Raw genomic sequence first — 115,343 nt, forward strand, 5'->3', positions numbered from 1 at the left:
AATTGTTTGGTAATAGAGTAACCATACTTCCATTTGAAGGAGAGCATGTGGTTAATGTGGATTATATTAATAATTTGGTATGAAACGTCATTGCGAGCGCAGCGTGGCAATCTCGTAAAACGTGAAAAAAATATGAAAAAATCGCACGTTTATTTCATGAGTAATAAAAACAATACAACAATTTATGTGGGTGCAACATCAGATCTCGTAAAGAGAGTCTACCAGCATAAAGCTAAGGCTTATAAAGGGTTTACCACAAAATACAATTGCGATAAATTGGTATATTTTGAAGAATACAATTCAATTGATCAAGCAATTGTAAGAGAGAAACAAATAAAAAAAGGGAATAGAAAACGTAAAGAAGATTTAATCAATATAGATAATCCCGAATGGAATGATTTATCTGACGGTTGGCTTTTTTACTTTGACTAAAATATAAATTGATCTGTCATTACGAGGAACGTAGTGACGTGGTAATCTCATCAAGTGAACAACTATTTTTAGACAGATTGCCACAGCTGACAAAAAAGTCAGCTTCGCAATGACGGAAAAAGGAAAGAAAAGTAATATGAAAGCACCAACCTTAGAAAACAGCAGAGTAAAGTTAAGTCTTTTAGATTTAACCAATTACCAGCATTTAGAAAGCATAGCACAAGAAAAAGACCTGATCTTCTATTCGCCTTCTGATATTTCTACACCAGAAAAATTAAGAGCTTATGTAGAAGTTGCTGTGGATGGCTATTATCATAAGACCATCATACCATTTATTATTTACGATAAAGAAAAAGCTGCTTATGCAGGTTCTACACGTTTTGGACTTATCAATTGGAAAAACAAAGTCCTACATATTGGTTGGACATGGATAGGACATAGCTTTCAGGGCACAAAGCTCAATACCAACATGAAGTTTCTCATGCTTCAATACGCTTTTGAAACTTTAGAATTTGAAAAGGTTGAATTTAGAATAGACGAACGCAATGCGAAATCAAGACGTGCTGTTGAAAAATTGGGTGCAGTACTAGAAGGCGTCTTGCGTAATGACACGCTAATGAAAGATGGTTATAGACGAAGCACTTGTTGCTATGGGATTTTAAAGAATGAGTGGCCGGATATTAAAACTAAGCTAATGTCTATATTGAATTAAAAAAAGTAAACGTCCGTTCGAATGGATTTTACGATTTAAATGAGTAAAATTTGTATCGAGAACTAGTGGTCTAGAAATTCTTGTTCTCGATACAATTCTTCATTCTTCAGAATCACTCGAACTGACGAATTTTTAACTTGTTTGTTGCAATGTTTTATTCTTCTCCTTAAGAATTGCCAATTGCTTTTCTAAAAATGTAATAGCTTTCTCGGTTTGGTAGCTTGTTTTAGACGCAATATCTTTAATCTCTTCCTTCAGCTTTTCCTTACCAGATTTAGCTGCTTTAGACATATCGTCTTTAACTTCTTTAAAATCATCAACAATTTGATCTTTAACGTCTTTACCTTCTTTTTTAAGTTTATCTCTAGTAATACTGCCTTTTTCTGGTGCTAATAATACACCTGCAGCTGCTCCTATCAATGCTCCTAAAACCAAGGCGCCTTTATACTGAATCATAATTTTTCTTTTTAATGTTAAACGTATTTACTTATATGTAGTAAAACTTAGTGATTTGTTACAAACAAATTCAGTGCCAATAATTTACATCGATATAAATTTCAATTACCATATAATTTACGTCGTCTATAACCTACAACTAAACCTACAAGACCTATTACAAACAGTAATAAGAAACTGAAAATAATATATTCATTAGCAATGAAAAGCTTTGTACAGGAGGTAACCACTAAAAAAATAACACCTAAGTACATCCAAATACTATTATGCTCTAGGCGCTTAACGGTAGAATTGGTAGGTACTTTATTAATCAACACCTTTAACGAATCCCAATCCCAATAAATTAAAAATAATGTCGATAATAGCATTAATGCGGTAATGATTGGTGTTCCTCTAAAATCATAGGAAATTGTAATCACAAAAACATTAGCAATTATTGGTAGAAAAAGAACAGCACCTAATTTGGCATAGCGCTGTGTTATGAGCATTGCGCCTGTAATAAACTGTGCTAATCCAATAAAACGCCAATAGATACCCGATTCATATAGGGTTTCAAAAAAGTGCCAAGCAGAATTTATCGGATTTGCTGCACCACTTTCTGCTGTAAAACGTAAACCTTGAATTTTTACTAGGCTTGCAAAAATAAATGCAAAGCCAATTAAGTACCGCAGATAGATGACGAATATTTGCATCCAAGTCTTGTCTTTCATAAGAACAGTTTTTTGATGACTTATTCTTATGACGAGACAAGACTGGTTTTGTTACTCTATTAAAAATTACTCTTGCTTCCTAAGATAGACACTTCCAGAACCAGAATCAATTTTAAGCTTTGTTTGTCCTGAATTCAATTTAAGTTTCATGGTTTTTACGCCATTTATAATGTCATCCTTTAAGATAATGAAATCGACATTACTAAGTATACGATCGCCTTTAGCGTCTACATTGATATTAGCTTCTTCGGGTAAGGTCACATCGATATAACCATCGTTACTGACCAAAGAATATAAATTTGTAGGTACTATATTATCAAAAGCTACTTTGATGTTACCACCAATAGTATTTACAATGGTAGGGCCTTTAACATCGGTAAGCTGAATCGATTTGTAAGATGTTGAAATTTCAACTTCTCCGTCAAAGTCCAATAGTTCTAGAGGTTTTGAATTTGAAGACACAAAAAACGTATTCGATTTCTTTTTAGAGCAATCATCTACATTCCAAGACAATTTAATAGAATTAGGTATTAATATTTCATACTTATTATTGGGATGAAACAAACTAATTGGGCCAGTAATATTTTTTCTTTTAGACTTTTTATTACCATCGCCTTTAAATACCACTTTATAGCCATCAGCCTTATTGTTGTTTGATTGATTATGGTTATAGTCCCTAATGGTTAATTCCCCTGGCTTCTCTATAATATCCAAGTACAAATTATCTGCAGGATTGGTAGATTTATCTCCTAAGGGCTTCAATCCCTTTTCTAACTCTTGGTCTTTCTTATTAATATATCCTACGAGTTTAATGGCTTTGCGATAAGTAGAGTCTAGCGATTTTAACTTGGCCGTGTTTTTATCGCTAAAGTTATAGTTATAGTAAAAATCCCCCTTATTATTAAGGCTCTTAATAATCACCTCATCGCCATCATAACCTTTAATGGTCATGTGCGAATTAGAACATATCTTGAGTGTTCCGTTATTGAATTTAATTCGTTTTTCTTGGTCTTGTGCGTGCCCAACTCCTGTGATTAAAAGTAGTGTTATTATGGCTATTATATGTTTCATTTCTGTTCGTTTTTTATTGATTTAACATGGCTAATAAGTCTGAAGCATTCCCTTTTACCAAAGGCAAAGACTCTTCATTCTCAATGATTTTTTTAAGTGGTGCTTTGGCGCGCTGCTCCCTTAAAAGCGCAACAGATTTTATGAGTTTAAGCTGTACCAAAGGCTCTGTTTCATTGCCTAAAGCATCAATAAGGTGATTGCGCACCAATTGATTATCTGGAAATTTTAAAAGGGCATCTATGACTGCAATTTTAGAATTGGCATCAGAATCGGTTTTTAAGATTTTGAAAAAAGCCTGCAGTATTTTTTCATCCTCCTCCTCGTCAGCAAGCTGATCTTCAATGTCGTAAATGGCTTCTAAGCGCGAACTATTCGTGTCACTTGCGTCTAAGGCCGATACCAAATTATCTCGCACCTCTATGCGTTGCTGTTCGTTTTGATACCAATACCCGAGTGCTATTAGTAAGACCACACTTGCCGCTATGGACACATATCGCATCGCTCTTAAACGTCTTACTGGTTTTGAACCTTGATGCAACTCTTGTTGTAATCTTGCTTCAAAATCTAAAGTAGTATCCTCTGACATTTTACTATCGTCAAATGCGGTTTTATGATCCTTTATAAAGTGCTCTAAACTCATACTGTTATTTTGTTTTGCAATTGTTGCTTTAAAAGACGTTTCCCTCTCACATACTGATTTCGTACTGTACTTTCCTTTAGACCTAATTGTTGTGCAATTTCTTTATGCGAATAGTCTTCAATGAGGTACAGTACAATGATGATGCGGTATTTGTCTTTTAAGGCATCAATTGCTTTTTTTACGTCTTCAAACTTTAAAGAAGTATTGTCCAACTCCTCGGTTAGCACCTCTTCGTCTTGTTGAAGTTCATACGATTCTTGTAACCAACTGAGTTTCTTTTTCTTCCTAAGGAAGTCTAAAGAACAGTTGACGACAATACGTTTTAACCATGGCCCAAGGTTAAGGTCGTTTTCTAGTTTTGTTATATTTTGAAACGCTTTAATAAAGGCATCGTGCACCATATCTTGTGCATCTTGCTGATTTATAATAATCCTTAAGCTGACGTTATAGAGCATATCCTTGTACATCTGATACACCTGCATTTGCGCTTTTAAATTATTGTTTTTACATGCTTTTATTAATTCCGGACGTTCCAAAAATTAGTAGTCTTTGATTGATAGGTTACCTTAATAACGAGACACTTTTAAAATTGTCGCAAAAAAAGTTATGACATTTTAAAATTATGGAATCTTTGGGATAAAAAAGGGAAGGAAAATTGAAGTTACTCTTAAAGGTTAGTATAAAAAGTCGTTTTAATGCTTTTTATACAGTGTTGTGTACTTTTTTATAATCGGTAAGGGATTTTCGATTTTGAAATTGTTGTTTTCTCAAATCCATTTTGATCCAAAAGGAATCTTAAAGATTGTTTTGAAACTTTCTCTTCTGGAGAGGAGCAGATCATTACATCTGTCAGAAATTCTTTTAATTGAGAGACATTCATTTTAATGTAAGGAACGACGTAATAAGATTTTTTGACTTTAAAAAAGACTTTATTTTCCTTAAAGTTTATTAACCGCCATTCTTTTTCTTCATGAAATGCTTCACTTTTAATAATTGAACAAGCTACGTTTGAGGTAGAAATAAAATAACTTCCCGCGGCTTGAATAGCATCGCTGAAAGGTTTTTCTAGATCGGAAAAATTATCCTTGTCGGTCTTTCCACTTTCTTTCGTTTCATTTAAAATTTGGATTGCACGTTCAAATAAGAATTCAACATACTTCTCGTGGTCACTTTTATCATATAAACATGGTAATAACTGAATACCAGAATCTTTTATTCTTTTAAAGTTCGAGAGTTCAATTCTAGCACCTTTGCAATCATCGCCATATCCTCTCCACTGACTTAATAAATCAGGCTCTTCCGAAAAAGAAGTTGTGTAAACATGATTTTGAGTTAAGAATTCTATAGCAGAGTCTAAGCTATCTAAAAACACTGATACTTTTTCATCCTTACTATGAACGGATTTCTTTTGCTGAAGTATTTGTTTTAGAACGGTAAGTCCAACCTCGTATTCACTTTTATCATTTTGAAAATACAAGTTTGAAAGCCATAATTCATGATTAACTGTTATTCCAACAACAGATTCTAAGTTAGTATAGTGATAAAGTTTATTAGGAGGATCTCTATTTATGTCTTTAATTATCATATTAATTGTAATTGTACACAACTTTGGTGATATGAGTCCGTTTCAATACTTCGACAGGCTCGGTAACAGACTTATATCAGACGTTAAGCGAAGTTAGGTTTTTACAACTGCAAAATCAATACGTAACCTTACGTATTTTTTAAGTCAATTGCTCAAGATTGGAAGAACCTTATTGCAATTTTAAGACCTTGATCCAGTTGTCTTTTAAAACTTCGCAGGCTTTTTCTAAGTTATTATTTTTAATATGATCTATGATTTGTTCATGCTCTGTGTCTGAATTTGAGTAATTCTCTGTCTTACTCATAAACTCAACTTCGTAAAAGAAAATTCTTGTTTTTAAATCCGCTAGAATCTTTAGAGCCGTCGGATTTTTATAATTAGACGTCAGTACGTTGTGAAAATCTATATCTGCATTGATGCGTTGAATTTCGTCCTTAGCATTTTTAAATACCCGATTAGACACTTCTAGTTTTCTAATGATCTTATCAGAAAAAGGTGAATTTCTAATGGCCAATGATTCTAATGAAACCACTAATTCGTACAAGTTTTCTGCTTCCGAACTATTGAGCTCAGGAATAAAAAAACCTCTATTGGGTATGGCCTCAACAATACCAGATGTCTGCAACTGTGTGAGTGCTTCTCTTATAGGTGTTACGCTAACATCCAATTCTCTAGCCAGTGATGCCAGAGAAATGGATTTTTCTGGGTTGATGATGCCCTGTCTCATTTTTTTAAGCAGCAACTCTTTTACCTGATCCCTAAAATTTATTTTTTCTATCAAAACAATTTAATTATTTAATTGGCTTTATTGAAATAGTATAGTTTTTCCTTTTTTGAGTTGATCTTATAAAACCCTGTAATTTGATTGTCATTATTATACTCGAAAGTAATCTTTGATAATTTCCCATCGGAAAAGAAAAGTTGGTCATTTTCATAAATAAGCTCAAAATCTCCTGTTTTAATATTTTTGTATAACAATTTATCCGTTTTAACCTCTATGCTGTATAGTACACCGAGCTCTGTACTGTAATATACTCCTTCGTATTTTTTAAATGCTTCGGCATTGAAATAAAAAGGTGTGGTTTTTCTATTAGCTGTTATATTATTATATACTAATTTGTCTACTTTTCCCTTTTTATTAGTAATAAAAGTAATTGTTCTGTTACCGTATGCGCGAACCATAAATGTAGAATCGTTAACAGGTTTCATGTAAAATGCATTCTCGCCGTTAGACTGTGCATATAAATCTTTGCCTTTTTTCATAATATCCAAATACCAAGCATCACCTAGTTTATAATAACCTATATACTTATCTAATTGCTCTGTAGATATTACAACTTCTTTCTCAGCTTCTGTAGACTCCTCTTTAGCATTGTTCTTTTCTTCTGTTGAACTTGTATTGGCCTCTTTTTCTTTCGGAAAGAAGACCTCTAAATATAAGTCTCTAATCTGACCTGTACCAATTCTGTAATTATTCGCAAAGAAAATACCAACATTCAACTCAGGTACTATGGTCATATACGATGTGAATGATGACCAGCTGCCGTCATGACCAATGACCTTGTGGCCATTATAGTCTTCAATTTCTATACCGTAAGCATAATTATTAGTATCGCCATTATTGAGCTTTTTTGTGGTAAACATTTTGCTAACAATGTCTTTTTTATCTTTTGGTGGATATAATAAAAAATTCATCCATTTACCCATATCTATAGCATTAGAAATTAATGAGCTAGAACCTAACGCGCTGGTGTTGTATGCTTCTCTTATTCTATTCCCATCATTATCTAACCTGTAAGCAGATGACATGCCTTCAATAACTTTGTTCTGGTCTTGGTTGAAAAAAGTACTATTCATGTTTAAAGGTTTAAAAATATGTTCGTCTGTCCAGCTTACAAAAGACTGGTTGGTAACTTCTTCAATAATCTTGGTTAATAGTACATAACCAGAGTTGCAATATTGATATCTATCGCCTGGAACAAAATCTAAACGCTTTTGAGCATAAATTGCTCGAAGTAACTGATCCGTTGAGATTTTATCCTCACTAGACCAACCCATTTCGTAAATGAGATAGGTCCAATTCTTTATACCACTTGTATGATGTACTAAGTGTCCTATAGTGATTTTATGATCGTATTCTGGAAAGTCCTTAAGATAGACACGTATATCATCATCCATTGATAGTTTGCCCTCAACTTCCAATGCAGCAATAGAATATCCCGTAAACATTTTAGCTATTGAAGCCAAATCATACATAGTATTTATGGTGTTATGAGTATTCAATTCTATACTGGACAGTCCGTTACTTGCTGTATAAAGTGTCTCATTGTCTTTAGTAACAATTATTGAGGTTCCAGGTTTTATATCAAGGCGCTCCTCAATAAAATTGGTAATACTATCTAGTGAATCAACTAGCGCTTTAGACTGTGAAAAGCCTAATGACGTAAGGAATAACAGAATAAATACTGATTTTTTCATTTTTGTATGATTTGAATTATTAACATATATCGTATACGATTAATAAAAACATCTAGTGTTACACTTCTTGTGACTGAATGCTGAAAAATTAAGAAAATATTAACATATTATGGCTACTACAATTAGCAAGATTGGAAGAGTGATGGTCAAAAACATGCTAACAAATAGCAGAACAGCAAATACTAAAAGCCCAATCTTCCAATCTGGAACATTAAGCTTTTAACCAGTAATGCCAACTTTTATCTAATTTTTATACTGTAACTTTTTAAGTGCTTTTCTCGAACTCTCACACCAATCACAGTCCTCTTTGTCTGCTAATTCTATTGCTCTTTTATAACTTTTTATCGCTTCTTTGCTTTGATTATTTTTAGTATAGGCTTCGCCTAAAGAATCCCATAGGTTTCCGTTTTCTGGAAAGCGCTCTGTATTTAGTTTAAACAGTTCTATAGCCCATTTCACGTTATCTTTAACCTCTATGATTTCATTTTTCAGAATTCTATATCCAAGACCATTTAATTGATTAGGGCTTCTTAAGATCTTTGTATAGTCGCTTTTGATAACTGAAATAAGTTCATCTGATTGTTTTATGTTATGAGACTTTATAAAATCAAAGGTTAAGTTGAACAGATTATTCTTAATAGGTTCTGGTTTATAAGATTCATTAAAAATCATTTTTTCAATTGGCCAAGCTACTTCCACTTCTCTACTACTGGCATTTGTAAATAATATGATGACAACATCTTCTTCTGGCAAATACAAATAATCATGAAAAAACACTCCATTACCACCATTATGGCTAATAATCTTTGTATTTCTATCTGAACTAAAAATAGCCCAACCATAAGCATAATAACTTGACCCTCCTTCATATTCTAGCATATAAGATGTCGTTAATTTTTTAAACATGGCTTGAGATAAGATGGTATTTGCTTTTAGAGCCCTATACCATTTATACATATCACCAGTGGTGGAATGTATACCGCCATTCCCTTTCAAGTTCCAAGTCACTTTGTTTTGTTTTTGATAGCGTTCAATCAAAGTGCCTATATGTATAAGGTTGCGCGCATAACCATTGGCAATGTCTTCCTTTTCCCAGTTGGGTATGAGGTATCCTGTATGGGTCATTCCAGCAGGTAGAAATAAATGCGCCATTAAAAACGCTTCATAGTCATTCCCTGAAACTACTTCAATGATTCTTGCCAAAACGCTATAACCAGCATTTGAGTAGAAATACTTTGATCCTGGTTGGTGCAGTAACTTGGTCGCGAAGAGAGTTTTAAAGAATCGCTTCGTGGGTATGTCATCAAAATCACCATTGCCAATACCATCTGTAAGTCCTGATGTATGCGTTAATAATTGGTGTATGGTGATATCTTTTTTATCGTCAGGAAGGGTATCAAAAAACTTACTAATCGGATCTGTAACTTTTAGTTGGTTCAGTTCTTCTAACTTTAGGATTGCTGTAGCGGTAAATTGTTTTGTAACTGACCCTATCGTTGAAACGGTGTTAACTTTATAAGGAATCTTGTGTTCTTTATCTGCCATGCCGTAACCTTGGTGAAGAATGATTTCTCCTTGTCTAGCAACTAATACTGATCCTGAAAATCCCTTGGCTACACCTTGACTTAAATAGTTGTCGATTTTTTCTTTTATAATTGTGTTTTCACCTGCTATTTGCGCATTCAAAGCTGTAGTGATTAGTAGTAATAGAATTGTTTCTTTCATAATGATTTTGTTTAAATATGGGTATACTTTACCTAGCCTCAATTATTATGAAGCCCTTAATTATTAGTTGAAAATGTGTTATGATTATGCTTATTTGCTAAAGCGATTTAGATATAATGCATTGCAGAGGAATCCTATGGCAATACTTATGGTCATGATGCCAATGGAATGAATTCCTAGAGGTAAATATTGATTGGTAATAAATAAACCTATTCCTGTAGCCATTAAAATTAAAACCCATTTCACACTAATATGCTTAGCACTGTATGAGTCCTTTTGAAGAATTGATGCCACTACCCGTTCTGAAATATCTTTCTCTAACATTTTATTTTTAAGCTTGTGTTCTAGTAAAGTTCTAAGAATAGTTAAGACAAAGCTCATCCCTATAATGATTAATAGAATAATGACGCTGACTTTATAAACATCTGGATCTATTTCTGTTGGTGTTATACTATTTGGTATTCTCATGTTTTCTTATTTTACGTTTATAATACATTAGACAGATGGCAATGGTAAATGTTGCAACTCCTCTAACATTAATTCATCTTATTCATTTTTAAATTAAAAGACCTAAAGCTATCTATGCTTAACAGTATGGTCATAAAAACACCAATACTTATAATGAGATATAAATACATGTTATTAGTCTCTACTTGGTTAATCAATTCCACTTTAAATGCACTTATCATCATGGCGATTACTCCAATGACTATAAAGACAATTGCACTTATATAGGTGTAATCTTTTTTGGATTTTTTTTGCTCTATTTTATTCGTTATTTTTTCTAAAATCAGGTCACCGAGGTTATCGTTTAATACTGGATTTTCTAGATTTTTAAGGTCTTTGGATAATAACTTATAGTTATCTGCAATTTGTAAACATATCTCACAGGAATCAATGTGCTCTAAGATGCTGTTGTCACAATTATCAAAATCAAAAATATAGCGCTGTATGCTTTGGTCATTTAAATGATCTGTTTTCATAAATCGTCCTTTTTATAGTTTAGCAGAAGATTGTCTCTTAATTTCTTTCTTGCTCTAAACAAATAGTTTTTTAAAGTCCCTTCTGGTAAATTTGTGATTTTGGAAATCTCTTTATAGCTCAATTCTTCCACATGAAAAAGTGTAACAATCGTTTTATAGAGTGGTGGTAATTTTTCAACTTCTAATTTGAGTATTTGAGAACGTTCTTTATTGAGAACATAACCTTCTGTTAAATTACTTTCACTATTTAGATTATCCATACTTATAATCTCCCATATGTCCTTCTCATCCTCTGTTTCTATATCTAAAATTGGAATCCTTTTCTTCTTCAGATGGTTGATACAGGTATTGTATGTTATGGCTCCAATCCACGTAGAAAGCTTAGAGTTAAATCTAAAACTCGAAAGTTTGTTATAAACTTTAAAGTAAACTTCTTGGGCTAAGTCTTCTCTATCTTCTCGGTTATTTACCATCTTATAAATGATTTGAATAACAAGACCTTGAGTTTTAGAAATAATAAGTTTAAAGGCATTAGAATCACCTTCCAATACTCTTTTTATCAAATCATTATCTACCAATTGCTCCTGTTTCATTTACCTTATCTAAGAGATTAGACAATGTTCTATGCAAAAAGGTTGCACTTTGTTGGCCTTTTCTAATTACAATTTTGGAAACTACCAGTTATTTTAACTATTCAGCAAGATTGGAAAAGTGATTCTCAAGGACTACCTTTAGTTTTGTCTTCATAAAAGCAATAGCATATGGCAGAACAACCCAACACCAAACAGTTTTATCAAGAAAATTTAAACCGTGTTGTGGATTATATCCATAAGCATTTAGATGCCAAAATTGATATTGCACATTTAGCAAAGCTGTCTCATTTTTCGCCTTATCATTTTCATCGCATTACACGAGCTATGCTTGGTGAACCTTTGGGTATGTACATCACAAGAGCACGTGTAGAAACTGCCGCTAAAATGATTAGGTATTCAGAAAATTCAATAGAAGAGATAGCCTATAGTGTGGGTTTTGAGACGCCCTCTTCCCTATCTAAAGCGTTTAAAAATCATTTTGGAATCTCGCCAAGTGCCCATCGCAACAAAAAAGAATTCATCATTAAAAAACGGAACACCATGAAGACAACAGATTTAAACATTAAGAAACCAAAAATCCAAGACCTAGACAACCAAAACTGCCTGTACTACACCATGCATGGCGCTTATCAAAACTTAGACTATGCAGGTGCTTGGGAAAAACTTTGGGGAGAAATTAAAGCCCAAAAATTATTTACCAAAGGCATTAAAATGATAGGCTTGCCTCACGATGACCCAAAGGCTACTGATCCTAACAAAACACGCTATGATGCTTGTCTCATTATTCATAAGGATGCGCAACCCAAGGGTGATGTTGGTGTCAAAACACTTAAAGGTGGAAAATTTGCCATCTTCTTGTACCAAGGCAGTTACAAGTACTTCGCCGAGGTCTATGACCATATGTTTAACGAGTGGTTACTCAACTCGGATTATGAGCTGAGAGATGCACCTTGCAGAGAACGGTATATCAGCCATCCAGACCGTGTAGCGGAAGAGAAATTAAAGACGGAGTTTTATATTCCTATAAAGTAAATATATACTTTGATGATGTCAGTTCGAGTGATTCTGAAGTATGAAGAATCGTATCGAGAACCATTTCACTTGCAAAGCTTCTCGATACAAAATCCCTAAAAAAAAGGAATTTCACTCGAAGTGACATTAAACTACCTTATTTCAGAATCACTCGAACTGACAAAATTTTGAACATTAGGACCTTTGCCAAGAAGCAAATTTCTTTTGCAAATACTCTTTCTCTAAGGAATTTGTTACATGGCTTAAGGCTTCCTCTAAATGTTCTAGAGCTCCTTCAAGATTATCAATGGCTTTATAATAATCTGCTTTGGCAGCATAATATAAATAAGCACGTTGCTCTAAAGTCTCTGGTTGCAAGTTTTTGAAATAAGCCTCAGCTTTTTCATAATCTTTATTCTGAATAGAAATGACAGCCATAGTCAATACATGAGATGGCATAGGTTGAATATTATAAAGTGCTTCATACCATTGTAAGATTTTGTTCCAATCAGTATCCTCAAAAGTTTTAGCGCGTAAATGTTCTGCTGCTATGGCAGCTTCATAATGATAACATGAAAAATCATTGGTTTCGACTGCTTTATGCATCATTGTATTTCCCAATTGTACTAATGGAAAATGCCATAAGGCTCTATCTTGTTGTTTTAAGTCCAGTACTTCATTATTCACGTTGGTTTTGGCAGACAATCGTGCTGAATGAAAACACATCAATGCGAAGAGTGCATATACTTCTGGTAATCTGGTGTCTTTGCGCGTTAACAGTAGTTGGCATAAGCGCATGGCTTCACCACATAAATCTTCTCTAATGAGTTGTTTTTTGGTATTGGAGTGAAAGCCCTCGTTAAAAATAAGATATAGGACTTCCATAACGCTTTCTATGCGCTCGGATAAATCCTTTCCTTGTGGGATATAGAATTTTATAGCTTCCTTTTTAATGGCTTTTCTGGCACGCAGTAATCTTTTTTTAATTGTGTCTTCTTTGGTCAATAATGCTGAAGCAATTTCCTTAATACTGAATCCTGATACCGTCCTTAGCGCAAATGAAATACGATCCCTAGGATCTAGTTTTGGATGGCAAGCCGTAAAAATCATTCGAAGTTGCGCGTCTTCAATTTCAGCATCCAAAAATAGCTCATTAATCGCTATAGCATCCGTACCTGTAGCGAATGAAGTCGATCGTTTCTTTTGTGATTTAAGTGTTCGGAAAATATCCAAGACTCTATTCTTGGCCGCTTTTGTAAGCCAAGCTTCAGGGTGCTCTGGTCTTTGTTTTCGCCAAGATAGGCTGGCTTTAAGAAATGTGTCTTGTACAGCATCTTCTATAACCTCAAGATGCTCTAAACCAAAGATTCGGGTTAAAACAGAGACCATCTTTCCACTATGATGGCGAAACAAATGGTCTATGTCTTTAAGTTCCATTATCTATCGAAAACCATAACCTCACGAATCTCTACAGTTCCTCCCAAGTCATAATCTGGAAAGTCTTGAGCAATCTCTTGTACAGCATCAAAATCCTTGGCCTCTACCGTGTAATAGCCTCCAACAATTTCTTTAACCTCAGCAGAGGTTAAATCCGTAACTGTTCTGTGCTCTCCAGTAATTCGTCTCATTTGAGGGGTCAAAGCCTCTCCTCCTCTTAGGATGCCTGCTTGTTCCATTTTTTGCCCCCAAGCAAACCATTTTCCCATTCTGCTTTGAAGTTCATCAGGTGAAAGTCCTAATGCAGCATAATCGGCTCCTGTAAAAATCATCATAAAATTTTTCATAAGTTCTAAAATTTAAAAGTTTATACCCTTTAGACGTTGTCCAAGATATAAAAGGGGACAGTTTTCTGAAATTATTTTATTTCAGTTTAAATATAGAAACTTTAAATGAGATGATAGGCAACTATTCTAGATCTATAGTTGCACCACTGTTGAGGACAATGTGAATAACACCCAAGTCTTTGATAAAGACGAGTTCCTTGATTTCTGAATCATTTTGGGTTTGATTGAAACTTACTTTAAAAGCTTCAGGATAGGTAGTGCCATTGAATTGATATGCGGTCAAATATTCGATAGTGTTGGATGATGAGGATGTTTCACTTGTAAATTTATAAGATGCTGAATACATATTATAACGTACGGTGAATTTAAATCCATTTTCCTCACCTTGTTTATTAAAGACGGTTTCAATGTAGAATGGAAAATTAAAAAAGTCGTAAGTGACCGTACTACGTTCACTTTCTGAAGCATTACCACAGTCGTCCCAAATAGTATCTCCAAAATTCTGAAAGTCATGAGTTAAATGAACCTCATCTGAAATACCAATGCTTGAACTTGCTGTTTTGGTAATAATATCAGAATTGGTATACCAAGATTGCATTTCTTCTGTTGTCTCCTCAATTACATCCATATCCAAACAAGGCTCACGACAAGCAAGCAGATTTATGAGAACTAGCAACATTATTGCATATATATTAATCGATCTGTACATAGTCTCCATTTAAGTAGTTGATTCTTAAAATTCCGCTGGCTTCATTGAAAAGTACTTCCGCAATAGCAACATCAACTTGGTTTGAAAAATACCGATAAACGTCTGTATATATTGTACCATTAATTTCTATGGTTTCTAATGGTGTCTCTAAATCGTAATAAAAAAACAGCCTGTTGATGGTAAGGCCTACATCTATAAATTCAACATCATCGACATAGTTATAACTGCGATTTAAGCTAAGAGCGATATCTAAATTAGGTAGTTCTGACGAAAGATCGACATTGTAACTTTCGTAACTCGTATAGTCCTCACAATGTTCTTGGTCAGAGAAGAAACTACTTCTAGTATTTGTGCTTAATTGAAACTGAAAACCATCATCAGTTATCATATCAACAAGCTGACTATCTGTATAGGGAATCTTGGTTTTTTCTTGGACCGTAAAGGTTATACGATCTATTTCCTCGCCTTTTCTTAGGCAACAACTTTGATAGGAAAAAACAATAACAAGGAATACAAGAAATTTTGATTTCATTAAGACTACTGATTGAATACACTACTTAGATGCTAAACCTTAGGAAAGGTTGCGTGCTTAATCAGTGTTTTTAATTCGGTTTAAAAATTCTTCTTCTGTTTCCCAAATATTATAGATAAAGGCTTTAATCGTGAAAATAGTTGTTCAGTCGATTATAGTACTAATTACATAATTAAATACTATACTTTTAGCCAAACCAACCTAAAGAAGATGAAATTTATATTTACACTTTTAGTAATACTTTCTTTTAATCTTAGCTCTGCACAAAAAACATCTAGTGATGATGGTTTGCACTTTGGTACTGGTATCGTAATTTCTGGACTTACCTATTCCTTAGTCTATGCAAAAACCAAAAATAAGAGTAAAGCTTTTTGGTATAGTTTAGGCTTATCAACCATGGCTGGCCTAGCTAAAGAAGTATACGATGGCTATATCATTACTGGTAGATTTGATAAAAGTGAATTTATAGCGACTGCAGCTGGCGGCATAGCTGCTAGCTTTTCTTTTAATATTTTTACAGGGAAACAAAAGAAAAAGAAAGAAGAAAAGCTAAAAGTTTCTAATTTATAAGTTTTGCTACAATGTCCTTAACTGGCAGAATTTCCTTAGTATGCTCAATACTGGGTCCTGCAACCCAAACTGTTTTATAGGTGGCTTTCTTTGCGGCCTTTTCGGTGGCTTTCATCCCAATTGAAAAACGGACCATTTTTACCCATTTTTTAAGTTTGCGATTCTTATTTAATAAATTTTCTAGCCATGTGGCCTTTGTCCCTATTTTTTGAACATAGGGTGTATTAATCACCGTACAAGGTGTTCCAGAAATACGCTCGGTCATTATGATGTCATCGGCACCATAATCGACACAAGCTTGTTTGTACTCTTCTGTTACACCAGCTTCCAGGGACGCAATAAATGGACTACCAACTGAAACGCCTGCAGCACCATAGCTCAACATCTTATCTATATCAGCTTTACAACCCACACCTCCTGCAGAAATCACAGGAATAGATAATTCTTTATTCAACAAACTGGTCAATTCCTCTGGAGAAAGATTTCCTCTATGGCCTCCAGCCTCATTATTTACGGCAATGGCTGCATCTGCACCAAGACTTTCGACTTTCTTTGCAAACCTCAAATCCGTAACATCACAAAATACCTTTATGCCAGCAGCATGTGCTTGGCGAATAGTTTCTTCAGGACTTCCTAAAGATGTTATTATGAAATCGCAGCCTTCTTCGCACAATACCTCTAACTGACCTCTATATTTGATGTTGGATTTATTGACAATAAGGTTAAAACCAAAAGAACCGCCTTCAACTTTATTGGCTTGAAGCTCTTTAATTGCTGTTCTCAAATCTTCTAATGTCCTGTAGTTTAATGCAGGAATACATCCAGCAATACCAGCTTTCATTGCCTCAGTTACCATTGCCACATTCGACACTAAAAACATAGGTGCCTGGATAATTGGATATGTTATGTTTAGAAGTTCGGTTAGTTTTGTTTGCATAGTTCTCATATTAGGTTTCGGTAGTGCAGAACCTGAAATTTCACTTCAAATATACTAAAATTTATTATGCACGCATAATAGTTTTATTCTAAGAAACGATAATAGCCACATTTTAAATAGGCACCTTCAGGAAATGTGACAGGATGATCGATGTCGTGCTTTGTTTTTAGTATAGTTTCAAACAGTTTAGGCTGTGCATTCAAAACACGTTGGTTTAAATCAAAAAACGCCTGAGCAAGAACCCTTGAGGAACATGATGCCAAAACTAACAATCCATTTTTGGTCGTAAGCCTTGCCCCTAGTTCGGCCAATTGCGCATATTTCTTCTTAGCTAAGTCAATATCTGATTGTTGCTTGGCAAAACTAGGTGGGTCAATCACTACAACATCGAATCGCTTACCTCTTTTTATTAGGTTTTTCATCTCTACAAACGCGTCTCCAGAAATGGTTTTATGGATTCCCGTATAATCATTTAATTTTCCATTTTCCCTTGCCATGTCTAAAGCCTGCTTGCTAATATCCAAACTCGTCACTTCCTCCGCTCCGTTTGCTAAGGCCTGAACTGAAAATCCGCCAGCATAAGAAAATACATCCAATACGGTTTTACCTCTGCTTAACTCACCTACCCTCTTTCTATTTGCTCTATGATCTAAAAAATACCCTGTCTTATGACCTTTAATGACATTTGCCGAAAATTTCACACCATGTTCAATAAATTCAACAACGTCATTATTCAGAGTTCCATTGATGATATCTCCATCTTTTAAGTTATGATTTGGACTATTTTGGAGATTTCTACTCAAACGCATAACTAAAGTTTCAGCGTTAGAAATTTCCTGTAGACTCTCTAGAATGGCCTGTAAATAAGGCAACCAAATCTCAGCATATAGTTTTACTACCAGAACTGTATCATACACATCGGCAATCAATCCTGGGAAACCATCATTCTCTCCAAATAGCAAACGATAGCTATTAGTATTCGTTTCTAATAGTTCTAAACGCTTATCGAATGCATTTTTAATCTTATGATGAAAAAAATCTGAATTAATTTCGACCTTAGTCTCTGCATTATGGATCATTTTGATACGTATTGGTGACTTAGCGTCATATAATCCAATACCAACAACTTTATTTTTATTCTTACTAAATATAATTGCCAAATCACCCGTTTTAGCATCATCATTGATCTTTACAATACTATTGGAAAATACCCAAGGATGGCCTTTAACGACCGATTGCTCGCCCTTGGCATTGAGTTTTATAGCGAGGTTTTTTGGTTTTTCAATTGCTTTAAAAGACCTTTTAAATGCCATTATTTTAATTAGATAAGAATGTGTTAGAGATAACTATATCGCACAAAAATAGCTTTAAAAGCGACAATAATTTGGTATTTAATGGATGAAATTGATGCGTTTAGCGTAATTTATGCTATAATTATATACTTATTAAATATCTTCGAAGTTTAACCAAATCTACTTTGACATTGAAATTATTGATTTTAATAAGTTCTTTTGTCAATACTTAAGAAATGAAAAATATTTTAATCTACGGTGCCTCAGGTCATTCCAAAATGATAGTGGATATTCTTCATAAAAAGAATGATTATAGAATAGTTGGTTTTGCTGATTGTTATAAATCTACTAATGATTCTATTTGTGGCTATAAAATATTGGGGGATTTCAATGCGCTTAAAGAAATCATTAATAAGTATAATGTAGATGGTATCATTATTTGTATTGGTGACAATTATACAAGGCAAAATTTATATAATAACATTATTAAAGTTGCTCCTAATGTTGAATTTATCTCTGCAGTGCATCCTAGTGCCATTATAGCTGAGCATATTAATATCCCTGAAGGTACAGTAATAATGGCCGGAGTTATAGTAAATGCCAATTCAAAAATAGGTAGGTTTTGTATCCTTAACACTAGGTCTTCTTTAGGTCATGACTCTGAGATGCATGATTTTTCAAGTATAGCATCAAATGTTACTATAGGTGGCAATGTTAAGATTGGACATTGCTCAGCAATTTGTCTTAGCACAACCGTTATTCAGAACATAGTTATTGGAGACAATACCGTAGTCGGCGCAGCTTCATTGGTCTTAAAGTCAATTGATAACAATAAGTTAGCTTATGGAAATCCGATAAATACAATAAAAGAAAGAAAACCTGACTCTCAATACCTTGGTTAAACATAGTATTCATTAACTACTTCACGCCTTTTACCTGAAGCCAGTAGAGGAATTTCGCTTACATAATTAATTTTAATGTCAGCGTCCTCTCCAAAATATTTCTTGTACTCTTTAATCATATTGAGTTCATCAACCTGAGTAGTAGTGTTGAGGTTGATTTCGTAATTTTTTTGACCTTTTTGTACTAGTTGAAATTGCTTAAACTCTCCATAATTACAAAGCTTAGCAGAAAGATGAGAAGGTACTAAGTTTCCTTGGGTATCATAAAGTAAATCGAGTTTTCTACCGTAAATTTCAGAAAAATATGGTCTGTTTTCTGAATCAACTTCTAGTGTTCCTATATCTCCCGTGTCATATCTAATGATAGGAGTTGCTTTATTATACAAATCTGTAATAACAATTCTTCCCTGCTCTCCATATTTTAATTTCCTATCCGCTTCTAAATCAAAAATTTCTACCACATAACTCGAACTATTAAGTATAAAATTTGAGTTTTCATGATTATTTTGTTGGGCTATAATACCGTTTTCGTTATTAGAATACCTTGACATAGGATAGATTCCGAAATATTGCTTTACAGCATTTCTAGTATATAAATTCAAAGACTCAGAGATGGTTATTACTGATTTAGTCTTAAATTTAATTGGATTCTCATTTAGTTCATCCAAATGCTTACAAATCTTTTCAAAAGATGAAGCATAACCTATGAAACTTATGCTTTCCCTACTATTATTGAGCTCAGTTAATAACTTGTCAATTTCTGTATTAGACAAATTAAACACACTCCATGGTAAGATATTTTTCATTCTAAAACCAAATCGCTTTCTATAATTGAGTTTATCTGACCAAATTTTAATGTACACTAAACGGTTCCCGATTTCAAAATCAGACTTGGAAGAGAAATATATATTATCTGCTATGCTCTTGTTTACCTTATCCCTGTCCTGATAAATACTAAATGGCGCTCCTGTAGAACCGCTAGTAGAAACTTTTAAGCAGTCTTTAGGTTCAAAACTATGAGACATAAAATTCTCTAGGTTGTCTCGAATCATGTTTTTATTTACAATGGGGAAATCTTCTAATTTGGCATAGTTTTTATCCATGTAGAATGAAGTAGTTTTTGAGGCGTGGTTCAAAAGTTCTTTCAGTCTATTAGCATTCTCAGTTTCTGCCCATTTACGGTCCTTAGTTTCTAAGATATTACTCGTAAAACGCAATGCAATCTTTAATGGATTTCCTTTTAATCTATCTAGTGCCCAAAATATGCAACTCCTTAAATTCAATATTGAGGTGATTTGATTAATATAAATCTAGCTAAATTTAGTTCATTATTTCTATTCTTTGTAAAAAAACGCAATCAATATCTTAATTTGATATTGATTGCCTCTATTTATTATAAGCTGACCAAAATTAGGCCTTCAATACGATTCTAAAACGAGCTTTGCCATCATGTAAATGTTTTATGGCATCGTTCACATCTTCCATATTAAACTCTTCAACGGTTGGATAAATATTATGACGTACGCAGAATTCTAACATTTTTCGGGTTAATGCAATGCTTCCCAATGGACTTCCTCCAATAGACTTCTCACCAGAAATCATACTAAAGGCTGGTATTTCCATCGGTTCCAGTACCGCACCAACAGTATGTAATTTACCTTGTGACGATAGTGTGGTTAAAAAGGCGTCCCAATTTAGTTTTACATTAGTCGTATTTAATATAAAATCCAAACTTCCGGCAATCCTTTCTAATTCATCAGGATTTGTGGAATCGACAACATTATGGGCTCCCATTTCTTTTAATGCATCTGTTTTACTTTTGTTTGACGTAAATGCCGTAACCTCACATCCCCATGCTTTCAAAAATTTTAAAGCCATATGTCCTAAACCGCCAATGCCAATTATTCCAACCTTGTCCATTGGACTAACGCCCGAAAGTACAATGGGATTGAAAACTGTAATGCCGCCGCAAAACAAAGGTCCCGCCTTAGCCATATCAATGCGATCAGGCAATAATGTTGCCCAAGACCAGTGTCCACGAACAATATCCGCAAAACCACCGTGGCGTCCAACAATGGTCGCCTCGGCAGTGCCACATAAATGTTGCTTTCCATCCATACATTGATTGCAATGCATACATGATGCACTGTACCAACCCATACCTACTTTATCCCCTTTTTTCAGTCCTTTAACTTCACTACCAGTATTCATAATTTCACCTACGATTTCATGACCAGGTACGAGTGGATAGGCTGACATTCCCCAATCATTATCAATCATACTTAAATCACTATGGCAAAGCCCGCAGTAATGGACTTTAATGTCGACTTCTTCATTGCCTATCTCTCCGAGTTCGTATTCAAATTTTTCTAATTTAGATTTTGCCTCTTTGGCTGCGTATGCGTATACTTTCATATCATTTTTTGATTTGCTATTCAATACTTTAATATACCACTTTTTCTCTCTAATTGGCACAGTCGATGTTAAGATTTAACTAAAAGAAAAAAACGCAACCAAATTAATGATTGCGTTTTTTTATTCTAGATTCTGAAACAACACTTCGACAAGCTGAGTGTGAAAATTCAGAATGACAAATTAGGATTATTTAACCTCCTCAAAGTCTACGTCTTCTACATCACTTCCTTCATCAGTTGGTTGATCTTGAGCTCCTGCATCAGAACCAGCAGCTCCACCTTGAGCTTCTGCTTGTGCTTTATACATTTCTTCGCTAGCCACTTTCCAAGCTTCATTAATTTTCTCTAAAGCTGGATCTATTACAGCGATATCTTTAGTTTCATAAGCTTTCTTCAATTCTTCAAGTGCATCCTCAATTGGCTTTTTCTTATCATCAGATAATTTATCACCAAACTCTTCAAGTTGCTTTTCCGTTTGGAAGATCATACCATCTGCTTGATTCAATTTATCAGCAGTCTCTTTCGCTTTTGCATCTGCATCTGCATTAGCTTCTGCCTCTGCTTTCATCTTTTGGATTTCTTCTTCCGTTAATCCAGATGATGCTTCAATACGGATATCTTGTTTCTTACCAGTTGCTTTATCTTCTGCAGATACCTTAATAATACCATTGGCATCAATATCAAAGGTTACTTCAATCTGTGGTGTTCCTCGTCTTGCCGGTGGAATGCCATCTAAATGGAAACGACCAATTGTTTTGTTATCTGCTGCCATTGGACGTTCACCTTGTAATACATGAATCTCCACCGATGGCTGATTGTCTGCCGCTGTTGAGAACACTTGTGATTTCTTTGTAGGAATCGTAGTATTGGCTTCAATCAACTTTGTCATAACATTACCCATGGTTTCGATACCAAGTGATAACGGAGTAACGTCTAATAAAAGAACATCTTTCACATCACCCGTTAATACACCACCTTGAATACCTGCACCTAGAGATACCACCTCATCCGGATTAACACCTTTACTTGGTGCTTTTCCGAAGAATTTCTCCACTGCTTCCTGTACAGCTGGAATACGTGTAGAACCACCTACCAGAATCACTTCATCAATATCAGACTTTGATAAACCTGCTGCTTTCAAAGCTGTTTCGCAAGGCTCTATTGTTCTTTTTATTAAATCGTCTATTAACTGCTCAAATTTAGAACGTGTCAATGTACGCACCAAGTGCTTTGGTCCACTAGCAGTAGCCGTTACATATGGTAAATTGATTTCAGTCTGGGCCGAAGATGATAATTCAATCTTTGCTTTTTCAGCCGCTTCTTTAAGACGTTGTAAAGCCATTGGGTCTTTACGCAAGTCCATATCTTCGTCTGCAATAAATTCTTCTGCCAACCAATCGATGATTCTTTCGTCTACATCATCACCACCTAAATGTGTATCACCATCTGTAGATAAAACTTCAAAGACACCATCACCTAATTCTAGGATAGATACATCATGTGTACCACCACCGAAATCAAATACGACAATTTTTTGGTCTGTTGATTTCTTATCCATTCCATAAGCCAATGCTGCGGCTGTTGGCTCGTTAATAATACGCCTTACCTTTAAACCAGCTATTTCACCTGCTTCTTTAGTCGCTTGTCTTTGTGCATCGTTAAAATATGCTGGTACGGTAATTACCGCTTCAGATACGTCTTGTCCTAAATAATCTTCGGCTGTTTTCTTCATCTTTTGAAGAATCATAGCGGATAATTCTTGTGGAGTATACAAACGACCATCGATATCTACTCTTGGTGTATCATTATCGCCTTTTACCACCTTATATGGCACACGCTCTGCCTCTTTTTTAGATTCAGAGTATTTATTACCCATAAAACGCTTAATAGAATAAACGGTTTTTGTAGGGTTAGTCACTGCTTGTCTTTTTGCTGGATCACCAACTTTAATTTCACCTCCTTCTACGAAAGCGATAACCGAAGGTGTTGTTCTCTTACCTTCAGCGTTTGGGATTACAACTGGCTCGTTACCTTCCATTACAGAAACGCAAGAGTTCGTCGTACCTAAATCAATTCCAATAATCTTACTCATAATTTTATTTGTTATTAGTTTTCCGCTTTCACGGAAAGTATCGTGTTTTTAATTTTAAACTTGCTATCTATAAGTCAAGTTTTGTGCCATGACAAAAAATGTGACATGATGTCAGATTCATTTTTTAAAATTATTATTCCCAAGTTGCATAGTTTGGTATTAGATTTGATAACTATTAAAAAAACACAAACATTATGAAACGTATATTATCCTTTATTTTTGCTATTTTTTTATTTAATAGTTGTACTACAGAAGAAATTGTAGAAGTACGAGAAAACTTTTTCGAAGCTTCTGCTTTTGAAATTGTTTTAGACTTTACACCTCAAAATGATTATTCATTTGTTGAACCCTATGGATTTGAAGTATTACCTAGTGATGTTACTTTAGTGTATATTTCTTGGGAAGTAGATAATGGGCAAGACGTTTGGCGATTGGTACCACAAACCGTAATTTTCGAAGATGGCAATGATTTGGTATATAATTACGACTTTACACAGAACGATGTGCGCTTTTTCCTTGAAGGTTCTAATTTAGATATACTCGGGCCAGAATGGACTGAAGCCCAAGCGTTCAGAGTGGTTGTTGTTCCAGCTCAAAATGTTGGGCGTGGTGGTGATTTTGAAAGCGTTGATTACAGCGATTTAGAAGCGGTAATGGAAGCTTACGATATTAGTGAGTTCCCAAAACGATAAGACTTTTTACATATTATAGACAACAGCTTTGATTAAAACCAAAGCTGTTTTTTTATATCCAAATCAAAATAAACAAAATGTATATTTGTGTACTACTAAATTAGTTATTACATGGAGTGCATTTCTGTTTTCGATATGCTTAAGATTGGCGTTGGCCCATCGAGTTCACATACCTTAGGACCATGGCGCGCTGCTGAACGTTGGATCAAAGAACTCAAAGACAAAAGTCGCTTTGATAAGGTGGAAAAAATTACGGTTGATCTATATGGTTCCCTATCACTAACAGGAAAAGGTCACGCCACTGATTATGCTGTAATGCTAGGTTTAAGTGGTGCTGATCCAGAGCGCATTCCCGTAGAAAGTATTGATGAAACCATAGCGAAAATAAAAAGCACTTCCTTGCTAAATTTTAATTGTGAACGAAAACTTCCTTTTGATGGAAAAGAACAAATTCGTTTTAATCGGAAGTTTTTGCCATTCCATGCCAACGGAATGACATTTTCAGCGTTAATAAATGGACGACACTATAAATCGACCTACTATTCCATTGGAGGCGGTTTTGTAGTGCAGGAAGAACGAAAAATTTCAAAAGCCAATAAAATAATTTTCTATTGTACGTTTCCTTACCCAATATCTTATGGTGACGAATTATTGAAATTTTGTGATCAATTGAATCTTCCAATTTCTGGTGTTGTTTTAGAAAATGAAAAATCCATTAGAGATAAAAGTTCCATTGATGTCGAGCTGAAACGTATTTGGAATACCATGTTAGAATGCATGTACACAGGTTGTCATACAGAAGGTCATCTGCCAGGTGGACTCAATGTAAGACGTCGTGCCTATGATATACATAAAAACTTAGTCGGTGATTATACCTATAACACTCCAGAGGAATGGTTGCAAACCATTAGAAAAACAGAAGTTAAATTTCGTCAGATTTTAAAATGGGTAAGTTGTTTTGCTCTAGCCGTAAATGAAGTGAATGCTTCCTTAGGTCGTGTAGTGACGGCTCCAACCAATGGCAGTGCAGGTGTAATTCCTGCTGTTTTGATGTATTATCTAGTTATTGAAAATCACGATGGAAATTTTGAAGACATCAAGCGCTTTTTATTAGTCGCCGGAGAAATTGGAAGTATATTCAAAAAAGGTGCTACAATAAGTGCCGCTATGGGAGGTTGCCAAGCAGAAATTGGAGTGTCTTCTGCAATGGCTGCTGGTGCGTTATGTGAATTATTAGGCGGAACACCTGAACAAGTCTTGGTTGCCGCGGAGATTGCTATGGAACATCATCTTGGACTAACCTGTGATCCTATTGGTGGATTGGTACAGATACCTTGTATAGAACGTAATTCCATGGGGGCTATTAAAGCCATTAATGCTGCAGAATTAGCCTTGGACACAGACCCAAATAATGTAAAAGTACCATTGGATAAAGTGGTTAACACTATGTGGGAAACTGCTAAAGACATGAACACCAAATACAAGGAAACTTCAGAGGGAGGATTAGCGGTTGGTGTTAATTTGACAGATTGTTAGTCTAGAATTTTTGACAACCTTTCTTCCGCCTTGTATCTACCAAATAAATAATCTTCCACGAGTCTTCTTCTTTCATCAATTGAAAGGAGTTTACACCGCAGTGACTAAACTTGTCTTGATACCAAAACTCGTAAGGTGTCCAGGCATTTGCCATATTACCGTCTACTCGTATACTAAAATCCAATAATTTTTCCTCAAAAGTTCTGTCCTTAGGAATACTAGCTATATTTTTTACAAATTGGTTATAACTGCTTTCTTGCAAAACTGTTTTTCCTTCCTTATTGATAGAGATGGACTGCATTGTAATATCTCCTTTTACCATAGATTTTAAAACTATGGTATCTTGCTTATGAAAAGCATTAAAGAATTCAATAATCGTTTCCTTTACAGCTTCTGTTTCAGATTTTTGGGCGTTTATTATCAATGTAGAACAAAAGACAAAAAGTAATATTACATATTTCATAGTTAAGAATTTGATTCAAAATACGCTCATAATCGTATTTCTAATATAGATTAAACAAAAGTTTAACAAATCTCATTATTTTTACAAGCACTAATCTGATCCATATGTCAACAGCTAAAAAAGAATATAAAAGAATTACCGTAAAGACACTCATAGACATGAAATCTAAGGGTGAAAAGATATCCATGCTCACTGCTTACGACTATACGATGGCGAAAATAGTGGATGGTGCAGGTGTTGATGTTATCTTAGTTGGTGATTCTGCCAGTAACGTTATGGCTGGTCACGAAACGACTTTGCCCATAACTCTAGACCAGATGATCTATCATGCGTCTTCTGTCGTTCGAGCAATAGATCGCGCTTTAGTGGTTGTAGATTTGCCATTTGGAACTTACCAAAGTGACCCTAAAGAAGCCTTGCGCTCTGCTATTCGAATTATGAAAGAATCTGGAGGCCACGCCGTTAAATTAGAAGGAGGCAAGGAAATCAAGGAATCCATTAAGCGCATATTAAATGCAGGTATTCCGGTTATGGGACATTTGGGACTTACACCTCAATCCATTTATAAATTTGGTACTTATACGGTAAGAGCAAAGGAAGAGCAAGAAGCACAACAGTTAAAAGAAGATGCCATAATGCTTGAAAAAGCAGGTTGCTTTGCTGTGGTGCTAGAAAAGATTCCTGCTGCATTAGCAAAAGAAGTTGCTAAAAGTATTTCTATCCCAGTTATTGGTATAGGCGCAGGTGATGGTGTGGATGGACAAGTTTTGGTATTACATGATATGATTGGCATGACGCACGAATTCAACCCACGTTTTTTACGTCGTTATATGAATCTTTATGAGGATATGACAAAAGCCATTGGTCAATATGTAGATGATGTGAAGTCTGAAGATTTTCCTAATGAGAAAGAGCAATATTAGTGATTAGTGAAAATTCGTGTAATTCGTGTAATTCGTGTAATTCGTGTCAAAAAAAATAATATCCAACAAAAACAACCTTCAAGTCTTACACGAAGACAACCACATCATAGTGATCAATAAACGTGCTGGTGATATTGTGCAAGGTGATAAAACTGGAGACAAGCCTTTGAGTGACATCGTAAAAGACTATATTAAGCATAAATACGACAAACCCGGCAATGTCTACTTAGGCGTTGTTCATCGATTGGACCGACCTACAACCGGCTTGGTACTTTTTGCAAAAACCAGTAAAGCACTTCCTAGACTGAATAAATTATTTGCCGAAAAAAAAGCTAAAAAAACCTATTGGGCCCTAGTCAAGGAGCAACCTCCAAAAACGACGGACACATTAACTCATTGGTTAATTAAGAATCCTAGAAATAATAAGTCAACAGCTTATAGCGAAGATATTAGTGGCAGCAAAAAAGCTATTCTCCATTATAAACTCATAAAAAAGCTAGATAATTTTTACTTATTAGAAATTGATTTAGAGACTGGAAGACATCACCAAATACGCTGTCAGCTGTCCAAAATTGGTTGTCCTATTAAAGGCGATCTTAAATATGGTTTTGATCGAAGTAATAAAGATGCGAGCATAAGCCTCCACGCGAGAACTTTAAAGTTTATGCATCCTGTAAAAAAGGAACATATAAGCATTACTGCCCCATTACCAAAAGATACGTTGTGGCAAGCCTGTGAAGACTAAATAATTTTATACGGATATTTCATTCGCAGTACAGTGCCCTTATCGTGTTCTGATTGTAATTGAAATTCAGCATCAATTAATTCTGAACGCTTCCTCATATTAGTCATTCCAGAACCTTGTTGCGCATTTTCCACGTCAAAACCAACACCATTATCACTGACTTCAATACCCAAGTAATCAGTATGGTAGGCTAATGCTACATTTAAGTTTTCAGCTTCTGCATACTTTAAAGTATTTGAAAAAAATTCTTGTAAAATTCTGAATAGAATGATTTCATCCTTTTTGTTTTCAAAATTTATCCTTTCTCCATTAATTGTAAGTTGAGCCTCAATTAATCCTGATTTGTTTAGGCGATGTATTTCGTTTTTTACACTAGCTTCAAATCCCAAATTTGTAATAACATCACTATTTAGAGATTTTGATAAGGCTCTCACTTCTGCTAAACTTTCCTTAAGAGCATCGGAAGCGTTACCCACTTTAGATTTTACGTCTTCCGACACAACCTTCGCCGCCGCATTCATTTGCATTGTTGCAAATGATAGTAATTGTCCAACATTATCGTGCAATTCCCTACCAACATGCTTTAAAGTCTCCTCTTGAATTTCTTGTTGGGTTTTTACTAGTTCTTCTTCAAACTCCTGTTGTTGTTTGAGCTTATCTAATAGAATTTTATTCTTTCGCTTTTGGAAAATGATAAAAAACAATATAACTAGTGTTGCAATAATTATAAGCACTACTATCATGTAGATAAGAAGATAACGCTCTGCTTCTGTGCTTACTATTTGGTTTCCGGTTTGCAAAATACTAATGCCGCTGATATTGATAAATAAAGAAAAATATTTAATGATAAATATATTTTATATTTTAAAATTATGTAGTTCCAATCATCTGATCTAAAGTATACTTCAAAAAAGTCCATTGGAATCATAACTAAAATCCACAAAAACATTATAATATTTAAATAAAAGTATATGGATTTGTAGAATAATACAATTTTTTCAGAACGCAAGATTTCGAATAAATAGACAACAATTGATAAAATAACGATCCAAAAGCTAGCTATCTTTAAAAATTGTTCATCAGGTTTAAAAATCAGTTCAAATCTAAATATTAGACACAATAAAACCTGCAAGAGGTATACATATAAACTGTATTTAAGAATTTTTTTTAATAAGTCATTACTCACAACTTTATAGTTTATCAAAACCATAAAAACTGATAACCCAACCCACCAAAAAATAGCATACCACCAGTAATTGCGCTCAATCAACGTATCTTCAATCAGATGAAAAAGATTGTTTTTGTATAAAATACTTGGGTAAGAACCTATAAAGTCAACTAAAAAAGCATAGATCAAAAAGAAAATTATTGCTTTTGCATGAGTATTCTTATATTTTCTAAGTAAAATTAATCCAGTTAAAACTGCAATAAACTCTACAGAATAGGTAATTAAGCTATAATTTTCCTTTACAAACTCATCCATTTTATGGTTTTATTGCGGATAGTTGTTACCAGGTGGACTCCCATGTCCTCCATTATTTAAACCATCGCCTCCTTTTATATCGCTACTACCTCCTTGAAATGTAAACACACTTCCTTTGGAGGTGTTTTTGGTACCCGTTGGTACGATAAACATGGTTGTTAAACCTGTTTCTCCATTCGAATCTGGATAAGCACCTAAATACACCCGTAAGCCATCCATAGTGTAACCCAATTCGCCCGCTTGGTTTTCGGCATAGTTGATATAGTTTTGAATATCTTCAATAGACCACCAAGACGATCGGTTGTCTCCGCCATCGGTCGATTTTTTAAAGAGGGAATCGTTAATGATTTTGTGTTTGATGTTGTACGCTTGATCTAAAGCTTTTGCTTCGCTTGGCTTTATTAAGCCTTTTGGTGCAGTTGGCGCCATTTGCATTGGGTCTACTTCCATGTATTGTGATCCTAAAAAATACATCGCTAAAGCACCCAGAATAATACCAACGATTAGTGGTCCGAGGTTTTTCATAATAAGTCTTAATTTAATTAATAGTTGACCCTAAAGTATTGAATTTCTGTATTAAAAAAAACTATTATTAATTATTTTCTTACAATTTTATACTTTTAGTCTAAACTTTACGCAACTTTGAGTTGTTCTTTGGCTTAATCTATTTATAGCTTTTTCAGTTAGCTGTAAGATCCTTGGATAGCCTCCGGTAGTTTGGCAATCGCGCATTAAAACAATGAGTTGACCAGATGGGGTCAATTGCACTGTTCCTGGCAATACTGGTGATGTTAAAATAGGCTTCAGGCTATTCGTAAGCAATGGCTCAAGTTGATAAGCCATTCTATTGTTAAGCTTTGATACCTCAAACTCATCACTCAATAATAGTTGTTTTTGGCTTTCTGAAAATTGATCGAATTCTGGGCCTTTGTAAGCCTCCAGTATATTGCTTTTGAACACCGAATCATTAAACTTTACAGAAGCATTTACTTTTTTAAAACTGTCACTATATTTTGAATACTCTAAAATATCGTCCTTAAAAATAACATTAGCTTTTGTTATTGGCGTATACTGACTTTGACTACCCAACGTATTGTCTGATTTAAGACCACCTTTTACGGCTAAATATGTTCTGAATCCATTAGTCGCTCTTCCAAAACTTAAAATATCATTGGCTCTAATTTGAATAATCGTATGCTGCCTTACATGCTCATCATTCAATTTAGGTGACATTATTGCTCCTGAAATGGCGATAAGTATTGGTGTGTAAAATTGAAAAGAACCACCAATCATGGTCATTTCAAGCACTGCTGCATCATCACTGTTTCCAAGAAGTGCATTTGCAAATTGACTAGAATAACTATCCATAACACCTGAAACTGGCACACCATACTCCCTAAAACCAAAACGTCCAGCATCTTGAATTGTGGTATAAAATCCAGGGTTTAAAACTTTCAACATTCTATAAAACAGGATTTAGTTGAAAAGATGATTTCGCTATTAGTTCCTCGATATTGAGATATTCGGATTTATCCACCGATACAAATTTCATACTATCTCCAGATTGGATAACGCATGGCGGACTTTGATTGATATCAAACAATTTAATTGGTGTTTTTCCAATAACATGCCAACCTCCAGGACTATCTTGTGGATAAATCCCTGTCTGTTTCCCACCAATGGCCACTGAACCTCTTTTGATATTCAAATTTGGAGTTGATTTTCTATCTAAAAACAATTTAAAATCCAATCCACCTAAGTATAAAAATCCAGGTAAAAAACCGATGAAATAAACCTTATAAACTGGCTTAGTATGTAGCTCAATAACTTCTGATTTTGAAAGCTCCTTATACTTTGAAAACTGCTCTAAATCAAAACCAAATTCTTTATCATAGCACACTGGGATTTCCCATATCTTAGATTTTATCTCATAAAATGATTTCTCGTCTTCATATAGTAATTTCAAGGCTAAAATTTCATCATTGAGGTTATCAATAGTAAAATCATAAATAATTAATATTGAGCTGTATGCATTTATTATATCAACTTTTTGTTTAATATATTTATTTTGGATTCGTTTTTTAAAATTCAATATACTTTTCAGGACATTTTCATCGATAATCGCTGGCCATTCTATTAAAATGGACCGTTCATTATACCTTAAAAATTTGAGATTATATTCCATAAAAAATTATTGAATATTGATATTATTTTTTGGCAATTCTTGACTGAGGTATCTCAAAATTTCCAATGCATTTTTAGTGTCACCATGCACACAAAATGTGGACGCTTTTATAGATACCTCTACTCCAGTTACGGTTTTAACATTTTGACCTTTTACCATATTTAATACATGACCCAAAACCTGATGCTTATCATTCAAAATTGCATTATTATTCTTTCTAGAAACCAATGATAAATCATCATTGTAGTTTCGATCCGCAAAAGCTTCATAAGTAATCCTTATTTCTTCTTCCCTAGCTAAACGTTCAATCACAGATCCATATGGCACATAAAGATTCGTGGGCAGCGCAATACTTTTAACAACCTCAATAATTACTTTTGCGGTCTTTTCATCTTTAGCCGCTAAATTGTAAAGTGCTCCATGAGGCTTTATATGATGCAATTGCACATTTTCAGCACGAAGTATATTTTGCAATGCTCTAATTTGCTGCTTTAAACTGGCATATAAATCAGCGGCCGGCATATCCACAACAACTCTTCCAAAGTTTTCTTTATCAGGAAACGATGGATGCGCACCTATTTTCACCTTATGCATTTTTGCTAATCGCACAACATGCGCCATCGTTTGCAAATCTCCAGCATGGCCTCCACAAGCAATATTACAAGATGATAAATACGCCATTAGATCAGACTCATTATTTAAACCCTCGCCGACATCTGCATTAATATCTACTAAATAACTGTTCATTAGATTATATTAAAAACACTCAATATTCCTTTTGTACCAAGAAAAACGGAAATTATAATAATGATAATTCCAAAAATATTCTGTAGTCTAGAGTTTTTATAATTACCTAAAACTGAAGACTTATTCATAACCCAGAGCAAAAAGATGGCTATTATAGGCAACAACAATCCGTTAGCAACTTGAGCAAATTTTATAATCTCGATAGACTTAAAACCAATGGTCGAAAACAGTACTCCTAAACCTAGTATAAACATCCAAACCATTCTGAATCTTAAAGATCTTAGATTAGTCTCCCAACCTAAACAACCACTAGCAACAAAGGCTGCGGCCAAAGGCGCTGTTATTGCACTTGTAACACCCGCGGCAAACAAACCAATGGCGAGAAAGTACTTAGCATTAACACCAAACAAAGGTTCTAATCCTTTAGCTAGATCAGAAGCATTGGATATATCTTGTTCTGGAATTGCTGAAGCAGATACAATAATGCACATAGACACCACACCACCAAGAATTACGGCTATAATAGTATCCTTTCTAGCATATTTTAGGTCGGATTCATCTTTCCATTTGGTCTTGGCTAAAGAGGCATGTAAAAATAGATTATAAGGCACTACAGTTGTTCCAATAAGTCCAATTATGGTTAGAATACTTTTATTTGGAAAACTTGGAACAAAAACGCCTTTTAGAATTCCTATGACATCAGGCTTTGTTATTAAAGCAGTAATCAAGAAAGCCAAACTCATTAATATGACCAATCCTACCAAAAAACGCTCTAATACTTTATAATTTCCAATATAAAGAAACATAAACGCAATACAACCAATAATCAAGGGCATCATCCTAAGATTAAAGCTACCAATATCTAAAGAAGAATTACCAAAAAGCGTTTCCATTCCCAATGCTCCTCCGCTAATGTTTCCAGCTTCATAGGCAGCATTTCCTACAACAATGGCACTGATAATCAAGAACAAGGCGAAACCTTTGACGAATGGATTCCTAATTTCCTGCCTAATGATTTCCGAAAGTCCTTTTTGAGACACAACGCCTAACCTTGCTGCCATTTCTTGCAAAACAATTGTGGCAATAATCGATAACACCATAGCCCAAAGCAAAGCGTATCCAAAATTTACACCAGCAAGTGTGCAGACTGTTACTGTGCCCGGACCTATAAATGCTGCCGCCACTAAAGGCCCTGGACCTATATTTTTAAAGAATTTCTTTATCATTCACTAATAGAGTTCAAAGCATAAATGGCAAAACTACCTAACCAGTGACCACCTTCATAACTATCACCCACAATACTCGGCAATGAATAATTAATGTGCTTATTGGCAACATTCTTAAGATGTTTAAATTCTAATAAATCTTTCGCGATGAAATTCAAACTCCACGCTCTAGAAAAGTTAACACCATCAAGATGCACTAACTTACCGTCTGTCCTATCAGAAACTTTACCAGTTTCAATGGAGAATGATTTGTCCTTTAGCTTAGGAAGAAACTCATCTATCCAAATCTTAAACTCATCTTCTGATAACACACGCTTCATTAAGGCAGCTTCCTCTAGGCAAGGTGACAAAAAATCGAAACCACTAGGCTCCCAACCTAATGGACAAGACTCATCATTCATATAAAAATCTTTGGCCCTTTGCTCGATTAGTGATCTTAATTCTTCATGCCCAACTGCAACTGCATAGTCATAAGCAAAGCTAAGTCCAAAAGCCGTGTTGGGATGTTCACCAACTCTAATTGGATAATTCAGTTTTGGCAAAAATTCTATATAACGTTCCACAATTACTTCCGTCAAAGGTTGCAGATTACCTGTTAATTGCCGCGCTAAAGCGCTATCCCATTTATGTAGTTCCTCTGCAAGCTTTAGCAACCAAGCCCAGCCATAAGTGCGTTCGTAGGATTTGTTATGTTTTCCATGGAAATAGTCTACTTCCTGTGCTATGTTTTCTTTTGATATACTGCTGGAAAGCCAATCTTCCATTTCTACTTTTTTTTCCAAATCTGGAAATTGACGCAACAGACTTACCATACTCCAATGTCCATGTACTGCAGAATGCCAATCGAAGCACCCATAGAACGCGGGATGCAACTCTTTTGGTGATTTCAAATCTTCATTATCACCGAGAGTTTGCCCAAGTTTATTAGGGTATTCAACATCCACACAGGCCAGCGGGAGTTCTGCCAGACGATTGGCCTGCCCTAGGTTTAAGCTAGGTATTTTAACCTTTTCGATTATGGTTTCCGCATCCGTGGCCGTATTCTTTTCAGACTCTTTACAAGCCAAGAGCAAAATCAACAGGAATACTAAATAGCTATATTTCATCTGTTTTTTTATTGTTTTTCAATGGTCAGATGGAATTCGCCAATAACCATCTCGAATAGTATCAAGATTTGTTCTGGCTCATTTCATACAGAATCAATTAATTAGTCAAGTAAAAATACACTAAAAAGTAATTTTATGTAATTTTTAAAAGCTTGAGCCTATAAATACTAATAATACTACTTATATTTAGTCATAATTTTAAATTAGCTGTTAAAACATATAAATGTCGTCTGAAACTAAAAAAAAATGGATTAACACCTTAAAATTCTTTGCTGCCTATCTCGTGGCAGCTTGGACGTTCCTGCAATTTGTAGATTGGGTTTTAAATCGTTATAGTATTTCTCCATATTGGGTGGATATTTTACTATGGTTCTTTATTGGCATTAGCCCATCATTACTCATATACCTATACCATCAAGAACGTTTGAGTAAACGCATATTAAAACTACGCGAGAAAATATTCATCCCTCTTAATGTCATTCTGTTAATACTTGCCCTTTATTTCGGTTTTGGGAATAGTGACCTAGGAGCTACTACTAAAGAAATTAAGTATACCGATGATCAAGGTCAAGCACAAAAAGAGATTATAACCAAAGAAGAATTTAGAATTGGCGTGCCCATATATGGCTTTAAAAACTTAAGCAAAGACGAATCTCTTTATTGGATGCGCTATGGTATTGGTAGTTTACTGGTAGAAGACTTATACCAAAATAAGAGCCTCAGCCCTTCCTTTGGTTATTATATGGATACATCAACTAAAATAGAAGATGCCTCGCTCTTTAACGACTTTTATATAGATGGGAATTATAAAAAAGAAGGTGATAATTATGTCATAACCGTTTATAAACGAAAGGCAACAAACGGAAAGAAACTAAAAGAAAAAACCTTCACTGGACCTGATTTTTTACTGCTAATTGATGAAATAACCGTTTTCATAACTGAAAATTCTGGTTTTATAGAAACTAACCAACTACGTTATTTAGACTACCCTGTAAATGAGTTTATGAGTGATTCTCTCAACGCCATAAAAGAATATGTAGATGGGAATTATAGTAAAGCCGTTGCGATTGACAAGGAATTTGCATTAGCCTATTTGGAATATGCCAAAAGATCCCTAAGAATTAGCAGAGGCAAATTAGAGGTACAGGATTTAACGGATAAAGCCTTTGAAAACAGAAATAAGCTACCACTACAAAGACAGCTAGAAGTTCATATACAACGTAATTTGGCCTATGAAAATTTTGATGATGCAGCGAGGCAAGTTAAACTGCAGTTGGAAGTAGATCCGCACAACCCATTTTACAATGATGTTTTATTTAGTATTTACGGTGAAACAAAACAAACCGATAAATTTCTTAAATCCTCAGAGCGGTTGTTTGACATGGATCAGAATGCAGAAACAGGAACGGACCTTGCTGTAGCCGCTATGGTCAATGGTGATGATGATAGACTAATAGATGAAATAAAAAAATACGAGATCATAAGCCCCAATTTAAAACTGTTTAGACTTCAACCCTTATTGTTTAAGAAAGAAGTTAAAAAAGCCGAAGTACTTTTAGAGGACATAAAAACACTAAATTCTAGTTATAAAAATAGAGCAAGTGTTTATGATTCCGTTGTTTCATATTTGAAGCAAAATGGATATGATATCTCAAAGTTTAAAAAGTTTGAAGGCACTTATCGGTCTAGTCTAAACGAACAAGTTCATACATACTGGATTGAAAACAATAGACTGATACAATATGTAAAGAATCAAATGATGGATGCATTTATTCCCGCAGGAGAAAACGCTGTTGTTTCGGGCTTTATAAATAACGAAACCTATAAAGCTGATTTAGTATTTACCGATTCAGGAAAACCAATTGGCATAAATTTCAATGTTGTTAATTACCGTAATACCAACACCTATTGGTACTGGAAAGAAGATGAGACCATACAAAAAGCCCACGAAGCTTTTGATAATGGGGATTTGGAAAAAGCTGCAAGTCTATATAGCATTGCTCTAGAAGAAAATCCTAAACATGCCTATTTGAAAAATTATTTACAACATCTTTCCTACGTAAAAGAAACGGATAAAGATTCTTTGCTAAAGCAGCACGAGCGTTTTACCGGAAGTTATGGTCCACGAGAATTTTGGATAGAGGATCATAAGTTTTTCTATAAGCGTAAAAGCGAAACGGTAGATTTACCACGAGTAGAACTCTTGGCTATTGGCGAAAATACATATATGGATTTAACAAGATCAAATACATTGATGCTTTTTGAAACTACTGACAAAGGTAAACTAGCTTCTGTATCCCACTCGTTTAATACGGAAAAATGGGAATGGGAGCCTACCGTAGGAGGTGAAAATTATTTTGAGAAAGATTAATAAGTCATTTCGACCAACTTATAGAATTTGTCGTCATCTATTAAATGGCGTTCTCAAAGGTATTTCTAATTAACAATTAATTTCAGAATTTGTATTGTATCCCAAACAAAGCTCTAAACTGGGCGTTTTTAAAATTCTGATTGTTAGTGTTAATAGGTTTTTCAAAATAATTATAGCTCGGCTCTAGAAACAGGTTCATCTTTTTGGTGAATTCGTACGAGATATTAGAATTTATAGTTGCTCCAAAAATCGTCGAATCGACCCCAAGGCTTTCACCTATTTGATTACCATTCAAAAACGCCCTATTATCCGTCAAGAAATTGACATTACCACCAATACCAAGCGACACCGTATACTTTTGTTCTTTAAGCAAAGCATAAGAAAACTCCAATGGCACCTGCACATAATTTAATTGTTGCTCCAAAGTCCCCTCATCAACACCAGGTTCAAAAGTAGAAAAATCATTAGCTAATCCCGGAGAAAACAAAAAGGATATAGTTTCATTATTTACAAGGACAGAGCCACTATTTTCAGATAAGGATACATCAGACGTTGCATAAAGGACATTGTTTATTTCTTGGCCTAATACATTCTTTCCAACACCAGATTTCACCATCCATCTGTCCGAAATAGCATACCCAACTTTTAAGGCATATATAAAGTCATTTTGAGTAGCTGTATTTACAGAGGTGTTTTCAATAGACCCTTTGGACGTCATATTAGACAATCCGCCCAAAACTTCCAAAGACCATTTTGCGCTTGGTATTATTTCGATACTTGTGCTGTCACTTAAATCCTCAGCTGCAGCCATAAGTTCTTTCGCTAGATCTAGAGCCGGCTTTTCGTTGTTTTTTGAAATAGAATCATTACTTGCTATTACTTTGTCTTTGTCGGATTGGACTAGACGTTCATTGTTCTTTTGCAAGTTTGGATGTTCCTTGTTATTGGCTTTATCATTTGTTTCCTTTTCAATATTCTGGGCATAGCTTTTATTATGGCTAGCAACTTCGTCTTTCTTGTATGATTTTTTATCATAAATACTTTTAGAAGTTTGATGCTCCTTTTGATTCTTCTTTAATAGTTCAGAACTATTTGATTGTTGTTTTTGATTCTCATTATGAATTGATGAATTTTCCTCAATGTCAGCTACTTTAGGCACAGTGCCGTCCTTGATATCATCTGCAACTGTCGTGTTATCTATTTTAGTAGTCTGAGTCTCTGATTCATCTATGGCATTGTCGTCTGCGGCATGCTCTACATCTGTAACTTTTATATCAGATTTATTATTAGGCATCAAATCATCCGTCATTATATATCCCAAAAGGAGTACCAGAATTGCTGCAGCTGAACCCCAAAACCAAATGATTCCTCTCCTTTTCTTTTTAGGATGAAGTCTCGATTCTATTTGGTCCCATAGCTCTTTAGGAGGTTCCTTTGAGAATGCTCCTAATTCACTATAGACCTCTTCAATATTATCTTTCTTCATGATACTTTTTCTTTAATTTCTCCAATAATATTTGACCTCAACACCCTTTTTGCCCTACTCAACAATGATTTTGAGGTTCCAACTGCCATATTTAGTTTATCTGCTATTGTTCTATGATCACAACCTTCAAAAACATAAAGATTAAACACCATTCTATAATTATCTGGCAATTGTTGTATATGTTTTAATAATTCATCTTGAGATATTACAGTATTACTTTCATTAGCCACATCCTCGATCTCATTGTTTAAATCAGAATCTTCAATCGCAACATGAAGACGTCGACTTTTGTTTCGCAAAACTTCAAGTGCTTCATTAATAAAGATGCGCTTTGCCCATCCCTCAAAACTTCCTTTATATTTAAATTGATTTATTTTTTGAAATAAAGTGACAAAAGCGTCCTGAAATACATCATCTGCCTCTGCTTTATTTTTCATATATTTTAGACAAATACCATACATAACAGGAGAAAGCAACATGTATAATTCACGTTGCCCTTCCCGATCTTTCTCAACACATTTTTGTATGAGTATTCGTAGTTCTTTATCCAAGCGTATGCTAGTCTATATGTTAATTAAGGTTTTTCTTATACGGTAGAAAAAGGAGTTTAATTCAATTCAGATAAATACAAATTAGTCTAATTCTAAAATTGAATAGTACTAATAAGTTCCAATTCAAAATCGTTCACATAATTATACTGATGGATTACATTTTCTCCAACTGCAATTAAATGGGACGATAAAGGAATGACATCTTTAGAATTACCGTCATAGGTGTTTTCCAATACTATGTTATTAGGGTTTTGAGCATCGAACACATTTATGCCATCGTCATTACAAACGTATAATACATTGTCCTTAATACCTAATCCATAAGGGCTAGACAAAAAGTATGTAGAATACTCCGTAGGTGCTGTGATATCCGAAACATCAATGATATTGACTTGGTCTTCAATTGAACCGCAAGCGTTTCCTCCTCTAACAGTTATATATGCCGTGCTGCCTTCGACCACAACAGGATCACAACCTGTGGCATGTAGAAAAGATGATGTATAGACTGGATTAAACTCATCCTGCAAACCGACAATATGCATACCGTTCGTAGCACCAATGAACAAGTAATCGTTTTGTATAAATGTCGTTTCCAAAACAGCAGCACCAAACCAACTTTCCATATAGGTCACTGATGTTGCTGAAATCGCATTATAATCCGTGATATCGAATGTAAACAAGGCATAATCGTCTAAGGTATATAGCGCGTTATTATAAATCTGGAATTTTGCATAAGAACCACCTGTACCAATAGTATTAGATGGAACGGCATTATCAAAAGCTCCAAGAAATATATCCACACTGTTCCAATTAAATATATCCTCATTATTATCTGCCTCAATCCTTTCCATCTGAATCGTTTCATATCTAGCAACAAATTCATCCTCATTCGCCGGATATTCATTTCTAAAATATGAGACATCTTGAGGATATGTGGCATAATAAGACAGCATATCTTCTTCTGTATTAACTAGTTGAATATCCATGACGTTGCTAATATCAAACACCACTAAATCCATAAAATTATCGGCATAAAGAATATTATTCTTTATAGAAATATCATTAACACCCTTTAAGGCTATAAATGCCATATTTTGCGGGTTTTCAGGGTTTTGATTATTAAAAATATGAATTCCTGAATATTGTGCTATATAAAGCAACAAGTCATTATAGACATAAATCTTACCATCGGAATTCGTAGGTTCAGGACCTTTAATCTCAATCGAGTTTCTAAAATCAGCTTTAGACTCTATCACTGGAACTACTACGTTGACCGGATCAAGAAAACCATCACCATCATCCTTATTACAATTTGTAAGCTGTAAGCATGTTAATACAACTAAAACCAAGGGTAAAATTTTATGTTTCATCTTATTTAAATTTAATTAGCTTTTACTTATTAGATGAAAAAAATATAAAAGGTTGCAGTGTATTATAAAAAAATTATCCCAACCAACCCTCTCTATCCAAACTTCTATATTGTATGGCTTCCGATATATGATTTCCTAATACACTTTGAGAACCCTCTAAATCCGCTATAGTTCTCGATACTTTTAAGATCCTATCATAAGCCCTAGCTGAAAGGTTTAGACGTTCCATGGCGGATTTAAGCAATTGCAAAGAAGCTTCATCTAATTTACAATATGCACGGATTTGCTTGGTGTTCATCTGCGCATTGTAATGTACACTATCCAGATCCTTAAAACGTTGCGTTTGTAATTCTCGCGCTGCCGTCACACGTTTTCTGATATCGACTGATGATTCCCCTTTTCTATCGTCAGACAATTTTTCAAAAGGCACAGGAGTCACTTCAATATGAATATCAATACGATCTAATAAGGGTCCAGAAATTTTACTTAAATAGCGTTGCATTTCTGCAGGACTAGAGGTCACAGGAGCATCTGGGTCATTAAAGTAACCTCCGGGACTTGGATTCATACTTGCCACCAACATAAAAGACGATGGATAGGTGACCGTAAACTTGGCTCTGGAGATGGTCACTTCCCTGTCTTCCAAAGGCTGACGCATTACTTCCAAGACCTCACGCTTAAATTCAGGTAATTCATCTAAAAACAATACACCGTTGTGCGATAAGGATATCTCACCTGGTTGTGGATAACTTCCCCCTCCTACAAGCGCAACATTTGATATGGTATGATGTGGACTACGAAAAGGCCGCTGTGCCATTAGACCAGCATGTGCCTTAACACGACCAACGACTGAATGAATCTTAGTCGTCTCTAAAGCTTCGTGCAAGGTCATTGGCGGCAATATTGAGGGCAGTCGTTTCGCCAACATGGTCTTGCCAGAACCAGGAGGACCAATCAAAATAATATTATGGCCACCTGCTGCTGCAATTTCCATACAGCGTTTTATACTCTCTTGCCCTTTGACATCTGCAAAATCAAACTCAGGAAAATCCAAGTTTTTATAAAACTCCTCTCGTGTATTTATTATAGTTTCTTCCAGAAGTTCACCCTTATCAAAGTGGTTAATGACTTGTGTGATATTATCCACACCATAGACTTTAAGATCATTAACGATTGCTGCTTCCTTAGCATTCTGCCTTGGTAAAATAAAGCCCTTAAACCCCTCTTCCCTTGCCTTAACGGCAATTGGCAAAGCACCTTTAATGGGTTGCAAACTGCCATCCAGAGACAATTCGCCCATAATAAGATAGTCCTCTAAATCTTCAGCTTTAATTTGATTGGATGCTGCCAGTATGCCTATAGCCAACGTTAAGTCATAAGCAGAACCCTCCTTACGTAAATCGGCAGGTGCCATATTTATCGTGATTTTTTTACCTGGAATACGATACCCATTATTTTGAAGTGCAGCCGCAATACGATAATTGCTCTCTTTTATCGCATTATCTGGAAGTCCTACTAGATGATACCCAATTCCCTTATCTACATTGACCTCAACGGTTACTGTTGAAGCCTCCACACCAAAAACGGCACTAGCGAATACTTTTTTGAGCATAGATGATTAGTTTTCTTAAATCTACAAATTAAACTTGATTTATAAAATCCAAAGCACGCCATTCATTATAATAAATATTCCCTTTATTGATAAAGCCAACATGCCCTCCATATTTTGGCATTTCTAAATTCAAATTAGAGTTTTGCTTGGCTTCTATTACTGGATAGCAGCTTTCGGATAAGAATGAATCATTAAGCGAATTTATAATTAATGATGCAACTTTTATATTCGGTAGAAATTGTAAACAACTTGCTTTATCGTAATAGTCGTAAGCATCTTTAAAGCCATGTGCTTTTGCAGTATAGACATGGTCAAAGTCTATTAAACTTTTTATTGAATTAAAATCCGTAACCGATATGTTTTTAGGGAATTGTATTAATTTTGGTTTTAACTTATCTTTTAAATGTTGCAAAAACCGAATAGCGTAGTGTTTGTTTTTTAAACTTAGCAATTCATCACAAGATCCTTTTAAATCGCATGGTGTAGAAATTGCGATTACGGCTTTGATTTCGCTTGGAATATCCTCGCGCTCACCAATATATTTTAGAGCCATGTTAGCACCTAAACTGATGCCTTTGATGTAAACATCGTTATACTGGTTCTTCTCCAAAATATAATTGACCACAGCTTCTAAGTCTTCGGTTGCACCAGAATGATAACTGCGATACAACAAATTAGATTCACCACTACAGCCTCTAAAGTTAACCGCACAAGCATCAATACCATTATCATTGAACAATTTTGCTGTTCCTGTGATATACGGACGCTGTGCATGCCCCTCTAATCCGTGCAATAGAATAATAACCTTATTAGACTCTTGTTCCGCATAGCTCCAATCTAAATCCAAAAAATCATTATCTGGTAAAGTTACGCGTTCTCTTGTTTGGTCAACACCTTGAACTTTTCTTGCTAATCCAGAAAATACGGTGGACACAAAGCTTGTCTTTGCCCAAAATGGTGGTTTGTATGTGGATTCTATGATTGGCATTTGTTTAGTTTTCAGTCAGTTCGAGTGAATTTCAGTTTTTGAGAAAACTGAAATTTGTATCGAGAACTAATTCGTACCTCAGAAATCACTCGAAGTGACATAAATTTAGATTTCAAGATTAGTAAATTTAAATGTATTACCGTCAAATAAACCTATGTCACTTAACTTCAAAGATGGAATTACCAATAAGGCCATAAAAGACAAACTCATATATGGCGCATGGAGTGTGCTTCCCATGTCTTTAGCCATAGTGTCCAATTCAGCATATTGCTTTCCAATAGTCTCTGCATTTTGATCACTCATTATGCCTGCTACAGGAAGCGGAACTACTTTCTCTTGAGTATCGCTGATGGCACATATCCCTCCTTTATTTTCAATTAACAGGTTGACCGCTTTACAAATGGCTTCATCAGAAACGCCAACAGCAATGATATTATGGGAGTCATGACCTACAGAAGACGCAATAGCACCTTGTTTCAATGCAAAATTTTTGATAAATGCTATTGCTGGCTTGTCATTCTTGTAACGATTGACGACTGCCATTTTCAAAATATCACTTTCGATATTAGACACTAGATTACCATTCTTAATCGTTGCTTTTTCGACGATCTCATTGGTCACCAACTCACCATCTAGACATTCAATGACTCTAATTTGTTCGGTATTTGATTCAAATCTAAAATCTTCTATATACTTTTTATCTGTATTGAAGTTATTTAAATTTTTGAAGTCAACATGCTTTATTTTTGAAATTCCATGATCATAAACTAAATCTCCATTGATATACGTTTGAAGCGTTCTAAAGGTTTTTAAATCCTCAACCACAATACAATCTGCTGCATCACCAACATGTAATAATCCGACATCCAAACCATAATGCTTTACTGGATTGACGCAAGCTGCCTGAAGCACTTTAAACACATCTATCCCTTTGGCCACTGCTCTAATGCATAGTTCATTAATATGTCCCAATAATAAATCATCAGGATGCTTATCATCACTACAGAACATCATGCTTGCATAATATTCTTCGAGTAAATCGATTAGCGCATTAAAGTTTTTAGCAGCACTACCCTCTCTAATGATGACTTTCATGCCCTTTTGCAATTTCTCTAAACCCTCTTCGTAAGTAAAACATTCATGGTCAGTAGATATACCTGTAGCAATATATTTAGATAAATTATCGCCTCGTAATCCTGGAGCATGACCATCAATAGGCTTATTGTAATGCTTTGCCCATTCTATCTTTTTTAATACTTCGGCATCATCGTAGAGAACGCCTGGATAATTCATCATCTCGGCTAAATAGGTAATGTCAGGATTAGCCAATAAGCTTTTAATAGCATTAGAATCTATGACTGCTCCTGCAGACTCAAAACTGGTTGCAGGCACGCAACTAGGTGCTCCAAAATTGAATTTAAAAGGTGTCTGCTTTCCGTTCTCAATCATAAATTCAACACCCTCAACTCCAAGTACATTCCCAATCTCATGTGGATCTGAAACCGTAGCTACAGTTCCATGGGTAACGGCAACTTTTGCAAACTCAGAAGGTACCAACATAGAACTTTCAATATGTATATGTGCATCGATAAATCCCGGTAAGATGTAATGGTCTTCTTTGCAGTCTCTTTCTTCTATAGAGATTATCTTGCCATTTTCAATGGTGACTTCGCCTTTGAAGATTTTGCGATTTGGTACATCTACTATATTGCCTTTTAGTTTCATATAATGCTGTAAAACATGGTTCTCGATACATCCCGACTTATAAAGTCGGGACACTCAAACTGACATTGTTTTATTACTTTAACCCTATTTTTAAAATTTGTTTCGTATTGTCAGTTACCCTAAATCGATTATCTGCTCTTTTACCAACTACCCAAACAATCGCGTTATCAGTGGTTAAAACCCAAGTGTTCTCCTTAGCTACTGGTGACATTTTTTCATCCTTAAGGTACTTGCTTAGCTTTTTCTTTCCTTTCATGCCAAACGGACAAAATACATCTTCTTTTTGCCACAGTCGAAGTTCTAATGGAAAATTCAATTGTTCCCTATCGACATAGATGGTATTTTTAGAATTGTCCAAAACAGCATCAGCTTCAGCAAAACATAAGATTCCCAGAGGTGTTTCAACTTTTTCATCGAAACTAGAAATAACAAAAGATGCCTCATCTTGCTCAGAATGACAATCAGTCAAAATTAAAAACTCACGATGTTTTATAAGTCTGTGCGAAGTCGACTTAATATATTTACCTGTTTCTGCATTCAATAAATCAACCAGATCATTCCACTCCGTAAATCCATAATCCTTAAGCATTTCAAATAAATAGGCTTTTGGATTATTGACTTTCTTAAATTCCGCGACCTTATAGGTAACTCCTTGCTCATCAATATTTACAATAGCGCGCTTAGCTACTGCATTTAAGCTTTCTTCTACAATATCTGCAGTGTCATTAAGGTGCTCCAATGTATTTTGAAAACTGTCCAACAGTTGCGGATTAATCTCTTTTAAAATCGGCACGACTTCGTGACGCAATTTGTTTCTTAGGTATTTTCGGGAGGTGTTACTGCTGTCTTCCTGCCATTTGATATGATTCGCTTTAGCATAAGCTTCTATTTGTTCTCTAGAAAACTGAAGCATAGGTCTTACAACATTAACATTGATTTCAGGAATTCCTGTTAGCCCATTTAAGCCAGTGCCACGCGTAAAGTTGATTAAAAATGTTTCGAGATTATCATCGGCATGATGTGCCGTTAAAATATAGTCAAACTCAAGTTGTTCTGCCAGCTCATTAAACCAATCATAACGCAATTCTCGTGCTGCCATTTGTATTGAGCGTTTATACTTCTTGGCATAAACTTCTGTATCAAATTTTTGAATAAATACCTCAACATCCAAAAGTTCGGCTAATTCCAGTACGAAGTCCTCATCTGCATCGCTCTCTTTTCCCCTGAGATTAAAATTACAATGTGCCAGTGCGAAATCAAGGTCGAGACTTTTGCATAAATAAGTCAACGCCACACTATCTATGCCTCCAGAAATGGCGATTAAAAGCTTACCGTTCTTTAGAAAAGAAAACCTCTTATTAATATGAACTTGAAATTCCTTAAGCACATATCAAAGTTATCGAAATTAAGGTTTACGATACAACTATTCCATTATTAAATGTGACAATTATTCCACGCTGAAAAAAAAGTGCCCTTCCGTACCTGTTCTGGTAAAAATATCTTCACAGTTTTGGAATCTAATCCTATTGTCCAAAGTATTATAGGGACCGAAGATATCCGAATTATTTGTTCCTTCAATGTTAAAATTGTTATTGAACGTATTGACAATACAATAATCTCCCGGAGTACTAACTGATAGTCCCAACCTGTAGTTATAGGTTTGATTATCCGCTGATAACACTGGAATAACTGTAATAGCCTCAAGACAACTCACAATATTAAAGCCTTCTCCCAAAGTATAGCTGACCGAATAGTCTTGTGCTATTTCTGCATTTAAGTCGCCTAATTCACTATTTAACTTTAATATAAACATCCCTGATGCAAATTGCTCAGGGTTGTCAACAGCTTCTAGCTCTTCGTCCTCATCGCAAATATCAAAAAGTAAGGCAGAGGTTTCTGCGTTTAACCATATGGTTTCATCTGCAGGATATACCTCAGTGTTATTTTCTATGTTAAGCGTATAAGTTTCTGGTTCTGAATACCCACAAACCAAGTCATCCTCTTCACATAGAACAGCAAACAAACAAGGGGCAAGAACTAAAAATTTTAAATGCTTTTTCATTGAGTTTATGTTTTTTTATAGATGGCGAAAGCGTAAAAAGGTTGCGTCAAAATTAATGCTAATTTTCAAGAACCTCGCGCATGGCCTTTGCTTTTATTAAGCATTCTTCATATTCTTTTAAAGGGTCACTCTTTGCGGTAATCGCACTACCCACCGAATATGAGATATACTTCTTTATGCTATTGTAGAGAATACTTCTAATGACCACATTAAAATCGAAATCGCCATTTGGTCTAAAATAACCCACCGAACCAGAATATAATCCACGTTTAGTGTCTTCTAAATTTTCAATAATTTTCATTGCTGAAATTTTAGGAGCGCCTGTCATGCTCCCCATAGGAAAGGTTGTCTTTAAGACATCTACAGGCTTTACATCATTTGACACTTTTGATGTTACTGTAGAAATCATTTGATGCACCTGCAAGAAAGAATAGACTTTACAAAGCTCCTCAACTTTCACACTTCCCTTTAGTGCTGTATGCGACAAGTCATTACGTACCAAATCCACTATCATAATATTTTCACTACGTTCCTTTTCGTCTTTACTTAAATTCTCAGCAAGTGTTTTGTCTTCGGCACTATCTAAAGATCGCTTTGCAGTTCCTTTTATGGGCTGTGAAATCAACTTTTCGCCATCCCTTTTTATGTAACGTTCTGGTGAGGCTGACATCAAATACTTATACTCCATTTTTAAAAATGTGGCAAATGGTGGTTTTGAAATCGTATTGAGCTTGTGAAATGTTTCCAGTGGGTTTATTGTACTGTCTTCGGCATAAAACTCTTGACAAAAATTAGCTTCATAAATATCACCTCTTTGTATATGGGCAAGCATTTTATTGGCTTTTTCGAAATACTCATCTTTATGAATTCTAAGTTTGATTTTTATTGCATCTTCAGACCTCTCGACAAGGACCGAAGTAACAGCGTGAATTGATATTAAATCTTCTTCTATTTCATCATCAACCACTTTTAAATATTGAATCTCAACTTGATTATCTCTAAATAGAAATAGTTTCTTGGGCTGAAAAAAATACAATTCAGGAAAGTCAAGACCGTCAAAATTATTCGATGTCAAGGTTTCAGTAGCATTCTTTAAATCATATGTAAGGTAGCCAAAAATCCAATCCTTTGTTGTGGTTTGATACTCCTGCAAACGGTTAAAAGCATCAAAGCAATCTGTTTTTAGGCTTGTAAAAGCATCCACAGCTAAAATGGCATCATAACTACTGTATTTATCCTTGTGATTATTGGAGTCTAACCAAACAACATCATCAAATTGCTGTGCCCAAAGCAATAATTGCTTTTTAAAATCTTCAGGTTTTTTTAGTGAATGCTGTACTTTAGTTCTCAAAAGCTCTTATTAATGTGGTAAAAATAAATAGAATACTTTTTAATTGTGGAAGAATTGTATATTTCAATAAAATAATATCTATGTACAGCCTAAAAAATGATCAACTTAGAATACGCATTAAGCATGAAGGTGCCGAACTTTGTAGCATCACGAGTGTAACATCTAATCTTGAGTTTTTATGGCAAGCAGACCCTAAGTTTTGGGAAAGCCATGCTCCCAATCTATTCCCAATAATAGGTGTTATGAAAGATAATACCTACTATGTTAACGGAAAGGCCTATAATATGCCAAAGCATGGTTTTGTTAGACATAATGAATCTTTTGAAGTTGTATCTAAGTCGGACACAAAGATGACTTTTAAACTTAATTCTAATAATGAATTAAAAGTATTATACCCATTCGATTTTGAATTTTTATTAACGTATGAACTTATTGAAAATGCATTACACGTGCACCACTCAGTAAAAAATCTAGATGACAAAACCCTATACTTCTCCTTAGGCGGCCATCCTGCCTTTAATTGTCCATTGCATGAAAATGAGCATTACACAGATTACGTTTTAAAATTTGAAAATTCCGAGACCAGTCGATCTTATATTCTAAATATGGCTTCTGGTTTAGTGACTGATAAAACAAAATCCGTATTTACAAAGTGTGATGAAATCGAATTACAGCCAGATTTATTCAATGAAGATGCCTTAATATTTAAAGATCTTAGCTCAAGAAAAGTCACTTTAAAGCATAAAGAAAAGGGTAATATATTATCAGTAATTTTTGACAAATTTCCGTATCTAGGTATTTGGGCAAAGCCCAACGCACCCTATGTTTGTATCGAGCCTTGGATAGGTATTGCAGATTCAGAAAACACTAACCAACAGCTTTCTGAAAAGGAAGGCATTGTAGCCTTGAAGTCTAATTCAACTTTTTCTGCCACATATAGTATCGAAATAGACCAAACCCATTTGGTCTAAGTAGATTATAAATGGTAGCTTTGCACAAAACAAGACCGTTTTGACCTTTCAGGATTTAAATTTAAATACCCCTCTATATAACGCCATTGATGATTTGGGTTTTAGCAACCCGACTCCTATCCAAGCAGAAGCTTTTAATGTCGTGGCATCTGGTAAAGATGTTGTTGGCATTGCGCAAACAGGTACAGGTAAGACCTTTGCCTACATGCTACCTATTTTGCGGCATCTAAAATATTCACAACAAGATAACCCAAGGGTTTTAGTTTTGGTGCCAACACGTGAATTAGTCGTTCAGGTGGTTGACGAGATTGAAAAACTATCTAAATACATCAATAATCGTGTTTTGGGTGTTTATGGTGGCACAAACATTAATACGCAAAAGCAAGCCGTTGCCCAAGGACAAGACATCATTGTGGCCACCCCAGGTCGTTTGTACGATTTGGCGGTAAGCCGAGTGTTACAGTTAAAATCTATTCAGAAATTAGTCATTGATGAAGTTGATGTGATGCTCGATTTAGGTTTTAGACATCAGCTGATGAACATATTTGATATTCTACCTGAACGTCGACAAAATATTATGTTCTCCGCAACAATGACAAGTGATGTCGATGAATTAATTACAGATTTTTTCATCAACCCAAATAAAATCTCCATTGCAGTTTCTGGTACACCTCTAGAGAATATTAATCAACAGCGATATAATGTTCCTAATTTTTATACCAAGGTAAATTTGTTAGAGCATTTGTTTCAAACTAAGGATGAGTTTTCCAAGGTTTTAATCTTTGTGGCCTATAAAAAAATGGCTGATCGTCTATTCGATAGACTTGAAGAGTTATTCCCAAATGAAACTTGCGTCATTCACTCCAACAAGACGCAGAATTATAGATTACGCAGTATAGAACAGTTTCGAGAAGGTGAACATCGGTTGCTAGTAGCTACGGATGTTATGGCCAGAGGTCTTGATATTGATGATATAACTCATGTTATTAATTTTGACACTCCTGATTATCCTGAGAATTATATGCATAGAATAGGTAGAACTGGTCGTGCAGAAAAATTAGGACACAGTCTATTATTTTCGACGGAAAAAGAACAAGATGCTAGAGAGCGCCTTGAAGATTTAATGCAAATGCACATAGAGACATTAGATATTCCTGATACTGTTGAAATATCGAGTGAGCTTATTGAAGAAGAGCGACCTCAAATAAAAGAACATTACAACCCTACAAAACGAAGAGCGGAAGACGAACCAGGGCCAGCTTTTCATGAAAAGAAAGACAAAAACAAAAAGGAAAATCTAGGCGGTTCTTATAGACGAGAAATTGCTAAGAAATATAAAAAGCCAAAAACTAGAGGCGATAAAAATTATAACAAACGCAATAAAAAGCGTAAATAAAAAGAAACCCCTTCATATTGAAGAGGTTGTCTTTTATATCTCAAGTACGGCAGGACCACATTTTATTTATAAAAATAAAATCTATAACCCTAACCTTATAGTTGGTCCTGCATTTGTACTTGATTTTCCACAATTTCGTCTATAGGGACTATAAGCTTACCTTTATGGTTCTTAAGTATTATTGAGATATTTTCTACGGCCTCTATAGTATAATTCTCATTATTAAAAATAATTTCTTGCCCGATTTCAAATGTCTTACGCGCGTAAAATGCTTTCATTAGCTTTCCCACAACTTCTCTAGCTCCTAAACCAAAGGCTATAGCGAATGCCAATAGAAAAGCAGCAATAATCATATTAATATTATTGGTGATAATCTCAGTATCAATACCAGCTTGGTTCAGTGCTGTAATAGAAATAAAGGTTAACAATAGAAAGAATACCACTTGGCTTATCATCTTTCCTCCCGATAAGTCCATGGACTCAAAAAGTGATTTTAGGCCATTCTTTACAAAATTTGCAAATAAAAGACCAATCATAAAGATGACTAACGCTGTTAGTAATTTCGGAAGATAAGCTAATAACTCAGCTATTTGCTCCGAAATGATTTTAAGACCCATTATATCTGATGCCATTATAATGAGCATGATATACATTAACCATTTCACAAAACTGGATACAACCTTTATCGTATCGAAATTGAGGTTTTTACCTTCAACAATTTCAATTTCGTTAATTTTTTCATCTAGCTTATTGACTTTAGCAAGTTTTAAAACTTTCTTAATAACCTTTACGATGAGCTTGGTTACAAAAAAGCCAATGAGTAAGACGAAAAATGTTCCGATTAAATTCGGGAATATTGCTGAAATCTCTAACCACATTGATGAAAGAGATTCCATTGCTATATCTTTAAATCCTGTTACTTTTTCCATACTAATAATTTTAATGTTAGGGTTTATTCAGTATTTATTCTTTTCTACTATTACTTACGCTATCAATGATATGGCCGAGATTATACGAAAATAACTCAGCTAAATCCATCAATAACTTAGCCATTGCAATATCATGCATGACTTTACTTTTAAGCTCTGCTGGCACCTCCTTTAAAGGCTGATTTATTTTATTAAATGGATTTTCCATTCTTCGTATAATTATCGTACTTCTGTACTAGTTTTTCTTTTGCTCTTTTCAAGCGCATTTTTACAGCACTTTCTCCTATATCTAAAGCACTGGATAACTCTTTAATCGAAAGGTTATCTTCATACTTTAATAGTAATATCATTTTTTCTTCAGGCGACATCAACTCCATGACTTTCTTTAATTTTTCTACTCGCATGTTTTGAAACTCACGCGTAGAATCAATATCCTCACCTATATTCTGAATGTCAACATTTTCTGAACTTACAGATTTTTTCTCAAACTTTTTTGCTGTATTTCTAGTCACATAATTTACACAATGATTATAGGTAAATGCATATAACCATGTCGAAAATTTAGATTTGCCCTTAAAGCTTCCCAACTTTACAAAAACTCTTAGAAACACGTCTTGTGTCAAATCCTTAGCCTCATCCACACCATTAGCAAAACCATAGCACTTATTATACACCATAGTAGCATATCTATCGTACAGCACCTCGAACAACATGGTGTCGTTGGTTTTAACGATTGCTTCTACGAGCGCTTCATCGGTTAGGCTATGAGTAGCGTCTGCTGTCAATTGATGTATTTGTTCGTTTTAACTTGGTTAGTTATTCTTTTAAGACACAACATTCTAAATGAGGTCACAAAAAAATTTAAAAAATTTCCTACTTTTTTAAACTTTCTTCCATATCGCTTAGATGATGCTGCAATGCCTGAGCAGAAATCTGGATTTCCCTAATCAAAAAAGCCAATGATAATATTAACAATATCAGAGCTGTTCCAAAAATCCAAACAGCCACAACATGTTGATTTATATAAATAAGAAACATGGTCAATACGCAAAGTAAAAGACTGGATATACCAAAGATTTGCATCCAACGTGTTAGGTTTAGCCGCAATTTTAGATTATCGATTTGTCGAATTAATGAATCTTGAGGTCGTTCTCGATATTTTTCGCTTAAATTTCTTATTACGGCTGCATACGCCAAGAACCTATTGGTATATGCCAACATTATCAAAGAGATAGCCGAAAATAAAAGTGCTGGTGTGGTTAATGTTAGTTCTTCCATTGATCCTTTTTACAAAATTACTGAAATAAAAAATGAGGTATAAAAAAAGCGAACTTAAAAAAGTTCGCTTTAAGATAAAGTCTATTTATAAGACCTAATATTATACTGATTTATTCTATAACAATACCCTTTTGTTTTGCAAAGGTCTCTATGGTTCCTAAGCCTAATTCTTTTCTACGTTCGTTTACACTATCAGGATTCTCAATATCAAAAAATTGTGGTGTTCCAGAAGTATAATCTATTTGTGTCCCATAAAGTTGTGGTTTGTCTGAATTGATTAACATCCTATCAATTAAACGTGCATAATGAACTGCTTGAGATTCTTTTTTAAGTACCGAAGCCAATAAAAGTGGTGCATATTTTTCTTTTGACTCTGCACTTCCGTGCTGTAAAACGGTCCAGAGTGATGTATTTGCCAACCTTCCTACTTGAGAAATACCAAGCCACCCGTAAGAATCTATAATATCAGTAACTTGCTTTTCAAGCACCTTATCTTGTGCTTCTACAACTTCCCAAAAATAATCGTATGCCGCTGAATCTTTACCTAGCTTATTCTCTGCATCCATATAGATGCGTCTAAACGTCTGGTCTTTCATAAAAATGATTTCTAATTCTGTTTTTAAAGAATCTAATTCCATTTGGGTTGGCGTTTTTTGTTGGCCATAAACCATTGATGAAATGAATAGGATAAAAAACAATTTTTTCATTTTATTAATTAATAAATTTCTTTAAATATAACTAAATAGTTAGTTTAAATTTTGAGTTTGTATTGGTCTACTTTAATCGTGATATCAATTGTAAAGAAAAATCTTAACCCTTATTATAAAAAGGTATAGAGTGGTTCCGTTTATCATTATTAGTTCTCAAGTTTCTCAAGTTTAACACTAGCATCTTCATTCCCATCTATATCAATGGCTTTTTTATAATATGCAATAGCCACTGCTTTATCTTTTTGTGATACATAATAATCTCCTAATGCAACCCAGCTTCCTGATTTATCTGGATAAAAATCTAGATTCATTTCAAAGAAAGCAAGGGCTTTTTCAGGAAGATTGTGACCTTCTAACATAAAGAAACCAACATCATTTATTAAATTCCATTCTGGTTTTATTTCACGCTTCATTCGTTTACTCAATTTTTCGTAGTGCTTGTAATAAGGATCTATAAGTTGTTCAATCGAATACCTTTTTGGTGTATTAAACCTCCACATCTCATGAAATGGAAACCATGAAAAAACAGATCTTAACCCATTATATTGCGCTGGTATGACTACGCTTCCATGATCTTCATCTTTAAAATATTCCCATTTATAATTGAGTTTTTTGCTATTTTCTACTAACAAGTCATGAAACTTTAGATTAGCTCTAATCTGCTCAGTAGGTTCTGTTTTATCCTTTCTTACTTTAACGGTATCCATAGCTTTTCCAAGACTGTTAGCAACGGCTATATACAATGATTTCTCTTTCAGGTTTTTCGCATTAATTTTTTCCTCAGCTTCTTTTACGAGTTGCTCTTTATCCCACCATAGGCTGGGATCTATGGCTAAATAGTTATCAAAAACATTGTCGTGATTCAAAAAAGTGTAGAGTACAAATAAACCACCTGTAGAATGACCTATGATTGTGCTATTATTCTCTGCTGGATATTTATTATTTATAAAAGGTTTTAATTCTTGTTCTACAAACATTAAGAAGTTACTGGCACCTCCAGAAGTTTTTGATTCATGTCCACGCTGAAATGGCACATTAGTTGGTGTAAAATCCCTGGTTCTATCGGTATTGGTAATGCCTACAATAATGGAGTTAGGAATCTGCCACGGTATTAATTGCTTTAGCATCGCAGTTATAGAATAGAAATTCTTAGATGCATCTAGCACGTAAATCACTGGATACTTTTTTAAGCTATCTATTTCTTCTGGGACTTGTATCCAAATTTCTCTTTGCTCCTTTAATCTTTCAGAATACAAACTATCAACTTGCCCAATTACAATTTGTTTTTCTCCATTTTGATTTAGTTGAGCTGTTCCCTTAAAATGAAAGCATGATATAATTAAGGCGATAATAACTGTATAATTTCTCATTTGCCGAATAATCTTAATTTACTGTTTCTTAAACATTATGGGCTTATCATCTCCTTTTGTAAATTTTACAGCTCCAATACCTGGATAAAAATCCAACACGATTCCTAAAGTATCAAATGTAAATTGATGCTGCTTAGTAGGTGTTAATTCTTTTAAATTACTCTGTTCTGGAGCGCCCATTAAAATAGTGCCATTAGCTTTAAATATTAACTTATACTCAACTTCTTCACTAGCATATTCACCTTCATATTGCTCTACCTGCTGTTCAGTTAATTCAATTTCTGTAAAAACTGGTATGGTAATAGGTTGACCAGCAGAAACACGAAACGCCGACATCATAATATCAATTTTTCTGTAGTCCAATCCGTTAGCAACTAAAGCAATAGTAGTCTGCATGTCGGGAATATGTACCAATACCGATTGAAAACCATCTATACCACCTTCACTTGCATAAACGTCCAATCCATTGACATTAGCATAGAACAGTCCATGACATACATCGTTATTATCCGTTTTCTTCATGTCTTCAAAACTAGAGGTAGACATGAGTTTTCCTGTAAACAAGGCATTCATAAATTGAGTTAAATCCTTAGATGTAGATACAATAGCACCAGCACCACCTGGATTGGACATATCTGTTTCCTGTTGTTTTAACCAATAATTAAGTGCTATTGTGTAAGACTGACTTTCGTTTGATTCCACATCGATCTTTCCACCGTAATAGGTGCTTTTTAATCCTATCTTATCAGTAATTCTGGCTTTTAGAATTTCTGCATAATTTTTCTTATCTAAATCCTCTGCGATATAGCCCAATAATAGATAATTGGTATTACTATAGGCTATGTCCTCACCTGGAGTAAAATCTAATTCATACGCTTTTATTCTTGATAGCATTTGTTGTTTTGTTGACTTTTCTAGCATCCAATCCCCAAACTTTGGATCATTGGTAATATTGAAAAGCCCACTACTATGGCTTAACATCTGGGCAATGGTAATGTTTGAAGCGTTTGGGATTTTGGGATAAAATTGTGATAACGGTGTACCTAAAGTCAGTTTTCCTTCGTCCACCAACTGAAAAATCATAACTGCAGTAAATGCTTTGGTAATAGAACCTATTCTGAATTTCGTTTCTGTTGCGTTTTTAATTTTACCATCAACATCGGCATATCCGACAGCTTTATTGTACACTTCTACACCGCCTTTTGTAATGGTCATCGCACCCATAAGCTTATTATTAGTTTCTAGAACAGTTAAAAGTTCATCTAGCTGATTAAAATTTTGTGCATTTAAGTTGAGGGCATTGCAAAGCAACACGAAAAGAAGACATATCTTTTTCATAATAGAATTATTTGTATGTTATTGAAATTGTTTTTTACTATTTACTGGCGTATGGTCATGTGCCAGTGTGTAAAATCCTTACTGGTTTTTAAATTAAAGACCAAGTTTATTTTTGAGAGTAGCTTTAATTATTAGGTCTTTCAGGAATATAAATAACATCGATTTCAATATCATTTCCATATTTTACTAGTATGGAACATAATACAGAAACAGTTTCTCCGTTGTGACTAGCAGGTTTCATCACTGGCATTTTTCGGAGTACCCTAAGGATTTCTGCTTGAATAGTTATTTCTGAATCCCTAACTTTCATACCGGTTAAGTTTCCGGTTTGGTCAATTATAAAAAAAGCATCTACCTGCTTTGGTTCAGTGAGGTTTAAATCTTTAGATAAATTGACGTTAAACTCTCTTTTAATAAATGCTGCTATTTTAGTCTTAAAACATGCTCTCGTTTCTTCTTTTGAAAGATTATCACAACCGTCATAGATAGGTGCTATTTCTACATCTTTTAATACCATTCTATCATCAGGACTATAATTTGCTAAGCCTTCATCTCGCGACATTATACTGCATAAACTCAAAATAGCCTGCTCCTCTTCTTTTGTGATATTTCCTTGTACCATTATCTGTTGTTGAACAGCGTTAATTTTCATTATCAATTCACTTTCAGAAATTTGTTCTGAAGATTTTTCGTTGCAAGAGAAAAAAAGCAATATTGTACTTAAACTAATAATTAATCTTAATTGATTCATAGCGGATATTTATTTGATTATACCTTATAGGATTAATTTATTTAAGCTTTTAAACTCCATTTGTAAACTAAAATCCCTAATCGACCAATTACAAATGAAAACACACCAAAAGTTATGGTTAATAAAGAGACTTTTAGTCCTGCAGAAAAAAGGTCTGGTCTTGTTTCACCTAGTGCTTCTACCATATCAAACAGTTCAATAATTCCTAATAAAGACCCAAGGCAGCCAATAACGAGTGATAGTAAACTTGAATCTACAGCAAGACTAATCATCTTTTTAGAATGTATTTCGTCTTTAGTTTTGCCTATAAAGGCTTTTGCTATAAAAAATAATGATAGTATTAATAGTACTAAAATAATGTACATAATTGGGCCGCCATCGTTTAATAATCTCATAGTAAACTATTTTAAAATGTTAGTGTTGATCAAATTTAAGATGAAATCAAACTTCAAAAAATTGTTTTGCGACCAACAACCAATTTTAAGTTGGATTTAACTACAAAAGTCAAAACGCTAACAAAATACGTCATTCGTCTACAAAACAATTATGACTACAAAAAATAAGTTATCATTGTAGAATTATATTATAGAAGTGAAGAAAAATCCAAAAATAACAACACATCTAAAACGAGCTCTACTGCATATTTTATTTTGGATTTTTATTTTATTATTCTTCACTTCTATTTTTGGCGTGGGCAACACAATTGATATGAATGTTGTTTACTTTTCGCTTTTTTTAATGCCAGTAACTATTGGTGCCACTTATGTTTCTATTTACAAACTATTACCTGATTATCTAATTACAAAACGCTACTTTCTATTTGGATTGTACAGTATTTACACATTAATCATTTTAATATTTGGTGCTATCTTTTCAATATTTTTTGCATTAGCTTTTCTCACAGATTTTAAGTTTGAAAAAATGACTGTTTTAAGCAAAAGCAGTGTTTTTATCATTACAAGTATTTGTTTGGTTACTTTGATTGTTAGTGCATTTAAATTGTTAAAGTTAAATTTAAAACAATCCAAAAATAACGCAGAGCTAGAAGCTAAAATCTTAGAAGCGCAACTAAAACTTAAAGACCAAGAGTTGAAATACCTGAAAATGCAAATACACCCACATTTTCTATTTAACACCTTGAATACCATGTATGGTTATGCTTTAAAAAAAGCTGAGGAAACCCCAGAAATGATATTAAAGCTTTCTAACCTTTTAGACTATCTATTGTATCAAGTCGATAAACCTTTAGTACCATTAGCTCATGAAATCAATCACATTAAGGATTATATAAGCTTAGAGCAAATGCGCTTTAATGAGACGCTATATGTTACTTTTTCTGAGGAAAGCTGCTCTAATTCAATTGAAGTGGCTCCTATGCTATTTTTACCTTTTGTAGAAAATAGTTTTAAGCATGGTAAGATTGAAGATGGAATTCTAAGTATTGATATTTCAATACAATGCGAGGCTAATAATATCAAATTCAATATTAAAAATTCACATACAAAATCGACACCAACACAACTTGGCATTGGGTTAGAAAATATTAAAAAGCGTTTAGAATTGCTTTACAGCGACCGCTATGAGTTAAACATTAATGAGGATGACCATTGGTTTGAAGTACAACTTAAACTCTCTTTGGCCCATGCCTAAAACTATTTCTTGCATAATTGTCGACGATGAAGCTATAGCTAGAGAAGTAATTGCCGTTCATCTTTCTAATATTGACAACATAGAAGTCGTTACTCAATGTAAAAACGCCATTGAAGCTTTTAATTTTATTAGTAACAACAAAGTTGATTTAATATTTTTGGATATTAATATGCCCGAAATTTCGGGTATAGCTTTTGCTAAATCTATTAATAAGAATATTAAAATTATTTTTACTACCGCATACCGAGACTATGCCGTTGAAGGTTTTGATTTGAGGGCTGTAGACTATCTGTTAAAACCGATAGCTTTTGAGCGTTTATTGCAAGCTATAAATCGTTATCATGAAGTAAGTACTCCTCTAAAAAAAGAGAAAACTGAAGTATCAAATGATAACGACTTCATTTTTGTTCGTGCTAACCGTAGAATGTTAAAAGTCGATTTCGATAACATGGTTTACATAGAAAGCCTAAGTGATTACATAAAAATCCATTTAAATGATGGAATCATCATTACCAGAGAAACGATAAGTGCCATTGAAGCCAAACTTCCCAAGAATCAATTTCTAAGAATTCATCGTTCTTATATTGTCCGTTTATCGAAAATTCAATCGTTTACTAATGAGGAAGTTACAGTTAATCGAAAAGCTTTGCCCATTAGTCGAAGTTATAAGAAAGATGTTTTGAAACATCTAGAAAAGTTTTAACTTTAGATAAATAAAAGCCCGAATTTAACGTTATAATAGCCCTTACTATTATTTTTTAACCGCTTATTATGAGTGCCTATTTACACAACACAATCCCTAATCTAAAACCGTTTGACTTTGATCGTCATCACGATTCGCACTTTTTAAATCAAAAATGGGTCTTAGTGAATGGTATTTCTGAAAAGAAGTCAGTTTATACCTTTAAAGAAGATAACGTCCTAGAAATTTCAAGAAAAGACAACATTATCAAGACCTCTTGGACACTTGATATTCAAAATGTGTTTTCTATTGAAACCGAAGATGGACTAATTAGCGTAAAAGCCTATTTTAAAGATGAAGACATATTAGTACTTAATCATCAAGATAAGGATGAGTTTGCCATGTATATCAATACTACTGATTATGACGATGAGATTAACAGTGTTGCCGATATTCAGAATTACCTAAAAGAGAAATACCAAAAAAGAGTAAGTAATGTTATCTATGAACACGAATTCTACTATATTTCTGAATCTGAAGAATTTGGTCCAAATACGGTTGAAGAACTTACTGACAAAGTAAAAAGCGAGGAGATTAGCGCTTATTGTTTTGTGCGAGATGTCAATGAGAATGATTACTCCAAACGCTTGCGAATTGTAGATTTGATGCAGGAGCTTTAATTACTTTTATAAAATTCATATTTGGCTAATTCTAACTCAACTACTGCTTCCCAATGCTCTTGAGTTTCTTTCTTATCACCACGTTTCGTTTCTTGGTCGTAACGTTCTTGTCGGTTTCTCATTTCATTAAATACGCGATCAAAAATGGATCTGGCCATTGCAACATTATCGCTAGTTATATTAGCGTCTGCTAGTTCTTTTCTCAATTTTCTTGAATATATTTCCGTAATATCAAAATGAATTTGTTCATGACGCAGTACATAGTCGTTTCTGCCCTCTGGTAAAACCCAACTATTATACGTATTAAAGACACTTTGGACAAAAACCTTTCCTTCTTTAAACATATTGATTCCCGATTCGTAACCAAATCCAGAATTAGTTAAAGCTAAAGCATCGGGAAAGTTAATAGTATCTGATTTTCCCTTAAAGTCATCCCAAGTGAGTTTCCTATCTGCACTCCATTCTATTTTGGTCTCATATAATTTTGGATTCTCCACTTTGTATATATTGGCTTTCAATCTATGACAAGTGCTCCATTTATCTGGAATTTTGTGCTCCGTGATTTTTACTACGTTGGCTCCAGATTGTCTTGCAAGTGCCTTTAAATTAAGAATATTTTCATAATATGTGCAATTAACTGCGAGACCACCATCTTTAGCAATTATAGAACCGATCAATTCTTCTACAATGGTCTGGTCGTCAGAAATATCCAAAACTATGACTAATGCATCTTCAGAAAGCGGTACTAAGGTCTTGTCTATATTGGTTTTCAACTTAGGCGAACAGGCAGTAAATCCAATACATAGTAAATAAAGAATATGTTTTTTCATTGAGCTAAAATAAAAAAAGCGAACCATTTGGCTCGCCTTTATTTTAATATAATCAAGTCATAACGACCTATACTTTACTACAATTTATTATTCTTTTAATTTTTTTCCAAACGTCTCCCGACCATTCTGATTTAAAGTCATACTTTCTACCTCACCTTCTACGCTTCTATTAAAAGTAACTTCTGCCTTAACTTCTTCTACATAAAACTTATCTTCAGACATTGCAATAATAATAAGAGCGCTTTGGCCTTTTGGTTTAGCAATTAATTTGCCATCTTCTATTGAAATATTGACTATAAAATCTGCTGACAACTGATAATTACCAATGTAATCATTTAATTTTGACGCATCAACTTCAAATGCTTTTGGCAAGCTACCTAAATCAACATTTAAGGATTTTAAAATATCAATAGCACTCGTATTTGCAGGATTAAGCTCAACAGACTTTTTATAGTTTATAATAGCTTTTTCTTTATTGCCATTTTCTAATAAGGCCTCGGCATAACTATCATATACATTAGATGACTCAGGAAACTGATCAACATTTAACTTAAAAACAGCCACTGCTTTAGCAGTCTCTTTTCGTCTCATGTAATAATATCCAAAATCATTTAGTATACGTTCAGAAAAATTATAATCCTCAGATCTATTAGTTTTTAATGCCTCATAAACTGTACCTAGATTGGTTGTTCCTTCAGCATCTATAACTGCTTTAAGCTTGCCTGCAATTGAGGGTTTAACGAAACATCTATTTCCCATAGATTCTCCTGTCTTCCATTGAATCCAGTCGCAAAACACTTGCGTATAAATATTATATCCAGACCCTCCATTAGTCATCATAATAAACCCATCATTTGTATCTGGGTTTACCCTAAAAAACGCATGCCAACCTGAGTTTGCTCCACCATGACCCTTTAGGGTATATGACACATTAGGAATGTTTTGTACTTGATAACCTAAGCCGTAACTATCATTAGAAGCTGGTGCCGGTTTCATCATTTCTTCAATAGTACTTTCTTTTAAAACAGCATTATATTTTTGATTATCTGTATGAGCAAATAGGCTTGCATAAGCAAATCTTGTAAAGTCTTCGATAGTAGTATGTAATCCTGCAGCCGCTTGTGCTGTAAACAACTCAAAATCTATTTGTTCTCCGAAACCATCATGTTCTAAAGATGAGTTTTCAAGTATGGTTTTATCAATTTTATAACTGCTATTCCTCATACCTAATGGGTTTAAAATTGCCGTTTGTATATAGTCTTCAAATTTTTGCCCTGTAACTTCCTCTATTATCAATTGTAAGATTGTATATCCACCTCCTGAATATTTCCATTTTGTTCCTGGTTCCATAATCATTTCTACTCTACCAGGTCCATTATTTCGTCCATTTAGAGACTCTTCAATAGTAGATAAACGATCTTTAGCTGTCCATCCTGGATATCCATGAAGTGATAATCCCGCTGTATGACTTAGTAATCGCCTTATCGTTACTTTTTTAGAATCAAACTTAGATTCAGGTAATTGCCAGCGTGTCAAATATTTTTCAGCTGGTGCATCTAAATCAATTTCACCTGCTTCAACGAGTTTCATAATTCCCCAAGCTGCAATAGTTTTGGATATAGAACCAATATTAAACCCTGTTTGATTTGTTACTTTTTCAGCTTTAACAGCATCTGCATAACCATAAGCCTTTTGCAATACAAGTTCACCATTTTCGATAACAGCAATAGCTGTACCAGGCACCATAAATTTTTCCAACAATTTTGGAATTTTTTGGTCTAATTCTTCAATAAAAGTATTAATGGTTTGAGATGTATCTTGTGCCGATAGTGTTAAGGATACTAGAAGAACGAGAAACGTGAATTTTTTGAGCATGTCAAGTGAGTTTAGTGATTAGCAAAAAGCAATGTATGCTATTAAGACGAATGCTTAACACTTTCGTTACAGCACTCAAGTTTTTTAAATTTATAAAAACGGTATTGAGGTATGATTTGTGTATAAAAAAAAGCGAACAAAATTTGTTCGCTTTTAGACTCTGAAACGAATTCAGAATGATCATATCATATTTCAAACATGCAATGGTCGATTATCTGTAGCTGCTAAAGCCGCTTCTTTTACTGCCTCTGCAAATGTAGGATGCGCATGTGAGTATCTAGAGATGTCTTCAGCTGAAGCTCTAAACTCCATAGCCGTCACTGCTTCTGCAATTAAATCGGCACAACGTGCACCTATCATATGTACACCTAATACTTCATCGGTGGTCTTATCAGCTAATATTTTTACAAACCCATCAATATCACCACTGGCTCTTGCTCTACCTAAAGCTCTAAATGGAAACTGACCAACTTTGTATTCTGTACCTGCATCTTTTAATTCTTCTTCCGTTTTACCAACCGCAGCAACTTCAGGCCATGTATAAACTACACCTGGAATTAAATTATAGTCGATATGTGGTTTTTGTCCTGCTAAAGTTTCGGCCACAAATACGCCTTCTTCTTCAGCTTTATGAGCCAACATGGCACCTCTTACCACATCACCTATAGCGTATATATTAGAAGCAGACGTTTGCAAGTGCTCATTAACTTCCACCTGTCCTCTATCGTTAATATTTACGCCTGCTGCTTCGGCATTTAAACCATCTGTATATGGTCTTCTTCCAACTGAAACTAGACAATAATCACCTTTAAACTCAACGACTTCTCCTTTTTTATTTTCGGCCTTTACAATGACCTCTTCACCTTTACGCTCAACAGATTGCACTTTGTGAGACATCATCATGTTACACTTCGCTTTCTTAAAGACCTTATTTAATTCTTTAGATAAACCAGCATCCATAGTTGGCAGGATTCTGTCCATATATTCTACAACAGTTACCTCAGCCCCTAGTCGACGATACACTTGTCCAAGCTCCAAACCAATGACGCCTCCTCCTATGATGATTAGGTGTTTTGGTATTTCTTTCAGCTTTAAAGCTTCTGTAGACGTGATGACACGTTCTTTATCTAAAGTTATAAAAGGTAAATTTGATGGTTTTGAGCCTGTTGCTATAATAATATGCTTTGCTTCGATCTCACCTGCATCTTTTCCGTCGATTTTTATATGTGTAGCATCTTTAAAAGAACCCAAACCTTCGTAAACATCAATATTATTCTTTTTCATTAAGAAATCAATACCTCCAGTGGTTTGATCCACCACCGCTTGTTTACGAGCTATCATCTTTTCGAGATTTACCTTGATTTCTCCAGGAATCTCAATGCCATGCTCTTCAAAATGTTTGGTGGCTTCTTCATAATGGTGAGATGAACTCAATAAGGCTTTACTGGGAATACATCCAACATTAAGACATGTACCACCAAGTGTTGAGTATTTTTCAATAATGGCCGTTGTCATGCCTAATTGTGCACAACGAATTGCTGCTACATATCCACCAGGTCCTGAACCTATTATTGCTACATCGTATGATTTCATAAAACGGATTTTATCTAGTTAAAAACGATAGCAAAAATACAACTTAGATTAATGATTAGCGAATTTTAAAACCCAATATTAGTTCACTTTTTTGTTTTCAATATCATTTAGAATCCATTCGAGTTCTGGGTCTCTTTTATCCATTCGATCTTGAAAAGTTGGTAAGATCTCCACATCTGGCTTTACACCATAACCATCTGGACTAATCTTATGGGGCGCATCAATATGAGCCAAACCTATGCGCGCCCTGACTTTTGTATTTGGTAGTTCATAGATCTTATAAAACCCTGCAACGGTTCCATTGTAGGCGCCTCCAGTCTCCTCGCCTACAAATGTGGCACGTTTGTCTCCATGCAATTTTGTTGATAAGACTGAAGATGCCGAGAATGAATTACCGTTAATTAAAACATAAATTTTTCCTTTAAAATTTGTTGGTTTAGGTTCTTGGGTTCTAGACGCCTTAAATCGATAATATAATTTTCCGTCTTTCTTTTTGGTTTTAAACAAGTCATAGCCGTAAATAAACGGCGAGATTAAACCTGCAAGAGTCTTTACAACAACAGGTCTCGAATTACTCATTAAACTTTTTAAGAACGGTGATCGTGAATTAATCTCGCTAGGGTTAATCATTACAAATTCCTTATCGGTTAAATATGAATACAAGTATGTGATTTCTTTAAGGCGACCACCGAAATTGTTTCTTAAATCAATAATTAGCGTTTCGGCACTCAGTGAATCTATGGCCTTGAAACTTTCATCATAAAACGCTTCGTAATTACCATTAGAAAACCCCCTAATCTTTAAAAGCGCGACAGAACTATCCTTACCTATAAAATTTAAATTTCTAGTATATTCTTTTCGTTGGGCTACATAACCGTATTTACTATTATGCTCGCGCTTGGCCTTAGCTTCGAGTTTTTTTGCTTTTCGCTCTGCTTTGGTGAGCTTTACTTTAGTCCTTTTTATAGTTTGGAGCGAATCCTTTTTTAGTGAATCTGATGCTTTGGATGCAAATTTATCTTTAAGCGCACGCTTGTAGAATTTGACAAATGTAGAATCTGAATTTCGTAGTGTTAATGAAATACTATCAAAGCGACCTTTATCGTTGACATAATATCGCATAAAGCGATTACCTAGAATTCTATTATAGAATGTTGTATTGTAGCCATCTGATGCAAATCGCTTTTTATACTGTTTTATTAAATCCGTTGGCCTTTCACTTTCCACCATGAGCACTTCGCTTCCAACAAGCAAAGAATCATTTCCTCTTGCATTTACAATTAATAACTTGTTATCTAAATATTCAAAATCCAGATTGTTGATATCAAATTTCATCTTATTTAATACCTTGCGCTCTTTTCTATCAAATTGCCTAGATGGAGGCGATACAGACATATGGCCTTGTCCAATATACTTGGTGACTTGAGACAATTGCTTATAGAATGTGCGACTGTCCATAGGCTCGTCAATTGCATTTTTTAAGCTATCGAATTTAAAATCTAATATATCCTTGGGTGTAAACTGATATAAATGTGGGTGATGCCGTTTTAGTTGCTTGTAGACTTTATCAATATCTTTATGTAAATCGGCAACTGGATGTAGTTTTGTGATTTGTGCATTGTGCTTCTCCACACTTGCGCAAGAGGCGAATACTAAGGAGATATAAAGGAAAAATAATATTTTTTGCATTGATGGCTGTTTATTTTATTAATACGTTATATCTATACAGACGTAAATAACATCGAAAGAGTTGCCTGATCTCTATTTTTTTCAAGACGGAAATCCCAACATGCTTCCCATGCCAACCGTAAATAGCCAACAACCATAAATAGCATGTTCTATGGAAACTAATAATGTGGATTTTGTCTTTTTGAAAGTAAGTGCAAATAGAATACCTCCGACAAACGTTAAAATCATGACCAACGTATTTTTAAAGAAAATATGGGCCAAGGAAAACAATGCTGCATTTACCAAAATAAAAAGTACATCATTTCTAAACAAGGATTCGTATCGCTGAAAGAAAAACATTCGGTAAACCAGTTCTTGAGGATATACGGAGAAAATTGAATACACAAATAATATCGCAGACCATAACATGGGCTTGCTCTTAACAACAATAAATAGGTTGTCCCTTTCTACCCAATACATATAAATTGTTGTTATTAAAACGATACATATCAGTTTTATGAAACTTCGTGTCCAGAATTGTTTCCAATTAATATGCTTCCTTAACTCAAACTTGTTGTTTTCAACCTTAAGAAGTACATAAATAATATAGATGAAACCTAAAATACCTAGTGACATTTTAATCCAAATAGGAAATGCCAAAGCAAAACTCACGGGAATTATAATGAAAATTAGAAAAAACTCTGTGAGTCTATATTGAATACCTTGCATAAACTACAATGAAATGGCAGTTGTGTGCTTTACTTCATTTATCACAAACATACTATGCGTACTGCCTATATGGTCGATATTAGTAAGCTTGTTTACCATAAATTCCCTAAAAGCCGCCATGTCCTTTACTAAAACTTTTAAAAGATAATCATAGTCGCCACTAATGTGATAACATTCCAATACCTCGTCTAATTTACGAACTTCTTTTTCAAATCTCACCACGTAGTCTTGGGAATGTTGTACCAGCTTTACATGACAAAATGCAACAAAGGATTTATCAACTTTTTTCTTTTCAACCAGCGCCACATAGCCCGAAATGATTCCGTTGTTTTCCAACTTTCTAATCCGCTCATAAACGGCAGTAACCGATAAGCCTAGAGCGTTAGAGAGTGCTTTATTGGTTTGTTTACTATCTTCTTGAAGCAATAGTAGTAATTGCTTGTCCATCTCGTCAAGTATCATGCTAAAAAATTTTCAGGTTACATTAAATTCTAGTTTAGAATTTAGATTTTAAATCTATCAAATATAGATAAACTAGATTAATTTTCTAAATAATAAAATATACATTGATTTTTAATCTAATAATGATTTATTTTGTTTGAACTGATAAAAACTCATATTATGAAATTTAAGCCTGCAAACAATATTCAAGATTTACAATATTTTGGTGAATTTGGTGGTGTAAATCCATCCATATCAGATTCATCCACCTACACGTTTTTATCCGCAAAAACGATGTTCGACACCTTCGAAGGTAATGCGGATGGCTGCTATTTATATTCACGCCATTCATCCCCTTCAAATTTATATTTAGGCGAAGCCTTAGCAGCTATGGAAGATACTGAAACGGCTACCGTTACAGCATCTGGAATGGGAGCTATTACACCTGTGCTAATGCAACTATGCGGAGCTGGAGAACATATTGTGAGTAGTCGTACGATTTATGGAGGCACCTATGCGTTTCTAAAAAACTTTACACCGCGCTTAGGTATTGATACAACATTTGTGAATATTACCAAGCTAGACGTTGTTGAAGCCGCTATAACACCTAAAACCAAGGTATTGTATTGCGAGTCCGTAAGCAACCCTTTGCTAGAAGTCGCTGATATATCAGGCTTAGCGAAACTAGCCAAAAGGTATAATCTAAAATTAGTAGTTGACAATACGTTTTCCCCACTATCCATTTCTCCTTCAAAATTGGGCGCAGATATTGTTATACACAGTCTAACGAAATTTATAAACGGTTCTTCTGATACTGTTGGCGGCGTGGTTTGTGGAACTCAGGAATTTATCGACCAACTCAGAAACGTGAATGATGGAGCAGCAATGTTACTAGGATCTACAATGGATAGTTTGAGATCAGCTTCCGTGTTGAAAAATTTAAGAACATTGCACATAAGAATGCAACAGCATAGTCACAATGCTAACTTCTTAGCTAAAAAATTTGAAGATGACGGCTTAAAAACAGTATACCCTGGCTTAGCTTCTCATCCATCACACGTACTATTTAAATCCATGATGAACGACAAATATGGCTTTGGTGGTATGTTAACGATAGACGTTGGTTCATTAGATAAGGCCAATGCACTTATGGAGTTAATGCAAGAACGTAACTTAGGTTACTTAGCGGTGAGTTTAGGATTCTACAAAACCTTGTTCAGCGCACCTGGAAGTTCTACCTCATCAGAGATTCCTGAAGACGAGCAAGCTGAAATGGGACTGAGTGATGGTCTCATTCGTTTTTCAATCGGATTGGATGCAGATATTGAAAGAACCTATGATATGATGAAAACCTATATGTTGGAACTAAATATTCTTAAACCTGAATTGGTATAAACTATTTCTGTCATATCGAGCGCAGTCGAAATAAAATTGAGTTCTCGACTGTGCTTGCACGGACAGATTACTTACCTTTTAAACGTTTCCAAAGGGCATTCAACGCAAAACTAAAATCGTCTGTTGCTGGCTGAAAAGGTTTCATGTTTAGTCTGTCATCATCTTTAAATAGCTTAAGATTGAAAATGGCCTTATAACCCTCTCTAGTTTCCATTATAGGATAGCGTAAATCCTTATAAAGATAACAATCATCACCTAGCGATTCTACAGAGAAATAATCATTACTAAACCATGCCAAATCCTCAATATCCCTACAATCCGCTTTGGTCAAATCTCTTTGTTTTGGAATAATTTTCCAATCAGAAAAACGATTAGTTGCGTCAAATAATGAATAAAACCCAACATGGTAACTATCTTCAGTTTCAGCAATACCGTACCAAAGAATATTATTTAGAATTGCGGGCTGCGTGCTGAATCTTGCATAACTCAAGTTTTTTTCACTTAATGAAGACTTGAACACATTATCTATATAGAATTTATTGAAAACAGTCAAAAACAAATAAACAGAACTAATACCAATTCCCATTTTTAACCAAAATCGGCGTTGGATATGCTTTCGCTTAAAGAACATTAGGATTATAATACAAATCAAAAATGGTACTGTATATAATGGGTCTGCAACTGCTATATTATTGAAAGCAACCCTATAGTTTGAAAATGGCGCAAACAATTGAGTACCATAAGGTGTAAAGCAATCCAAAATTGGATGTGTAAATAAAGACCAAAAAAAGAGCTGCATCCAATCTTTTTGAGTTGTCGTATGCAATCGTTTCCTTGTGTTATAGAGTTTGTGCACCAACCAACCAAGTAATAATGCTCCTAATATTGAAAATAAAGCAGAATGCATGAACCCACGATGAAAAAGCATCGCGTCAATTTCATTGCCATATATTAATGAGCCAATGAGAACATCGAGATCTGGAATGGTTCCACCAATAGCACCAAATAATAGTGCCTTATTTCCTATTTTCTTACCGAGGACCGCTTCTCCACAAGCAGCTCCTAAAACAATTTGGGTTAATGAATCCATACTAAAAAGCAAAAATACAATTAACTCATCAGTATATGGACTTTAAAATACTTTAGAACTTCACTACTAACTCAGTCTATAGTTATTCAACTTTTGGGTAGTTTTAATTATTTGACGTTGAAGATTCTCCTTTAAATTTCTAATATCATCTAATTGTTTGGGGTCATTAATCATGCTAGGCCTAGATTCTAATATAAAAATATAATTCAGCGTTTTAAGATCTCTTTTTAACTTCTGACTTTGCTTTTTCATTTCAGAATCAATATCCTCTGAATCCTCTTGTACAGAATTAGCCTTAACTTTAGTTTTTGAGTTATTAAAAACGGCTTTAGAATGGCATACATCTGGGTTAACATTATTTACTGTAAACTGATCGTTTGAATTAGGATAAAAGCTCAATGTAACTGGATCCGGACTATTGCCTATGACGTAAACGATTAAAGAAAACAACATCATAGCAAAAAATAAAAAGTAAAAAGTAAAAATCATTTTATAAGGTCTCTTTGGGTTATCTTACTTATAAGACACAGGTAATCAACTGATTAGTCACAACTTTTCGATAAAACACAAATTCAGTCCTTTAACTGATTAAAATATCAGACGAACGGTAAAAACAAGAGCTTTTTTGATTTGAGTTCTGAAAGTTGTAACATTACGTAATCAAACTGAATTGAAATGCAAGACGACGATTTATCTAAAATTGATATAGAAGACCAAAAAATTATTGATAATAAAGAGCTTAACATTTTTGAAGCTTTAGTTCCTGTAGTAATATTAATGGGATTATTGGCATATAATATCTTTTTTGCTGATGGTGAAATGTTTGGCGAATATTCTAATCAATATATTTTATTAATTGGCGGTTTTGTTGCATTTATAGGAGGTCTACTAAACAAAGTAACTCCTTTAGTAATGGTAATGGAAGTCTGGGAAAATCTAAAAAGTGTCTTTATTCCAATTATGATCCTCTTTTTAGTTGGCGCCCTCGCCGGTACATGGTTGATAAGTGGTGTAATACCAGCGATGGTCTATTATGGTTTACAAGTTCTCAGTCCAGAAATATTCTTACCTGCTTCAATCATCATTGCCGCAGTTATTTCAATTGCGACAGGGAGTTCTTGGACGACATCTGCAACCGTAGGTATAGCTCTAGTTGGTATTGGGACAGCTTTAGGAATAAATCCAGGTATGATCGCTGGTGCAGTAATTTCTGGCGCCTATTTCGGAGATAAAATGTCGCCATTGAGTGATACGACCAACCTAGCTCCTGCTATGGCAGGAACAGATCTTTTTACACATATAAGATATATGGCCTATACTACAGTCCCAACAATTATAATAACATTAATTGTTTTCGGGATTATTAGTTTTACTATTGAACCTACGGGAAATGCGGACATAAGTAATTTATTAGCCTCAATCGAAAAGACATTCAATATTACACCATGGTTATTTTTAGTTCCTGCTGCAGTTATTATATTAATATTGTTTAAAACCAAACCATTAGTTGCATTAGCTTCTGGTGTGATTTTGGCAGCTATTTTTGCCGTAATCTTTCAGCCAAATATTCTCGATGGTTTATCAGATTCAAGTTTTTCAGCAATTGCAAATTCTATTTTAACTGATACTTCGATAGCAACTGATAACGAAAAATTAAATGACCTTTTCAGCTCAGGAGGTATGCAAGGTATGCTCTGGACCATCTTCTTAATTGTCTGTGCCATGGTTTTTGGAGGTATTATGGATGGCATTGGTGCCTTAGCAAGAATTACAAAAGCCTTATTATCAGTAGCCACAACAGTATTTGGCTTATTTGCTAGTACGGTGATAAGTTGCCTAGGACTGAATGCTATTGCCTCAGATCAGTATTTGGCCATAGTTATTCCAGGTAAGATGTTCAAAAAAGCTTTCGATGATAAAGGGTTAGCCCCTGAAAACTTAAGCAGAACACTCGAAGATTCTGGTACAGTAACATCCGTATTAATTCCTTGGAATACTTGCGGCGCATACCAAAGTGGAGTTTTAGGTGTCGGTGTTGGTGAGTACTTTTTCTACGCTGTTTTTAATTGGTTAAGCCCATTTACAACACTATTATTTGCCGCTTTTAGAATTAAGATTAAAATGCTTACGTCAAAAAAAGCAATTGCAAATTAAAAACCAGCATCTTGTAAATATCTATAACATCTTTCTACGAACTTATAGGGAAACTTCAGAAAAAAGAGCTTCACTATAAACCTTTCTTTTGACTTTTGTAAGAACAACCTTCAAAACCCTTGTGGAAAAACCACACAATTTTAGGCTATTTCACTAAAATAAATGGCTTTTGTTTAATTTTATGAAGAGAGTCTGTTAGGATTCTTTTGCTATTAACAATTTATAATTGAATTAAGCCCTCACGATTGAAATTAAGGTTACTATTTCCATTATTACTAGTTTTTCTTATATATAGATTTAGTCAAACGATATTATACCAAGAAAACCTTAGAAATCTACCAGGCAATATAAGCACTGAGGAGCAACCATCTAATAGTCTAGATAATTCTAACACTTTGACCAAGCCATATAGATTCGACAATGATACTTGCTTAAACATTTTCAACAATGGTAGTTGACCTAATGATTATGATTCAGCTCAGATTAGTACAATTGGCCAAATGATGATTGAATAAAATTAAGAATTTAGAAGTTAATAATACCAACAACTTATGTCAGTATCTAGATGATGTTTGAGTAATTTAGAAAAGTTCAAGATTTTCAATTGGACTATACTTATAAGTCATTCAACGAATGTTATATGGAGCTTTGTCTAAAAAAAAACAATCTAGTTATTGTACAAAATAATTTAGCAAAATAATTATAGTAATAGATGAAAGCATATTAAAACAATGAAAAAGACAATACTATTTTTATATTTTGCCCTTGCTTTTTTATTCAGTAACGGACAAACGACTCTATATCTTGAAAATTTTGAAGGTCAAATAGGTAAAGGCGCTACTGGCTCTGCACCTACTGTAGACTTAACTGGTGTTAGTTGGACTGTAGATTTTTCAAGTGCCGCTTTAAGTAATAATTATAGGTTTTTGGTGAGGAATAATTCTAGCCAAGCCCTTTTTGAAGCTAGAAATGTCGGCACCTCAACCTGGCTATCACCTGCAATCAATATTTCTACGCACGCAGATGTATCTTTTACAATTAATGCTACAGAAAGTAATGCTAACAGTCTTGAAGATTCAGACACTGTAATTACCCAATATAGAATTGATCAAGGACCATGGACAGAAGCTGATATCAATGGTAATTTATCCAATGACTATGGTACCGTTCAAATTAGTCAGGCAAATCTTAGTGGAACAATACTTGAAATTAGAGTTATTTTTTCTAATGATGCCAATAATAAACAACAACGAATTGATAATGTGATCGTTACCGGTTTGCTGCCTGTTTCATATATCTATAATAATAGCTGGTCTCCCGGTGACCCAAATGGTGTTGCTACTATTGCGAATGACATTACAGTAGTAAATGGTGAAGCAAATTTTAATGCTAATACAAGTTGTAATATTTTCTTAGTTAATCCTGACGGTGATGTCACCATAAATTCAGGTATAACTTTGACTGTAGATAATGAAATGATACTAGAATCATCTTCTACACAATATTCAAGTTTAATTTTAGATGGCTCTATAAATGGAAATGTAAGCTATAAGCGCCATGTTAATATTGCCGCTAGTCCTGGGACAACTACCACCGAAAATGATTTAATAAGTCCACCACTTACGGGTCAATCTTTTGGTGACTTTAGAAGTAATAATTCTAATATTTTATCTGGAACTATTGATGGAAATCCAGCATTTTTATTTGGACCTTATGATTCTTCGATTCCTGAATTTATTAATTATTCACCTTCAGACGATGGTAGTACTTTAAATGCTGGAACCGGCTACCGCACGGGTTCTACAGATAATGGTACTTATACCTTTACTGGCACTATTGAAACAGGTAATATAAGTGTACCTGTGAGTGCAGGAGGTGCAAGCAAGTGGAATTTAATAGGAAATCCTTATCCCAGTTACTTGAAAGTCCAAGATTTTTTAAACAACACTTCTAATTTTTCATTAATGGACGCTAATGCTGTGGGAATTTATGGTTATGATGGAACAGCACAAGATGGATGGACCATTTATAATTTAGCGACTACCACACCGTCTACGGTTATTACTCCGGGTCAAGGCTTCTTTATAGACGCTATTGCAAATGGGAATATGCAATTTACACTTAGTATGCGCACTACAGGGAGCAGTGATGATTTTATATTAGGCAGAGATTCAAGTCCGTTAGTATTTTTGAAAATTGAAGTTTCAAATGCCACTAAAAACTTTACTACTAATTTTTATTTTAATGATAATGCGACACTTGGTTTAGATCCTGGTTATGACGCCAAAGTTTGGAATAATATTCCTCCTGACTTTTCAATTTATTCTTATTTGGTAGAAAACAATACTGGAGAGGCAATCGCTCTGCAAACATTTCATAGCGATGATCTAGGAAATATAACCATACCTTTAGGAGTTAACACACCTGATAACTCGCAGATTACTTTTTCCATAAGTGATATGACAGTTCCTGACGGTATAAATGTATATCTTGAAGATACCGTACAAAATACATCGACATTATTGAATGATAACAGCTATACTTTAACTCCAATTTCGCCTTTAGCTGGAACTGGTAGGTTTTATTTACGACTTGTTGAAAATCAACTCAACATCAATAACAGTATATTGGAATCTCTCAATGTTTATTCAGATTATAACAATAAATCGTTAGTCATCGAAAGCCCAGTCCAGCAATCAATACAGCTTCATATTTTTGATGTTCAAGGACGACTAGTAAAAAAATTAGTATTACAGCTAAATTCAAACAAAGAAGTGATCGATATTTCTAATTTAACAAAGGGCATATATATTGTGCAATTAGAAAGCCTAAGTGGTACTAAAACTCAAAAGGTTATTCTAAAATAATCTTTAGCTTTCTTATTCTAAAAGTGAAGCAATATCATCGAATCCATTCTCAGTAGCATAATCCAGTGCTGTTTTTAGATTTTTATCCTTAACGGTTTTATCAGCATCATGATCCAATAATAGCTGTACAACTTCTTTCTGGTTGTATTGTGCCGCAAATATCAGTGCAGTAGCACCATTATTATTCGTCAAATTGACATCTGCATTATGATTTAGCAATAATTTCACCAGCTCAACATTTCCCTTAAAACTTATACCAATTAATGCCGTATTTCCGGAGGCATCTTTACCATTGATATTTGCGTTATTTTCGATTAACAGTTTAGCAATTTCACTTTTACCAAAATAGGTTGCAAAAATCAGCGGTGTAAAACCTCTGGCATCTTCACTATTTACCAAATGCGGATTTGTTTGTAACTGTAATTTCAAGTTCTCAATTTGTCCGGACTGAATTGTTCTAAAAAATAGTTCTTGTGCATTCATAGTTTATCTATAAAGTAAAAGGAATGTACAATATTATGTACATTCCTTTTTTTGTTGGTTTGCTATTAACCAATTATTATTTTCTTAAATCAAAACGATCTAAATCCATTACTTTAGCCCAAGCGGCAACAAAATCATTTACAAATTTAACTTCACCATCACTGGCTCCATAAACTTCGCAAACGGCTCTTAACTCTGTATTAGAACCGAAAATTAAATCAGTTCTTGTTCCCTTGAATTTTACAACTCCTGTTCTACGATCACGACCTTCAAAAACAGAATCGTCATCTGAAGTTGCACTCCAAGTATAAGTAAAGTCTAATAGGTTCGTAAAGAAATCATTAGTCAAGTGTCCTACGTTGTCTGTGAAAACACCTAAATTAGAATTATCATAATTAGCACCTAACACACGTAAACCACCAACTAAAGCTGTCATTTCAGGAATCGATAGTGTTAGCAAGTTCGCCTTATCTACTAACAAATCCTCAGAAGCGACATTTTTAAGTTCCGCACTTATATAATTTCTAAAGCCATCAGCCAAAGGTCTTAAGTAACCGAAAGATTCTAAATCTGTTTGCTCTTGTGAAGCGTCACCTCTTCCTTGGGTGTAAGGTACATTTATATGGTGTCCAGCATTTCTAGCAGCTTCTTCTACAGCTGCATTTCCTGCTAAAACAATTAAATCTGCCATTGAAATAGTGCCATTAAATTCTTTTTGAATCCCTTCAAGAACATGTAATACTTTATTCAATTCTTCAGAATTATTCACTTCCCAACTGCGTTGTGGTTGAAGACGGACACGAGCTCCGTTCGCCCCACCTCTCATATCAGAACCTCTAAACGTTGAAGCTGACGCCCAAGCCGCTTTGACTAATTCTGAAACTGTTAAACCAGAAGCCAATACCATTTTTTTTAAAGCAGCTACATCAGCTTCACCTAACGTATAATCTACTTTTGGAATTGGGTCTTGCCAAATTAATTCTTCACTTGGTACTTCAGGACCTAAATAACGGTCTATTGGTCCCATATCTCTATGTGTTAGTTTATACCATGCTCTTGCAAAGGCATCTTCAAAAGCAGCGTGATCTTTATGGAAACGTTCAGAAATCTCTCTAAAACCTGGATCCATTTTTAAGGCCATATCTGCGGTTGACATCATTAAAGCTTGTGTTCCGTTTCCACCAGCAGCCGGTGCTTTAGGCGCATTAGGATTACTCGGTGTCCATTGGTGTGCTCCAGCAGGACTTTTTGTTAGCTCCCAGTCAAGATTTAAAAGCACATCGAAATATTCGTTATCCCATCGTGTAGGATGTGGCGTCCATGCGCCTTCAAGTCCACTTGTAATGGTGTCATCTAATACTCCTGACTGAAATGTATTCTTCCAACCCGTACTCATTTCCTCGATAGAAGCACCATGTGGTTCTACACCGACATATTTTTCAGGATCTGCGGCGCCATGAGCTTTTCCGAACGTGTGCCCGCCAGCTACCAAGGCAACAGTTTCTTCATCGTTCATTGCCATACGTCCAAATGTAATTCTAATATCATGTGCAGACTTTAATGGATCTGGTTCACCATTTGGACCTTCCGGATTTACATAAATTAATCCCATGTGAACTGCACCTAAATGACCTTCTAAATCTCCATCGCTCGTATCGTAGCGTTCATCATTGTCTAACCAACCAGTTTCGCTTCCCCAATAAATATCTTGTTCTGGTTCCCAGACATCTTCGCGGCCACCCGCAAATCCAAACGTCTTAAAGCCCATGGACTCTAAGGCGCAATTGCCTGCAAGGATCATTAAATCTGCCCAAGAAATTTTATTCCCGTATTTCTTTTTTACAGGCCATAACAGTAAACGCGCTTTATCTAAATTTCCGTTATCTGGCCAACTATTTAATGGTGCAAAACGATGAGTACCTGTTCCGGCACCTCCACGACCATCACCTACTCTATACGTACCAGCACTATGCCATGCCATACGAATCATAAATCCGCCATAATGACCATAATCTGCAGGCCACCAATCTTGAGAGTCGGTCATTAAATCAAGAACATCTTGCTTTAAGGCTGCATAATCAATGCTGCTAAATGCTTCTGCATAATTAAAATCCTCTCCAAATGGATTATTTTTAGAAGCGTGTTGTCTTAAAATGTTCAATTTTAATTCATTGGGCCACCAATCCCTATTGCTGGTCCCACGACCTGCTGTTTTCTTCTGGTCACCGCTTAAAAAAGGGCATTTACTTGCATCAGAATTGTTAATATCCCAAGCTTCACCATGATTATTACTCATATTTCTAGTTTTTTATAATTAAATTTTATGTGTCTTTAAAATTATGAAATAAATCCGCTTAAATACCATGAATAAATAGTATCTATTTATTTTTTCATAGTCATTCCCTATCATTATATTATTTGTAATTATTCTAAACAATAGCAAAGCTTCAGGTTTTGTTTAAAAATTTATCCTTATTACAGAACTTTGAATAAAAATCGTTAAACACAAATGTTAAAGACTTGGTCTTCATCATTTTGATTAGTAATTTTATAAAGAAAAAAGGGGTATGCAATTGAAAAGGACAAATCTTGAAGAAAAATTAAATCGCATTAAAGCCAGGGAGAAGTCACAACAATCTATTCTCGATACCGTAAGAGAGATATTGGCAGAAGACGATAAGAAAGACGAAGTTATTCTTGAGACTATATCTAGTCATAACACAGGTAACTCCAACGATTTTGATTTTGACCTACTAGAATCTGATAAGATTTATCATATCGATCAGATCAAGAAAATTTGTGTTACTTATAGGTTACGATTTTTGGATACAAAATTCTTCAAGGGAGAATTACCTTATGAAGCCATTTCAAAAATAAAGCAGCTAGAGAAATCACACGATATAAGATTAGATGGCTTCAAAATAATGGCTCCAGCAAAATTATTCAAGCTCGAAAATTACGATGACCCTTTACTATTTGCTCCTATTGGTAATGGGTATTACTACCTCATCCACAAATGGGGAAATGACTTGAGCCCATACAGAAAACTCTTAATGTGGCCCTTTAAGACATTTGAAAATTTTGTATTCTGTACATTCATCTTAAGCATATTGCTAACAGGACTAATTCCAGACGGAACTTTCTCTGATCAAAAAACATCTGCCAACGCTGGTATCATATTTTTGTTTATGTTTAAATCAGTATTTATTGTAGCGATGTATTATGGTTACTTAGCAGGTAAGAATTTCAGTTCTGCCATATGGGATAGCAAATATTATAATGCTTAACATAGTGTAACTTTTTAAAGTTTTTCGTAACTTATAGGTAATATTAAATCCTACCAGTTATGAATGCATCGGAATACAGTAAGATATACTATGGAAACTTTATTTTAGTCACAAGAATTAAAAGTGAACTGGAACGCATTGGCATTATTCCCATTATAAAAGACGAAGGTGAATCGCAGCGCTTAGCAGGCTTTGGATCTATGAACCAAGGCTATCAGGAAATCCATGTGCACAATGATGAATTGGAAAAAGCAGTAGCTGTCGTAGAACAAGTAAAGACTGAGATGGAAGCCTCATCTTAGTGACAAATTGATAGTCTGAGTTGTTAGACAAAAAATGATGGTAAAATAAATGCTATGCCGTTACAGCATACATTTTCTCACGCTGCTCCTTAATCTTCTTATCACTCATATATTCATCAAAAGTCATATAGCGATCGATAACGCCATTTGGTGTTAACTCAATAATCCTATTACCAACGGTTTGTGCAAACTCATGATCGTGCGTGGTTAAAAGTACCGTGCCTTTAAAGTTCTTTAAAGCGTTATTAAATGCCGTGATACTTTCTAAGTCTAAGTGGTTTGTTGGTTCATCTACCATTAAGACATTGGCCCTAATCATCATCATACGACTAAGCATACAGCGTACTTTTTCACCACCAGAGAGAACATCAGAAGTCTTTAAAGCTTCCTCGCCACTAAAAATCATCTTACCAAGGAAACCACGTATGTAAACTTCTTCGCGTTCTTCTTCTGTTGTTGCCCACTGGCGCAACCAATCTACAAGTGTTAGCTTATTATTAAAAAATTCACTGTTATCTAATGGTAAATACGACTGATTTGTTGTCACTCCCCAAGCATATTTTCCAGAGTCTGCTTTTTGTTTTCCATTGATAACTTCATAAAAAGCTGTACTCGCTCTAGAATCCTTAGAATATACAACAACCTTATCGCCTTTGGCCAAGTTGATATCAATATTCTTAAACAATACCTCTCCATCTAAACTTGCAGATAACTTTTCGACATTTAAGATTTGATCGCCTGCTTCACGCTCACGTTCAAAAATAATGGCTGGATAACGGCGGCTTGAGCGCTTGATATCAGCAATGTTTAATTTTTCGATCATCTTCTTTCTACTGGTTGCTTGCTTGGATTTTGCAACGTTTGCAGAGAAACGACGAATAAATTCTTCTAGCTCCTTTTTCTTTTCTTCAGCTTTCTTGTTTTGCTGGGCATGCTGTTTGGCTGCTAATTGAGAAGACTCGTACCAAAACGTATAATTACCAGAGAAGTGATTAATTTTCCCAAAGTCAATATCTGATATATGTGTACAAACCGCATCTAAAAAGTGTCTATCATGAGATACCACAATAACACAGTTATCATAATTGGCCAAGAAATTTTCTAACCAAGTTATAGTTTCATAGTCCAAATCGTTGGTAGGCTCATCCATAATTAATAAGTCCGGATTTCCAAAGAGTGCTTGTGCTAAAAGCACACGTACTTTCTGCTTACCATCTAAGTCCTTCATTAACGTATAATGATGCTCTTCTTTAATACCTAAATTCGACAACATGGCGGCGGCATCAGAATCGGCATTCCAGCCATTCATTTCTTCAAACTCAACCTGTAACTCTCCAATCTTCTCGGCATTTTCGTCTGTATAGTCCGCGTAAAGGGCATCAATCTCGGACTTTAACTTATATAAAGGCTTATTCCCTTTTAGGACTGTTTCCAAAACAGTGTCTTCGTCATGCTTATTATGGTCCTGTTCCAAAACAGACATACGTTTTCCCGGTTCTAGATGAACATGTCCCGATGTAGGATCCATTTGTCCAGATATAATCTTTAAAAATGTGGATTTTCCTGCTCCGTTTGCACCAATAATACCATAACAATTACCGTTGTTAAATGTGGTGTTGACATCGTCAAAAAGGACACGTTTTCCGAACTGAACTGAAAGATTAGAAACTGATAACATTTTATAGGTTTTAAATATTCGGCAAAAGTAGAAAATTAAAGCGATTGAACGAAATAAATAGTCGGTATAACAAGATTTAACGAGGCATTAACAAGACTTGAACATAGCAACACATACATTTGCTATGTTAAATTGATGAAAATCCCCATGTTAACAAGACAAGTAGCTTTATCTATATTGGTGCTAACCATGCTTTTTGGGTGCAAAAAAAACAATGGCAGCAATGGAGATTATGCGTTCATCGGTGGTGAAATTATTAATCCAAAAAACAAAAGTGTTGTAATTTACAACACTGAAGGCAAGATCGTAGATTCCATAGACTTAGATGCCAATAATAGATTCATTCACAAAATAAACAATTTACAAGCTGGTCTTTACACTATAACCCATGGTGGCGAGTATCAAATGGTCTTACTGGAACCAAATGACAGTATCATGTTTCGATTAAATACCTATGATTTTGATGAGTCATTGGTGTTCACGGGAGAAGGTGCTAAAAAGAACAACTACCTAATTAAAACCTATCTCTTTAATGAGCATGAGGAGAAAAAACTCATGACATACGCAAAAATGGAACCTGAAGCTTTTCATGATTTCATTGAAAAACGCCGAAACAAACAGTTAGAAGAATTTAATGAGTTTTTAACCCGCAGTCAGGAGTCAGAATTTTTTAAATCTCTTATGGAGGCTAATATTAATTTCAACTCTTATGCGGATAAGGAAATTTATCCTTTCGCCTATTTTGGCAATAACAAACTCATTCATATAAAAGATTTACCAGAGGACTTCTATTCGCATAGAAATGACATAGATTATAATGCCAAGCACCTTAGTCGCTTTTACTCTTACAACAGATTTTTATTCTCTTACATAGATAATATAGCCATTGACTCTTACTACAAAAACAATCCTTATCACAGTGCATTTGACAGACATACCATAGATTATAATAAGTCAAAATTAGATATTATTGATAGTATTATTTCTGACAAAGACATCAAAAATTATTTGCTAAAGTATAAGACTCGAGACTTTGTAAGTCATAATCACACAGAAGCTGAAGCCAACGAAATGTTGAATTACTATTTGATGAAAAGCACCAGTGAAGAGGATAAAATGTATATATCAGATTTGGTGACATCCTTAAAATTGTTAAGACAAGGTAATCCAATACCTCGTTTGGCTATTATTAATTATGACAATACGGAACATGATTTAAACTCGATAATTGGTAAACCTACAATTATTTACTTTTGGTCTTCTAACTCCAAGATGCAATACCGAAATAGTCACTATAAAGTAAAGAGTTTAAAATCCAAGTTTCCACAGGTAGATTTTGTTTCCATAAATCTCAATAGTAACGATGATAAAAGTTGGAAAGCAATTATAGACAACTACGACTTCCCAACTCAAAAAGAATACAAGTTTAAGTACCCTAAAAAAGCACGTAAAGTATTAGCGGTTAATTATCTTAATCAGGCGATTATTGTTGACGAAGACGCTACAATACTCCATCCCAATGTAAATATCTTCAAATCAGATTTTGAAGATATGCTTGGATCACTAATAGAAAAAAGGCACCTTATTGCTAAACAAAGTGCCTATTAAATATCTTCGAAATTACTTTTTAATTTCCTTTCTTATAATCTGCTAGAAACTTTTCTAACCCAATATCTGTTAATGGGTGATTGAGTAATCCTGTAATAGATTTCAAAGGACCTGTCATAACATCTGCTCCTAATTTTGCACAATCAATAACATGCATCGTATGGCGTACGGAAGCTGCCAATATTTGGGTTTCAAAAGCATAATTGTCATAAATATGACGTATCTCCGCAATTAAATTTAAACCATCTGTAGAGATATCATCCAAACGTCCAATAAATGGTGATACGTATGTTGCACCAGCTTTAGCGGCCAACAAGGCCTGACCTGGAGAAAACACTAAAGTAACATTGGTTTTTATACCTCTATCCGAAAAATACTTACAAGCCTTAATTCCATCTTTTATCATTGGTAATTTAATGACAATCTGCTCATGTAATTCTGCTAAAGCTTCTCCCTCTCTAACCATACCATCGAAATCTGTTGAGATTACTTCCGCTGAAACATCACCATCCACGATATTACAGATATCAACATAATGTTTCATTATATTATCTGTGCCTGTGATGCCTTCCTTAGCCATTAGTGATGGATTTGTAGTAACACCATCTAAAATACCCATGTCCTGAGCTTCTTTAATCTGCTCTAAGTTCGCCGTATCTATAAAAAATTTCATGTAATTATAATTTGAATTGTTGTGTTTTTAGTTGTCGCGAATTTACAACTAATAGGCTTGAGGTCTTTACAGAAACTATTAAAATATATTAACAACTTACTAAAACCAATAAAATGATTATTCAACTTCTAAAATATATGTTTTTGACGTACTGTAATTACATAATCTTTCATCCTCATTTTCAAAACCATTCCTAAAAGGACCATCTACATCTAGACGAACATTAACTCTGTAAAAACCAGATTCTGTCGGTGTACCCTCAATATATAATCGTCTGTAATCAACAGAATAATCCATGCCCTCAGGCAAACCAGAAACTTCAAAAAAGTAATCATAGTCATTATCACGTGGCTCATTCTTTATTTCGGAATTTAAAGAAACTTCATAATAATTTCCGACTGTTGCAATAGGAAACTCCTTATTGGCAATAGAAGGTTCACGTGCAATTAAGCAATCAAAAAAATCTTCGCATCCAAGCAAAGTAAAACAGCATAAAATAGGTAAAATTCTAAGAGATCTCATAGTAGCTAATTTGGACTTAATGTCACAAATAACGTACCAAAATAGACTAAAGCTTATAATGATTCATCAATAATCGCTCATAAACTTTATCTGGAAGTATTCGCTTCAAAACGATGGAAAGTTTTTGCATAAACACACCAACCTTATAATGCACTTTAGGTTTTTCGGTTTGAATCACTTTAAAGATCGCTTCGGCCATTTGTTTTGGATCGCTTCCACTATCAACATGCTCGTTCATCATTTGTAAGGACTTCCCGTATTTTTTCTTGTATGGAGAATCTTCCAAAACAGGCGCATGATAACGACCAGCAGCAATATTGGTGGCAAAATCGCCTGGAGCAACGTTGGTCATTTCAATATTAAAATCCTTGAGTTCCATTCTAAAGGCTTCTGTAATCAATTCCAAAGCACCTTTGCTAGCGCTATAAACACCTCTAAAAGGCAAACCCATGTAACCTGCAATGGAAGTGATATTAATAACTAACCCAGAATTTTGTTGACGCATACTAGGCAAAACCGCTTTAATAACATTAATGGGGCCAAAAAAGTTGGTTTCAAAATTGCGTTTAATTTCTGTATCAGGAATTTCTTCAATAGGACCCGTGATACCTGCTCCAGCATTATTAATTAATACGTCAATTTTAGACTCTTTATCTAAAACTTCTAAAATGCACTCGGATATGGTCTCAGCACGTGTAACATCTAAAGCAACTATTGGAAACTTACTATCAGGATAATTATTTGGGATACGACTTGTGCCATAGACCTTAAACCCCTTGTTTTGAAGAAACTCACCAATAGACTTTCCAATTCCAGACGATCCTCCTGTGATTAAAACAACTTTAGACATTTTTCTAAATTATAAAGTTTGAAGCTAAAAGTACAAAGTTTAGAGAAACCTTTGTAAGATTACACCTTTTAAGACTTGAGTTTATGGTACAAAAAAAGGCAAGCTACCTACATCACACCGCTACGACCGCATACCTTTGCTACGTTCCCGTCCTGGAGGATTAAGCAGGAGCTGGTTGTGTAGGACTTGCCCGGCGGCAAAGATACAACCTTTTAATACTTAAACAATGATTTTTAAACTGAATTTTATTTAATAACTTGCTCAAAAATCTTTTAAATCCTATGCAGTTATCTAAATATGTAATTCTCTTTTGTTTAAGCCTTATTTTAATAAATTGTGGAGATACTAATACGTCCAAAAAAACAGGTTTATCAATCGATACAAAAGAGAAATCTTTGATGCTTGGAGACACACTTAATCTGTCGATAACCAATCCCAAAAACCTTGATATAACTAATGTTAGCTATCAATTGGACGGCAAACCAATAGACAAGAATACCGTACTAAATGACATTACGCTTGGAGAGAAAACAATAACGGCAACGGTAAACTATGATGATAAAACTGAAACATTAACCAGGCCTATAAAAGTTTACAATAATATTATCCCAACAATCTATTCGTACGAAGTAGTAAACACCTATCCTCACGATATTACATCATATACCCAAGGTTTAGAATTTTATAATGGTGAGTTGTTTGAAAGTACGGGACAAAAAGGTGAATCTAAACTCAGAAAAGTGAATTTTGAAACTGGGGAAATACTAAAAAATATTGATCTAGAAAATCAATATTTCGGAGAAGGGCTTACCATTCTCGATGATAAAATTTATCAGTTGACATGGCAAGCTAAACGCGGTTTTGTTTACGATGTCGATTCATTTGAGCGGTTAAGTATTTTTAATTATGGAACAAGTAAAGAAGGTTGGGGACTTTGTAATGATGGCAAAAACTTATATAAATCTGATGGCACTGAAAAAGTATGGTTACTAAATCCTGATAATCTTACAGAAGAAAGTCATATCGAGGTCTACACAGAGAAAGGTAAGATTCCTGCTCTAAATGAACTCGAATGGATTGATGGTAAGATATTTGCCAATATATATCAGCGTAATGGCGTCGTTATAATTAATCCTAAAACAGGTGGTGTAGAAGGCGTCATAGATTTTAAACCTCTTAGGAAACTTGTAAAACAGCATGATGAATTGGATGTACTAAATGGCATTGCCTACCATCCAGAGCGTCAGACCATTTTTGTTACAGGTAAAAATTGGGATAAACTTTTTGAAGTGAAAATTAAGAAACGTTAATCAAGGCTTTTGCAAATTTTTGAGAAAACAATCGTAGTTTCAAAAGATGACTTAGATCAACTGAACCATGTCAATAATGTACGCTATGTCCAATGGGTACAAGACATCGCAGAAGCACATTGGTTGCAAAATGCAACTAACAGTATTTTAGATAATGTCTTTTGGGTATTGGTAAATCATCAGATTGACTATAAGAGTCAAGCCGTATTGGGAGACCAGTTGCTTGTTAAAACTTATGTTACCAGATCAGAAGGCATTACATCAGAACGTATTGTAGAATTTATAAATAAAACTACAGACAAGCTTATTGTAAAATCCATAACCAAATGGTGTCTGCTTAGTACTAAAACCAAGCGACCAAAGCGAATAACACCTGAAATAGCCAAGCTATTTGATTAACATTTATTTAGGTTAAAGTTTTTTTAATGTATTCAGGAGTGTCAGGTCAAAGTCTTTTCTTTATCGCACCAATCAATCTTTTATGCGATTACTTTTTTTTACAATTTTCTTATTCGGTGTTTATTCTTATAGCTTTGGACAAAGCTTAAAAGGAAAAGTATATGATTCTAAATCTATAGTAAAGGACATCAAGGTACTTAACAAGACCCAAAATAGACTCACGGTTACGGACAAGAATGGTGATTTTAGTATTGTAGCCATAGTCAATGATACAATTTCCTTTGAATCTGTTTTTTACCATCCAAAATTAATAGTTGTAACCCAATTGCACTTTGATGACATCAATGTATTTGAAATTAAAAAAATCACCAACGAATTAGATGAAGTTGAGGTGAAATCAGAACCTGAACAACCTGTTTTTGAAGAAGAAGTATATAATGAAGACTTGCAAAATCTTATAAAAGAAGATATAAAACGTAATCCGCACCTCTACCAGCCAGAAGTGGCGACCTATGGTATTAATTTTCTTTATTTAATTGATTTAGCACTCAAACTGTTTAAAAGCAAGAAATATAAAGCACCTGTTTATCAACCTGCCACTTACAGGCAAGTGGATTCCTTATTTAGCAACAGTTCCTTTTTTAATAAACGTTTAGTTACGGAAGATCTAGAAATTCCAAAGAACCAAGTCAAATTATTCTATGATTTTTGTTCCGCAAAGGGCATCAGCTCGGAGTTACTAAAGGACGATAAAAAGATGGAACTCCTTGAGCAGCTCGTTTTAAACAGCCAACTGTTTTTAATTCTTCTTGAGGAATATGGTGAAGAAAAAGTGACCAAAGACTAAAGAAGAATAGATATAATTCCGTCGTTTCATAATAAATCATAACTTCAAAAGTTATATTTTTAAGCCAAATTATTTTGTTTATGAAGCGATCGCTGTCATTCCTTATTTGTTTTATGGTATTACTGTTTTGGAGTTCTTGCCGAAAAGATTTCGAATTTTCTCCAAGCACTGGCGAACTCAGGTTTGAGAGAGATACGGTCTATCTAGACACTATATTTACAGATATTGGTTCGAGCACATACACCTTAAAAGTATACAATCGCAGTGATGACGATATTGTTATACCAACAATTCAATTAGAACGTGGTACAAGTTCTTTTTACAGACTCAATGTCGATGGTAGTACAGGAAGTGATAATGTCATCGGTACAGCTCAAGAAGGTCGTTTTTTTGAAGATGTCGAAATTTTAGCGGAAGACAGTCTTTTCATTTTTATTGAAACCACATATAATACAAGTTCAGATCCAATACCATCTAATGAATTTCTGTATACGGATCGTATATTATTTGATTCTGGTAATAACCAGCAAGATGTAGACTTGGTGACTTTAGTCAAAGATGCCATATTTATTTATCCGAATAGAGATGAAAATACTGGTATTATTGAAACCCTAACGTTTGATGTGGATGGCGATGGAACTTCAGACGAAACCACTTTACAAGGACGGTTTTTAGAGGATGACGAACTTACCTTTACCAATGAAAAACCTTATGTAATTTATGGCTATGCAGGAGTCGATGCAGGAAAAACATTAACCATTGAAGCTGGTACGCGTGTTCATTTTCATGCCAATTCTGGCATTATTGTCACTGATGGTGGTTCTTTAAATATTAATGGAACGCTCAGTACAGATCAAGAAGCTTTAGAAAATGAGGTCATTCTTGAAGGGGATCGCTTGGAACCCATTTTTCAAGATGTGCCAGGGCAATGGGGAACCATTTGGTTGTTTAACGGCAGTGAAAACAACACTATAAATTATACAACCATAAAAAATGCAACGATCGGAGTTTTATCTGAAGGCGACCAAGCAACATCCAATGATAAGTTGACCATTACCAATTCCCAGATTTACAATTCTAGTGGTTTTGGAATTCTCGGAAGAGCTACATCTATTTTAGCAGAGAATGTGGTGATTAACAATTCTGGACAATCTTCCTTTGCTGGTACCTTTGGAGGAAAGTATAATTTCACACACTGTACCATCGCCAATTATTGGAACAGTAGTTTTAGACAGTTTCCTGCCCTACTCTTAAATGACTTCATTGTAGATGAAAATAATACCGTTTTTACCAATGATCTAACCGCAGCTAACTTCAATAACTGTATCATTTACGGTAATGACAACCCTGAATTTCTATTGGAGGACGAGGGGTCTGTATTCAATTATAAATTCACAAATTGCTTATTACGTTTAAATCCTAACTTATTCAACACAGGGAATTATCAAATTGATGATCCAATGTTCTACGAAGGCAATGTTTTTAATGAAGATCCAGATTTTGAAGATCCTTTTGAAAATTTAATGCGCATTGGTGAAGATTCTGGTGCTAATGGTTTAGGTAGTGCAATTTTTGCTAGTCAAGTCCCTTTTGATATTCTTAACGTATCTCGCGCAACTTCTCCTGATGCGGGTGCTTACGAGAGTGTTGTTTTTGACGAAGACTAATATCGGCTACCCTTGTTGATTATGAAGAAAGCAAGTTTTATAATTCTTGGAATTTTAACAATATGTTGTTGTTCTTGCTATTCCTACAAAGTATACCCAAAAGCATATAGAAACATTGAAAATAATAGTCAAAAACGAAATGCCTATATAATCAACGATTCTCTTAAAAAGGAATTGAAAATATTTAGCAATTCAAATATATTTCAAATTGTAAAAGATAGTAATTACGCAGATGTGGTAGTCAAACTCTACCCTATTGAAAAATCTTTTGTTTGTGGACAACCCCTAACCATTTCTATGCTTACAATTGGTCAATTACCTGTCATATTACCAGATCAGTATTTGTTTCGTTTTGACGAAATACAAAATGGAACTATCACTAAAAGAACAATAGATTTAAAAATTGCGCAACGCGTTTGGTTTTGGGACCTCTTTGTATTCAATAAAAATTTTGAAGAAAAAGCAGGAAAAGCCCTCTTGGGTGAGTACCTTAAAAACAACAACCCATTAAATTAAATTGAATTAAAATACTACTTTCTTTTTATGAAAAACACATTGGTATTATTACTTGCTGTATTAATCACGAATTTAACTCATGCCCAATTCATCAAAGAAAAATCCATTAATGCTCAAATAGGTTTTGGAATTAGCTCACCATATGAAAGTGAAGATGAAATTGGAGATACAGGTTTCTTTCTCCAAGGCGAATATGTTATGCAACTGGCTGCCTGGGTAGAATTAAAACCTTATGTTGGAATGATCACCACAAGCTCTGACGGTGAAGATCTTAATGATAACCCTACAGACGAAAAAGCTGAAACAAAAGCCTTTTTAATGGGAGGGAAATTTAGAGTTAGAGCACCTATACGTTGGGTTGCTCCCTATATTGAGCTTGGCATTGGGGCATCCATAGGAACATACGAAACACTTACCTCTACAATAGACATTGAAAAGAATGGGCTCATCTATCATATTCCATTTGCTTTTGGATTAGAACTAGGACGTAATAACAATATCGATTTAGGTTTCACATATTATTTTCAGCCGTCGGTAGAACAATATGTAGGTGCGTTTGCCGTTGGCATATCCATTCCATTAAAAAATAGATAAGCCTTAAATTCCAATAAGTTCAAGACTTAATCGTAATTAGGAGTGCCCTCCACTTCCACTTTAGGAATGACCAATAAATCATAACGCTCAATCAAATTAACCAATGGCTTATTGAGATTAAATTGTTTTGGATAATAATGAAAGCCTTTAATCAATGGTCTTAAATCTATGACAACCCATTGGTTTTCCTTGCCCATTTCTAATAAGGCTTTATGATTTTTGTAATACTTATTTTCTGAATCAGAATTATCTTTCAACGCATTATTTTCCAGATAATATCTTGTCATAAAACCTATATTTAATGCAGTGTTTCCATTGAATTCGGCTATTTCATTTAATGTATTACCAACTTCATAAAGGCCTAAAGGCGAAAACCCTTTGGACATATGGTAGCCTCCCATTTTGATGAGGAGTTTATCCTCTCCAAGATTAAAGTCCAAATTATCCAGCCCCTTCTTTAACTGTGATTTCATATACTTTATCCGTGTGAAATTATTCTCGTACCATTGTCTTTGAGAATACAATAAATAAATAGCCGTTGTGCGCTTTAGAGCTTCTACAACCTCTGAATTCTTGGCCTCCAAGCTCATAGCATCTAAAAACTTGCCTATCTTTTCAGAATTGGATATTGCTACTACAAAATCACGTTTATCTTCTTCATCATCTTTATAGAATTGTGTCAACTCACTTTTGGAATCTTCAAAAAGCGATTGATATTTCTTTTGTAAAGTGTTGGGTAAATTGTTAAACATGAGATCAGCAATCATAATATAGCTATCAAAAAATTCTTGATCTATACCAAAAATATGCCATGACCTATCTTTTGCCGTCTGCAAAAATTGAGCATCTTCCTTATTATCAAAAAACGGAATAGCTGTGTTCACATAACCATCAGCAGCTCTAGTGAGGTATTTATTATGTATGGCTTTTAGTTTTGCCTCAATATTGCTTTCAAATGAGTTCAAAATCTCCCCAGTTATAGGACCGACTTCCAACACCATAGTTTTATAATTCAAGCTATCCAAGATTGGGATAATGGTATTTGTAAATTCAGAAATACGACTAGAACCATGGTATTCGCCTAACATGGTAAACTGCGCACTCGCCATTTCTTGTGTTAGAAACGTTTTTCCTTTTCCTTTTAACTTTCCATCCTTAATATCAAATGTATACGTAAAGGGTTCTAAATGCTTCATGGCCAAGCTATCTTGGGCGTTAACAGCAACCCATAGCAAACAGATGGCTAATACTAGTGAGAGTCTTTTCATTTTATATGTTCTTTAATGCTATGGTACATGATCACCTTTAGATTAGGATCTAATTGTTTCAATTCTTCACTCACAGCCTTTGCATGGCCTGACCCAACAATTAACACACTGCGCTTTACATCATTATTTTTTAATACTTCTAATATATTCTTGGCCATAGCTACATTTCGATTGTCCCATTTCTTCATCTGAAGTTCATAATCTTCACCGCTAAAACCGCTATATCTTAACGAGTTTATTCTATAATAGGCATCTAATGTCTCTGGTTTATTCATGTATCTCCCCAATGAACCTGAGACTCCAGCAAAAATATTTCCCCATTTATCTTGTCGCAGTGCTTTCTTAAATGCTTTTTGACCTTCTTTTGTTCCCGTTTTCAAAGCACGCTGCCATGCAGGCCAATAACCAGCATATCCCTTATGACTATCTACACCATGAATTATTTTCAAATTAAGCTGCCTCATTAATTGAAAAGTCAAATCCGGATTCTGATTGCCATAGGGCTTAAACTTTTCAGTAGCACCGTGTCTTGCAAAATATCTATACATTCTATTATTGGCTTGATCACCCATACTTAAATAGTAGGCTTGTAGTTTTTTAAAGTCTAAACTATCCAACGATCTATTAGGAGTAGTAATTAACGTTCTTATCTCCTCCTCATTAAAGAAAATAGAATCTTTTGCCTTAAGATACGCCTCTTTAAATCTAGAATTCCATTCTCCCATCGCCGCTGTATCGCCTGCTTTGGCATACTCTCCCATAATCAGTTGAGGCTCGTACTTTAAAATCTTTTTCACCATTGGTTTGTAGGCGCGTTTTACAATACCAGGCAATTGATGCATATCGCCAACAATAAGAATTTCTTGTTGTTCTTGTGCAGAGGTAATGTTGCACTGAATCAGTATTAAGACTAACAATAATTTAGAAATGTATCTCATGATGTTTAATTTATTTATGCTTCAAAATTCTAATACTTTTATAACATTTAAAAAGAGAATCTGTGAAGTCAATAAATACATCTGTCAAATTTTAGAAACGAGGCAAATCTAAGCAACATTAAAGTTGACAGATAAAAATTAGGGGTTCATAGATACCTTTTATATCGTTAGGTATATTTCTTTAGTTTCGCATTTATGAAATACGATATCAAAAAACTTAGTATTTGGTTTATAGTCTATTATCTAGTCATTGATGTTATTGGAGACATCATAGATGCAGATTCCATTTCTAAAGCCATTGACTACCACACCCAACCTCATATAATTGCGTTAACACTATCAGTAGGAATTATATTCTTTTTATACACACTTTCTTCCTACTCTATTTTTTACAAGTGGCATCATAAAAAACCGTTTTGGAGTAATTTGCTAGCCATAATTATTTGCGCCATAATGCTAGTTGGCTTACGATATCTAATTGAAGAAATTCTTTTTAGACATCTTTTTGGTTTTGGTAATTATAGAAAGGATGTTTCGATGTCTTATTACTTGTTGGACAACTTCTACTATGTGTTTCAATATTGTGCACTAGGCATAATCTTTTACTTCTGGCAATACTCAAAGTTTAAGGATGAGCGCAATAATCAGCTATTGTTAGAGAACCAACGTATGGAACTCGATTTATTGCGTTCTCAGACCAATCCGCACTTTTTATTCAATACGCTTAATAACATCTATGCTTTGGTACATAAAGATTCGGATAAGGCCTTGAGTGCCATAGAGAAATTGTCTTTATTATTGCGTTATTCTTTATATAACACTAAAACTGTGGTGTCTTTAGAAGACGAAATTTCCCAAATAAGAAATTTCATAGATTTGGAGAGTATTAGGCACAAAGAAGCGCCAACTATTAAACTCAATATCGAGGGTTTAACAAAACAAATTCAAGTACCACAGTTTTTATTGTTACCTTTTGTTGAAAATGCCTTTAAACATGGAAAGTTACACAGTAAATCACAACCCATAGAAATTAATTTATTCATTGATAATTCGCATTTAAAATATGTAGTTGTCAACGAAATTGAAGAAAAGAAAAAAGATAAAGTCGGTGGATTAGGTTTAGATAATCTTAAAAAACGTTTGGAATTATTATTTCCTAATGAACATTCTTTTTTATGTAAAGCTGAAAACTCAATATTTAAAGCACAACTCGAAATTCCATTGTAATGACTTGTATTATTATTGATGATGAACCTTTAGCCATTGATTTGCTTGAATCTTATGTTTCAAAGATTGAAAATTTAGAACTCATCGGATCTTTCGTTAATCCCCTAGAAGCTCTAAAATTATTGAGAGACACGCCGGTAGATATTTTATTCTTGGATATTCAGATGCCAGAAATTACGGGTGTCGATTTCAAAAAAATCATCAGTCCTGAAGTTAAAGTTATTTTTACTACAGCCTATTCCGGATATGCTTTAGAAAGCTATGATCTTAATGCGGTAGACTATTTATTGAAACCTATTACCTTTCAACGCTTTTTGCAGGCTTTAGAAAAAGTGCAAAACAAAAACTCAAAAACTGAAACTACCAAGGACGAGGATTACGTCTTTGTTAAGACCGAATATCGTCATCAAAAACTATTCTTTTCTGATATTTTGTATTTAAAAGGTCTAAGCGATTACGTCGTCATCCAAACAAAAAATGGTAAAGTCCTTACGCTGCAAAACATGAAAGAATTTGAGCAAGATCTCCCTAACAACAAGTTCATACGAGTTCACAAATCTTACATCATTAACCTAGAACATATTGAATTTATTGAGCGCAATCGCATCGTTATGCATGGCGAATATATTCCAATAGGCGCAACTTATAAGGATGCATTTTGGAAGAAAATCAACAATAAATAAGTTTGATGATTGCCTTAAATATTAAGCATTAAACAAAGGCCTTCCACCCATAAGTTCATTTACTTTTTCAGCAACGCCTTCTAAAACAGTTTCATTATCATGGTTATTGATAACCTCATCAATTAAATCCACCACATAACTCATATCGTTTTCATTTAATCCTCTAGTGGTTATCGCAGGCGTACCTACTCTAATGCCAGACGTTACGAATGGCGACTCCGTATCAAACGGTACCATATTCTTATTGACTGTGATATCTGCTTTTACCAAGGCATTTTCCGCGTCTTTACCTGTAATATTCTTATTTCTAAGGTCAATTAACATCATGTGGTTATCCGTTCCCCCAGAAATAAGGTGATAATCTTTAGCAACAAACGCCTTTGCCATAGCATCGGCATTATGTTTCACTCTTAGCATGTAGTGCATAAATTCATCGGTCAATGCTTCACCAAATGCAATTGCTTTGGCGGCAATGACATGCTCTAAAGGACCGCCTTGATTTCCAGGGAATACTCCAGAATCCAACAAACCTGACATCTTACGAAGCTTACCGCTTTTTAGTGTAATGCCAAATGGATTATCAATATTCTCACCCATCATTATCATGCCTCCCCTCGGACCTCTTAAGGTTTTATGCGTCGTCGTCGTCACAACATGGCAATGTGGCATTGGATCATTCAATATACCTTTTGCAATCAATCCTGAAGGATGAGAAATATCAGCCAATAAAACCGCACCAACACTATCTGCTACTTCTCTGAACTTTGCAAAATCAATGTCACGAGAATAAGCCGATGCACCAGCAATAATGAGTTTTGGTTGCTCTTTTTGAGCTTGATCAGCTAACATATCGTAATCAATATAACCTGTATCTTTTTTTACACCATAAAATGTAGGCCTATATAATCGTCCAGAAAAATTAACAGGAGAACCGTGTGTTAAATGGCCACCATGGGACAAATCGAAGCCTAGAATGGTATCTCCAGGTTTTAAGCAGGCATGAAACACCGCCGTATTAGCCTGACTTCCAGAATGTGGTTGTACGTTTGCATACGCTGCACCAAATAAGGCTTTTGCCCTATCGATAGCAATCTGCTCCACTTCATCGACCACTTCGCAGCCACCATAATATCGTTTTCCAGGATACCCCTCAGCATATTTATTGGTTAAAACAGAACCTGTAGCTTCCATCACTTGGTCACTAACAAAATTCTCGGAGGCAATCAATTCTATACCATCGGTTTGGCGTTCTCTTTCGGCTCCAATCAATTCAAAAATTTGTGCGTCGCGTTGCATAAATAATAGCTTATGTTAAATGAGCATCAAAAATACGAATTACATTAGTTTTAATATTAAAAATTATGTAGGTTTGAATAGAAATTAATGAACATTTAATCAACAACAGCAATATGCCATTATCAGCCAATAATCCAAATAGAACATCTTGGTTATACGTTAATAAGTACTCTGATTTTCCGATTCAGAATATTCCTTTTGGTGTTTTCTTAACTAGAGAGGATATCATCACCATAGGAACCCGAATTGGAGACACAGCCATTGACCTTGGTGCTTTACATCAATTAGGTTATTTTGATGGCATTCCGTTAACGGACGATATCTTTTTACAAGATTCCCTAAACGATTTTATTGCTGACGGTCGTAAAACATGGCGAGCGGTTCGTAATCGTGTGGCTGAGATCTTTGATGCTAATAACGATGTACTAAAAAATAATACCAAGCATAAAGAAATTATTTGTTTTCGACTAGATGAGATTGAAATGCAAATGCCAGTGCATGTTGGTGATTATACGGACTTCTACTCTAGTAAGGAACATGCGACCAATGTTGGTTCCATGTTTAGAGATCCAGACAATGCCTTAATGCCAAATTGGTTACATATACCTGTGGGTTATCACGGACGTAGTTCGTCTATAATCACAACACATATACCAATTCACAGACCACAAGGGCAAACCTTACCTGAAGGTGCGAAAACACCAGTTTTTGGGCCAAGTCAACTGGTAGATTTTGAACTGGAAATGGCCTTTATTACTACAGATGCTAATGATTTGGGCGAACCCATTCCTGTAGAAGAAGCGGAAGAATATATCTTCGGTTTAGTGGTCTTTAATGATTGGTCGGCAAGAGACATCCAAAAGTGGGAATATGTACCATTAGGGCCTTTCTTAGGCAAGAATTTTGCATCCTCAATGTCTCCTTGGATTGTTACACTAGATGCCTTAGAACCGTTTAGAGTGGCAAGCCCGAAACAAGATCCAAAACCTTTGGAGTATTTGCAAACTAAGGGAAAACACAGCTTCGATATTCATTTAGAAGCTGGTATTATTCCTAAAGGCGGAAAAGAAACTACGGTTTGTAAAACTAACTTTAAACACATGTACTGGAATATGTCGCAACAATTAGCGCATCATACGGTTAATGGTTGTCCTGTAAATTCTGGAGATATGATGGGTAGTGGCACTATTTCTGGTCCGACGGAAGATTCTTATGGTTCTATGTTAGAATTGACTTGGAAAGGTTCCAAACCTATCAAATTAAAAGATGGTACAGAACGTAAATTTATCAATGATTATGATACAGTCGTGATGCGTGGTTATTGCGAAAATGATGACGTGCGTATAGGCTTTGGACAGGTAAAAACACAGTTGTTACCCGTTTTTAATCCTAAGAAGAAGAAATAACATGTACACTATATACTATTATAAAACCTACCTTATTGGGTAGGTTTTTGCATTTAACGATTTTGTATCTTCATAATTTGCGCTATAAATGAGTAAACCATTACTAATATCCTTACTAATTACTTGTTTTGGATTTTCTCAAAATAATATAAAGCATTATACAACCGCAGATGGACTTCCCCATGATGTAACTTATGGTCTTTTTCAAGATAGTAAAGGCTATATCTGGATAGGAACTGATAATGGATTGTCTAAATTTAATGGTCAATCTTTTAAAAATTTCACTATTGATGATGGCTTGAGAACAAATTATGTAATAGATATTACAGAAGATGGTTCTGAAAATATAGCATTAGCAACTTGGGGAGGTGGACTACATTTCATAAAAAATGATAGCGTTATTTTACCTAGAATAAATAATGATTCTATCGATAAAATCCACACCGTTTATACACATAAAAATTACATTATATCACCATCAATTTCCGGGAATTTGCTTTATGAAAAGAAGAGCAGTTTTAAGTTTCTTAAAAGCACATTATTATCAGATGTAGAAAAAAAAGAAATGTTCAAAACCGATAGTACAGAAATTAATAATGGCTATGTCTCTGAATTGGATTCTATTTTGGTCTTAACCAATCATACACTGACCAACCCAAATGACACATTTTTTAAAGGTATATATCAACTAAATGATTCATTAAAGCTAAAACCGATCTTCACTTTTTTAGATGATAAAGTTATCAGCAGTATTGAAAAAATAGATAATGATCTTTATATAGCATCTCAAAAAGATTCGGTATATATTTTTAACACGCACAAGATTTTAAATAAGCAAAAACTTTGTATCGATAATCCTTTTATTGTTAAAATAAAAAGAACCAAAGCTCAGGAATATTTGGTTTTGACATCAGATAACAAAGGCTTTAAAAATGTGCATTTGTTTTCCTCAAACTTTGATCATAAAATCAATTTTAAAAAACTATTGAACATCAAGTCCACAATATCCAATGTATTAGAAGATAATGAGGGTAACATTTGGATTTCAACATATGGTGATGGATTGTTGTGTGTGGAAAGGACGTCATCTAAAATCAACAAATTTGATAATAATCTATTAAATGAATTATTGGTTAAAGGCATTACTGAATTAGAAGATGACGTTTATATTTTAACACCAAATTACATTACTAAAATAAATACATCAAAAAATGAAGTTTATAGACTAAAAGGTATTGGTAAGAGTATTTTAAAGCAGAACAAATCGATAGTTGTAAACTCATTGTATCATGAAGATGCGTTAAATGAAAATATATTTAAGCACATTATCGCATATAAAACGTTTAGTGTAGATTCTATTGGAATAATGCACTATGGAGATAGTTTGAGAATACCAAAACTTAAAATGAGCGTATCTGCTGATAAAAAGACGATATATGATGCTACTTTTTATAAGGATACGCTTTGGCTTGCAACAAACTTGGGTGCTTTTTATTTTAATTTAGAGTCAAAAAGGCTAATTAAAAAAGATATTCTTAATAAAAAGTTATTGGGAAATAAAATAACTAAATTTTTAAAAACAAAAGATACACTTTGGGTAGGTACTAACAAAGGATTAAGCATAATAGCAAATAGTGAAATTAAGCATTTTACAAAAAAAAATGGTTTGGTCAATAATTCCATAAACACATTGTTTAAGGATCATAGGAATCATTTATGGATTGGGACCCAACAAGGTATTTCCGTTTATAACAACAACAGTTTTCTTAACATATCCCAAAAAAATGCATTAGCATCTCCTTTTGTTGACGTTATTTTTGAAGATAAAACCTATAAAATATGGATTGGAGGAAATAAAGGAATTTCGTTAATAGATAACACCAATGAATTACAACTAAAATCACCACCAATAATTAATATTAGTAAAGATGCTTTAATTTTTAATTACGATATTATTTCCTATAACCGTTCTAATGACTTACTCTGTGAATATAAGCTAGATGATAATTGGATAAACTTAACATCTCCTAATGGTTATCTTGATTTTAACAACTATAAAAAAGGTAAGTATCAGCTGCAATTTCGTGCAAAAAAGCAGGATGGAAAATGGGGCTATTCAAAAATCTATAACTTCCAAATTAAGTTACCTTGGTATAAAGAATGGTATTTTGGTAGTTTAATAATATTTATTGTATTAGGTTTGATTGTTGTTAGTACCATTAATCAGCTTAAAAAGAGCAAACAAAAAAACACAAGTTTAAAGCGGGCATTTGACACTCAAGTAAAATTAGAACAAGAACTCTCTAGAGTGAGAGATGCCATTGCTCAAGATTTTCATGACGATTTAGGCAACAAACTCGCGCGCATTTCTTTACTATCTAATCTTGTAAGTGGAGAGGCTTCTATTAACGACTCTAAGATAAAATCCAAAATCAAACAAATTACACAGGATTCCAACGAACTTTATGATGGCACACGGGACTTTATATTTTCTCTTAAAGCCAATAGTGATTATCTTGAGGAGCTAGCTACTTACTTATCTGATTTTGGTGAAGATTATTACAGTAAAACCAAAATTAAGTTTGTGCTTGTAAATGATATTAAATCAAATATCAAATTACCTTACTACTGGAGCAAACAGCTCATTTATATATTCAAGGAAGCTATGACCAATGCCATGAAATACTCTAAATGTAATAAGGTAACTATGCAGTTTCAGCTTACACATAATGAGTTGATTATTGAATGTAAAGATGATGGCATTGGTATAAGCGAGAAAGACTTTACATCTAAAAATGGCTTATTAAACATGAAAGTACGTGCTGAAAAAATAGGTGGACGGCTCAAAATAGAATCTGATAATAATGGTACAGTTATTTATTTTATTGGAAAAACCACCTCATAAGGTAGTTTTCATCGCTAATAGAACTTTATTTTTGTTAGCATGAGACACAGAGTAGTAATTATAGAAGATAACATACCTCTAAGCGAGGGCTTTGAGGAAATAATTAATTCTACTGACAATTTTGAAGTGATTAGTCGTTATGATAACTGTGAAGAAGCCATTGAGCGCATAAAATATGATAACGCAGATGTTTTTTTAATGGATATTGAATTGCCTGGCATTAACGGTGTTGAAGGCACAAAGGCCATAAAAGAAATCTTTCCAAAGGCTAATATCATAATGGTAACAGTTTATGAAAACTCAAATATTGTGTTTGAAGCCTTATGTGCAGGTGCATCTGGTTATCTAACAAAAAATCTTAAACCAGAAGAGCTTACAGACGCACTTAACGAGAGTATCGCCGGCGGTGCCCCGATGAGCATAAAAATTGCTAAAATGGTTGTAAGTTCATTTCAAAAAAAACCTAGTAAAATAGAACTATCAAAACGCGAAAAAGAAGTACTCACTCTACTTTCAGAGGGAAATAGTTATGACAGTATTGCAGAAAAGCTTTTTATTAGTAAAAACACCATTAAATTCCATTTAAAGAATATTTACATAAAACTTCAAGTCAATTCTAATATTGAAGCTGTACAAAAAGCTAATAAGGAAAATTTGCTGTAAAACTACCCTTTTGGGTAAACCAAACTGTGCATTTACAACCTAATTTTATCTCATATTAATCAGAATAAATACATTATGAAAAAATCAGTTGTATTAACAGCATTGTTACTATTTGGTTGTTTATTGTTCGCTTTCACAAGTCCTAACGCCAGTACTAAAAATTTAACTGATACAGAAATAGGCTACTTACCGCCTAATTGCGATGAAGCAATTTACTTCCAAATTGATTCGCAAGAACCATGTGATATTCTAAAATTAAACCCAAATACCGGAGCTTTGTTTTTAAAAACAAAAATTAAAGGGTTATGCGGAAACATTGATGGAGATAAGATAAAACAAATCGGAGTTAATTATTCGGTCACCAATATGGATGGCATTACACAAGGTCATTTCATTATTATTGATTTAGAAGAGGAAGAATAGGTTTTGGTTATAGTTAATGCTTAGTTCTTAAGTAGAAAGAGTGCCATATATAGTTTGGCACTCTTTTTATTTCTACCCTTTTGGGTAGGGCATTCAAACTGCAGGAGAATTACATTTGAGATTAAATATTCAATTCTTATGAAAAAAACAATACTCTTCATATTCCTAGTGAGTGGCACTTTAGGATATTCTCAACTCAATCTAAACAAGATAAAAAAAGCTAAATCTAAAGTCGAAAAAGAACTTACAAACACAACTAAAGATATGTCGCAAAACCCATGCAGTTCAGCCCAAAAATCATTAACCAAATATTTACAGAAATTAGAAGATAAAAAAGCTGAAAATCAAGTATCTAGTGGTTCGTTCAGAACTTATATAAACTCTGCAGAACGCTATTTAAAAAGTATCAAATCAAAATGTCCAGACTTAGATATTTCTGCTGAAGAAAATCAACTAAACGCATTCAAGTCTGATTTAAATAATGCTGGCGGAGCAGATGGTGCAAGACAAGCCAGTATTAGAAAAGGCTATTATGATAAAGCTATTGATGATTTGGTGGGAGATTCACATCCCGCTTATAATGACTTTAAGAAAGCCAAATCTAACTTCCTTATCAAAGCATTTGAATATTACAGGCACAACAAACCAACAGAAAGTTTTACAAGGCTTAAAGAAGCAAAAGGCGAATTTTCATCTATAGCATCTAATCATAAGGATTTGGATTTTACAATAGTCCATTCTGAAATGAAACGACTTGAAGGTCTTTTAAAGTCGGAATCTGGCGCCGAAATCAATTCAAAATTAGCAAAGGAAAATGTTGCAAACTATTTTAGAGATATTCATATGAATCTGAATTATGTTTATAGCGAAACTAGTCATGGAGCAGATGCAACACAAGGGCTACAATTTACAGAGTCACACAAAAAATTGCATAAAACACAAGAACTTTTCAAAGATTTTAGTAAAACAGATTATCTACAAGCTGTAGAGGATGCAAAATCTAATGGAACATATACAAGTGCTCAATTTTATATTGAAAAAGTGGTAGAAGCCTTAAATGATTATTCAAATTTTATTAATAAAAGTGCTAGCACTTTTAATACCTATCTTAATAATTTAAACACATTTGGCATAAAGGGTGACCCAACAAAAGAACTTGAAGAATTAGAAGCTACAAAACTATTTTGCCAACTGCTACTAAAATTTGCACCCGACAACACTAAAGCTGTGCAATGGTTGAACCAAGTAGAAACTCAAATTAGCAAAAAAACTTCAGGAATAACATACGTAAGTAATATGCACAAAACCCATGTGGGTAAATTGTTATTTTCAAACAAGGAAGTTGTCATTGGTAATGAGAGCGAAAGTGATTTCTCATCTAACTTTAAATCTGGAGATTATATCTACGCTACTGTTTATTTACCTGCTAAATTGAGAGAATTAACAGACTCTTATGCGGCAAATGATGTTAAAATATTGGTTAATGGAGGTATTATAAGTGAACCTGAAAGTACGGCCGTTTGGGTAACTACACCTATGCAAGAAAAAAATTATTTACAGTTTGCTATTATACCTAGCAAATCCTGGAAACAAAAATATGGCAAACCTTATTTTGAAAATAAATTAAGGACTCATGAGCATATTGCTAATGCGCTAATTACCGCCGGACCTTATTCTGAAACAACTCTAAGTGCAGAGGTATTTTTTAGAGGTACCAATTCAAGTATTAAAGGCGAGTTCAGTATTGATTTGTCTAGTGGTATTGACAAGTTAGAGACTATTGTAAACCAGGAAGAGAACGCGCGATTGGCAGATGCCAAATTACCAAAAGCCGGAATGCAAAACTCAGGTTTAGAAAAAGAAGCACTTGGGATTATGCAACGCAAAAGCGGTAGCTCAAAAACATATACAAAAGCTATTATTACGTCCGTTAATTGGGATTATGATAAAAATTGGAATGGTGTTATTCTATCCAGATCGTTGGTTATTGCCTTAGTATCAAAAGAGCATGACGGCAAATGTATGTACCAATATTTCAACTTTAAACAGCAAGCTCAAGGCGGAGGTAAATATAATAGCAATCTAGAATTCGCTGGTGTAGGGCAAAACGTCTATATCTCTTGCGATAATGCAAACTAAATAATTATGAATAAAATACTCTTAACAACTCTACTCTTTTTGACTTTGGGAGTAAATCAAACATGCGAAAGTGATGATTTAAACGAATCTGAAAGCTATGAAAACACATTAAATGGTTCATGGAATTTAATTTCAATTCAAGGTGGATCTGCTAATGTTGATTATCAATTTGACAAAGGTCTTATAACATGGGAATTTCATCTTAACACTAATACACTTGAGGTGGTTAATAATATCTCTGGAAATTCAGGACACACCGCACTAGACACAGGTGAATACAGCTTTAGTATAATTCAATTTGATGCCATATCGCTTCTTGAAATTAATGATGAAAGCTATGGATCTTATTTTATGGAGAATAATAGTCTAATTATTGACCAGAACGGTTCAACTTCTGGAAACTCGGATGGGTATACATTAGGTTTTTTGAGGTAATGACTAAACAATTTTCTAAAGAAAAAATAAAACGCATTAATAGAATTACTTGGATTGCTAGTGCATTTATTGCTATTTTATTTGCTGTACTCATAAGCATCAACAATCATCAAGAAGATCATTTACTTAACGATGGCATAAGGGAAGATGTTATTGTGGTTCAAAAGCATAAATCTGGCAGCAATGCTAAATATTCAAGTGAGCACTACTACCTTACGGTAGATTGGTTTAAAGTTTTAGACACCATTCCATATTACAAATCAAAAGATACTACTGGTTTAAGTAATGCCGAAAAAATGAGCAACGACATTCTTTCAAAATCTTTTAAAGGAAAAGCAAGAATTAGAACAGAACGGCTTAATACACCTATAAAATTAAAATACATCAATGGCATGAGCTACGAGAAACTTTATCATGGTGAAATCGTCACCCTTGTCTATTTTAAGGGTAAGCCAGAAGAAGGCCGTCTATTAAGAGAACTCGAATAGTATTGAACACAAATCCAACACCAAAGACAATTGCAGAATTACAGCAATGGCTAAAAGCACAATGCCATTATAACCTAAGCTATTATAATATTGACGGCACAACTATTTATGAAGGTTACTGCATTAAAATTGTAGATGGTGTTTATCAATGGTGTTTCCATGATAGAAGTCATAGAGAGGTTGTAGTACAATTTAAGAATGAAAAAGACATCGTCTCATATGCACACAAAGAAATAACGTCTAATAGTTGGACAAAAAATAATTTGGTTGGTATTTTTAAACCTCTTGAATTAAATACCATTCTAAAATCCATAAACAAACTCGATATTACTTACAACACTGACCAATTATTCTATGGTAAAGATGACGTAAGAACTCGTGTTTTTGTAACAGGTTGTGATATTAAAAAAGTAACGCACTTAATTAAAAGCATCTACAAATAGTTATTCTACCCTTTCGGGTAGTACTGTGAGACCCTCTCAAATCTACATTTACAGCATAAACTATAAACCTATTTATTATGAAAAAAATTCTACTTTTTATGATTGTATGTTGTACAATCAATGTAAATGCCCAAAACATATCTTTTAGTGATCCTGATTTTAAGGCAGCATTAATCTCTAATGGTATAGATACCAATAATGATGGTGAAATTAGTCAAACCGAAGCTCTTGCAGTTAATGGGTTTAATTTTTTTAACAATAGTGCTATCAATGACTTAGGTGGAATAGAATTTTTCACTAACATAGAATCAATAGGTTGCGTAAATTGTGGTATAAACGTTAGTCCAGATTTATCAGACTTAACAGGTCTATTAAACTTATATCTAGGAGATAATAATCTAACGAGTATTGACGTGTCTTTTAATACCGACCTTCTTGAGTTTTCCATGCCTAACAATGGACTTACATCAATAGATTTGACAAATAATACAGAATTAACCTTAATAAATATTTCTGGTAATTCTATAACTGCTATGGATACTTCAAATCAAAATGATTTATTAAGCTTAATAGCGGACAACAATGCTCTTACTTCATTAGATATATCTAATTGCACTGATTTAGAAGTACTCACGGTAAATGACAACAATTTAACCGCTATAGATATAACAAATAATGTAGATTTAATAAGTTTTGTTGCTTTCAACAATAGTATTATAGAAATTGATGCTAGAAATAATGCTGCTTTAATAAATTTTAATGCTACGAATAATTCTGGCTTAGAATACATTAATATAGCGAATGGCACTAATGCCTCATTAACGACGTTTACAGTAACTAATAATACTGACTTGACTTGTATAAAAGTTGATGATCCTGCTGCTGCAAACACATATTCTGGCTGGACTAAAGATTCCTCAGCGACTTATGCTTTAACCTGTGGTCCAGAATTGACTATCTCTGCACCAACAAGTACAGATAGCAATGGAGTTACTGCAACTTTCACCTTTAGTGAACCTGTAACTGGATTTGACATTTCAGACATAAACATATCAAACGGAACTGCAAGTGATTTTGCAGCTGGACTAACTGCCGCAGAATACACGGCGGTAATAACACCAAATTTTGTTTGTGGACAATCGGTAACTATTATGGTTCCTGAAGCAGGCGCACAAAACATTGATGGTCGTGATAGTGAGCCTTCTCAATTATCAATTACAACTATAGATGACATCCCTCCTACACTAACATGCCCAGCAAATACAACTGTAGAGTGTGGAGACTCAACAGATCCTACTGTAACTGGTACAGCCACTGCGTTTGATAATTGTGAACCTGTATGTCAGCCAATAACATATCCTTTGGCTAATAATAACGGCACTACAGAAATAACTTACTGTGGCTTTTTTCCTTGTAGCGGACCGCAACCAGATTGGGGAGATGTCACCATTATGCAAGACACGGATAATTTAACAATTAGCATACAAATGAATCAATCTGTAGGTGCGCAATGGTATCTCGAAAATGTACGTTATTATTTGGCTCCAGATACAAGTTTTAATACAGCGGCAAACATACCAATTGAAGACTCTAATTGGACTAGTGTCGCTCCTCCATCAATTCCTGCTAGTTATACAATTACGATACCTTTAGTTGATGTCCCATCGGATTCATGTTATGCATTAGGGATAATTGTTGGTGCGGTACAAAAGAACTTTCTTGGTAATCCAGATGCCGCCTCACGACGAGACTTATATGCTTTTTCTCCTACGTCCACAAATCAATCCGTTTTTTTACCTGATTATTGTGCAATCCCATGTGGAACGAGCAATACAGTTATAACCAGCTCAGATAATTTCTTAGATACTTGTGGAAACACGTCTATAATAACTAGAACTTGGACAGCAACAGATACTAATGGAAATATTTCAACATGTGATCAAATTATTAATGTTGTTGATACCACAGGACCAACCATTACCTGCCCTACAAATATTGTGGTAAATAATGATGCAAATAGTTGCGGTGCCGTTGTAAATTACAGTGCAACTGCTACTGATAGCTGTGGCGGTATTTTTTCATTAACTTATGATATAGCATCTGGTAATATATTCCCAATTGGTACAACAACCGTTAATGTTACTGCTACAGATGTATGCGATAACCAATCAACATGTTCCTTTACTGTTACTGTTAATGATATTGAAGCTCCAGTAATGTCCTGTCCAGCTAACCAAACGGTAAGCGTAAATCAAGGAAGCACATATACAGTACCAGATTACCTGGACGGTAGTTTTGTTTCGCCATCAGATAATTGTCCATTAACATCATTAACCCTTGCACAAACACCGGCACCTAACACACAATTATCAGCTGGCACATATACCATAACATTATCAGCAACTGATTCTGGAAATAACAGTGATAGCTGCACATTTGACTTGGTAGTTAATGAAGTATTAAGTATAGATGAATTTGATGTAAATAACTACAAAATATATCCAAATCCAGTCTTAAAGTATTTTAAAATAGATGGCAATCTACCTATAGAAAACGTTAAGATATTCGACTTAAATGGTAAACTGGTAAAACATTTTTTAAAGGATATTTCTAATTATATTGTCGATGATCTTCATAGTGGATTATATTTTGTTAAAATAACAACTAATCGAGGTATCGCTACAAAAAAGTTAATTAAACACTAAACGTTGCATTTAAAGCTAGTGTCTTACAAGAATCGAAAAACTAATTTCCTTTCACATTATGATGAATAAATTAGAAAAAAAGAAACTCGAGATATTTTTGTTCATATACTACGCAATGTTAGTTATAGGTATATGGCTAATCGCTTTTTAGTCATGCTTTAGTTAATAACCCTAAGCACCCTTTTTGGGTGCTTTTGTATTTAGGCATAATAACATACGGCTAAATCATAGAACTCAATATTAAGAAACCGTAATGCGTATTATTCAATTTCGAGCTTTTTTTATTTGTGTCTTAGAATACAACTTATCCAAAAATTCAAATAGCTAGATATAACACTTAACATCCCATGAAAATTTGTCAATTCGAGTGGTTTTAGAGGTGTAAACCGATAAAACCGTATCGAGAATAAGAATTTTCAATACCACCTTGTTCTTACTTAACACTTCGCACTCCATGCTTATAAATTCACGCTTCGTGCTTCGAGCGTTAAACCTTATCGTTATAAAAACCTAACAATTAGAATGTTATAATTTATGGCACAATCATTGGTTTTATACTTTGTATAACCTTTAAAACACAAGATTATGAAACGAATTTTACTATTATCAGTCCTTGTTTCGGTACTCGTATCTTGTAGTGCCAAAAAACAAATTGAATCCGCCATCAGTCATGGTAACTATGACCAAGCTATTTCTGAAGCGTTGCGAAAGCTAGAAAACAACAAAGACAAAAAACGTAAGCAAGCTTATGTGGTGATGCTAAAGGATGCCTATGACAAAGTCCTGGATGAAGATTTAGCTCGCATTGCACAATTGAAAAAAGATGGCAATCCTGAGTTATATAAAACCATTTACGAGAGCTATGCTGATTTAGAAGCAAGACAAAATACGATAAAGCGTGTAATGCCTTTAAGAATCAATGGCAAGACCATAACTTTTACCTTCAGGGATTATAGCGATGCTATCGTAGATTACAGATATAAAACCTCTGATTTCTTAATGGATAAAGGTCTGGATTTGTTGGATACTGAAGATAAGTTCAACGCACGTGAGGCTTATAGACTTTTTGATTATGTCGATAACATCAATCCAAATTTTGAAAATGTGAGAGCATTGATGCAAGAAGCCCATGTTACTGGGATGGATTATGTCCGTGTATCGGTGCAAAATGAAACCCATCAAATTATACCACAACGATTGGAAGCTGAGCTATTGGACTTTAATACCTATGGACTCAATCAATTCTGGACGACGTATCATGCCAATGCAGATGCTAGCATCGATTATGATTACGCCATGCAATTGCAATTAAAGCGTATCAATATTTCGCCAGAGCGTATTAATGAAAGACAACTGTTACGTGAAAAGCAAATTGTAGATGGTTGGGAATACCTTTTAGATGATGCTGGCAATGTCGCCAAGGATAGTTTGGGCAATGATATTAAGGTCGATAAGATCGTTACGGTAAGAGCACGTTTTTTTGAAGTTCTACAAACCAAGTCTGCCCAAGTCATAGCCGATGTAGTGTATACAGATCTCAAACAAAACCAGGTGGTAGATAACTTTACCATAGATAGTGGTTTTACCTTCGAAAATGTTTTTGGACGATTTAGAGGCGACAGAAGAGCTTTGAATAGAGATGATAGAAATCTATTGAGACAACAACAAGTGGTTTTCCCAACAGATGCTCAAATGGTGTACGACTCTGGTGAAGACTTAAAGTTAAAACTAAAAAACATCATCAAATCCTACCGCTTAAATAGTTAGTAAAAGAAAACCTCCCGGAAATGGGAGGTTTTTTTATTGCGCTTATCGTGTTTGTGTATGGTTTGGTTCCGGAATTCAGCCGAAGCGTTTTACGTTTGGATGAGCCGTTTACGACGAAAATTCTACGGGAAAAAAGCGCAAGGCTGAGTTGCACAATTGTTCCGTTTACTAAAAGTATAAATTTTATCTTGATCGTTCACTTAACCAGCCAACGTAGCAATGAACTGCACACGTTGTTGGCAACTGCATTTTACTTTAATAAATTCTTATTATTTCCTAAACTATCAACATACTGCAAAACAGGTTTTCCATCGGAATCTACATATATTGAAAGTTTGATATTATTTTCTTTGTCTAATAAGAAAAGTCCTGTGTTCAAGTTTTCTAATCTTCCAAGAAACAAGCGTTTAGGTGCCAAATGTTCTGGATTGCTCCAAAATTTATTAAATTCATGAGCTCTTTTAACAGAATCTTCTAACTTGTTAATAAAATTATATTCCTTAATTATTTCTATATAGGGTTTTTCAGAACGTTCACTAATTTCTAAACCATACTGTCTGAACCATTGACCATTTTCTTCATATTCATCTTTACGTAAAACCATAATCTGATCATTTTTGTTTTGATCAAATGTCAACATTTGATAAGTTCCTTCCTCATCTTTATCAAACACTAAACCACCAACTTCATCACCTTCACTATTGAAGAAGATAAGACCAGGAGTATTTCTTTCAGTGCTTTCAGGGTTTGTCAATTTTCCATTGGTAGTAGCCAAGGCTTGATTCTTTGGGTTACTCAGTACAATAAATTTATTGCCATTTTCTCCAACTACATCTATTCTCTCAGCTGTCAGTTTTTTGAAATGTGTAGCTTGCTTTTTAGTTTGATTATATATTAAATAAAATAGTATACAAACCAAAAGGATAAAATTGATCAATGAGAGTTTTTTCATTTTTAAGTAATTTTTAATTTACTTAAAGATAATTATTCAAATCGATTGTTACAGTTTATAGATATTGTTGCCAACTTTAATGATATGAGTCCTTTTCAATACTTCGACAGGCTCAGTAACAGACTTATATCAGACGATAAGAGAAGTTATATTTTAAAAAGTGCAAAGTCAACACCTAACCATACGTATTTTTTAAATAATACAAATAGTCAATAGAATATTCATAAAAGAAAGAATTTACTTTCAAAATAAGTAATAAATATGCATTTTATCGTATTTATTTGCTTTTTAACCTTTAAAAACCTACATTTCCCCAGATTTTAAAAGCCCTAAATACAACCGTCATGAAAAAACTACTACTTACGTTATGTGCTTTTGCACTTATTATTTCTTGTAGTACCAGCAGACAAATTGAAAAAGCTGTCAATACAGGCAATTACGATGTTGCCATGTCTAATGCTATAAACAAACTGCGCACCAACAAAAACACCAAGCGAAAGGCGCAATTTACCATAATGCTTCAAGAGGCTTACCACAAGGCCAATCAGCGTGATTTGGAAAACATTAAATTCTTAAAAACAACCAATAATCCAGAGGATTTGATTAAAATCTACGATCTCTATGTGAATGTAGATAACAGACAAGAGCGCGTTAAACCATTACTGCCTTTATATGTAGATGGCAGAGAGGTATCCTTTTCCATGAAAAACTATGCTAACGACATTGCCAATGCCATAGATAAAGCATCGTCGCACATGTATAACAATGCCGTAGCACTTCTAAACTCCAATAGCAACAATAAACTGGATTATAGATTGGCTTACGATCAGCTTAACGAGATTGAGTCCATAAACCCAAATTATAAGGATGTGCGTCAACTCACCGAAGTCGCTTACCAAAAAGGTGTTGATTTTGTATTAGTAGAAATGACAAACGATACCCAAAAAGTGATACCAACACAATTGGAAACAGACCTCCTAAATTTCAGCACCTATGGTTTAAATAACCTTTGGGCTGTGTATCATAATAATGCAGATAACAAAGTGACCTACGACTATAAAATGCAGGTGAATCTAAGGGAAATTAATATATCTCCAGAACAGGTTCAAGAACGTCAGATTATCAAGGAAAAAGAAATTAAAGATGGCAAAAAGTTATTACTAGATGATCAAGGCAATAAAGTAAAAGATAGCTTAGGCAATGCCATTGAGGTGGACAACTTAAAAACCATACGTTGCGAATATTACGAATTCAAGCAATTTAAAGCCGCACAGGTGACTGGTAATGTAGAATATTACGATCTTAACACCAAGCAACTGGCGGATGCCTTTCCCGTGAGTAGTGAATTTGTTTTTGAACATATATATGCCAATGCCAATGGCGACAGAAGAGCTCTAGAAAATAGCCTATTAGCATTTTTAGACAGACGCGCTGTGCCATTTCCAACCGAAGAACAAATGATCTATGACAGTGGTGAAAACTTAAAAGCTCAAATAAAGACTATCGTGAATTCTTATGTCATGAGATAAGCATAAGACCTATAAGGCCTATTTTTAAACTGCAACCTCCAGTGCGCATTGAAACTCAATGCATACTAGAGGTTCTTTATTGGATAATTACTTCAAATAAATCAACACGACCACTTATCATTTAAATAAAAGGTCATTATAATTTCTCATATAGATTTAGCTATTATTTAAATCTTACAACCATGAAAAATTATAAGGCTTTTTTTAAGCTAACTTACCTACTTACCCTTACAACCTTATTACTTTTTAGTACTAACAGCTACGCACAAAAAGCAGGAACAAAAAAAGTCCCTGTAAAAGGTGCAAATGGCAAAATTACTAGACTAACCGAAAAAAGCCGTGGTAATGCTACGACGTCTGCATCAGGTCAAACAGATTTATCAAAGGACGAAAAAGAAGTTCTAAATAACTTAAAAATCTATATTGATGAATTTGACCAGATATCTCGCTACATGAGTAAACAACAACTTAATGTTATTACATCATATGAAGCATTAGAGAAATTAGGGAGTTCAAGCACTTTTCAACAAGCTCAAGATTTAATTGCAACTTTTAAAAACGAAAACAAATATGTTGACCCGTATTACACCGATAGAATAGATAATCTAGACAAAAACTTAAATGATGTCTATTTACCAGAGGTAAGTAAAAAAGTCAACTTTTTACAGAAAGAATTAAGATCTGCCAAAAGCCCATCAGCAAAAACAGTTATTGTCGAAGACGCTCTAGAGCGCTGGAAAGCTATGAAAAAGTTGTTACTTATTTATAATAATCTAAGTACAAATAGTACTTATAAAGACTTATTAGCAGGCACGCAAACAGAAATTGATGGTTTAAAAAGTAAGTTAGCCAAAGTCTATGAGGCCAATATAGGGACACCTTTTCATGCTAATCACCTTAAAGAGATTTTAGTGTCCTCAACCCCTATTTCATATAAAAGTGCAAAAGAAGCCGATTTTGTTAAAGACATTGTATTGGATGGAAAAAATAATGGCGGTCTTTACCTTCTAGCATTATCATCGGGCCATACCTATAAAGGGATGACTACTGGTAACAATCGTTATAAGTACTTGTTGAATTTCGATGAAAATATAGGCACCAATGAAATATCACTTACTTATAATGATGGTATTATGTTAAGCCCGGAAGATAAAAAGCACTCCTACTTTACATTCCCTATTGTTCCTGCACAAAACGAGTGGAAAAATGAAGATAATAGAAATACGATGTTACGAGTAGCTGAAGGTTTCATAGAAACACTATTTGACTATCAAGAACATCGGTTAGAGATTATTTTATCTTCAAATCTACATTATGGATCTTCTTATGGCAAATTGAAACAAATCTTCAATATACGTGCTACAGAAGAGGGTATTACGGCATTACAGAAAATCGTTAGTAACATAAAAGCTGCTGATCTAGCGGATGTAAAACTTGCTAAAAGAGGACCTCTTTATAATGATGGTATCTCACAACAAATTAAAAGTTATGTAGAAACTAATCACGATTATAAAGTATCTGCTGTGTCCCTACCTCGGAGTGGTTATACCGTATTTAAAAACTCGCTCGGCATTCCGCTGTCTAAAGCTACCATTTTCGAATTTACAGGCACAACTAGTGACGGTGAATATTTCTTAGTAAGAGGTTTTGTAAAAAGAGCCTATACAGGTGGTGGCACCTACAGCTCCTCTTACTCCTTTCATATTACAAACAGGTGGGCTACGATCAAAGAGAATCTTAACAAATTTAGAGATTAACATACCTCATACAATTCGTTTAACTATTTAAAACCAAATCTTAATATTATGAAAAAAAATTACACAAAAACACAAGCAGTAGTGCTTAATCCAAAACACTTTTATAATCACCTAGTCCTAAAACAACTATGCTTAGTTGTGGCATTTAGCATTACACTTAACGCACAAGCACAATTTACCGAACAAACAGGAACAAACAATCCTTTTGATGGATTTGATATAGGTACAGATTCGACACCTGCATTTGTAGATTTAGATAATGATAATGATTTAGACTTGGTGAGCGGAAATAATAATGGAACTTATCAATATTTTCTAAACAACGGGAGCAATATTTTTACTGAACTAACAGGTGCCAACAACCCCTTTGATGGCATTGATTCTGGAAGTAATACAGTACCTACATTTGCAGACATTGATTCTGATGGAGATTTAGACTTTATTATTGGAAAAACGACCGGGACTTTTAATTATTTTCAAAACGATGGTAATAATAATTTTATAGGCCAAGGTGCTGCAAGCAGCCCATTCACTGGTTTTGATGTAGGTGGTCTTTCATCACCTGAATTAGTAGATTTAGATAATGATGGTGACTTGGATTTAGTTAGTGGTGCGAATGATGGAACTTTTCATTACTATAGCAATAATGGTAGTAATGTTTTTACCGAACAATTAGGAATAAACAATCCTTTTGATGGCTTTGATGTATTAAGTACTTCTAGACCTAAATTAATAGATCTAGATGGTGATGGTGATTTAGATTTGGTTAGTGGTAATGTTGAGGGATTATTTAATTACTATGAAAATAATGGCACTAATGTTTTTACCGAACAATTAGGAGCAAATAATCCCTTAAATGGTATTGATGTAGGATTTACTTCATCCCCTGCTTTTGCTGACCTTGATAGCGATGGTGATATGGACTTAATTAGTGGCTCGTCTGATGGTACTTTTAGGTATTATATAAATGATGGTTCTTTATCAACTGAATCATTTAATCTAGATGATTCACCGCTTTCAATTTTTCCAAATCCAGTAACTACAACTTTAAACATAGAATTACAACCTGCTTTAAAACAGTTAGCTATTTATAATCTACAGGGACAAAAAATAATGCAAAGTGTTTCAACCACAACAGATGTCTCAAACCTCTCCAATGGTCTTTATCTTATTAAAATAGAAGATGAAAATGGATCTGTCTCTACAAAACGTTTTGTAAAAAATTAAACTGAAAGAATGAAAAACCACAAAATCGTATTTGCCTTATTAGTAGTTTTTTTCTCTTGCACACTTCATCTATATGCGCAAAAGAGCTCTATTTCGATGGATTATAAAGAATACTACAATACAAGAGGTGAGCAATATCGTATCGTTTTTGTATGGAATACTAAAACAGGTAAATCTGCTAGGTATTATTACAATCAAAAAAAATGGTATAAATCTGAAGTTGCACTTCCTAACAACCCAACTGGCGATACATCAAACCAAACGGGTGAGATTATGATGAATTATAATGAATATTATAACACAAGAGGGCAACAATATCGTATCGTCTATGTATGGAACACCAGAACAGGTAAATCTGCTAGGTATTATTACAACCAAAATAAGTGGCATAAGTCTGAAGTTGCACTTCCCGATAATCCCACTGGTGATACATCAAACCAAGTTGGTGAAATAATGATGGATTATAGCGAATATTATAATCCCAGAGGACAACAATATAGAATTGTTTACGTATGGAATACCAAAACAGGTAAATCTGCCAGGTATTATTACAATCAAAATAAATGGCATAAATCTGAAGTTGCACTTCCTGATAAGCCTTTAAACTAATAAACCTAATTTATGGACGAAAGACTTGCAGGAGAAGAAATATTAAAAAAAGAAAAAATAGGCTATCTCAAGTCTAAACTGAACCTTTTGAGAGGGACATTATATTTAACACCTAATAGACTTATTTTAAATGCTCATAAAACCGGAGTAAGTGGGTTTGGTATTCTAGGGATATTCTTGAAACGACAGGTTGAAAAGAAAAACTTTGGATTTAATCTCGAATTTAACGACATCAGAAAAATATCCCAAGGTAAACATGGGGTACAAAAGAATATCTTGGAAATTACAACTAAACAAAATGAAATATTTAGAATTATTGTAAAAAAATATGAAGATTGGGAGTCTGATTTAATTAAAAGGATATAATCTTTTAAAAGTTAGTAGATAGTTACTTATTCTTTAATTGAAAATGTCTGGTTGAGCGCAGTCAAAACCTAATTTTAGCAAACAAATAGTTCTCAACTGCGCTCGAACAAACAATAGTGATTGTTTTATATTCTTCAACCGTGTTTGTATAAGATTAGTTACGTGATTTAAGTACTAAAGTGTAAATAAATCATAGATAGAAAGTCTGCGAGGACTTTTGTAAATATGCTTACACTAGCAATTAATTTTATGTGGTGTTGTGTGCAATTTTCAATGTTTTTAATTGTTCCTTTTTCAATTCGTATCGATTTACTGTTTGATGAAAATTAATCCAACCAGGCGTTGTGTCATAATTTCTAATTAATTCAAATTCTAACTTTTTCAAAACCTTATTTGGGGCAATGTTTTTTGCATTTGGTTCACAAATCAATTTTTCAAGTCCAAAATTTTTAAAATAATAAGGAATAGTCAACCTTAAAAAATCTAACCCAAGCCCACTTCTTCTTTTTGCATTATTCCATAGATGTAAATGCATTGTGGCTGATTTTCCAAACTCAATATTATTAATGTTAGAATGACCAATTTCTTGGTTATCTAGCAACCAAATGATATAGTAAAATTCTTTGGTTTTATATGGTTTCTTTAATTCAGATTCCAGTTTTTTAATCCAATTTTCTCTTTTTGGTAATTTACTTTTATCAGCTCCCATTCCTTTGAGAAATTCGGCATCTGCA

General features: G+C 34.3%; 112 protein-coding genes and 1 other RNA gene (2 of these 113 only partly in view). 45 read left to right on the forward strand and 68 right to left on the reverse strand.

Annotation, left to right across the window (positions count from 1 at the left end; translation table 11 throughout):
- From H7F21_RS09455 to H7F21_RS09465, 3 genes are all read left to right on the forward strand, one after another.
- A protein-coding gene (locus tag H7F21_RS09455; RefSeq protein ID WP_185789020.1) for an alpha/beta hydrolase crosses the window boundary here: on the forward strand, positions 1 to 83 show its final stretch. 556 nt of this gene lie to the left of the window's left edge; the window shows 83 of its 639 coding nt (coding positions 557–639); its start codon lies beyond the left edge, outside the window; its stop codon occupies positions 81 to 83.
- A 49-nt stretch (positions 84 to 132) separates the two neighbouring features.
- Positions 133 to 432, forward strand: coding sequence for a GIY-YIG nuclease family protein (locus H7F21_RS09460; RefSeq protein WP_185789021.1), 300 nt, complete (start codon positions 133 to 135; stop codon positions 430 to 432).
- Positions 433 to 568: 136 nt separating this feature from the next.
- Positions 569 to 1,144, forward strand: a complete 576-nt coding sequence (locus H7F21_RS09465) for a GNAT family N-acetyltransferase (protein WP_185789226.1) — start codon at positions 569 to 571, stop codon at positions 1,142 to 1,144.
- 132 nt (positions 1,145 to 1,276) lie between these two features.
- On the opposite strand, the gene H7F21_RS09470 is transcribed toward H7F21_RS09465, so the two are convergent.
- From H7F21_RS09470 to H7F21_RS09525, 12 genes are all read right to left on the reverse strand, one after another.
- The gene (locus tag H7F21_RS09470; RefSeq protein ID WP_185789022.1) at positions 1,277 to 1,600 is read right to left on the reverse strand and encodes a YtxH domain-containing protein; all 324 of its coding nucleotides are present in this window, start codon (positions 1,598 to 1,600) and stop codon (positions 1,277 to 1,279) included.
- Between the two features lie 101 nt (positions 1,601 to 1,701).
- Positions 1,702 to 2,310 (reverse strand): hypothetical protein, encoded by a 609-nt coding sequence (locus tag H7F21_RS09475; RefSeq protein ID WP_185789023.1) that lies wholly within the window; start codon positions 2,308 to 2,310, stop codon positions 1,702 to 1,704.
- 66 nt (positions 2,311 to 2,376) lie between these two features.
- Positions 2,377 to 3,381 carry a DUF4097 family beta strand repeat-containing protein gene (locus H7F21_RS09480; RefSeq protein ID WP_185789024.1) on the reverse strand — a complete coding sequence of 335 codons (1,005 nt, stop codon included), beginning with the start codon at positions 3,379 to 3,381 and terminating at the stop codon, positions 2,377 to 2,379.
- A 13-nt stretch (positions 3,382 to 3,394) separates the two neighbouring features.
- Complete coding sequence (locus H7F21_RS09485) at positions 3,395 to 4,021, reverse strand: hypothetical protein (RefSeq protein ID WP_185789025.1); 627 nt, start codon at positions 4,019 to 4,021, stop codon at positions 3,395 to 3,397.
- Positions 4,018 to 4,557, reverse strand: coding sequence for an RNA polymerase sigma factor (locus H7F21_RS09490; RefSeq protein WP_185789026.1), 540 nt, complete (start codon positions 4,555 to 4,557; stop codon positions 4,018 to 4,020). Before H7F21_RS09490 ends, H7F21_RS09485 begins: the two co-directional genes overlap by 4 nt.
- A gap of 188 nt (positions 4,558 to 4,745) precedes the next feature.
- Positions 4,746 to 5,606, reverse strand: coding sequence for a DUF2971 domain-containing protein (locus tag H7F21_RS09495; RefSeq protein ID WP_185789027.1), 861 nt, complete (start codon positions 5,604 to 5,606; stop codon positions 4,746 to 4,748).
- A gap of 169 nt (positions 5,607 to 5,775) precedes the next feature.
- A complete protein-coding gene (locus H7F21_RS09500; RefSeq protein WP_185789028.1) occupies positions 5,776 to 6,387 on the reverse strand; it encodes a GntR family transcriptional regulator in 612 nt (203 codons plus the stop codon).
- A gap of 14 nt (positions 6,388 to 6,401) precedes the next feature.
- Complete coding sequence (locus H7F21_RS09505) at positions 6,402 to 8,084, reverse strand: serine hydrolase (protein ID WP_185789029.1); 1,683 nt, start codon at positions 8,082 to 8,084, stop codon at positions 6,402 to 6,404.
- Positions 8,085 to 8,327: 243 nt separating this feature from the next.
- Positions 8,328 to 9,809: a serine hydrolase gene (locus H7F21_RS09510; RefSeq protein ID WP_185789030.1), complete on the reverse strand. Its 1,482-nt coding sequence runs from the start codon at positions 9,807 to 9,809 to the stop codon at positions 8,328 to 8,330.
- A 90-nt stretch (positions 9,810 to 9,899) separates the two neighbouring features.
- Positions 9,900 to 10,277 carry a hypothetical protein gene (locus H7F21_RS09515; protein WP_185789031.1) on the reverse strand — a complete coding sequence of 126 codons (378 nt, stop codon included), beginning with the start codon at positions 10,275 to 10,277 and terminating at the stop codon, positions 9,900 to 9,902.
- 68 nt (positions 10,278 to 10,345) lie between these two features.
- Complete coding sequence (locus H7F21_RS09520; protein ID WP_185789032.1) at positions 10,346 to 10,792, reverse strand: hypothetical protein; 447 nt, start codon at positions 10,790 to 10,792, stop codon at positions 10,346 to 10,348.
- Positions 10,789 to 11,385, reverse strand: a complete 597-nt coding sequence (locus H7F21_RS09525; RefSeq protein WP_185789033.1) for an RNA polymerase sigma factor — start codon at positions 11,383 to 11,385, stop codon at positions 10,789 to 10,791. Before H7F21_RS09525 ends, H7F21_RS09520 begins: the two co-directional genes overlap by 4 nt.
- Before the next feature lie 168 nt (positions 11,386 to 11,553).
- Here H7F21_RS09525 and H7F21_RS09530 point away from each other — a divergent pair, with 168 nt between their 5' ends.
- Positions 11,554 to 12,417 (forward strand): AraC family transcriptional regulator, encoded by an 864-nt coding sequence (locus tag H7F21_RS09530; protein WP_185789034.1) that lies wholly within the window; start codon positions 11,554 to 11,556, stop codon positions 12,415 to 12,417.
- A gap of 174 nt (positions 12,418 to 12,591) precedes the next feature.
- Here the strand turns inward: H7F21_RS09530 and H7F21_RS09535 are convergent, their stop codons facing one another.
- The 4 genes from H7F21_RS09535 to H7F21_RS09550 form a co-directional block, all read right to left on the reverse strand.
- Positions 12,592 to 13,833, reverse strand: coding sequence for an RNA polymerase sigma factor (locus H7F21_RS09535; RefSeq protein WP_185789035.1), 1,242 nt, complete (start codon positions 13,831 to 13,833; stop codon positions 12,592 to 12,594).
- Positions 13,833 to 14,180 (reverse strand): YciI family protein, encoded by a 348-nt coding sequence (locus H7F21_RS09540; protein WP_185789036.1) that lies wholly within the window; start codon positions 14,178 to 14,180, stop codon positions 13,833 to 13,835. The genes H7F21_RS09535 and H7F21_RS09540 overlap by 1 nt, the downstream gene beginning before the upstream one ends.
- Positions 14,181 to 14,301: 121 nt before the next feature.
- Positions 14,302 to 14,889 carry a hypothetical protein gene (locus tag H7F21_RS09545; RefSeq protein WP_185789037.1) on the reverse strand — a complete coding sequence of 196 codons (588 nt, stop codon included), beginning with the start codon at positions 14,887 to 14,889 and terminating at the stop codon, positions 14,302 to 14,304.
- The gene (locus tag H7F21_RS09550; protein ID WP_185789038.1) at positions 14,873 to 15,421 is read right to left on the reverse strand and encodes a hypothetical protein; all 549 of its coding nucleotides are present in this window, start codon (positions 15,419 to 15,421) and stop codon (positions 14,873 to 14,875) included. The genes H7F21_RS09545 and H7F21_RS09550 overlap by 17 nt, the downstream gene beginning before the upstream one ends.
- A gap of 210 nt (positions 15,422 to 15,631) precedes the next feature.
- On the opposite strand from H7F21_RS09550, the gene H7F21_RS09555 reads away from it, so the two are divergent.
- Positions 15,632 to 15,991, forward strand: a complete 360-nt coding sequence (locus H7F21_RS09555) for a hypothetical protein (protein WP_185789039.1) — start codon at positions 15,632 to 15,634, stop codon at positions 15,989 to 15,991.
- Here the strand turns inward: H7F21_RS09555 and H7F21_RS09560 are convergent.
- Positions 15,981 to 16,928 (reverse strand): NAD(P)H-dependent flavin oxidoreductase, encoded by a 948-nt coding sequence (locus tag H7F21_RS09560; protein WP_185789040.1) that lies wholly within the window; start codon positions 16,926 to 16,928, stop codon positions 15,981 to 15,983. The genes H7F21_RS09555 and H7F21_RS09560 overlap by 11 nt on opposite strands.
- 83 nt (positions 16,929 to 17,011) lie before the next feature.
- Entirely contained in the window at positions 17,012 to 18,241 is a 1,230-nt protein-coding gene (locus H7F21_RS09565) for a class I SAM-dependent rRNA methyltransferase (protein ID WP_185789041.1), read from the reverse strand.
- 215 nt (positions 18,242 to 18,456) lie between these two features.
- On the opposite strand from H7F21_RS09565, the gene H7F21_RS09570 reads away from it, so the two are divergent.
- Complete coding sequence (locus tag H7F21_RS09570) at positions 18,457 to 19,122, forward strand: acetyltransferase (protein WP_185789042.1); 666 nt, start codon at positions 18,457 to 18,459, stop codon at positions 19,120 to 19,122.
- Here H7F21_RS09570 and H7F21_RS09575 read toward each other — a convergent pair.
- The 3 genes from H7F21_RS09575 to dnaK form a co-directional block, all read right to left on the reverse strand.
- The gene (locus H7F21_RS09575) at positions 19,119 to 20,405 is read right to left on the reverse strand and encodes a phenylacetate--CoA ligase family protein (RefSeq protein WP_185789043.1); all 1,287 of its coding nucleotides are present in this window, start codon (positions 20,403 to 20,405) and stop codon (positions 19,119 to 19,121) included. The two genes, H7F21_RS09570 and H7F21_RS09575, sit on opposite strands and share 4 nt — an antisense overlap.
- Before the next feature lie 127 nt (positions 20,406 to 20,532).
- Positions 20,533 to 21,537, reverse strand: a complete 1,005-nt coding sequence (gene ahr / locus H7F21_RS09580) for an NADPH-dependent aldehyde reductase Ahr (protein WP_185789044.1) — start codon at positions 21,535 to 21,537, stop codon at positions 20,533 to 20,535.
- A gap of 186 nt (positions 21,538 to 21,723) precedes the next feature.
- Positions 21,724 to 23,628 carry a molecular chaperone DnaK gene (gene dnaK / locus H7F21_RS09585; RefSeq protein ID WP_185789045.1) on the reverse strand — a complete coding sequence of 635 codons (1,905 nt, stop codon included), beginning with the start codon at positions 23,626 to 23,628 and terminating at the stop codon, positions 21,724 to 21,726.
- Positions 23,629 to 23,822: 194 nt separating this feature from the next.
- Between dnaK and H7F21_RS09590 the strand changes: the two genes are divergently transcribed.
- Positions 23,823 to 24,320, forward strand: coding sequence for a hypothetical protein (locus tag H7F21_RS09590; RefSeq protein ID WP_185789046.1), 498 nt, complete (start codon positions 23,823 to 23,825; stop codon positions 24,318 to 24,320).
- A 111-nt stretch (positions 24,321 to 24,431) separates the two neighbouring features.
- The gene (locus H7F21_RS09595; protein WP_185789047.1) at positions 24,432 to 25,856 is read left to right on the forward strand and encodes an L-serine ammonia-lyase; all 1,425 of its coding nucleotides are present in this window, start codon (positions 24,432 to 24,434) and stop codon (positions 25,854 to 25,856) included.
- 1 nt (position 25,857) lies between these two features.
- Here the strand turns inward: H7F21_RS09595 and H7F21_RS09600 are convergent, their stop codons facing one another.
- A complete protein-coding gene (locus H7F21_RS09600; protein WP_185789048.1) occupies positions 25,858 to 26,319 on the reverse strand; it encodes a nuclear transport factor 2 family protein in 462 nt (153 codons plus the stop codon).
- Between the two features lie 104 nt (positions 26,320 to 26,423).
- Between H7F21_RS09600 and panB the strand changes: the two genes are divergently transcribed.
- Both panB and H7F21_RS09610 read left to right on the forward strand, forming a co-directional pair.
- Entirely contained in the window at positions 26,424 to 27,242 is an 819-nt protein-coding gene (gene panB, locus H7F21_RS09605; RefSeq protein WP_185789049.1) for a 3-methyl-2-oxobutanoate hydroxymethyltransferase, read from the forward strand.
- 43 nt (positions 27,243 to 27,285) lie between these two features.
- On the forward strand, positions 27,286 to 27,987 hold the full coding sequence (locus H7F21_RS09610) for a pseudouridine synthase (protein WP_185789050.1): 702 nt from the start codon (positions 27,286 to 27,288) through the stop codon (positions 27,985 to 27,987).
- On the opposite strand, the gene H7F21_RS09615 is transcribed toward H7F21_RS09610, so the two are convergent.
- The 8 genes from H7F21_RS09615 to H7F21_RS09650 all read right to left on the reverse strand — a co-directional run bounded on the left by H7F21_RS09615 (position 27,984) and on the right by H7F21_RS09650 (position 34,734).
- On the reverse strand, positions 27,984 to 28,787 hold the full coding sequence (locus tag H7F21_RS09615; RefSeq protein WP_246431453.1) for a sensor histidine kinase: 804 nt from the start codon (positions 28,785 to 28,787) through the stop codon (positions 27,984 to 27,986). The two genes, H7F21_RS09610 and H7F21_RS09615, sit on opposite strands and share 4 nt — an antisense overlap.
- On the reverse strand, positions 28,766 to 29,470 hold the full coding sequence (locus H7F21_RS09620; RefSeq protein ID WP_185789051.1) for a hypothetical protein: 705 nt from the start codon (positions 29,468 to 29,470) through the stop codon (positions 28,766 to 28,768). The genes H7F21_RS09615 and H7F21_RS09620 overlap by 22 nt, the downstream gene beginning before the upstream one ends.
- 9 nt (positions 29,471 to 29,479) lie before the next feature.
- Positions 29,480 to 29,995: a hypothetical protein gene (locus tag H7F21_RS09625; protein ID WP_185789052.1), complete on the reverse strand. Its 516-nt coding sequence runs from the start codon at positions 29,993 to 29,995 to the stop codon at positions 29,480 to 29,482.
- Between the two features lie 87 nt (positions 29,996 to 30,082).
- Entirely contained in the window at positions 30,083 to 30,931 is an 849-nt protein-coding gene (locus tag H7F21_RS09630) for a 5-oxoprolinase subunit C family protein (protein WP_185789053.1), read from the reverse strand.
- A gap of 1 nt (position 30,932) precedes the next feature.
- The gene (gene pxpB / locus H7F21_RS09635; RefSeq protein ID WP_185789054.1) at positions 30,933 to 31,655 is read right to left on the reverse strand and encodes a 5-oxoprolinase subunit PxpB; all 723 of its coding nucleotides are present in this window, start codon (positions 31,653 to 31,655) and stop codon (positions 30,933 to 30,935) included.
- Between the two features lie 6 nt (positions 31,656 to 31,661).
- The gene (pxpA, locus tag H7F21_RS09640; RefSeq protein WP_185789055.1) at positions 31,662 to 32,402 is read right to left on the reverse strand and encodes a 5-oxoprolinase subunit PxpA; all 741 of its coding nucleotides are present in this window, start codon (positions 32,400 to 32,402) and stop codon (positions 31,662 to 31,664) included.
- Positions 32,402 to 33,628, reverse strand: a complete 1,227-nt coding sequence (locus H7F21_RS09645) for an Nramp family divalent metal transporter (protein ID WP_185789056.1) — start codon at positions 33,626 to 33,628, stop codon at positions 32,402 to 32,404. The genes pxpA and H7F21_RS09645 overlap by 1 nt, the downstream gene beginning before the upstream one ends.
- A complete protein-coding gene (locus H7F21_RS09650; protein ID WP_185789057.1) occupies positions 33,625 to 34,734 on the reverse strand; it encodes a DUF2891 domain-containing protein in 1,110 nt (369 codons plus the stop codon). Before H7F21_RS09650 ends, H7F21_RS09645 begins: the two co-directional genes overlap by 4 nt.
- Before the next feature lie 223 nt (positions 34,735 to 34,957).
- Between H7F21_RS09650 and H7F21_RS09655 the strand changes: the two genes are divergently transcribed.
- Complete coding sequence (locus H7F21_RS09655) at positions 34,958 to 37,105, forward strand: tetratricopeptide repeat protein (protein ID WP_185789058.1); 2,148 nt, start codon at positions 34,958 to 34,960, stop codon at positions 37,103 to 37,105.
- Between the two features lie 82 nt (positions 37,106 to 37,187).
- Here the strand turns inward: H7F21_RS09655 and H7F21_RS09660 are convergent, their stop codons facing one another.
- From H7F21_RS09660 to H7F21_RS09700, 9 genes are all read right to left on the reverse strand, one after another.
- The gene (locus tag H7F21_RS09660) at positions 37,188 to 38,591 is read right to left on the reverse strand and encodes a hypothetical protein (protein WP_185789059.1); all 1,404 of its coding nucleotides are present in this window, start codon (positions 38,589 to 38,591) and stop codon (positions 37,188 to 37,190) included.
- Positions 38,588 to 39,142: an RNA polymerase sigma factor gene (locus H7F21_RS09665; RefSeq protein WP_246431454.1), complete on the reverse strand. Its 555-nt coding sequence runs from the start codon at positions 39,140 to 39,142 to the stop codon at positions 38,588 to 38,590. Before H7F21_RS09665 ends, H7F21_RS09660 begins: the two co-directional genes overlap by 4 nt.
- 92 nt (positions 39,143 to 39,234) lie before the next feature.
- Positions 39,235 to 40,512: an LVIVD repeat-containing protein gene (locus H7F21_RS09670; protein WP_185789060.1), complete on the reverse strand. Its 1,278-nt coding sequence runs from the start codon at positions 40,510 to 40,512 to the stop codon at positions 39,235 to 39,237.
- A gap of 73 nt (positions 40,513 to 40,585) precedes the next feature.
- Entirely contained in the window at positions 40,586 to 42,124 is a 1,539-nt protein-coding gene (locus H7F21_RS09675; protein ID WP_185789061.1) for a YifB family Mg chelatase-like AAA ATPase, read from the reverse strand.
- A 28-nt stretch (positions 42,125 to 42,152) separates the two neighbouring features.
- A complete protein-coding gene (locus H7F21_RS09680) occupies positions 42,153 to 43,112 on the reverse strand; it encodes a YheT family hydrolase (RefSeq protein ID WP_185789062.1) in 960 nt (319 codons plus the stop codon).
- A gap of 105 nt (positions 43,113 to 43,217) precedes the next feature.
- The gene (gene ade / locus H7F21_RS09685) at positions 43,218 to 44,837 is read right to left on the reverse strand and encodes an adenine deaminase (protein WP_185789063.1); all 1,620 of its coding nucleotides are present in this window, start codon (positions 44,835 to 44,837) and stop codon (positions 43,218 to 43,220) included.
- A 73-nt stretch (positions 44,838 to 44,910) separates the two neighbouring features.
- Complete coding sequence (gene tilS, locus H7F21_RS09690) at positions 44,911 to 46,224, reverse strand: tRNA lysidine(34) synthetase TilS (protein ID WP_185789064.1); 1,314 nt, start codon at positions 46,222 to 46,224, stop codon at positions 44,911 to 44,913.
- Positions 46,225 to 46,284: 60 nt separating this feature from the next.
- Positions 46,285 to 46,899 carry a hypothetical protein gene (locus H7F21_RS09695; protein WP_185789065.1) on the reverse strand — a complete coding sequence of 205 codons (615 nt, stop codon included), beginning with the start codon at positions 46,897 to 46,899 and terminating at the stop codon, positions 46,285 to 46,287.
- A 58-nt stretch (positions 46,900 to 46,957) separates the two neighbouring features.
- Entirely contained in the window at positions 46,958 to 48,250 is a 1,293-nt protein-coding gene (locus tag H7F21_RS09700) for an anthranilate synthase component I family protein (protein ID WP_185789066.1), read from the reverse strand.
- 80 nt (positions 48,251 to 48,330) lie between these two features.
- On the opposite strand from H7F21_RS09700, the gene H7F21_RS09705 reads away from it, so the two are divergent.
- Complete coding sequence (locus tag H7F21_RS09705; RefSeq protein ID WP_185789067.1) at positions 48,331 to 49,221, forward strand: aldose 1-epimerase family protein; 891 nt, start codon at positions 48,331 to 48,333, stop codon at positions 49,219 to 49,221.
- Between the two features lie 40 nt (positions 49,222 to 49,261).
- On the forward strand, positions 49,262 to 50,617 hold the full coding sequence (locus H7F21_RS09710) for a DEAD/DEAH box helicase (RefSeq protein WP_185789068.1): 1,356 nt from the start codon (positions 49,262 to 49,264) through the stop codon (positions 50,615 to 50,617).
- Positions 50,618 to 50,712: 95 nt separating this feature from the next.
- Here the strand turns inward: H7F21_RS09710 and H7F21_RS09715 are convergent, their stop codons facing one another.
- The 9 genes from H7F21_RS09715 to H7F21_RS09755 all read right to left on the reverse strand — a co-directional run bounded on the left by H7F21_RS09715 (position 50,713) and on the right by H7F21_RS09755 (position 57,388).
- Positions 50,713 to 51,546 carry a mechanosensitive ion channel family protein gene (locus H7F21_RS09715; protein ID WP_185789069.1) on the reverse strand — a complete coding sequence of 278 codons (834 nt, stop codon included), beginning with the start codon at positions 51,544 to 51,546 and terminating at the stop codon, positions 50,713 to 50,715.
- A gap of 34 nt (positions 51,547 to 51,580) precedes the next feature.
- Entirely contained in the window at positions 51,581 to 51,754 is a 174-nt protein-coding gene (locus H7F21_RS09720) for a hypothetical protein (protein WP_185789070.1), read from the reverse strand.
- Entirely contained in the window at positions 51,738 to 52,331 is a 594-nt protein-coding gene (locus H7F21_RS09725; RefSeq protein WP_185789071.1) for an RNA polymerase sigma factor, read from the reverse strand. Before H7F21_RS09725 ends, H7F21_RS09720 begins: the two co-directional genes overlap by 17 nt.
- Positions 52,332 to 52,419: 88 nt before the next feature.
- Positions 52,420 to 52,824: a DUF2721 domain-containing protein gene (locus tag H7F21_RS09730; protein WP_185789072.1), complete on the reverse strand. Its 405-nt coding sequence runs from the start codon at positions 52,822 to 52,824 to the stop codon at positions 52,420 to 52,422.
- A gap of 110 nt (positions 52,825 to 52,934) precedes the next feature.
- Positions 52,935 to 53,462: a DUF6624 domain-containing protein gene (locus H7F21_RS09735; RefSeq protein WP_185789073.1), complete on the reverse strand. Its 528-nt coding sequence runs from the start codon at positions 53,460 to 53,462 to the stop codon at positions 52,935 to 52,937.
- 218 nt (positions 53,463 to 53,680) lie between these two features.
- Entirely contained in the window at positions 53,681 to 54,904 is a 1,224-nt protein-coding gene (locus tag H7F21_RS09740) for an alpha/beta hydrolase (protein WP_185789074.1), read from the reverse strand.
- Between the two features lie 18 nt (positions 54,905 to 54,922).
- Positions 54,923 to 56,242, reverse strand: a complete 1,320-nt coding sequence (locus H7F21_RS09745; protein WP_185789075.1) for a serine hydrolase domain-containing protein — start codon at positions 56,240 to 56,242, stop codon at positions 54,923 to 54,925.
- A 124-nt stretch (positions 56,243 to 56,366) separates the two neighbouring features.
- On the reverse strand, positions 56,367 to 56,993 hold the full coding sequence (locus tag H7F21_RS09750) for a La RNA-binding domain-containing protein (protein WP_185789076.1): 627 nt from the start codon (positions 56,991 to 56,993) through the stop codon (positions 56,367 to 56,369).
- A 41-nt stretch (positions 56,994 to 57,034) separates the two neighbouring features.
- Positions 57,035 to 57,388, reverse strand: coding sequence for a hypothetical protein (locus H7F21_RS09755; RefSeq protein WP_185789077.1), 354 nt, complete (start codon positions 57,386 to 57,388; stop codon positions 57,035 to 57,037).
- Positions 57,389 to 57,701: 313 nt separating this feature from the next.
- Here H7F21_RS09755 and H7F21_RS09760 point away from each other — a divergent pair, with 313 nt between their 5' ends.
- The 3 genes from H7F21_RS09760 to H7F21_RS09770 all read left to right on the forward strand — a co-directional run bounded on the left by H7F21_RS09760 (position 57,702) and on the right by H7F21_RS09770 (position 60,005).
- Positions 57,702 to 58,643 (forward strand): sensor histidine kinase, encoded by a 942-nt coding sequence (locus H7F21_RS09760; protein ID WP_246431455.1) that lies wholly within the window; start codon positions 57,702 to 57,704, stop codon positions 58,641 to 58,643.
- Positions 58,636 to 59,346, forward strand: coding sequence for a LytR/AlgR family response regulator transcription factor (locus H7F21_RS09765; RefSeq protein ID WP_185789079.1), 711 nt, complete (start codon positions 58,636 to 58,638; stop codon positions 59,344 to 59,346). The genes H7F21_RS09760 and H7F21_RS09765 overlap by 8 nt, the downstream gene beginning before the upstream one ends.
- A 68-nt stretch (positions 59,347 to 59,414) precedes the next feature.
- A complete protein-coding gene (locus tag H7F21_RS09770) occupies positions 59,415 to 60,005 on the forward strand; it encodes a hypothetical protein (protein ID WP_185789080.1) in 591 nt (196 codons plus the stop codon).
- On the opposite strand, the gene H7F21_RS09775 is transcribed toward H7F21_RS09770, so the two are convergent.
- The 6 genes from H7F21_RS09775 to H7F21_RS09800 all read right to left on the reverse strand — a co-directional run bounded on the left by H7F21_RS09775 (position 60,002) and on the right by H7F21_RS09800 (position 67,162).
- Positions 60,002 to 60,835, reverse strand: a complete 834-nt coding sequence (locus H7F21_RS09775) for a DUF922 domain-containing protein (RefSeq protein WP_185789081.1) — start codon at positions 60,833 to 60,835, stop codon at positions 60,002 to 60,004. The two genes, H7F21_RS09770 and H7F21_RS09775, sit on opposite strands and share 4 nt — an antisense overlap.
- An 87-nt stretch (positions 60,836 to 60,922) precedes the next feature.
- A complete protein-coding gene (locus H7F21_RS09780) occupies positions 60,923 to 62,710 on the reverse strand; it encodes a serine hydrolase (protein WP_185789082.1) in 1,788 nt (595 codons plus the stop codon).
- A gap of 192 nt (positions 62,711 to 62,902) precedes the next feature.
- Positions 62,903 to 64,303, reverse strand: a complete 1,401-nt coding sequence (gene lpdA, locus H7F21_RS09785; RefSeq protein ID WP_185789083.1) for a dihydrolipoyl dehydrogenase — start codon at positions 64,301 to 64,303, stop codon at positions 62,903 to 62,905.
- Between the two features lie 78 nt (positions 64,304 to 64,381).
- A complete protein-coding gene (locus tag H7F21_RS09790) occupies positions 64,382 to 65,992 on the reverse strand; it encodes a S41 family peptidase (protein WP_185789084.1) in 1,611 nt (536 codons plus the stop codon).
- An 81-nt stretch (positions 65,993 to 66,073) separates the two neighbouring features.
- A complete protein-coding gene (locus H7F21_RS09795) occupies positions 66,074 to 66,700 on the reverse strand; it encodes a CPBP family intramembrane glutamic endopeptidase (protein ID WP_185789085.1) in 627 nt (208 codons plus the stop codon).
- Positions 66,701 to 66,703: 3 nt separating this feature from the next.
- Positions 66,704 to 67,162: an Lrp/AsnC family transcriptional regulator gene (locus H7F21_RS09800; RefSeq protein WP_185789086.1), complete on the reverse strand. Its 459-nt coding sequence runs from the start codon at positions 67,160 to 67,162 to the stop codon at positions 66,704 to 66,706.
- Positions 67,163 to 67,321: 159 nt separating this feature from the next.
- Between H7F21_RS09800 and H7F21_RS09805 the strand changes: the two genes are divergently transcribed.
- Entirely contained in the window at positions 67,322 to 68,536 is a 1,215-nt protein-coding gene (locus H7F21_RS09805; protein WP_185789087.1) for an aminotransferase class I/II-fold pyridoxal phosphate-dependent enzyme, read from the forward strand.
- A gap of 67 nt (positions 68,537 to 68,603) precedes the next feature.
- Here the strand turns inward: H7F21_RS09805 and H7F21_RS09810 are convergent, their stop codons facing one another.
- Both H7F21_RS09810 and H7F21_RS09815 read right to left on the reverse strand, forming a co-directional pair.
- Positions 68,604 to 69,626 carry a metal-dependent hydrolase gene (locus H7F21_RS09810; RefSeq protein WP_185789088.1) on the reverse strand — a complete coding sequence of 341 codons (1,023 nt, stop codon included), beginning with the start codon at positions 69,624 to 69,626 and terminating at the stop codon, positions 68,604 to 68,606.
- Between the two features lie 66 nt (positions 69,627 to 69,692).
- Positions 69,693 to 70,115, reverse strand: coding sequence for a hypothetical protein (locus H7F21_RS09815; RefSeq protein WP_185789089.1), 423 nt, complete (start codon positions 70,113 to 70,115; stop codon positions 69,693 to 69,695).
- Positions 70,116 to 70,301: 186 nt separating this feature from the next.
- Between H7F21_RS09815 and nhaC the strand changes: the two genes are divergently transcribed.
- Both nhaC and H7F21_RS09825 read left to right on the forward strand, forming a co-directional pair.
- Positions 70,302 to 71,780, forward strand: a complete 1,479-nt coding sequence (gene nhaC / locus H7F21_RS09820; protein ID WP_185789090.1) for a Na+/H+ antiporter NhaC — start codon at positions 70,302 to 70,304, stop codon at positions 71,778 to 71,780.
- A 731-nt stretch (positions 71,781 to 72,511) separates the two neighbouring features.
- Positions 72,512 to 74,647 (forward strand): T9SS type A sorting domain-containing protein, encoded by a 2,136-nt coding sequence (locus H7F21_RS09825; RefSeq protein ID WP_185789091.1) that lies wholly within the window; start codon positions 72,512 to 72,514, stop codon positions 74,645 to 74,647.
- Between the two features lie 12 nt (positions 74,648 to 74,659).
- On the opposite strand, the gene H7F21_RS09830 is transcribed toward H7F21_RS09825, so the two are convergent.
- Both H7F21_RS09830 and katG read right to left on the reverse strand, forming a co-directional pair.
- Entirely contained in the window at positions 74,660 to 75,130 is a 471-nt protein-coding gene (locus H7F21_RS09830) for an ankyrin repeat domain-containing protein (RefSeq protein WP_185789092.1), read from the reverse strand.
- A 76-nt stretch (positions 75,131 to 75,206) separates the two neighbouring features.
- On the reverse strand, positions 75,207 to 77,426 hold the full coding sequence (katG, locus tag H7F21_RS09835; RefSeq protein ID WP_185789093.1) for a catalase/peroxidase HPI: 2,220 nt from the start codon (positions 77,424 to 77,426) through the stop codon (positions 75,207 to 75,209).
- A 271-nt stretch (positions 77,427 to 77,697) separates the two neighbouring features.
- On the opposite strand from katG, the gene H7F21_RS09840 reads away from it, so the two are divergent.
- Positions 77,698 to 78,417 (forward strand): hypothetical protein, encoded by a 720-nt coding sequence (locus H7F21_RS09840; protein ID WP_185789094.1) that lies wholly within the window; start codon positions 77,698 to 77,700, stop codon positions 78,415 to 78,417.
- A gap of 59 nt (positions 78,418 to 78,476) precedes the next feature.
- Positions 78,477 to 78,719 (forward strand): putative signal transducing protein, encoded by a 243-nt coding sequence (locus tag H7F21_RS09845; protein ID WP_185789095.1) that lies wholly within the window; start codon positions 78,477 to 78,479, stop codon positions 78,717 to 78,719.
- Positions 78,720 to 78,771: 52 nt separating this feature from the next.
- Here the strand turns inward: H7F21_RS09845 and H7F21_RS09850 are convergent, their stop codons facing one another.
- The gene (locus H7F21_RS09850) at positions 78,772 to 80,397 is read right to left on the reverse strand and encodes an ABC-F family ATP-binding cassette domain-containing protein (protein WP_185789096.1); all 1,626 of its coding nucleotides are present in this window, start codon (positions 80,395 to 80,397) and stop codon (positions 78,772 to 78,774) included.
- Between the two features lie 147 nt (positions 80,398 to 80,544).
- On the opposite strand from H7F21_RS09850, the gene H7F21_RS09855 reads away from it, so the two are divergent.
- Complete coding sequence (locus H7F21_RS09855) at positions 80,545 to 82,005, forward strand: TlpA family protein disulfide reductase (protein ID WP_185789097.1); 1,461 nt, start codon at positions 80,545 to 80,547, stop codon at positions 82,003 to 82,005.
- 19 nt (positions 82,006 to 82,024) lie between these two features.
- On the opposite strand, the gene fsa is transcribed toward H7F21_RS09855, so the two are convergent.
- The 4 genes from fsa to ffs all read right to left on the reverse strand — a co-directional run bounded on the left by fsa (position 82,025) and on the right by ffs (position 84,242).
- On the reverse strand, positions 82,025 to 82,678 hold the full coding sequence (gene fsa / locus H7F21_RS09860) for a fructose-6-phosphate aldolase (RefSeq protein ID WP_185789098.1): 654 nt from the start codon (positions 82,676 to 82,678) through the stop codon (positions 82,025 to 82,027).
- Between the two features lie 117 nt (positions 82,679 to 82,795).
- Entirely contained in the window at positions 82,796 to 83,200 is a 405-nt protein-coding gene (locus H7F21_RS09865) for a hypothetical protein (protein ID WP_185789099.1), read from the reverse strand.
- A gap of 46 nt (positions 83,201 to 83,246) precedes the next feature.
- Positions 83,247 to 84,050: an SDR family oxidoreductase gene (locus H7F21_RS09870; RefSeq protein WP_185789100.1), complete on the reverse strand. Its 804-nt coding sequence runs from the start codon at positions 84,048 to 84,050 to the stop codon at positions 83,247 to 83,249.
- A gap of 93 nt (positions 84,051 to 84,143) precedes the next feature.
- An RNA gene (gene ffs / locus H7F21_RS09875) (signal recognition particle sRNA small type) lies at positions 84,144 to 84,242 on the reverse strand.
- Positions 84,243 to 84,331: 89 nt separating this feature from the next.
- Here ffs and H7F21_RS09880 point away from each other — a divergent pair.
- From H7F21_RS09880 to H7F21_RS09905, 6 genes are all read left to right on the forward strand, one after another.
- Positions 84,332 to 85,360 (forward strand): glutaminyl-peptide cyclotransferase, encoded by a 1,029-nt coding sequence (locus H7F21_RS09880; protein WP_185789101.1) that lies wholly within the window; start codon positions 84,332 to 84,334, stop codon positions 85,358 to 85,360.
- Between the two features lie 9 nt (positions 85,361 to 85,369).
- Positions 85,370 to 85,759, forward strand: coding sequence for an acyl-CoA thioesterase (locus H7F21_RS09885; protein ID WP_185789102.1), 390 nt, complete (start codon positions 85,370 to 85,372; stop codon positions 85,757 to 85,759).
- An 82-nt stretch (positions 85,760 to 85,841) separates the two neighbouring features.
- Positions 85,842 to 86,606 (forward strand): hypothetical protein, encoded by a 765-nt coding sequence (locus H7F21_RS09890; RefSeq protein ID WP_185789103.1) that lies wholly within the window; start codon positions 85,842 to 85,844, stop codon positions 86,604 to 86,606.
- Between the two features lie 80 nt (positions 86,607 to 86,686).
- A complete protein-coding gene (locus H7F21_RS09895) occupies positions 86,687 to 88,273 on the forward strand; it encodes a right-handed parallel beta-helix repeat-containing protein (protein WP_185789104.1) in 1,587 nt (528 codons plus the stop codon).
- Positions 88,274 to 88,294: 21 nt separating this feature from the next.
- Positions 88,295 to 88,789 (forward strand): hypothetical protein, encoded by a 495-nt coding sequence (locus H7F21_RS09900; RefSeq protein ID WP_185789105.1) that lies wholly within the window; start codon positions 88,295 to 88,297, stop codon positions 88,787 to 88,789.
- 27 nt (positions 88,790 to 88,816) lie between these two features.
- Positions 88,817 to 89,383: a hypothetical protein gene (locus H7F21_RS09905; RefSeq protein WP_185789106.1), complete on the forward strand. Its 567-nt coding sequence runs from the start codon at positions 88,817 to 88,819 to the stop codon at positions 89,381 to 89,383.
- A 26-nt stretch (positions 89,384 to 89,409) separates the two neighbouring features.
- On the opposite strand, the gene H7F21_RS09910 is transcribed toward H7F21_RS09905, so the two are convergent.
- Together H7F21_RS09910 and H7F21_RS09915 are read right to left on the reverse strand one after the other, a co-directional pair.
- A complete protein-coding gene (locus H7F21_RS09910) occupies positions 89,410 to 90,651 on the reverse strand; it encodes a hypothetical protein (protein ID WP_185789107.1) in 1,242 nt (413 codons plus the stop codon).
- Positions 90,648 to 91,589 (reverse strand): DUF5694 domain-containing protein, encoded by a 942-nt coding sequence (locus tag H7F21_RS09915; protein ID WP_185789108.1) that lies wholly within the window; start codon positions 91,587 to 91,589, stop codon positions 90,648 to 90,650. Before H7F21_RS09915 ends, H7F21_RS09910 begins: the two co-directional genes overlap by 4 nt.
- 195 nt (positions 91,590 to 91,784) lie before the next feature.
- Between H7F21_RS09915 and H7F21_RS09920 the strand changes: the two genes are divergently transcribed.
- Positions 91,785 to 92,816 carry a sensor histidine kinase gene (locus tag H7F21_RS09920; RefSeq protein ID WP_185789109.1) on the forward strand — a complete coding sequence of 344 codons (1,032 nt, stop codon included), beginning with the start codon at positions 91,785 to 91,787 and terminating at the stop codon, positions 92,814 to 92,816.
- Positions 92,816 to 93,499: a LytR/AlgR family response regulator transcription factor gene (locus H7F21_RS09925; RefSeq protein WP_185789110.1), complete on the forward strand. Its 684-nt coding sequence runs from the start codon at positions 92,816 to 92,818 to the stop codon at positions 93,497 to 93,499. The genes H7F21_RS09920 and H7F21_RS09925 overlap by 1 nt, the downstream gene beginning before the upstream one ends.
- A 21-nt stretch (positions 93,500 to 93,520) precedes the next feature.
- Here the strand turns inward: H7F21_RS09925 and glyA are convergent, their stop codons facing one another.
- Complete coding sequence (glyA, locus tag H7F21_RS09930) at positions 93,521 to 94,795, reverse strand: serine hydroxymethyltransferase (protein ID WP_185789111.1); 1,275 nt, start codon at positions 94,793 to 94,795, stop codon at positions 93,521 to 93,523.
- A gap of 113 nt (positions 94,796 to 94,908) precedes the next feature.
- Between glyA and fahA the strand changes: the two genes are divergently transcribed.
- From fahA to H7F21_RS09980, 10 genes are all read left to right on the forward strand, one after another.
- Complete coding sequence (gene fahA / locus H7F21_RS09935; RefSeq protein ID WP_185789112.1) at positions 94,909 to 96,201, forward strand: fumarylacetoacetase; 1,293 nt, start codon at positions 94,909 to 94,911, stop codon at positions 96,199 to 96,201.
- An 88-nt stretch (positions 96,202 to 96,289) separates the two neighbouring features.
- Positions 96,290 to 99,106: a sensor histidine kinase gene (locus tag H7F21_RS09940; protein WP_185789113.1), complete on the forward strand. Its 2,817-nt coding sequence runs from the start codon at positions 96,290 to 96,292 to the stop codon at positions 99,104 to 99,106.
- 39 nt (positions 99,107 to 99,145) lie between these two features.
- Positions 99,146 to 99,769, forward strand: coding sequence for a response regulator (locus H7F21_RS09945; RefSeq protein WP_185789114.1), 624 nt, complete (start codon positions 99,146 to 99,148; stop codon positions 99,767 to 99,769).
- Between the two features lie 75 nt (positions 99,770 to 99,844).
- A complete protein-coding gene (locus H7F21_RS09950; protein ID WP_185789115.1) occupies positions 99,845 to 100,192 on the forward strand; it encodes a hypothetical protein in 348 nt (115 codons plus the stop codon).
- Positions 100,193 to 100,330: 138 nt separating this feature from the next.
- A complete protein-coding gene (locus H7F21_RS09955) occupies positions 100,331 to 102,331 on the forward strand; it encodes a hypothetical protein (protein WP_185789116.1) in 2,001 nt (666 codons plus the stop codon).
- 6 nt (positions 102,332 to 102,337) lie between these two features.
- Entirely contained in the window at positions 102,338 to 102,766 is a 429-nt protein-coding gene (locus H7F21_RS09960) for a hypothetical protein (RefSeq protein WP_185789117.1), read from the forward strand.
- Positions 102,766 to 103,254: a hypothetical protein gene (locus H7F21_RS09965; RefSeq protein WP_185789118.1), complete on the forward strand. Its 489-nt coding sequence runs from the start codon at positions 102,766 to 102,768 to the stop codon at positions 103,252 to 103,254. The genes H7F21_RS09960 and H7F21_RS09965 overlap by 1 nt, the downstream gene beginning before the upstream one ends.
- 2 nt (positions 103,255 to 103,256) lie before the next feature.
- Positions 103,257 to 103,697 (forward strand): hypothetical protein, encoded by a 441-nt coding sequence (locus tag H7F21_RS09970; RefSeq protein WP_185789119.1) that lies wholly within the window; start codon positions 103,257 to 103,259, stop codon positions 103,695 to 103,697.
- A 77-nt stretch (positions 103,698 to 103,774) separates the two neighbouring features.
- Positions 103,775 to 106,402 carry an HYR domain-containing protein gene (locus H7F21_RS09975; RefSeq protein ID WP_185789120.1) on the forward strand — a complete coding sequence of 876 codons (2,628 nt, stop codon included), beginning with the start codon at positions 103,775 to 103,777 and terminating at the stop codon, positions 106,400 to 106,402.
- A gap of 585 nt (positions 106,403 to 106,987) precedes the next feature.
- Positions 106,988 to 108,169: a hypothetical protein gene (locus tag H7F21_RS09980; protein WP_246431456.1), complete on the forward strand. Its 1,182-nt coding sequence runs from the start codon at positions 106,988 to 106,990 to the stop codon at positions 108,167 to 108,169.
- Positions 108,170 to 108,419: 250 nt separating this feature from the next.
- On the opposite strand, the gene H7F21_RS09985 is transcribed toward H7F21_RS09980, so the two are convergent.
- Positions 108,420 to 109,121, reverse strand: a complete 702-nt coding sequence (locus H7F21_RS09985; RefSeq protein WP_185789121.1) for a hypothetical protein — start codon at positions 109,119 to 109,121, stop codon at positions 108,420 to 108,422.
- 344 nt (positions 109,122 to 109,465) lie between these two features.
- On the opposite strand from H7F21_RS09985, the gene H7F21_RS09990 reads away from it, so the two are divergent.
- From H7F21_RS09990 to H7F21_RS10010, 5 genes are all read left to right on the forward strand, one after another.
- The gene (locus H7F21_RS09990) at positions 109,466 to 110,650 is read left to right on the forward strand and encodes a hypothetical protein (RefSeq protein WP_185789122.1); all 1,185 of its coding nucleotides are present in this window, start codon (positions 109,466 to 109,468) and stop codon (positions 110,648 to 110,650) included.
- A 182-nt stretch (positions 110,651 to 110,832) separates the two neighbouring features.
- Positions 110,833 to 112,407, forward strand: a complete 1,575-nt coding sequence (locus tag H7F21_RS09995) for a hypothetical protein (protein WP_185789123.1) — start codon at positions 110,833 to 110,835, stop codon at positions 112,405 to 112,407.
- A 48-nt stretch (positions 112,408 to 112,455) separates the two neighbouring features.
- Complete coding sequence (locus H7F21_RS10000) at positions 112,456 to 113,634, forward strand: T9SS type A sorting domain-containing protein (protein ID WP_185789124.1); 1,179 nt, start codon at positions 112,456 to 112,458, stop codon at positions 113,632 to 113,634.
- 9 nt (positions 113,635 to 113,643) lie between these two features.
- Positions 113,644 to 114,243 carry a hypothetical protein gene (locus H7F21_RS10005; protein WP_185789125.1) on the forward strand — a complete coding sequence of 200 codons (600 nt, stop codon included), beginning with the start codon at positions 113,644 to 113,646 and terminating at the stop codon, positions 114,241 to 114,243.
- Positions 114,244 to 114,255: 12 nt separating this feature from the next.
- The gene (locus H7F21_RS10010) at positions 114,256 to 114,609 is read left to right on the forward strand and encodes a GRAM domain-containing protein (RefSeq protein ID WP_185789126.1); all 354 of its coding nucleotides are present in this window, start codon (positions 114,256 to 114,258) and stop codon (positions 114,607 to 114,609) included.
- 247 nt (positions 114,610 to 114,856) lie between these two features.
- Here H7F21_RS10010 and H7F21_RS10015 read toward each other — a convergent pair whose 3' ends face one another.
- Positions 114,857 to 115,343 carry the 3' portion of a GNAT family N-acetyltransferase gene (locus H7F21_RS10015; RefSeq protein WP_185789127.1) on the reverse strand. The gene runs 65 nt beyond the window's last position, so the window shows 487 of its 552 coding nt (coding positions 66–552); its start codon lies off the right edge, out of view; its stop codon occupies positions 114,857 to 114,859.

The organism is Winogradskyella flava (assembly GCF_014243395.1).
In the GTDB taxonomy this organism is placed as follows: Bacteria; Bacteroidota; Bacteroidia; order Flavobacteriales; family Flavobacteriaceae; genus Winogradskyella; species Winogradskyella flava.

Coding starts and splice junctions, on each gene's coding strand:
- H7F21_RS09460 (WP_185789021.1), top strand. CDS start 133: ATGAAAAAATCGCACGTTTATTTCATGAGTAATAAAAACAATACAACA.
- H7F21_RS09465 (WP_185789226.1), top strand. CDS start 569: ATGAAAGCACCAACCTTAGAAAACAGCAGAGTAAAGTTAAGTCTTTTA.
- H7F21_RS09470 (WP_185789022.1), bottom strand. CDS start 1,600: ATGATTCAGTATAAAGGCGCCTTGGTTTTAGGAGCATTGATAGGAGCA.
- H7F21_RS09475 (WP_185789023.1), bottom strand. CDS start 2,310: ATGAAAGACAAGACTTGGATGCAAATATTCGTCATCTATCTGCGGTAC.
- H7F21_RS09480 (WP_185789024.1), bottom strand. CDS start 3,381: ATGAAACATATAATAGCCATAATAACACTACTTTTAATCACAGGAGTT.
- H7F21_RS09485 (WP_185789025.1), bottom strand. CDS start 4,021: ATGAGTTTAGAGCACTTTATAAAGGATCATAAAACCGCATTTGACGAT.
- H7F21_RS09495 (WP_185789027.1), bottom strand. CDS start 5,606: ATGATAATTAAAGACATAAATAGAGATCCTCCTAATAAACTTTATCAC.
- H7F21_RS09505 (WP_185789029.1), bottom strand. CDS start 8,084: ATGAAAAAATCAGTATTTATTCTGTTATTCCTTACGTCATTAGGCTTT.
- H7F21_RS09510 (WP_185789030.1), bottom strand. CDS start 9,809: ATGAAAGAAACAATTCTATTACTACTAATCACTACAGCTTTGAATGCG.
- H7F21_RS09515 (WP_185789031.1), bottom strand. CDS start 10,277: ATGAGAATACCAAATAGTATAACACCAACAGAAATAGATCCAGATGTT.
- H7F21_RS09520 (WP_185789032.1), bottom strand. CDS start 10,792: ATGAAAACAGATCATTTAAATGACCAAAGCATACAGCGCTATATTTTT.
- H7F21_RS09525 (WP_185789033.1), bottom strand. CDS start 11,385: ATGAAACAGGAGCAATTGGTAGATAATGATTTGATAAAAAGAGTATTG.
- H7F21_RS09530 (WP_185789034.1), top strand. CDS start 11,554: ATGGCAGAACAACCCAACACCAAACAGTTTTATCAAGAAAATTTAAAC.
- H7F21_RS09535 (WP_185789035.1), bottom strand. CDS start 13,833: ATGGAACTTAAAGACATAGACCATTTGTTTCGCCATCATAGTGGAAAG.
- H7F21_RS09540 (WP_185789036.1), bottom strand. CDS start 14,180: ATGAAAAATTTTATGATGATTTTTACAGGAGCCGATTATGCTGCATTA.
- H7F21_RS09545 (WP_185789037.1), bottom strand. CDS start 14,889: ATGTACAGATCGATTAATATATATGCAATAATGTTGCTAGTTCTCATA.
- H7F21_RS09550 (WP_185789038.1), bottom strand. CDS start 15,421: ATGAAATCAAAATTTCTTGTATTCCTTGTTATTGTTTTTTCCTATCAA.
- H7F21_RS09555 (WP_185789039.1), top strand. CDS start 15,632: ATGAAATTTATATTTACACTTTTAGTAATACTTTCTTTTAATCTTAGC.
- H7F21_RS09560 (WP_185789040.1), bottom strand. CDS start 16,928: ATGCAAACAAAACTAACCGAACTTCTAAACATAACATATCCAATTATC.
- H7F21_RS09565 (WP_185789041.1), bottom strand. CDS start 18,241: ATGGCATTTAAAAGGTCTTTTAAAGCAATTGAAAAACCAAAAAACCTC.
- H7F21_RS09570 (WP_185789042.1), top strand. CDS start 18,457: ATGAAAAATATTTTAATCTACGGTGCCTCAGGTCATTCCAAAATGATA.
- ahr (WP_185789044.1), bottom strand. CDS start 21,537: ATGAAAGTATACGCATACGCAGCCAAAGAGGCAAAATCTAAATTAGAA.
- dnaK (WP_185789045.1), bottom strand. CDS start 23,628: ATGAGTAAGATTATTGGAATTGATTTAGGTACGACGAACTCTTGCGTT.
- H7F21_RS09590 (WP_185789046.1), top strand. CDS start 23,823: ATGAAACGTATATTATCCTTTATTTTTGCTATTTTTTTATTTAATAGT.
- H7F21_RS09595 (WP_185789047.1), top strand. CDS start 24,432: ATGGAGTGCATTTCTGTTTTCGATATGCTTAAGATTGGCGTTGGCCCA.
- H7F21_RS09600 (WP_185789048.1), bottom strand. CDS start 26,319: ATGAAATATGTAATATTACTTTTTGTCTTTTGTTCTACATTGATAATA.
- panB (WP_185789049.1), top strand. CDS start 26,424: ATGTCAACAGCTAAAAAAGAATATAAAAGAATTACCGTAAAGACACTC.
- H7F21_RS09620 (WP_185789051.1), bottom strand. CDS start 29,470: ATGGATGAGTTTGTAAAGGAAAATTATAGCTTAATTACCTATTCTGTA.
- H7F21_RS09625 (WP_185789052.1), bottom strand. CDS start 29,995: ATGAAAAACCTCGGACCACTAATCGTTGGTATTATTCTGGGTGCTTTA.
- H7F21_RS09630 (WP_185789053.1), bottom strand. CDS start 30,931: ATGTTGAAAGTTTTAAACCCTGGATTTTATACCACAATTCAAGATGCT.
- pxpB (WP_185789054.1), bottom strand. CDS start 31,655: ATGGAATATAATCTCAAATTTTTAAGGTATAATGAACGGTCCATTTTA.
- pxpA (WP_185789055.1), bottom strand. CDS start 32,402: ATGAACAGTTATTTAGTAGATATTAATGCAGATGTCGGCGAGGGTTTA.
- H7F21_RS09645 (WP_185789056.1), bottom strand. CDS start 33,628: ATGATAAAGAAATTCTTTAAAAATATAGGTCCAGGGCCTTTAGTGGCG.
- H7F21_RS09650 (WP_185789057.1), bottom strand. CDS start 34,734: ATGAAATATAGCTATTTAGTATTCCTGTTGATTTTGCTCTTGGCTTGT.
- H7F21_RS09655 (WP_185789058.1), top strand. CDS start 34,958: ATGTCGTCTGAAACTAAAAAAAAATGGATTAACACCTTAAAATTCTTT.
- H7F21_RS09660 (WP_185789059.1), bottom strand. CDS start 38,591: ATGAAGAAAGATAATATTGAAGAGGTCTATAGTGAATTAGGAGCATTC.
- H7F21_RS09670 (WP_185789060.1), bottom strand. CDS start 40,512: ATGAAACATAAAATTTTACCCTTGGTTTTAGTTGTATTAACATGCTTA.
- H7F21_RS09675 (WP_185789061.1), bottom strand. CDS start 42,124: ATGCTCAAAAAAGTATTCGCTAGTGCCGTTTTTGGTGTGGAGGCTTCA.
- H7F21_RS09680 (WP_185789062.1), bottom strand. CDS start 43,112: ATGCCAATCATAGAATCCACATACAAACCACCATTTTGGGCAAAGACA.
- ade (WP_185789063.1), bottom strand. CDS start 44,837: ATGAAACTAAAAGGCAATATAGTAGATGTACCAAATCGCAAAATCTTC.
- H7F21_RS09695 (WP_185789065.1), bottom strand. CDS start 46,899: ATGAAAAAGCATTTAAAATTTTTAGTTCTTGCCCCTTGTTTGTTTGCT.
- H7F21_RS09705 (WP_185789067.1), top strand. CDS start 48,331: ATGTACAGCCTAAAAAATGATCAACTTAGAATACGCATTAAGCATGAA.
- H7F21_RS09715 (WP_185789069.1), bottom strand. CDS start 51,546: ATGGAAAAAGTAACAGGATTTAAAGATATAGCAATGGAATCTCTTTCA.
- H7F21_RS09720 (WP_185789070.1), bottom strand. CDS start 51,754: ATGGAAAATCCATTTAATAAAATAAATCAGCCTTTAAAGGAGGTGCCA.
- H7F21_RS09730 (WP_185789072.1), bottom strand. CDS start 52,824: ATGGAAGAACTAACATTAACCACACCAGCACTTTTATTTTCGGCTATC.
- H7F21_RS09735 (WP_185789073.1), bottom strand. CDS start 53,462: ATGGAATTAGATTCTTTAAAAACAGAATTAGAAATCATTTTTATGAAA.
- H7F21_RS09740 (WP_185789074.1), bottom strand. CDS start 54,904: ATGAGAAATTATACAGTTATTATCGCCTTAATTATATCATGCTTTCAT.
- H7F21_RS09745 (WP_185789075.1), bottom strand. CDS start 56,242: ATGAAAAAGATATGTCTTCTTTTCGTGTTGCTTTGCAATGCCCTCAAC.
- H7F21_RS09750 (WP_185789076.1), bottom strand. CDS start 56,993: ATGAATCAATTAAGATTAATTATTAGTTTAAGTACAATATTGCTTTTT.
- H7F21_RS09755 (WP_185789077.1), bottom strand. CDS start 57,388: ATGAGATTATTAAACGATGGCGGCCCAATTATGTACATTATTTTAGTA.
- H7F21_RS09760 (WP_246431455.1), top strand. CDS start 57,702: ATGAATGTTGTTTACTTTTCGCTTTTTTTAATGCCAGTAACTATTGGT.
- H7F21_RS09765 (WP_185789079.1), top strand. CDS start 58,636: ATGCCTAAAACTATTTCTTGCATAATTGTCGACGATGAAGCTATAGCT.
- H7F21_RS09770 (WP_185789080.1), top strand. CDS start 59,415: ATGAGTGCCTATTTACACAACACAATCCCTAATCTAAAACCGTTTGAC.
- H7F21_RS09775 (WP_185789081.1), bottom strand. CDS start 60,835: ATGAAAAAACATATTCTTTATTTACTATGTATTGGATTTACTGCCTGT.
- H7F21_RS09780 (WP_185789082.1), bottom strand. CDS start 62,710: ATGCTCAAAAAATTCACGTTTCTCGTTCTTCTAGTATCCTTAACACTA.
- lpdA (WP_185789083.1), bottom strand. CDS start 64,303: ATGAAATCATACGATGTAGCAATAATAGGTTCAGGACCTGGTGGATAT.
- H7F21_RS09790 (WP_185789084.1), bottom strand. CDS start 65,992: ATGCAAAAAATATTATTTTTCCTTTATATCTCCTTAGTATTCGCCTCT.
- H7F21_RS09795 (WP_185789085.1), bottom strand. CDS start 66,700: ATGCAAGGTATTCAATATAGACTCACAGAGTTTTTTCTAATTTTCATT.
- H7F21_RS09800 (WP_185789086.1), bottom strand. CDS start 67,162: ATGATACTTGACGAGATGGACAAGCAATTACTACTATTGCTTCAAGAA.
- H7F21_RS09805 (WP_185789087.1), top strand. CDS start 67,322: ATGAAATTTAAGCCTGCAAACAATATTCAAGATTTACAATATTTTGGT.
- H7F21_RS09810 (WP_185789088.1), bottom strand. CDS start 69,626: ATGGATTCATTAACCCAAATTGTTTTAGGAGCTGCTTGTGGAGAAGCG.
- H7F21_RS09815 (WP_185789089.1), bottom strand. CDS start 70,115: ATGATTTTTACTTTTTACTTTTTATTTTTTGCTATGATGTTGTTTTCT.
- nhaC (WP_185789090.1), top strand. CDS start 70,302: ATGCAAGACGACGATTTATCTAAAATTGATATAGAAGACCAAAAAATT.
- H7F21_RS09825 (WP_185789091.1), top strand. CDS start 72,512: ATGAAAAAGACAATACTATTTTTATATTTTGCCCTTGCTTTTTTATTC.
- H7F21_RS09830 (WP_185789092.1), bottom strand. CDS start 75,130: ATGAATGCACAAGAACTATTTTTTAGAACAATTCAGTCCGGACAAATT.
- katG (WP_185789093.1), bottom strand. CDS start 77,426: ATGAGTAATAATCATGGTGAAGCTTGGGATATTAACAATTCTGATGCA.
- H7F21_RS09840 (WP_185789094.1), top strand. CDS start 77,698: ATGCAATTGAAAAGGACAAATCTTGAAGAAAAATTAAATCGCATTAAA.
- H7F21_RS09845 (WP_185789095.1), top strand. CDS start 78,477: ATGAATGCATCGGAATACAGTAAGATATACTATGGAAACTTTATTTTA.
- H7F21_RS09850 (WP_185789096.1), bottom strand. CDS start 80,397: ATGTTATCAGTTTCTAATCTTTCAGTTCAGTTCGGAAAACGTGTCCTT.
- H7F21_RS09855 (WP_185789097.1), top strand. CDS start 80,545: ATGTTAACAAGACAAGTAGCTTTATCTATATTGGTGCTAACCATGCTT.
- fsa (WP_185789098.1), bottom strand. CDS start 82,678: ATGAAATTTTTTATAGATACGGCGAACTTAGAGCAGATTAAAGAAGCT.
- H7F21_RS09865 (WP_185789099.1), bottom strand. CDS start 83,200: ATGAGATCTCTTAGAATTTTACCTATTTTATGCTGTTTTACTTTGCTT.
- H7F21_RS09870 (WP_185789100.1), bottom strand. CDS start 84,050: ATGTCTAAAGTTGTTTTAATCACAGGAGGATCGTCTGGAATTGGAAAG.
- H7F21_RS09880 (WP_185789101.1), top strand. CDS start 84,332: ATGCAGTTATCTAAATATGTAATTCTCTTTTGTTTAAGCCTTATTTTA.
- H7F21_RS09890 (WP_185789103.1), top strand. CDS start 85,842: ATGCGATTACTTTTTTTTACAATTTTCTTATTCGGTGTTTATTCTTAT.
- H7F21_RS09895 (WP_185789104.1), top strand. CDS start 86,687: ATGAAGCGATCGCTGTCATTCCTTATTTGTTTTATGGTATTACTGTTT.
- H7F21_RS09900 (WP_185789105.1), top strand. CDS start 88,295: ATGAAGAAAGCAAGTTTTATAATTCTTGGAATTTTAACAATATGTTGT.
- H7F21_RS09905 (WP_185789106.1), top strand. CDS start 88,817: ATGAAAAACACATTGGTATTATTACTTGCTGTATTAATCACGAATTTA.
- H7F21_RS09910 (WP_185789107.1), bottom strand. CDS start 90,651: ATGAAAAGACTCTCACTAGTATTAGCCATCTGTTTGCTATGGGTTGCT.
- H7F21_RS09915 (WP_185789108.1), bottom strand. CDS start 91,589: ATGAGATACATTTCTAAATTATTGTTAGTCTTAATACTGATTCAGTGC.
- H7F21_RS09920 (WP_185789109.1), top strand. CDS start 91,785: ATGAAATACGATATCAAAAAACTTAGTATTTGGTTTATAGTCTATTAT.
- H7F21_RS09925 (WP_185789110.1), top strand. CDS start 92,816: ATGACTTGTATTATTATTGATGATGAACCTTTAGCCATTGATTTGCTT.
- glyA (WP_185789111.1), bottom strand. CDS start 94,795: ATGCAACGCGACGCACAAATTTTTGAATTGATTGGAGCCGAAAGAGAA.
- fahA (WP_185789112.1), top strand. CDS start 94,909: ATGCCATTATCAGCCAATAATCCAAATAGAACATCTTGGTTATACGTT.
- H7F21_RS09940 (WP_185789113.1), top strand. CDS start 96,290: ATGAGTAAACCATTACTAATATCCTTACTAATTACTTGTTTTGGATTT.
- H7F21_RS09945 (WP_185789114.1), top strand. CDS start 99,146: ATGAGACACAGAGTAGTAATTATAGAAGATAACATACCTCTAAGCGAG.
- H7F21_RS09950 (WP_185789115.1), top strand. CDS start 99,845: ATGAAAAAATCAGTTGTATTAACAGCATTGTTACTATTTGGTTGTTTA.
- H7F21_RS09955 (WP_185789116.1), top strand. CDS start 100,331: ATGAAAAAAACAATACTCTTCATATTCCTAGTGAGTGGCACTTTAGGA.
- H7F21_RS09960 (WP_185789117.1), top strand. CDS start 102,338: ATGAATAAAATACTCTTAACAACTCTACTCTTTTTGACTTTGGGAGTA.
- H7F21_RS09965 (WP_185789118.1), top strand. CDS start 102,766: ATGACTAAACAATTTTCTAAAGAAAAAATAAAACGCATTAATAGAATT.
- H7F21_RS09975 (WP_185789120.1), top strand. CDS start 103,775: ATGAAAAAAATTCTACTTTTTATGATTGTATGTTGTACAATCAATGTA.
- H7F21_RS09980 (WP_246431456.1), top strand. CDS start 106,988: ATGAAACGAATTTTACTATTATCAGTCCTTGTTTCGGTACTCGTATCT.
- H7F21_RS09985 (WP_185789121.1), bottom strand. CDS start 109,121: ATGAAAAAACTCTCATTGATCAATTTTATCCTTTTGGTTTGTATACTA.
- H7F21_RS09990 (WP_185789122.1), top strand. CDS start 109,466: ATGAAAAAACTACTACTTACGTTATGTGCTTTTGCACTTATTATTTCT.
- H7F21_RS09995 (WP_185789123.1), top strand. CDS start 110,833: ATGAAAAATTATAAGGCTTTTTTTAAGCTAACTTACCTACTTACCCTT.
- H7F21_RS10000 (WP_185789124.1), top strand. CDS start 112,456: ATGAAAAAAAATTACACAAAAACACAAGCAGTAGTGCTTAATCCAAAA.
- H7F21_RS10005 (WP_185789125.1), top strand. CDS start 113,644: ATGAAAAACCACAAAATCGTATTTGCCTTATTAGTAGTTTTTTTCTCT.
- H7F21_RS10010 (WP_185789126.1), top strand. CDS start 114,256: ATGGACGAAAGACTTGCAGGAGAAGAAATATTAAAAAAAGAAAAAATA.